The organism is Candidatus Poribacteria bacterium, from assembly GCA_026702755.1.
Taxonomy (GTDB): domain Bacteria; phylum Poribacteria; class WGA-4E; order WGA-4E; family WGA-3G; genus WGA-3G.
This window is the reverse complement of sequence record JAPPBX010000031.1, coordinates 57,672-148,226: the sequence shown is the minus strand read 5'-3', so window position 1 is coordinate 148,226 and position 90,555 is coordinate 57,672. Positions and strand designations below refer to the sequence as shown.

Sequence of the window (90,555 nt, the reverse complement as noted above, 5' to 3'; positions counted from 1 at the left end):
CCTAAGGATACCAGATTTTAGATCAACTATCAAGATAATTGTGACAGACTACTAGTATCTCTGGATGAATTTTCCAATCGCGTGAGGGCATCGCTGAAATTAGGTGCGTATTCAGCCCCAATCTGAATAATCTCTGCCTCTTTCAGTGCTTCGTAAAGCGGATAAGTTTGTAAATATATCTTTGCTGCGTTTTTTATCTCTAATGCATTCTCTGCATTTTGAGCTTTCTCAAGAATGTAGTTAATCTCTCGGTGCAGTTTCTGTTCCTGTTCGGCATAAAGGTGCTTGAGCTCGTTCCGTCTGATGTAGACGAGAGCGTACGTGTATTGATCTGTGCGTGCTGCATCGACAGAGAGGTTCCGTTCACTAAGTCCGCCAAGTTGTAAAGCTGGAAATTTCTGGGGTTCTCGGCAATAATGTTCCAGTGCTGCGCCATAGTGTTCACGCACCATGTCGTATTGTACTGACTCATTTGAAAGAATAATATACTGGACCTTTCTAAGAACCCTTGTAGCGATTCTTTCCCGCGCATCTGCTAAGGCATTTTCAAAAGCTCCTTTGTCGGTTCCAGAGCTCTTTCCTACCTCAAAAAGAAATGTCTCAATTGGATATTTCTTTAGTTCAGTCAGAACCCAACCGGGTAAAGAGGCGGACTCTGAGGCATCGGCGTAGTTTGTCGTTCGGAAACCTGTACTTTCCATCAGTTCGGGTACGGCACAGCCGATCATTATACAGCACACAATTAGAAAAAAAGCGAACATGTTTCGCATGGCTTAAGTGCTCCTTTTTTTGAATTGATTGTTTCATTCTGTTGTAATAAATAGAAAATCGCTCCCTGGTGCATTTCGACCAAATTCACCAAAACAGGGTTTTGGATTACTAAGTTCCTCAAAGTAGGTTAAAATTTCCCTTATCGTCAGGATGTTGTCACGACCTCCTTCGCTTCGCAAGGCTTCAAGCAAGGCACGAGCAAATAACGAGTCATCTGGGACTTTTTCATTAGCTCCTGAGGTCAAATACCATCGAGTCGTATAGGTCCATTTCCGGGCAACATCTGCTTGTGAGAGAGAGCTAAACACGCCTTCCTCTTCACCACGCATGGCGAGTCGTTCATCAAATGTCCCACTATAGCAAGTGTCCATCACCAAAAAGATGTGCTTACAGGGCATCCTGTCAATAAAATCGCGGAAATAGGAGTGGGAGAAGTAACTCGTCCTGAGACTGTCATCTTCAGGCTTTTTTGTGTCTCGAGAGACGAGATAACCCATATTGGTATCAAAATCCCCGTGTCCCGCAAAAAAAATTAACAGCTGGTCTTCAGGAGTATATTCCTTCTGCGCGTATTTGTGTAGTACGCGAAGAATATCTGTCTTCGTTGGGTTCTGAATCAATTCAACTTGAAAGCCGTAGATGTCCTTTAAATCTTGACCGATGTTTATTGCATCAACTAGTGGATACCGGAGTCCGGGCCAGTGGTCATAAGTATTCACGGCGAACAATAGCGCGTAATCTTTTCGAGGCGGTGGATCTGGCAGAAGCGTGGATAGGTAGGTTATATCTTCAAATGCCTGATTACCCAATGTATCTGTTGCTGTTACGCGGATAAGATTGTTTTCATCAACCAATGAAACTGTTGTCTCAAACCTATCCCCAATAACTTGTGCTTCTATGTCCTGCACCTTGACTGTAGCGATACCACTCGGATCGTTAACTGTGCCTGAAACAAGGATAGACTCAGTAGGTAAAATATTTGGGGGTTGGAACCCGCGATCAGCACTACTAGCGGGAGAGTCAATGCTAATAGTAGGTCCAGTGGTATCTCGGACGATGGTAAATTGGTTCGTGTTTATGTTGCCACTTGTATCAATTGCTGTTACGCGAATAAGGTTCTCACCCTCAAGTAGTTGAACTGTTTTAGTAAAAGTACCGTCTACCGAGAACATCGTTTCTGTGCCATTCACTCTGATTTCATTTACACCCTTGTCGTCGGTGACATTACCTTGAATAGTAAACTGCTCAGTAGCTAAACGTACATGGTCCGATGTAGGGGAACGGATAGCGATCTGCGGTAAAGTTAGGTCGTCAGTTTTTTCTATCTTTTTGATAATAAATTGGTGTGTACCCATATTACCATATGCATCTGTTGCAGTGACACGAATTTCGTTTTTACCGTGATTAAGTGAAATTGTTGCCCTGAATTCACCCGTCTCCAAAACCATCGCCTGTAACTTGTTGATCCAGACTTCGTCAATCCTGCTGTCATCAGTGACATTGACTTTAACAAGAATCTGTCTGACAGTTGAATTCACGATACGTTCTATGGGTAAGTGAATAACAATATCGGGTGGTATGATGTCTTCACTTTCGGAGACGGGAGGCTCTGGTTCCTTCGGTAAGTCAACAATAGGTGCGTTTTCTTGATTCTCAGCCTCAGGGGAATCCGGCATTTCAAACCCAAAGTGAGCGAGATCCCAGAGTAAAACGGTGCGGTCCCTGCTACCGCTGGCAAGCATTCTGCCATCAGGCGAAAACGCAACAGAGGTTACCCCACCGTGGTGTCCCGGGAGTGTCTTAACCTCTCGGTGATTGACGACATCCCACAGTTTAACAGTGTAATCAACGCAAGCAGAGGCGAGTAGTTTTCCATTAGGCGAAAACGCTATTGCTTCGGCGTAGACATAGAGGTTGTTCTGAATTTCAAAGGTAGCAAGATTTTCTCCAGAAGAGACCTTCCAGAGTTTGATACTGTTATCACGACTGCTGCTTGCTAGTAGTTCCCCATCGAACGAAAACGCAATATCGTGCACGACACTGCTGTGCCCAGAAAGGGTTTTGTGTAATTGCTGGTCCGCGACATCCCAGAGTTTGATGGTCTTGTCACGACTTGCTGATGCAATCAACTGTCCATCGGGTGAAAACGCAACGGATTCGACGATACTTTCGTGTCCAGAGAAAGTAGCGATATCGCGTTTTTGAGGGACATCCCACAATTTAACGGAACTCTCTTGATCTTCTCCACCGCTAACAAGTGTTTTCCCATCGGGTGAAAATGCAACTGACTCCACCCAACCACCGTGTCTAAGAGAAATGCGTCTGCCTTCAGAAGAAACATGCCACAATCTCACATAGCCATCAAGACTTGTTGATGCGAGCAATTTCCCATCGGGTGAAAACGCAACCGATGTCACCGATTTGCTATGTTCTATGAAAGTCTCGCGTTCACTTCTGTCAGCAATATTCCACAATATGACAGCGTTATCATCACCACCGCTCGCGAGTAGTTTTCCATCTGGCGAAAACGCAACGGTATACACCAAAGCTCCGGGACTAAATCGCGCGATCGCTCCGTTAGGAAGGCGGTCAACAGGCGACTGTCCATTCGCAACGGTGAGGCTCGCCAGATATATCAGAAGTGTCGCGTTGAAAAGGAAAATTTTTTGTTTCATCTGATTCGCGTGTTGGCATTACTAACCTATATATGGATAGGTTATCCCTAAGTCCCATCAAAAGATCGCTTAGTTATGGTCAAACTTGACATTGTCTATGATAATTATACATGAAAGGTTGGATAAATCAAGTCTTTTCGCGTGGGGCAGTATTTCACTCTACAATGGAAAGTGTTTTCTGAATTTCCGGATGGGTTAAGTTGTTGGCTGCTTCAAAACGCAAGGTAACATGTACTTCTTGGGGTGCCATCTCTGAGTCTGTACTAAAACCCAGTGCTCTTGTTACTGACGCTCCAGGCGCGATGTCACCAAATTTTAGTTTCCAGTTGTTGAAGCGCGGATTGGAACTGTCAGTTATAGCCGCGAATTCTGCAAGCGTAGTTTGGTCCGAATTTTTTACGGTGACTTTTAATGTCGCCTTTTCACCGACCCGCAAACGGTGTTCGATCCATTGTACATCTACTTCAACTTGTGATACAGGAGGTGGTGGAGGCTGTATCGGGGTCGGTGGATCTAAATTCGGTATGATGATGCCTGAAACTGTGTAGTCTCTGCTGTGCTTTTTTCTCCCTACTTGGGTAGAGGCTCGAAACTGGAGTGATATGATGTCTTGTGATTTAATATCTTGGAGGACTGAACGATTTTTGAGCTTTTCCAGAAAATCCTTGATTTCAATATACTCAGCCCCGCTTGTTGTCCTATAATCTATGCCAATATCATCGTAATCTGGGAGTTCAATGCGGTACGGATGATTTATCAGAGGTTGTCTTGCGGTCCTTATGGCTCTTCGATCAAATGGATATGAGAAAGTCCAGTAGAGCAGAATGTCCGCTGGTACCCCAATCATCACTGCTTTTTCCCACGGTTCTGAACCGTACCAATCAAATGTATCATCGACAAAGGTGAATGTATAGTCATGATCCCAATTGTCATAGAGAACCTTTCCCAAAAGCCCCAGGGAGGCGAGACCAACACCAAGATCGGTGAGGGTTATCCGAGGTTTATATATGGTATAAGGCTGATGTTCCAGCGTTACACTGAGGCTATGGTTTGTTACATTAAATCCGAGTTGAAAATCCAGATCCATCTTGGTTTTATTGGCTTTCTTAACTCCGTACCCAATCCGGGTTTCGGCGAACCGAACCACCGAGCACCCTGTGATATTTATTAATATCAAAACCGTGAATGTGAACTCGGTTAAACTTTGTTTCACAAACACCTCCTTGTCTGTAGTGGATTAACTCCGACTTGCCAATTTGTTTGAGAAGATACTAATTAACCCCCCTAACATCAAATACCCAAAAATGACTTCCAACGTAACGAGGAGACGCGCAGCAGCATTGTCCGCGACGACATCACCAAAACCGAGCGTTGTGAAGGTGACAACGCTAAAGTAGAAGCAGTTCCAAAAGGTTAAGGGTTCACCGCTGTAAATACCCGTCGTCTGATGAAAGCGAGGCGACCAGTCCTGCATCCAAGTCGGTGTCCATGCCGGAAGCGGCATGTACGCAAGCGCGAACAGAAACGCGAAGAAGAGGGACCAGGATGCCCAAAGTGCAAGACTCCGTCCATAGTCGGAGCTCCATCGCCATAACTTTGCCAGTATAGGGTTCGCCTGATTGAACGCGCGTGTGAACTGTTGATCGGCGACATACCGTTTAAAAAAAGGGTTCGCGACTTCGTCTACGTGTCGGCTATCCAAATAGAACGCTGTGGGATGATGCTGTTTTCTACTGAATTTCGATTTCACTGCATGAAAAAGTGTGTCTGGAATATATTGAATATCGCGAAAGGCAGCAACAGAGACAAACTGCGCAGCGGTAAAGTTAGCGGTACCGAAAAATGTGGCGTTATTGAACGCTGTCGCTTCAGGAAACCATGTACCTGTGCAATCGAGTGTTCCTTGGAACAGCGCGCGCCGAAAATTGACTTCAATTAGAAAATTAGCCTCGTGGAAGACGGCGTTTTCCCTGAATTGAGCCCTATGGAAATCAGCGACATTGTGAAATCTTGCCCGCCAAAAACTGGCACTCTTATGGAAGGTCGCACTATGAAAGTCAGCACGCCTCTGAAAGATGGCTTCGCGGAAGGCACAAGGACCTTGTAAAATGGCTTCATCGAAGTCAATATCTGCTTCAAAGAGGGAGCGCCGAAAATCCACCTCTTCTTGGAAGACGACCATCCGAAAATTGACGATGTTTTTAAACGTGCACCCGATGCAAGAAAGTTTCTTATTCAGAAGGATCCGTTGGTTTTCGTCCCGTTCCCATTCTCTAAAAAATAAATCGACAACTCCTTCAATCGTACAATTCGTGAAGGTGACTGATGCAGCATCGCTTTGTAATGCGTCAAGGAAGGCTTGTGCTTTGATTGTTTCTCCGTGCTTCTCGTACATCTGTCTCTTTTACCTTGATTTTGTATGGTGAGATGGCGGGCAGTTAAAATTCTGTAAGAAGGTCCGCAAGCGGATTTTCGAGAACCGGTTCTTTTTCAGGTTGAACAATCGGATGACTTATTCCATCTTTGAGGTGGTAGACTTCGACATCGTCGGCTGTTAGCCAACATAACTTTGAGACACGCGCTTCTATCTCAGTCGTAGCGTCTGGATTCTTTTGTGCCAGTTGTCCGGCGGCTAAAAGGTTTTTGAGGACCGCCAAAAGATACGGACTGTGGGTTGTCAAAACGATTTGGCTGTCAATGTGGTTTCGCATCAAGGCGATGATGTGCATGAGATGTTTCTGTGTTTTTGGGTGTAAGTGTGCTTCCGGTTCTTCAATCACGCGAAAGATTATTTCATTGTAAAGCATGCTCATGAACACATCTTGTAGAATTCGGATAACATTTTGCTGCCCTGTCGACGCATGTTCTAAAAAAGTTGTATTTTCGCCGGTTGGATGCGAAAAGAGCCTCGATTGGGAAATTTCATCGATTGTTTCATATTTGCCGTTTAAGATGTAAGAAATTTTTTTCAGTAGGAATTCCATCATCGGTTTATCGATTTCATCTGATTCCTCCTCGATTCTTTGGTTAAAAAGGTTCCGAAAGTTCTGTGTACTAAAAGTATCAAGGAATTCTTCGTTTTTTTCCAAAAAGCGTGCGATGAGATGGAGATTCACGCGTGAACGGGCTGCGGCGCGCGTGTGAAGATCGCTTTTTATGCCACCATAAAAAATCCTTTTAAGGGCATCTGGGTAGTTGGCAGCAATATTTCTATCTGCGGGAATAAAAAGGCTGTCGCGATATTTACCGGCTAATTTCTCAGTGATGTCACTCATTCCGATCGCCATGTTCAGAATATAATAGAACCGATCGGCACTTTGGGTGTCTTGGGCGTTTTCTGAGGTTGTATCTGTTTGGACAAGTGAATTGGTCTCTGTTACGGCACTCTCAAGTTGTTTTAAGTTAACCTCTTTCAATTTATCCAGTAAGTTGTAACAGAGACTTTCGACTTCCTCCATAATATCGGGTAACGCAATATGAAGCGTTTTCTCGTCGGTTATCGTCAGTCTGATAGCACTTTCCCGTGTATAGTGGTAAGTGATTTCAAAGGGTTTTGTGGTTCCCTCTTTTTCCTCAGTCGATTTTTGTCCGGTAGTCTCCTGACTTTTCGCAACCGGTTTTGAGACCCCCTCGGCATCACCAAAAAACTCTCGGAATTTGCGGGCGATTTGTGTCTGGAATACCGTGGACATTTCTTGCCCGGGAGTTTGCAAATATTCTGAGGGGTGCGTATTGATTTGTCTGATGTGTTGCCGAAAGTCGCGGATTAACTCTTGGAAGAAATACAATAACTTCGCGAGGACACTTTTCCCGCTGGCTGTCTCACCAATAAAAACCACTAAGGTTTTATCCATATCGATCTCTGCTTCACGGATATTTATAAAGTTCTTGACAACCAGTTTAGGCATGATACCTCCAGAGGGATGAAGGTGTCGGATGCCGTTTGTAAATTAAGGTTGCGGTAGATTTCATAATTTAGGGTATCGTTTCCGTGTTTGGTAGGGGCTGGGTCATCCAGCCCTTACAGGGATCTGTGTCCATCCTTTGCTTGTCCGAATCGCGTCAATAGCGACTTGATAACGCCAACCATCTTGAAAAGTCAGATAGGGTTCGTGTGGACGATTTTCGATATCCGCGAGGAAATCCCGAACAAGCGCAGTCCATTTATTTTGGATGTCGTCGCCAATACGGGGCAAGTCATCGATGTGTTGCTTGGGGACAGACAATTCCTCAGCAGTCTCATCGATATTTTTAGGTGCGGTTTGCGGGTCCATATTATACAACGTAATCGGAGATAAGATATGTCTGCCTCCCCCGACCAGCGTTCCGTTGCTACCGTAGAAATACCAGCCTCCGGTAGGTGTATCCGTCGGCACACCCGGATGTGTCCGCATGGTCGCCAAGATTTTTTGTGGAGAGTTCGTTTGGTTAGTGGTGTCGGTCGCCATCCAAAAAAGTGCCGAGAAATTACTCTCAGCATCGCAGACCCGCCATTCAAATTTGGATGCTTCTTCGGGCGTAAGTTCTTTACGACTCCACACTCGAAAATCACGAATCTCTGGCACGACCGGTGCTTCTCTGATAAAGGTTCTGGCTTCACCGACAGCAGAAACAATTTTCATGCCTGTCATCCGTTCCAGCATACCGAGCTGATGTGTGAGTCCGTTGTTCAACACTCCCCCACCGTGCGCCAATGAGGTCATCCAATTCCACGGTTTTACCATCTTTGAAGAGGACGTACTTGACATCCGACGCTTGTATCCGATATCAATCTCCTTTAGTTCGCCGATGACTTTTTGCTGCGTCAGCAATTGACGGACGTAAGCGACACTTGGATCGTATAGGTGTGTCGCAGCAAAGCCGTGTTTCAGTCCTGTGTCTTTGATGAGGTTGTAGATGTGTCCTGCTTCCTCTGCGGTGAGTGCTAAGGGCTTTTCACAGATGATATGGCATCCGAGTTCTACCGCCAGTTGGATGACCTCGGTCCGCAAAATTGCAGGTGTTGTGAGTGCAACGATATCCGGTTTGTGTTTCAACAGGCTTTCACGCCAATTGATTGAAGCTTCAGCGACCCCTAATTGAGAGGCGACTTTTTGCACGACATCCGGTTTACGAGCACAGATAGCTAAGACTTCAACACCGTAATGTTGGAACGCTTTCGTGTGCCCTTCAGCCGACCAGCCAGCACCAACAACAATTGCTTTTAATTTTTTCATTCAATTCCTAAGTTTTAATTGGCGTGCTTAAGAAACAATATCTCCAACCTTTTTCTTAGTAAATAGGCGCGCCTGAAAGCGCGCCAAAATACCATTTCGGATTATGCCAAGAGCTCCGTGACAAGACGTGCTTTTTCTTCAACGCCTGTCAATCGATGGTCAAGCCCTTGGAATTTAAAGGTTAACCGCTCGTGGTCGATGCCGAGGAGGTGGAGAATCGTAGCATTGATATCCCGGACGTGAACAGGGTCTTTGACGATATTGTAGCTGAAGTCATCGGTTTCGCCGTGGACAACGCCACCCTTAATACCGCCGCCAGCCATCCAGCGTGTAAAGCATTTCGGATGGTGGTCGCGTCCGTAGTTATCGGGCGTAAGCGTACCTTGACAGTAGACGGTTCGTCCGAATTCACCGCCCCAGACGACTAAGGTTTCGTCCAGCATCCCGCGCTGTTTCAAGTCTTGGACGAGTCCAGCCGAGGGTTGGTCAATGTCGCGCGCCTGATTACGGATGTTCGTGGGCAGCTGACCGTGTTGATCCCAACCGCGATGAAAGATCTGGGCGAGGCGGACATCACGCTCCATCATCCGACGTGCAAGGATACAGCAATTGGCAAATGTGCCGGGAGTTTTGACCTCTGGTCCGTACATCTCCAAGACGTGCTCGGGTTCATCCGACAGATCGGCAAGTTCGGGAACGCTTGTCTGCATACGGAACGCCATTTCGTATTGAGAGATACGAGCATGCGTTTCTGGATCGCCTACTTCCTCGTAGAGTTCTTTATTGAGTTCAACGAGGGTATCCAGCATCTGTTTCCTTGTTTTTTCGTTAACCCCTTCTGGATTCGAGAGGAACAGCACCGGATCACCTTGGCTCCGCAACAGCACGCCTTGGTGTTCTGAGGGAAGGAAGCCAGAGCCCCAGAGACGGTTATAGAGTGCTTGTGCACCCTTCGGACCGCTCCATGTGGCGTTCATCACAATAAAGGCAGGTAGGTTCCTGTTTTCACTGCCGAGTCCATAACTCAGCCACGCGCCGAGACTCGGTTTACCCGGACTTTCATCACCGGTACAGAAGAAGGTGATAGCCGGATCGTGATTGATCGCCTCAGTGTGTACCGTCTTGATAATCGCAAGGTCTTTCGCCATCGCTCCAGTGTGCGGTAACAATTCACTAATCCATACACCGTCGCCACCGTTGTCATATTTCTTGAATTCAAATATAGAGGGCGCGATAGGGAACTTATCCTGTCCTGATGTCATCGTTGTGAGACGTTGACCCATCCGGACGGATTCTGGGAGGTCGGTATCAAACCATTTTCCCATATCCGGTTTGTAATCATAGAGATCCAATTGGGACGGTGCACCGGACATGAATAGGTAGATAGCACGTTTCGCCTTCGGCGCAAAGTGTGGTAACTCTGGTAGACCTCCGAATCTCGGTTTCGCTTGGCTTTCGAGCGCATTGGCGACAACGTTTGGCAGCAGCGAAGCGAGTGCTGCACCACCGAGTCCCGACGCACATTTCCCGAAGAATTGGCGACGGGTTTCAAGTTTCAGGTATTCCTTAATTGGGTCCATTGTGTACTAACTCCTTGCGCGGTTACAAACCGCACTGACGCAAGCCGCGTGTGGGCTTGCGGTTAACCATCTACTCGTCTCTGATACAATATTTAAATGCACGAGTAGATGGTTAAAATGTAGAAGGGCAAGTGATATGTCCTGCTATCCCTTATTTAGGACTTCGTCCAGATTGAGAATTAGGTTTGCAATCATCGTCCATGCAGCAACTTCGACTGCATCTAAAGTTTCATCAGGTGGTGATTCACCGACAGCAATCAGTTCTTTGGCTGCTTCTGGGTTCGCCTCAAACTCTTGGTGGTGGATTTGGAACGTCTCCAGTAGCAAGGTCTCCTCCTTCGGTTTCGGGAGGCGGGCGGTTGCCATCTCAAAGATGTAAGCGATGCGTGCTTCCGGTGTTTCGCCACCCTCCTTGATGGTGCGTTCTGCAAAAGCGCGCGCCGCTTCAAAGAACTGCGGATCGTTCATCAGCATTAACGCCTGCATCGGTGTATTGGTACGTTCACGACGGATTGTGCAGGCTTCCCGTGATGGTGCGTCCAGAATGTTCATCTGTGGCGGCGGTGCCGTGCGCTTCCAGAATGTATAGAGGCTCCGGCGATACACTTTATCAGCACCGGTATCTTTAACAAACGTGTCGGTATTCGATCCGGTAAACCCTACGGCTTTCCAGAGTCCGTCCGGTTGCGGCGGTTTGACGCTCGGACCCCCAACTTTGGTATACAACAAATTGCTGAGGGCAAGCGCGTTATCACGCACGATTTCAGCATCGAGTCGGTACCTCGGACTGCGGGAGAGCAAGGCGTTATCCGCATCACGCTCCAGTTTTTCAGGTGTGACCTGTGCACTCTGTCGGTATGTTGCCGAGGTGAGCATCAATTTCAGCATCGTTTGCACATCCCACCCAGACGCAATAAATTCGGTCGCGAGCCAATCGAGAAGTTCCGGATGCACCGGCGGTGTGCCTTGTGTGCCGAAATCTTCTGATGTTTTCACAATCCCCATGCCGAAGACGTTTTGCCAGAATCGATTAATGGCGACACGCGCAGTAAGCGGGTGTTCCGGTGAAAGCAGCCACTTGGCAAAGCCGAGACGGTTCGGTGCTGTATCTTCCGGCATCGGTGATAGTATTGCCGGGGTTTGCGGATAAACCTGTTCCTCTCGGTTTTGGTATTCACCACGTGCTAAAACGTAGGCACCTCTCGGTTCCTCTCGTTCTTGCATCACGAGTGTAGTTGTGAGTGACCCATCGAGTGTATTCCGCTTTCCCTGGACCTCTGATAAGTCAGCGAATAGATCTTTCAGATCTGCGAATGCGCGCTGTGCATTTTCATTGACTGTCTTATCAAGTGGGATATTCCTTCGATAATAATCCCGAATTTGGTCTTTCTGTGCAGTCTCACGTTCGCCGCGAGATGTGCCAGCGATATCGACAATATTTGATGGAATCATCGGTGGCGCGCTTTCGAGACGGAAGTAGAAGCCAGAAGGCCCTGAATAGTTGACAACTTTCAGAAGTAGGGTATTGTTACCCGGCTTGAGATTGACCTGTACCTGTTCTTGATCGGCGGCAGCATCTCGTTGGACATTTTTGGCGAGGAGTTCAGTGCCGTTCATCCAAACCTTCAGGGCATCGTTGCTCCCGATGTGCAAAAGTGCTTTCTGTTGTGTGACAGAAGATATGTTTCGGAAGAGATAGGTCGCACTGTTTTCACCGACAATATCGTTATGTACCTGTTCGTCAACCCAGTGTGTCTGCTGCTCCCACTTGATGGTCTTACCGTTCACCTCATAAGTAGCCCCTGTGTTGACGTTTTTCGTTTCGGGTTCGTAGACCTGATAGAAGGCGAGATTACCGTGTTCAGCGGTGAACGGACCCGCAGCGTGCCAGTTTCCTAATCCTATCTTAGAACCGATGGGGTAAATCGTTGCTGCATCTGTGAGCGCAAGTCGGAATCGCCCTAATTGCTTCTGACGTAGGTCAAACTCATGCTTCAGACGAATTTTCAACTGACCGCCTTCCGTTCCAAAGGGCGCAGCGACAAGAAAGATCGCTTGTCGATTTTGGTTTCTTCTGTCGAGTGCCCATCCAGTCTCGGGTTTATCGTCAATAGCGTTTGCGATGACACCACCGAGATTGCCTTCACCCATGACTTGCTCGTGGTCCGCCCAGGCTTGCACGACTTGGATAGGTGTCCATGGATCGTCGGGGTCAGTGCTTTCGGTTTCGCCTTCCACGCTTGCATCATCTGTCGGTGTGCCTTCCGCTTCAGTGTCAGCGGTGGTTTCACTTTCCGTTTCCGCTTCAGTTTCGGTCTCGGCGGCAGGCGTATTTTCTGCTTGTGCTTCTTCAGTGTCAGCATCAACGGTGCTTCCTGCTTCTGCTTGCGTTTCAGCATTAGCCTCGGTATCGGTGCTTTCCGTTTCGGCAGGTGTCTCGCTATCATCCGGTGCGGGTGGCGCAATGAAAAGCGCGAAGTCGGTCAAGACGACGTTACCGTTACTACTTCTACCGATTCCACCTTTCGGCAAGGATTCGTGCTTGATACCTTCTAATCGCACCGCACTCCATTTGCCGGGCGGTAGGTCTACAATAACCTCATAGGTTTCCTGTTCGGGATTGGTGCCGCTGGCTAATATAGAGTTATCCTCTAAGACTTCGAGCGTCGCCCCACCTTTTGAGGAGAGCGAGGTCGGTTTCAGTGTTGTCCAATGCGGTATCCTGTTTTCCCAAGCGATTTGCGTCGCATCGAGCTCCGGGATAGGTGCTTTAGTCTGTGCATCTAACTCGGTGATCTGTTCATCAAACGCGGCGAGTTCTGCTTCCTGCTCCGGGGTCGGTAACTTCACAACCGGGGGTGAATCCTTACGGTTGCCATCCATCGCATTTTCAGTGATATTATTGAAATAGGCGTAGAGTTGATAGAATTCCTTCTGCGTGATCGGATCGTATTTATGATCGTGGCACTGCGCGCATCCGACAGTTAATCCCATCCAGACGCTGGAGGTGGTGTCGGCTCTGTCGATCGCGTACTGAACATAGTATTCCTCATCAATCGAACCGCCTTCACTTGTCGTGACGTGGCATCTGTTAAAGCCGGTGGCGATCTTTTGTTCAAGCGTCGGTTCTGGTAAGAGGTCCCCTGCCAACTGCTCAATCGTGAACTGATCGAACGGCATATTTTTGGTAAATGCCTCAATAACCCAATCGCGATAGGGCCACATTTCACGGTAGTTATCTAAATGGAGTCCGTGCGTATCGCCGTAGCGTGCGACATCGAGCCAGAAGCGTGCAAGGTGCTCGCCGTATTCGGGCTTTGCCATGAAAGCATCAATAACTTTTTCGTAAGCGTCGGGTGAATCGTCTGCGAGGAATTGATGGATCTCTTCGCGTGTTGGTGGTAAGCCAGTAAGATCAAAACTTAGGCGGCGGATGAGCGTCCGTTTATCGGCTTCACTTGCGGGTTGTAAGCCTTCCTTTTCAAGGCGTGAGAGGATGAAGGCATCAATCGGATTTCTGACCCAACCATCGTTCTTCACATCCGGTGGTGTCTGGCTGACTGGTGTGGTGAACGCCCAGTGCTCTTCCCATTTCGCACCTTCGCGAATCCATTGTGTGATGGCTTCGATCTGCTCCGGTGTCAGGGTCTTATTGAAGCCCGCTGGGGGCATGCGGTAGGTGTCATCATCGGATATGATGCGGAGATGGAGTTCACTCTCTTCCGGTTTATTGGGGACGATTATCGGGTAACCGCTCGGTTCAGAGAATGCTCCCGCTTTCGTATCAAGCCGCAGATTAGCCTGTCGAGCCTTGGCATCCGGTCCATGGCAGGCATAGCAATTGTTCGCAAGAATCGGACGGATGTCGAGATTGTAATTTATATTCGCTTGTTCCGTTTCGTGATGTTCTGCAGATGCCGTGGATAGTCCTAACACGGCGAGGCAGAAACACGCCAATAGAGCTATTAGTGGAATCGTAGTGTTAGCGATCTTCACAGGAATTCTCTCCCTTTTCAGCGTTGTAGGCAGCATAACATAAAAACGCACGCTGCAACTTGCTATAACAATTAGCAATTGTGACGCTTCATTAACCAAAAGGTTTAGCAATGTTGTTATATTTTACGGTACGGTTGCGCTTTTGTCAAACATTTTTCTTGACAATTTCAAAAAATTGTCCTACAATGTTCTCAACGGGGATTACCTAAGTTAATACATTTTTTCATTGTTGCTCACACCAGTCAGCACGCTTTGATGAACATTCAGATGCCGTAATTGGCAGGCAGTTCGAGGATTCCACAATGGCATTTAGTGATTTCAAGACGATCCCTGACGTTCAGAAAAAATTTGGCATCCGACACATCGAAAATGATTTTATAAAGATTGAAAAAAACGTGTCACCTTCGGAACAATTTCTGCAAGAATTGGAATTTAGCAGACAGTACATTCCTATTTTTGCTTCCGAGGGAGCGAGGTGTGAAGCTGTTATCTTTCCCATTTTGCGAGAGGTCTACAAAAAGTACGCTAAACACTACGCCCTCTGGATAAAGGAACCCCTTGCCTACGATGAAACGCTGAGCGGCACGCCCGATTACTTTGTCTCAACAAGATCCGAATTGGGCAAGCTCATTGTAGGCACTCCGTTGATAATACTCGTTGAGGCGAAGAAGAACGACTTTGAACAAGGCTGGGGACAATGTTTAGCGGAGTTAGTCGCCGCGCAAAAGATAAATCAGGATATGGAACATCCTGTGTATGGTATTGTCAGCGACGGCACGTTGTGGCAGATTGGGCATCTTATCAACGAAACCTTCACCCAAAATCGAACGAGTTTTAGCGTGGATAATTTGCCTGTCCTATTTGGTGCGATTGATTCTGTCTTTAAAGCGGCAAACAGGCTTTCTCGGAAGACATCCGCCGAGTAAAATACCGATGTAATCTGTCTATTGCCCACCAATCTTCTCAAAAATAATAACATGCTGCCACGGTAGATCGTCAAGTGTCTCTACCCAAGAAAGCGGGTGGGGTGTCGCCTCTTTAATCACCTGCAATTCGCTCATCTTGTGCAAACGCTTGATCGGTACATTATCATCTTCCAAGCGATATTCCACAAAAGCCACCCTACCACCTATTTTGAGACCACGACAGATATTCTGCATCATCTCATAAGGATGCGAAAACTCATGATAAACATCCACCATAATGGCGAGATCAACCGAATTCGGCGGCAGTTTCGGATCGGTAATCGTGCCTAAAACCCCTTTGATGTTGGTAATACCTTCTTCTGCCATCTTCTCAGCAAGAATGTCAAGCATCTCCTGCTGAATTTCAACGCCGTAGATGATTCCTGTCTCACCGATTTTCGGTGAGATTTTCCGAGCGATATAGCCTGTGCCAATACCGATATCCGCAACAACATCCCCCTCTTTGAGTTTCAGCAACTCAACGAGGCGGTTCGGCATCTCTTCGCGTTCACGTTCCGGACGTTCCAACCATTCCGCACCTTGGTGCCCCATTACGCGAGAGATTTCACGTCCCATATAGAATTTGCCAATTCCGTCTCGGCTGGGTGTGCGCTGTTCATAGCGCGTACTCGCTGGACGTGTAGCCGCGGTCTCTGATTGCGACTCGCCGCTTGGCACCGTTGGGGCATACGTTAGCAGAAAACCCACGCCGACAATGCATGTCAAAACATAAAATTTTCTAAGCATCGGTTTTGTACTACCCTCCTTTTATCCTGGCAATCCTAAAATCCTGCAAATCCTGATTCAGATAATAGTTTTACCACCTTCCGAGATAAAGCCCTCGGTTTTCCATCGGCATCGGCACCCGTATACCTTGCTGTCGTTGTGAATCAACAATTGCGAAGACCATCTCGGTGCTTCGGTGTGCAAGATGAATATTGCCTTGTGTCTCGGTATCGGTGTCAATCGCATCAACGATGTCTTCAATACAACCGACAGTACCGCTTTTCCGTTCATAAGGCGGGAATTGCGTTTCCAAAATCTCGTTAAACTGCCCTTGCCGTTTACGGAGGTGAAAACCGAGTCCATTATTGAGCGCACGCACTGTGCCGTCGCTACAATTCACCTCAAATTCGTAAGCCGTGCCGGGGATACTGATACCGTTGATACCATTCTGAAAACGGATGAATCCCATTACGATGCCCGGATCGGATTCCGTGCGGTTGTCCTCAAAGTCAGCGTCGTCCACAGCAACGTTGCCTTGCACGTATTCTATTGGAGAATCGCTTGCTAAGAAGAGGAGCATATCCGCGGCGTGCGTATATCCCCAAAGCGCAGAACCCCCGCTATAGGCGATGATAGAACGTCTGTCGCCAAGTTCACCGCTTTCGAGAATCTCACGCATTTTGATGTATCCCGGCGTGTAACGCCGCTGCGTGCCGAGGTTGAATTTGATATTGTGTTTCTCGCAGACTTCCACCATTGCGTCTGCCTCTTCCATAGAAGCACAAAGCGGTTTGTCGCAATAGATACCCTTCACACCGTTTTCAGCAGCAAATTCTGTAATCTCGGCATGGTTGCCGGGACGTGTGGCGATGCTGACAATATCCGGTTTTTCTTCAACGATCATCTCGCGATAATCTAAGTAGTACTTCGGTATCTCCCATTTGTTGCAGACGTATTGTGCCTTCTCTTCGACCACATCTGCGGCGGCGACAAGTTCTGTCCGCTCGAAAGCAGTATATCCCGCTGCGTGCGAATAGGGTAACGCGCCGTGTGGTGTCGCACGGACTTCCTCATCAATTGTACCACCCATTCTGCCACAGCCAACAATACAAACACGGTATTGTGTTCCCATTGGATTCCTCCATTGCGTTTCGCTGTTGAGATCAGGAGATTGTTCCTATCGTGAAAAGTTTCCGCTAAACTGTCAACTTCACAACGTCTTGTTTGACGATCTCTTTTGTATGTCCATAGGATGCCGTTTGCACGAGTTCTTGAACTTCAGGTGTTAAACGGTTGACGATTTTCTCTGGTAAACTTTGCTTACCGTCGTATTGCGGACGATAGCGGAGAATAAGGAAACGTCTGTCTCGATCCTTCGGTTTCCACCGTAAGACACCGTGCGTCAAGAGTTCAGAGATGACGAGAAAATCACCCGCCTTAGGTGTGAGATTGGTGAAAACATCATCTGGTTCAGGATCAATGCCGTCGGGGCCTGGGGTGAGAAGGTCTTCAGGTCTCTCGAATTTGCTCTTATGCGAACCCGGGATGACGATAAGCCCACCGTCGCCGGGCTCCACATCTGTCAAATAGAAGAACGCCACGAAGTCGTTGCAGTAGATCTGGCTATTCTGAACTTCATAGCGGGTGAGCCAGTGCCGTCCCTCGCGTGCGCAGTGCAAACCTGCTGGATTTGTTCCCATCGCGAGTCTGTCCGGATTGTGCTGTTCAAGGGTGAGAGTGCCAGTAACAAACCGCGGCTTATCGAAGGTGAACTCTTTGATAAGGGGCCAGATAGCCGGATGCACCGTCATCGCCTCAAGTGAACGGTCAAAGGCGAATCCGTGTTCGTATCTTCCACCTTTGCCGGGTTCTAAGTCGCGGGGACGCGTCGTAAATTCTTCGGGACGTTCATCAAGGGGCGTATGAATATATCGATCCACAGCCTCTTGTGCCTCCTTGAGGGCATCCCCTTTGACTGCCCCTTTGATGTGTAAATAGCCTGTAACGTCAAATAGATAACGTTGTTCTGGTGTCATTTTTCGTTCCTTTTAGGTGAGTTGGACATGTTCACTTTTGACAATATCCTTGATATGTGTATAAGATGCGGGTTGTGAAAGTTCAAGGGTTTCGGGGGAAAGTCGTTTCATTACTTCAGGTGGAAATGGGTCCCGGTGTCCTCTGGCATCTTGGAAAAACTGTGTTTTGTAACGCAAGATGAGGAACCTTCGATATCGATCCTTCGGTTTCCAGATGAGGACTCCGTGCGTCAGCAGTTCGGACAGGACAATCGCATCGCCAGCGCGCGCTGTCACGTTAACTAACGCCGGATGGAGTTCGTCCGGTGGGTTCTCTGGATCCGGGAAGAAGAGCCCCTCTGGACGTTCAAATTTCGCTTTGTGGGAACCCGGTAGTACGACTAAACCCCCATCGCCGGGAAGGACATCGGCGAAATAAAAGAAAACAACGAAGTCGTTGCAATGAACCCGTCCATCCCTGACATCATGGCGACGCGTCTGCCATCCACAATCTTCACGCGCACAGTGCAACTTGCCGATAACCTGATCATGTTCTGGCCTTTTGGCAACGAGACTGCCTCGATTAAAACGAGGTTTATTACCGGTGAGTTCCTTCACAATTGGCCATGTTTTCGGGTGAAGTGTGAGTGCCTCAAGCGATTTGTCGAACGAGAAACCGTTGGAATAGCCACCACCGCCATAACTAATACCGGGCGGAAGTTCATCTTCTGGCGTTTGGACGCATCGCTCGACCGCATCCTGGGCGTTTTTCAATTCTTCATCACTGAGGACGTTTTTGAGGTGGATGTACCCTGTTAAGTCAAAAAGGTATCGCTGTTTGGGTGTCATTATGCCCCTCTCCGTCTGTAATTGACGTATGTTGATAAAGTCCACTGACCGTTTGCGCGAGAATTATACGGGCGATTTTTATTTTTGTCAAACGTTTTTCTCAGCGGAGTCATTCAATCCTTCTGTAGGAGGGATTTCCGAATCCCGACTCCCTGAATGGAGCAATCTCAATATGCACTTGCGAGCTGCACCTTTCTGTAGTAAAATGTCCAAAAACGAAAAGAGGTTACATAATGAAACTTGGATTTGTAAGTGCAATTTTGCCGGAGCAGACGTTGGCGCAGGTCGTCCAATTCGCTGCTGACACCGGTTATGATTGCGTCGAATTGATGTGCTGGCCCAAAGGGAAAGCGGAACGGCGTTATGCAGGCGTTACGCACGTTGACGTAGCGACACTTTCCGATGCGGAAGTGGATGGAATCCTGCAATGTGTCTCGGATGCGGGGATAACAATCAGCGGCTTAGGCTACTACCCGAATCCGCTGACACCTGACGAAACGGAAGCAGCTATCTATAGCGAACACCTCAAGCAGCTGATTCTGGCAGCGGAACGTCTGTCGGTAGACATCGTAAACTCGTTCATTGGTAGAGACCAGACGCGCACAATAGATGAGAATTGGCACCGCTTTAAGAAGGTATGGGAGCCTCTAATCCAATTCGCCTCCGACCACGGTATCCGTATCGGTATTGAGAATTGTCCCATGTTCTTCACAGAGGACGAGTGGCCCGCTGGGCAAAACCTCGCCTATTGTCCTGCAGTTTGGGAACGAATGTTTGAGGAGATTCCTTCCCCCAACTTCGGGCTTAACTTCGATCCGTCCCATTGTATATGGCTCCAAATAGACTACTTAAAACCACTCGTTACCTTTGCTGATCGGATTTTCCACGTGCATGCGAAAGATGTGCGATTGGACAAAGCAAAGCTTGATGAAGTGGGCATCCTCGCAACGCCTCTGTCGTATCATACACCGAAGCTGCCGGGACTTGGCGATGTCGATTGGGGCAGTTTCTTTTCCGTTTTGAGTGATACCGGGTATAACGGTGCCGTCTGTGTTGAAGTAGAAGATCGGGCTTATGAAGAGACATTAGAGACGCGGCAGCGTGCTTTAAGCCAAAGCCACATCTTTCTGAGACAGTTCATCGGATAGGCAGGCGTGCCACTCGCTGGCGAGGTTTGCTACCTCGCTTGTTTTCAGAATTTATTTTTTATGACGTATAACTACGACTGGTTGGACACAGAATGTGAAGCACTGGAGCAAGCAGGTTTACGCCGCCACCTACGCACCGTCATGAGTGCCCCAACGGGGACAATCAATCTTGATGGACATAACGTTGTGTTGCTCGGTTCAAACAACTATTTGGGGTTGAGCACGCATCCCAAGGTTATCGCTGCTGCTGTTGAAGCAACACAAACTTTCGGTACCGGGGCAAGTGGTTCCCGTCTCATTTCGGGGAATAACGAACTCTATACGGTTTTGGAAACCAATCTTGCGAAGACAAAGGGAACCGAAGCCGCGCTTGTTTTCAGTTCCGGCTATGCTGCCAATACGAGTATTATCCCTGTCCTTGCGGGTGAAGGCGATCTCGTCTTGAGCGATGCGCTTAACCACGCCAGTATCATAGACGGATGCCGCCTCAGTCGTGCCACCAAAAAAGTCTATCGGCACTGCGATATGGAACACCTCAAGGTCTTGTTATCGGAGTCTGCTACGTTTCGGCGGCGACTCATCGTGACAGATGGTGTTTTTAGCATGGATGGCGATATTGCCCCCCTGCCCGATATTTGCGATCTCGCTGCAGAACATGAGGCGATGGTGTTGTTAGATGACGCACACGGGTTTGGCGTGTTGGGAGAGGATGGAAGCGGCACCGTTGCGCACTTTGGACTGGAAGGGGAAGCCATTATCCAGATGGGTACATTCAGCAAGGCGATTGGGGCACTCGGTGGATATATAGCCGGAAGTCACGCATTGATTGAACTGCTTATTAACAGAGCGCGGGGCTTCATCTTCACAACGGGGCTGCCACCCGCGACCTTAGCAGCGGCGAATGCTGCGCTTAATGTGATGCGTTCTTCGCCGCATTTACGGCAACGTCTGTTCTCGCACGCGGAGTGCCTCAAAAAGGCGTTGATTGATTTAGGTTACACGCTATTGCCGAGCGAAACACAGATTCTTCCAGTGGTACTGGGAAATCCGCAGCGAGCAACAAGCACCGCAGAAGCATTGCTTGCCGAGGGGGTGTTCGCGCCAGCGATCCGTCCCCCGGCTGTGCCGCCGGACACGAGTCGCCTGAGGCTTACCGTCATGGCGACACACACCGAAGCGGAGATACAGCAGGCAATTGCTGGATTTGCGGCGATTCTTCCGTCCAATTGACTACCGATCACTGACAACTGATAACTGAAAGTGGATCGTCCCTTTATCCTTTGCAATTTTTCCCTCTTCGTGCTAAACTGAAGCAAATCTTAACGAAAGGCGACGGATGAGATGAGCACGAAAGCACACATCATTGATTTTGAGAAACAGAACCCTATCGATCGAGGCACCGGCGTGAAAACCGTCCCGTTAGCCGGTAAATGGATCGACTCCACTTCACTCACCAACGGCGTGACGATGTTTGACCCGGGAGCCGCAATTGCACGCCACTACCACAACTGCGATGAATCCGTTACGATTCTTGAAGGTGAAGCCTCTTGTGAGGTTGATGGCGAGGTTTTCACTATGAAAGCCTTTGACACAACATTCGTTCCCGCGGGCATTCCACACCGATTTTGGAATGAGAGCGATGCACCCATGAAAATATTGTGGACGTATGCCTCTGTTAGCGTCACCCGTACCTTCACGGAAACCGGTGAAACCGTCGAACACTTGTCACCTGGGGATCAAGCAGTTGTTAAATAATGGCGACTGAGGAGATCTAAAATGTCCGTTCAAACCTATATCAAGGACAATCAGACCGCACTCTGTGCGTTGCTGCAGGAGCTTGTCAGAATTCCTACGGTCAATCCACCCGGCGAGAATTATGCCGAGATCGTTGGGCTACTTGAGGCGAAATGTAAAGCATTAGGGATGCAAACACGGATTGCCAAGGTCCCGAAACGTCGTGCGGAACAGGTTATTCCGAATGCGGACAGCCATCCACGACTGAACCTCATCGCACGTTGGGATGTCGGTGCAGAAAAGACGGTACATTTCAACGCACACTACGATGTGGTTCCCGTTGCCGGGGACTGGCGTTTCGGTGATCCGTTTAGTGGTGAGATTGATGGCGAGTGGCTCTACGGACGCGGTGCCGACGATATGAAAGATGCCATCGCAGCGCTTCTGTTTGCAATTGAGACTGTCCAAGAAACTGGGGTTAAACCCAAATTCAACGTCGAATGCTCATTCACCTGCGATGAAGAGACCGGCGGACAGTTAGGGGCGGGATACGTTGTTGAGGAAGGTTTGGTTAATGCGGACTATGTTGTCAACTGTGAGGGCGGTTCGGAGATGAACATCGGCAACGGACATAACGGTGTGCTTTGGTTGGAAATTGAGGTCAAGGGCAAAGCAGCGCACGGTGCGCAGCCGGATAAGGGAGTAAACGCCTTTGAGAAGACTGCCGAACTCGTGACAGCACTCCAACGGGTTAAACGGAATTTAAAATCGTCGGAACGGGCATTTAAACTCCCTGATGGCAGCGACCGTTATCCAACGTTGAACATCGGTGGAACCTTTCACGGCACCGATGGCGACAAAGTCAACACTGTCCCAGCAAGCGTCACGTTTTCAGTTGACCGCCGGATTACGCCAAACGAGGAACTTGAATTTGCTGAGCTTGAATTGCGAGAAGCGATTTCTGGCGCATGTCAATACTACCCCGATTTGGACGCAGAAGCACGCGCTATCTTGCGAATTGAACCCTGCTTGACGGATACCACTTCCCCAATAGCACAAGCGTTCGCCGACGCGGTCCGTATTGTCCGCTTCAATAAACCGCGGTTTAAGGGCACCACGGGGTTTACAGACTTACACTATTTCGTCAATACAGGTTTGCCCGGAGTCGGATATGGACCGCGGGGCGAGGGCGGACATGCCATCAATGAGCGCGTACATATCCCTGATTTGGTCAGGACCTCCACTATCTATGCAACCTTCATAACCCGCGCTGAATTGTAATCTCGAAGATATGATGCAAAGTCCAAAGCCTGCACCCTTCAATGTCGTACCAGGCGATACCACAGGAACCACATGGGCATTACCGGAAGGCGCAATCGTTCGATTTGGAAAAGGGGTACGCAACTCGTCTCCAGATTTGGATAGTGTAGCACTCTCCCCAGATGGCGCATATTTTGCCGTTGGAACTGGAATGGGATTGTGGTTCTATGATGTTTCAACAATGTTGCCGATTGCTTTGTGGGAGACAGAACGTGGGCTTATTTCCGCTGTGGATATTTCAACCGATGGTAAGTTAATCGCCATTGCAAATTGGGATGGAATAGTAAAAGTACTGAATATCCAAAGCGGAAAGATCATCACACAGATGGAAAGATACGAATTATCTTCTTTTGTTGATTTTCTCGTCTTTTCACCGGATGGTCGGTTGATTGCCTCAGCTCCGTGGAAACAAGGGGTTGAGGTGTTAGATGTTCAACATGGTGAATGCGTCACACAGGTTCAGTTAGAGCCCATAAACGTAGGGTTCAATATCTATGCAGGAGTCGAATTTTCTCCTAATGGGCAATACCTTGCTGTAACAGAAACACCAATTAACTCTGACAACGGAGGATATACACCTTCACGAGACGGTTCGCAAACTGCTGTTTGGGATTCTGGGAAAGGTGAATTAGTTGCGAAGTTTCCAGGTAACAAGTTTGCGTTTTCGCCAGATAGTGGATTAATTGCATGCGCGTGTCCAGATGACACTGCTAATAGCGATGATGGTTTACATCAACTTTTCATTTCAGTTTGGGACATAGCAACAAGCAAACGCGTTGCATATTTCAAGGCACATGAGCATTGGATAGATATTGTCACCTTTTCACCTTGCGGTCAATTCATTGTATCAGCGGACAGAGGAGGAAATTTACGAGTTTGGGAAATCGAAAAAGGTGCACTCAAGGAGGATTGGACACATAGCGGTATTGATTCTAAACGTTGGGACATGGATTATTGGAACGCTAAATATTATGATTTTGAATTCAGAATCACTCGCTTAGTACCCGCATATTCGCTGGAAGGAAAACTCTTTGCTGTTGTATTTCCTGATACCACGAATATTGTTGAAGTATGGGATGTAGAACGTCGTAAAAAGGTAGAATCAATAGAACGATTACCTGGGAGCATCGGTTCAATATGGTTAACGAAATGCCCAGAGCTAGCAACCGCATGTTCATTTCACAACAAATTAGGAAATTTTGACAAAACAAACTCATGGGTAACACTTCGTGAACCTACATTTCTACCCCGAACAGATTCCGATCTGGATTCAATGTGGTTTTCTCGGGATGGACAAACAATTGTGAGTGACAGTGATGGTGGTGGATCTGTATTATGGAAAGTACCACAGAAATATAAACAAAGTTTCGTTGCAAAGTTACATGCAAAAATCAATCGGGTTAAATATTCAGACGCTGCACGGAAAAATGCTTTTGCCATATTAACTTCTGAACAGAAAACAGAACAGAAACAAGCATGGGAAACATTGAAGAGCGATCCTCGTTTTGCCTCTATTGATTGGTCCAAGAAGAAAGATTCACGTACCTATTCAATAACGGTTTCTCCATGTGCTAATATTATTGCTACTGGACTTTACGGGGAAATACGTTTGTGGAACATTGAAGAACCAATACCTTTGGATACTATACCACAACCCAAGAACAGCATAAAACCTTATGCGATCGCTTTTTCTCCGTGTGGTAAATATATCGCTTCTGGCACCTGGTGGCAGAAAGGGATGAAAAAGATGGCGATACGTTTATGGGACGTTGCCACAGGTGAGAATATTCATACCTTCTGGGGACATACGACAGACGTGCAGTCACTCGACTTCTCTCCGGACGGCACGCTGCTGGCGAGTGGGAGTTTTGATGGGACAATCCTATTGTGGGATGTGAAACCCTTTATCAATTCTTATAATAAAGCCTGAAAATAAGTTGACATTTGACAAACAAAAACCCCTCTCCTTTGCTGGCGAGGATTGTATCCTCGCCCTTTCGTTGGTGTATAGATAGTTACGGGCTTTACTATAACAAGGGACATTGAACTTATTAAGGGAATAAATACAATGCAAAGCCGAAAACCAGCACCATTCAATGTAGTATTAGGCGACTCTGAAGGAACAACGTGGGCATTGCCAGAAGGCGCGATTGCCCGATTGGGAAAAGGAATTGTATCGTCTGGTCCGGGACCGAAACTGTCATTCCCTCCCAGCGGTATATATTTCGCCGTTCAAACCCGCATAGGACTCTGGTGGTATGAAATGTCGTCAAAGTCCCCTATTGCATTGTGGGAAACAGAGCGAGGGTTGATTGCCAGTGCTGATTTTTCACCCGATGGCGAGTGGATCGCTATCGCCAATTGGGATGGTGTTCTCAAAGTGATGGATGTTCAGAGTGGTGAGTGCATCGCACGGATGGATAGGACAGAAGCGCAGAATATCTATGCGCATGTTGTCTTTTCCCCAGATCGCAAGTGGATTGCCATAGCGAATCGGGATGGCAATGTTGAAGTATTGGATGTTCATCAAGGTGTGTGCATTGCACAGATGAATCGGGGTGAACGTGATACGCAATCAAATGATGTTAATCATCTTGAGTTTTCTCCGGACGGCAAATTCCTCGCTGCTACTGTAAGTAATCCTAAAGTTTATTCGTTCCGAGACGGTGAACGCACACTTGTTAACCCTGGCACAGAAGGAACACAAACTTACGTATGGCATCCAGAAACGGGTGAGGCAATCGCTAAGTTTGCGGGTAGAAATTTTGTCTTTTCTCCAGATAGTCGTCTGATAGCGTGTGCGTGTCCCGATGAAACCTTAAGCAAAACTGAGGCTGCCGGCAGTATTTACAATTTTATCTCTGTATGGGAAATCGCGACGGGTAAACGCTTCGCTTACCTCACAGAACATAGTAAGTGGGGACATCGTATTGTCTTCTCGCCATGCGGTCTATTCTTGGCATCATCTGCATCAATCGGTGAAGACGGTGAAGAGAAAATACTGCGTGTATGGGAGCTCCGAAAGGGTGTACAAAAAATAATTTATACAGACTCAGGTAAATCCTCGAAAGAGCTATTCTACTCGTCAGAAGGTGTGCTGCTTGCCGCTGTTGATCGGGAAGATACGATTGAGATTTGGAATATGGAACTCCGTGAAAAACTATACACCCTCGAATTGCACCCGAAGAGCATTGATGCCAAATGGTTTAAGAAGTTCCCACAGTTGGCTATTGCCGACAAAAAAGCTAAGAAGGCTGGTAATATTCATACATCTTCAACGCTTCGTGAGTTTGCCTGTTATCCAGATCCCATAATGTTTTTGCCGGATGAAGCAACCCTTGCCACGAAGGGCTATCGCATGGGAGTTGTGTTATGGGATGTTGAACGTAAACAGGCACAGAAAACATTATTAGAGGATAAACGTATCACCTCTTTTACTGTTTTGCCGTGTGGAAACATGCTGGCTGCCACTGTTCAGAACGAAGAAAATGTCAAGGTGTGGGATGCTGAGAAGCCTGATGAACCGATTGCTGAATTTACTGAACAGTCACACTTAGTTTGGCGTATGGCATTCGCACCGACGGGGGATCAGATTGCAGTTGGAAGTAGAGAGGGCGTAATCTATCTATACGATCTCAAACGTAACGAAAAGTTGAAAGTTTTCACAGGACATACAGATTTCATCTGGTCAGTGTCCTTCTCACCGGACGGCAAGCGACTGGTCAGTAGTTCAAGCGATAAAACCTCTAAGTTATGGGATGTTGCGTCGGGTGAACAAATTGGGACATTTCCCTTGGATGAACCTCGGACGCTTATGGGAGTAGCGTTCTCACCATGTGGCAGCGTAATTGCTACAGGGAAGTTCGGCGGACTCCGTTTGTGGTGCGCTGAAACGCTGGCAACACTTTTGGAGATACCGCAGCCACAGACACAGAAACCGTACGCCCTCGCTTTTTCACCGTGTGGTAAGTATCTCGCATCCGGGACTTGGTGGCGGAGGGAGGAAGGAATGCAGAAGATGACAATTCGGTTGTGGGAAGTCGCTACTGGTGAGGAAATCACAACCTTCTGGGGCCATCCGACGGATGTACAGTCACTCGCCTTTTCACCAAACAACACACTTCTCGCAAGCGGGAGTCACGACTGCACAATCCTGCTGTGGGATCTAAAACCCTTCATAGACGTTTAAATTTTCATTAGGCGTAATTTCCTTGTTATCCTACCTCTCTAAGAACGGGATAGGCTATCCGTTTTGGTTTGATTTCCTGCCTTGGATATGTTATTATTTCCATATCACATTCGCGAAAATAGAAATTTTTTAAAGGAACCGATCGTTATGATTATCAATCGGCTTATCGTCAAAAACTGGCGAAATTTTCAACAGATGAATGTACCGCTTCGGGAACGCCAATTTATTGTCGGTCCGAATGCTTCAGGTAAATCGAATCTGTTGGACCTCTTTCGCTTTCTCCGCGATATCGCCAAAGCCGAAGGTGGTGGACTCCAAAAAGCAGTCAGTGACCGAGGGGGTGTTTCCAAAATTCGGTGCCTATCCGCACGGCAAGATCCAGAGGTTGCCATCGAAATTCACATCTCGGACACGCCGGATGCCCCCGCCACATGGCGATATAGCGTGGGGTTTCGTCAAGCAGATCGTGAACATTGCCAAACGCATCTCACTTATGAACGCGTCTGGAGAGAGGATGAATGCCTTCTTGATAGACCTGATGCAGAGGACAACGAAGACCCGGATCGCCTTACGCAGACCGCACTTGAGCAGATCGCTGCCAACGCGAAGTTTCGGGAGATTGGGGGATTTCTTCGGAAGGTCACCTATCTCCATCTGGTCCCGCAACTCATTCGTTTTGCTGATTCGATACAAGGTAAAATTATTGAAGACGACCCTTTTGGTCAGGCTTTCCTTGAAAGAGTCGCGAGTGTGCATCCGAGTACCCGCCGTGCTCGTCTCAAAAGGATTGAACGTGCCTTGAAAATTGTGGTGCCGCAGTTTGAGGAATTAGCGTTTATTCAAAATAAACGCACAGGGCATCCACATTTACAAGCGCGTTATTCCTATTGGCAGTTGAACGAAGCGTGGCAGCGCGAAGACCAATTTTCGGATGGAGTGCTTCGGTTGATTGGGCTTTTGTGGGCACTCCTTGAAAATGAATCGCTTGTTTTGTTGGAGGAGCCTGAACTCTCCTTAAACATAGGCATTGTCTCTAAACTTGTACCGCTGTTTGCCCGTATACCGAGAATCCATCAGAGCCAAGTGTTTGTTAGCACGCATAGCAGTACGCTTCTAACAGAACCGTGCATTGACGGCACAGAAGTGCTTTGCTCACACCTGCAAGGGCAGGAACATCGGTTAAAATCTCGTCTGATATTGAGGACATTCGCATCCTTTTAGAGAATGGGTTCACAGTAGGTGAGGTTGTCCTTTCACGAACCAGACCCAAAGGTACTGCCGGAGTAAGTCTGATACAATGAGGTTAAAGCACGTAATTCTGGCAGTTGAGGATGAACTTGGTGAGGCAGTTTCTGGGATTTAGAACGCGCTGCTACCGCATCTCCGAGTCTAAAACGAACATTAGACCGACTTGCACATGGCAAGAATATAAGCACTGACCAGTGAACAAAAAATTTCAACGCCATATTGAAGATTTTACTTGCTCACATTGCGGTGTTTCTGTCACGGGAGACGGCTACACCAATCACTGTCCAGAATGTCTCTGGAGCCAGCACGTTGATGTGAATCCCGGCGACCGAGCCGCATCTTGTCGTGGGTTGATGGAACCGGTAGGGTTTACTGTAAAGCACGGCAATTATATCCTGACACACCGCTGCATGACGTGCGGCATAGAGAAAAAGAACAAAACCTCAAAAAATGATAACTTTGAAGCCATCCTTAGCCTACAAGGAGAACTAAATGTCTAAAAAAGGAATTCTGGCGATTGTATCTATCTGTATTGTTGCTGTTGCTGCCATCGTTTTGGCGGTACGACTCCATTCAACCTCGGACGAACTTAAACAGACACAAACTGAATTGGCTACGACCAAAACCACATTGCAAGAAACTGAAACCGCCAAAGCCGATCTGGAAAAGAAGTTAGCTGAAACGCAAACCACGCTGGAGAAAACACGTTCAGAACTTAGGCAGACGCAAGAGATATTGCAAAATGCAAGCGAAGCCGCTCGGAAAATCGCAACGGAACGGAACGCACTTCAACAGGACAAAAGCGCACTTGAGCAAGAGAAAGAAAGTCTCCGCGCAAAACTCACTGAGATTGAATCTGAATTACAGAGGATTCGGGAGCAGTCGCAACGTTCAATTGCGGCTATCCAAGAGCGGTTTAAAGATACAGTGGGTGCTGTGTTGGATGAGGCAGGACGGTTGACACTTGATGTTAAAGGAAAAATTCTGTTTGAGACAGGCAGTGCGATTCTGAGTGCCGAAGGAAAAGGACTTCTGGACGCAATTTCGGAAGAAGTGTTGCTAAACGCAGACTATTCGGATTACGCGATTCGGATTGAGGGACATACGGATAATACACCCATCGGCGGCTCAGCACTGCGGAATTGGAACCTCTCCACCGAACGCGCAATCGCCGCTGTGAAGTACTTGCAGGAACACGCCAATGTCAGTGCGGAACGTTTGGCAGCAACAGGGTACGCCTTCTACCAACCCATAGATACCGCTGAAACACCGGAAGCAAAAGCCAAAAATCGGAGGATCGAAATTATACTCGTGCCACCCCAAGACTTTTTGTCTGAACTTCTGACATCGCTCCAAAAAGTGATGGAATCTATTGAGGCGAAGGTGTCTCAGTAGTTTTATCCGCCGATTTTCGCTGTGTGATCGCGCGTTTTACCTCAACCACGAGTTCTGTCGCGCGTTTTGCCAGTCGTCTCGTTTCCTTGATCTGTTCAAGCATCTGCTCATTTGACCATGAGACGACAACGAGATAGTTTAATTCGTCTGGATTGTTCAACGTTTCAGCACCGAGTGCGACCCGAAGGCCACTTGGCGTGATATACCGCAGCCCCGCGTTCACACCTACACCATCGAATTCCAAACTCGTCGTAATGTCGCCTCTCGCGAAAGCCGGTTGGAATTCTTTGCTCAGTCCAACAAACAAACCTATGGGACTTTCCTCAGTCGCGAAACGCTGCGTCCCCATGCCGATGTGTCCAGAGAATTGGTGAATCCGAGGTAGATTAAAGGTTTTACTGATGGCAAGAAACGCTGAGTGGATTTCATTTGCTTCCGCTTCCGAGTCCCACGGAAGAAGTTTATTGCCGACGTTCTCAATCCCTATCGCTACACTCGGAATTGCTCCCACCTCTTGTTCCCTTAAGAGTTGGACTTTCAGATTTCCAGTCCGTTCGGTGGAAGGTTTAGAACCGTATTCATTCCATAGGTGTGTCAGCCCAATTTCAACCCGATCGAGCAGCCCGAAATTAAAGCGAACCGCAACGGCATCGCCGAGGGCACTATTCTCGTTAGTTAGGGATGTATTTTCAGAGGGGTGTTGGAAAGCGATATACGTACTTGCCCCGAATATCCCGTGTTTCATCACATTGCCGGTCGGTATATCTACCAACCCACTCTCCGTGAATATTTCACCCCTGACCGGGTTGGAAACCGTGATAGATGCGGAAAAGAGGAGAAAAATCAAAGTCAGGTGTCGAACCATTAATGTTACCCCATATACTGGATACCGGAGGACGTACCAACAATAATCTTGTCAGCACGGTTGACGAAAATTCCGTTCTCCACTACACCCGGAATGTTATTTAGCTGCAGCTCAGTCTCTTCTGGCGCGGGAATACCGTCAAAGTCGCAGTCAAGGATATAGTTACCATTGTCGGTGATTAGCGGGTTTTGCCTGCCGTCCTGAGTAGATGCGACGCGTAACGTTGACCTTCCACAAATCCGATTGACCTCAGTCTGTGTGGCTTCCCACCCAAACCGTACAATTTCCACAGGAAGCGGAAACTTCGTGCCGAGGACACGCGACACCTTGCTTTCATCGACAACAATCAGTATTTTTTTCGACGCGTTGGCGATAATCTTTTCTCTGACAAGTGCTGCACCGCCACCTTTGATGAGATTGAGGTCTTTATCGACCTCATCGGCACCGTCAATCGTCAGATCGATGGTAGGGTGTGTCGCGAGCGTTGTGAGTGGTATCTTTTGTTCTAATGCGATTTTCTCGGTCCCCTCAGAAGTAGGAATACCGATAATATCAAGTCCTTCTCGCACCATCGCACCGAGTTTCAGGAGTGCGTAATAGACGGTGGAACCCGTTCCTAATCCGACAACCATGCCCGACTGGATACTCTCTGTCGCTTTTTCTGCAGCAATTTTCTTTTGGTTTTCAGTGTTCATGATACGTATAAGTTTACCAGAAAATCCCCTTGAAATCAAGTTTTTATATAGTTATCAGTCATCAGTTATTAGTTCGGTTTTTCTGCGAAAAACCTTCAGTTTTCAGAAAGAGAATTGGGATGATTCCAAAACCTATTAACTGATAACTGACAACTGAGTACTGACAACTATTCCTCTGAAAACTGATAGCCAATAAAACTTTTGATTCTTTTTACCAATTGTGCTAAAATAGCCGTTATGAGGAATAAGATTCGCCATAGTCAACTGGTAGTTGGGCAATTGGTTGCCGAACCCGGAACTCGGATGGAAGGACATATCAAGGTCGGCAGCATGCCTGATGGGACGGCTGTCCGGCTGCCTGTTGTCCTAATCAACGGGGGGTACCCGGGTAAAACACTCTACATCCAAGCGATCAGTGATGGAGACGAACTCAATGGAATTGCTGTTATTCACAAGGTGCTCTCCACGATCACGCCCGAGCAGTTGCACGGCAGGATTATCGCCGTTCCGCTCGTTAACTTCTACGCGTTTCACACGAAACAGGCACTAAACCCCGTGGATAACCGCAAGATGAACCGATGTTTCCCAGGAAAACGGGACGGAACATCGAGCGAGCGGATAGCCTATCATCTATTTCAGCGCGCTATTAAGCAAGTCGATTACTGCCTCGACCTACACCAAGGCGGTGTACACCCGATGATTGATGAGGTGCGTGTCCGTGTTGACGAAAAGCATGCCCTACATAATGACTGCCTTGAACTCGCCCGTGTTTTCGGCATAGGACATATTCTCAATCAGAAGGGACCGGAGGGACAACTTGCACAAGCAGCACCAGAGATCGGCATTCCCACCATCGATCCCGAATTGGGAGGGACCCACGGATGGGATGTGGAGAGCATCGAAAAAGGCGTGCGCGGTGTGTTCAATGTCCTGCAATACTATAAATTCATTTCTGGGACACCGCAGATTCCTGAACGGCAAATCGTTGTTAAGAAATTCGTGCCGCTCCTCAGCAATGAAGGTGGGTTTGTTTATTACAAAGCGGAGTTGTATGAGCAACTTGCGATGTATCAACATGTTGCTGACATCTGTGATGTGTTCGGCAATGTCCGAGAATCCGTCCGTGCCCCAGTCGATGGTATTTTCTGGGCAAAGCCCGTCTATCCAATGGTAGCGAGCGGTGGCATCATCGGAAAAATCGGGACACCCATTGAGTATCTCTAACAATCGCTTGATCTTTATAAGGAGGAAACGGCTTGCATAAGCAGAATCGCAAAGCCTTTATTAAAAAAATGGGACCTGGAGGAGTTGCTATCTTCGCCAGTGCCTCCCCGGCAAAGTGGAACCACGACACCGAATATAATTATCGTCCGGATCCGAATTTTTATTACTTAACAGGGTTTGAAGAACCGGAGTCGATCTGCGTTATCGCTCCTGATCATCCGAAGCATCAGTATATTCTTTTCGTCCGCCCGAAAGACAGACAGGCGGAGATCTGGAATGGTAAGCGCGTCGGCGTTAAGAATGCTCGTAGACACTATGGGGCAGATAAAGCCTATTCGATAGAGAAATTCAGTGAAAAAATCGGGAAGTATCTACAGGGTGCTGAAAGACTTTACTATACCCTTGGTTCCAATCAAGATGTTGACACAGAAATCCTTGCGCGCTTTACGCAGTCTGTCAGGTCACGAATTCGCTCGGGGAAAGGGTTTGACACGCTGGTTGATCCGAGTCCGATTCTCAGTGAACTGCGGTTAATCAAAAATGAGACGGAACAACAACGTCTCCGATTGGCGACGGAGATTACAGTCGCTGGTCACGTTGCGGCAATGAAGGTGGTTCGACCAGGGCTGTATGAATACGAGTTGGAGGCTCTCGTTGATTCCACGTTCCGTATGAACGGCGCGAACGGTCCAGCCTTTCCTACTATTGTTGCGAGTGGCGGAAACGCGACGACACTCCACTATACAACGAATGACTGCCGAATTGAAGACAACACGCTCGTACTTATTGACGCAGGCGCAGAATACGAACGATACTCCGGCGATGTAACCCGCACCTTCCCCGCAAATGGCACCTTCACTGACGCACAGCGAGAAATCTATCAGCTTGTCCTTGAAGCACATTATGCCATTATTGATTGTATCCGTCCGGGTGTTTCTATTGACGAACCGCACCAAAAATCAATTGAGTTATTGACAGAGGGTATGCTCAGTCTCGGTCTGCTCAAGGGAAAAGCCAAGCAATTGATAGAGAAAGAGAAGTACCGAAAGTTTTACATGTACCGAGTCGGACACATGCTCGGTTTAGATGTACACGATGTCAATTGTGTCCACGAATCGAGCGGTGATTTCAAAACCTTCCAACCGGGGATGGTGATGACGATTGAGCCGGGACTTTATGTTGCTGAAGATAGAGGGAAGGTCCCACCAGTCTACTTAGGTATTGGTGTCCGCATAGAGGACGATATCCTCGTCACTGAGACGGGTTGTGAGGTCCTAACAAGCGGCGTTCCAAAAGAGATTGACGAAGTCGAAGACCTTATAAACTCGACAAAGTGGTAGGGGCATGCTGTGTAGTTTTCCGTTCTTTAGTCCCATATGAAGTTTAATAAAATATTTGGGTAATTCTATGTTCCCTCAGACCCGGTAGGTGCGGTTTGTAACCGCACCGGGCATCGGAAAAAATTACCCGATTAAATTCTTAATCTTCATTAGGGACGGCATTTGTATAGAAAAGCATTCTGCCCTCTTTAGCCCTATAAGGGCGGCATTTTTAAAACCAAATAATCCTGATTGCTTCAAAATTTTATTTGAAAAAATGGGCAGATGTAGTAGACTATATGCTACTATTGATTTTCTAATCTAAAGTACAAGGCATTTTCAGACGGTAGAAATGAGTTCCGTAGCACAGCAAACAGACGTAATCCATATACGTGATCTCCATCCTGGTATATTGCTGATTGACACGTACCAGAACAAGGAAAGGGTAATCCGTCGAGTTGAGTCACACGATACGTTTGTCCAACTCTTTTTTGAAAACGATGACCAACCGCTTACCTGCTCTATTGAACAACTGCAGTCCCGTTTTGAGTTTGTATCGGACGCTTTTCGCGCAGATGCCAATCTGGTGAGACTTGTTGCTGAAGCACATAGGCTTCAACACGCCTATCTGTTTAACCCAATCTTTGCGACTGAAACGTCGTTGATTGATCCGCTGCCACACCAATTCATTGCCGTTTATGAACACCTATTGAAGCATAATCCTTTGCGATTCCTATTGGCTGACGATGCCGGTGCCGGAAAAACGATCATGACAGGACTCTATATCCAAGAAGCGTTACTCCGGCGGCAAGTGGAACGTGTGCTCGTTGTACCACCAGCGGGACTGATTGGGAACTGGGAACGCGAATTGCGAGTCTGTTTTCGACTCCAATTTCGCATTCTGTCCAGTGCTGATGCAGCAGATACCAATCCCTTTACTAATCCTGAAAATCGCTTAGCCATTATTAGCCTTGATACCTTACGGAAGGATCGAATGCAGGACTATCTGCTTGAAGCACAACCCTATGATCTGGTCGTTTTTGACGAAGCACATAAACTCTCTGCACGATACGAGGCGGATGGAACAATAGAAAAATCAAAGCGGTATGAACTTGCTGAGCGAATCGCTGATCAACAGAAGAATCTGTTGTTGCTCACCGCAACACCGCATATGGGAAAAGATGACGCTTACTATTTCTTATGGCGGCTACTTTTACCTGAGCACCTCGCAGCACAAAATGCCTTTACTCGGTTGACTGACGAAGAGAAGTCTAAACATCTACTCCGACGTATGAAGGAGGAGATGATCACCTTTGATGAGAAACCTATCTACCCGCCGCGGCGGAGTCAAACCATCGCCTATCCACTCAAGCAAGGAGAGATAAGCGAGCAATCACTCTATGATGCCGTCACAGCATATTGTGAAAAATATTTCGATCTGGCTGGTCAATACAACCGAAGTGCAGCAAAAATGGCAATGATGATTTTACAAAGACGGCTTGCCAGTTCAACTTTTGCGCTGCTGCGGAGTCTTATCAGACGTGCAGAAAAACTCCAAATCACGCTTCGTAATCTCAAAGATGGAAGGTTGTCAACAGAGGAACTGGAAAAAGCACAAGCGAAACTTTCGGATGCGGATATCAGAGAAGAAAAGACGGGCGATGAGGAAGAGCCTGTTGACGGAAAGGAAGAGGCAGAACAAGTCGATGAGGATTTTGAGCGCGCAACTGCTGCACGTTCAATTGTTGATCTTGAAACTGAAGTTGATCATGTTGAAAACTTGGTTGAATTGGCAAGAAAAGTTTACAACCTGAGATCTGAAAGCAAGTTTGAGAATCTATGGGAGGCATTAACGGAATATCCAGACGAGAAAGTTCTTATTTTCACTGAGCATCGCGACACGATGAATTTTATCATTGAACGTTTAGAGGCATTGGGCTTTACCGGAAAAGTTGCCCAAATCCACGGTGGTATGAGATATAGCGAACGTGAGAAACAAGTCGAGTTCTTTCGTGACCCGAAGGGTGCACAATATCTTGTCGCAACCGATGCTGCTGGGGAAGGTATCAACCTTCAATTCTGTTGGCTCATGGTGAACTACGATATTCCGTGGAATCCTGCTAGACTTGAACAACGCATGGGGCGAATTCACAGATACAAGCAGACACGCAAGGTAGTTTTGCTAAATCTCGTTGCTGAAGATACGCGCGAAGGCCGCGTGCTGAAAGTGCTGCTGGAAAAGATGCAAAACATGCGCGAAGAATTGGATGATGATAAGGTCTTTGATGTCATTGGGCAACAGTTCAGTCAAGTCTCTTTGAAGGAACTTATCACGAAAGCCATTGTGGAAAATCAAACCGATGCCTCAATCCAGACGATCAACACACAATTTACATCGGAAAATATACAAAAGCAGCTTGAAGGACGGCAGAGATCGGTTGTTAGTAGCGAAGTCAAACGTTTACTCGGAAATGTCCAAAATCAAAGAGAATCCGCCGAAACGCTACGTATGTTGCCCGCTTATGTCCGTAGTTTCTTTGAAGACGCTGCACCACTACTTGGTTATCGAGTTAACGGTGATATTGAGACAATTTTTAAGTTATCCCGTTGCCCTGTGTCTGTTCAAAGTGCCATTGATGGATATCCATCTCAGTTACGCGATCGGTTAACATTCTCACGTGAACTCGCACTGCCTGTTGGATCTGAAAAACCAGAGGCTATTTTTCTGCACCCTGGTGAACCAATTTTTGATGCAATTCGCTTCTGCTTTTTGGAAAAATTCGACATTGAAGGTGAGCGCGGGGCAGTCTATTTCGATCCACAAGCGGATGAACCGTATCTGTTCTATTTGGCGAGAATACCTGTGATACGGCAAACGGATGACAGACCTCAGGTTCTTGATGAAATGCTTGTCGGAATCAAACGTTTTGCGGATGGACGATGTGAAGAAACACCCGCGCATCTCTTGTTGACCCTGATGCCACGGGCAGAACAACACAGCATACCTGCAACTTTGTCCGCTGAATGGATTAACCGCGCTGACGAAATGCAACCTATTGAAAATTCCGTCTGTGAAAACATCGGAAATCCAAAGCTTTCTCACATCCGAGATGCGCTCCATCTTGAGTTGGAAAACAAAAAGAGGCAAATTCAGGTTTCATCTAACTTGCGGAAAGCAGAACTTCTTGAACAACGACGCGACCTCAGAGAGGCTGTTGCTAAAAGCGTACCGGCAGCGCAGACGAAACTGAACAACTGTGAGAACGAACTCAATGCCCTTCCTACGAAACGTGAACAAGCAGTGGCAAGTCTTACTGAGGAAATTGAAAATACTCAATTAGGTCCCGTAGTTGTCTATGTTCGTGCCTTTGTTACTGAATCTCCAACTGAAGAATTCCCGACAAAGACACTACGAGATGCCGAGGCTATCGCTATCAAGACTGCTATAGAACATGAACGCAAGCGTGGTGCTGAAGTCAAAGATGTCTCTAATCCGAGCCTCAAAAAAGGGTTTGACTTACAATCCAGACACTCAAACGGTGAGGTACGTTATATTGAAGTCAAAGGACGTACAGGAATTGCGGGTGTTGAATTGACAGCAAACGAATGGAGGCAAGCCATGAATCATCGCGATCGGTACTGGCTCTATGTGGTCTATCATTGTGATACTGAACCACAGTTACACCGATGCCAAGATCCTTTTGAAACTCTGACCGAAAAGGCCACAGGAAGCATACGGATCAATGCCGGTGACATCATGAGAAACTCGGATATAGAGGCATTCAATTCAAACGTCAATCCAACCATAAGAGGGTAGATTAAATGTTTCTCAAATCAATCCGTTTGAACAATGTCAAATGTTTTTCTGATATTGCTCTACCATTTGAAGACGAGAATGGCGGCACCCGCAAGTGGACCCTCTTGCTGGCTGAAAATGGCATGGGTAAGAGTACACTTCTGAAAGTTATTGCCTTGATAACTGGGGGTAGTGACGCGATAACGGATCTGTTAGGAGAACCCTCCGACTGGGTCCGGTCCGAAACGCGCGGATGTGAAATCTCTGCCGTTTTGGTTACAACGGAAGGAGAGGAACGCGAGATTCGCTTACAGATCGCGCCCGAAGATACCCGCACTGATGTCATCAAGAAAAACGAACAGAGTCTCGCCTGGCTTGATAAGGCACTCAAAGGGAAAAAGGAGGACTACTTTGTTCTCGGTTTCGGTGCGTCCCGCCATCTCAATACAGCAAACAGTCGAAGAACAAAGACATCGGAATTCACAAACAAAAGAGCACAACGCGTCGCTACCCTATTCGACCCTAATGCGACCACCAAATCGATCGATTCTTGGGCAATGGACCTCGACTACAGAGGAAACGGCACTGCATTGGAAACCGTCCGAAAGGTACTCAGCAAGCTACTACCGAAGATAAAGTTTCACAGCATTGATAAACAGAAGGGGCACTTACTGTTTGATACTCCAGATGGTATTGTGCCGTTACATTGTCTCAGCGACGGGTATCTCGCAATGGCAGCTTGGATAGGCGACTTGTTGTTCCAAGTTTCAGAAGTCTCTGGTGATTCACAGGAAAAACCGCTTACCGCAAAGGGACTCCTCCTCATTGATGAGATTGACCTGCATCTCCATCCAAAGCGGCAACGCCAACTATTATCACTTCTTGACAAATGGTTACCGAATTTTCAGTTCGTTGCAACGACGCACTCGCCCATGGCCGCGCAACAGGCAGGTGAAGGGGAACTTCACTATTTGATGCGCGAAAGAGGGAAAATTCGCCTCTATCCATTTTCCGGTGCCCCTAACACGCTCCTTTTACACCAACTGGTAATGTCTCCCGCGTTCGGGTTAGATACCGATGAGTCAAAATCGGTTGAGGACATGAAGAATCGATACCGGACTCTCCGAGACAAAGCGGACCTGTCGGCTAAGGAGCAAGCAGAATTGGATAAACTAACTACCGTCATTACTGAACTGCCCTTTGGCGGTAGAGCAAGTATGATACTTTCTGAAGATCATGAGCAGCTCCTGCGAAAAATTGAGAAAGAATTGCAGGAGGATAGGGTATGATACCCTTAACGAGAGTTCGCACGGAAAGTACCATCCATCACAACTTTTACGGTCAAAAAAAGAAGGCATTTGAAAAGGAATTGTTGCTCAATCAGCGACGCATCAGGCGCGGTGAGATTCAAAAACACACTTTCAACAGCAACCGTTGGAAGCCAGCAAAAAAACAACTCCTTGCCGAGACAGGCGGCAAATGTGCCTACTGTGAAGCACCAACTTCGATGATTGCCTTCGGAGATGTTGAGCATTATCGCCCCAAAAGCAGCTATTGGTGGCTCGCCTATTGCTATGACAATTATCTTGTTTCATGTCAACTTTGTAATCAGGGGTTCAAGAAGGATGCTTTCCCGATCCAAAATCGAAAAATGCAGAGTACGGTAATTCGTCGTGACACAACAGATACGTATATAACCTCTAAAGTTGGAAAAATTGTCCCTAATCCACTAAATCAAGATGAAGTTAATGATTTCATTCGCGAACATAAACAGGAACGCCCGCTCCTGCTCAACCCTTATTTCGATGATCCAGTTGAATATTTTGCATGGCGCGCTGATGATGTCCTGAGAGAAGTTGAAATCACTCCTAACTCTGAAAATTTCCAAGTTGAGGTCATCATTAACACTGAAAACCCTGAAGTTGAACCTATTGCTGCAGCATCTATCCAGCACTACGGTTTGAATCGCACAGAACTCAAATCAAGGAGATACGGTGTTTACTCTTCGTATAGTATCCACAGAGCTACGCTTGAAGATGATGGTATCAGTCCGGAAACTCGGATCCGCAACAGAAAAGCTATAGAAAGAATGATGTTATCTGGAGCACCCTTTGCTGGTATGATTCGCTACTTCGATGCACTTTCTCCTATACCGGAAGGCTGAGTTTATGAGAAAATCAATGGAGAGTATAGTCGTACGGACACCCGCGTCTTTCGCATACCGCACCCTGCACCAAATCAGGAGAAAATTATGAAAAATCAAGAGCGAAACGCCGACTCACCTAAATTCACAGAACAAATTATCAGAGCATTCGGTATTGACCCCGCAGAGATTCCGAGTTGGGAGACGTTGTCGCTCGGCCAACTCTATGCCTTCTTAAGCCGCCACCCCTCACTGAACGAACTTTATGAGGCAGATGCAAATGCCGAACGGAACCGCCGGATGGACGTGTTAGACGACCTCCGCGCAATGTGGCACTATGAGGAAGACGGCGGCGCACCTACACCTGACGAACTGAAACACTACGGCGAGGCTGCATGGGCCGCAATTGAAGAAATACTCCAAGATGCTAACAAGGAAGGACGCGCCCTATTGGAAAGTTACACACTTGATATACCAACAGGAACCGAGCGGTGGACACCTAACAATATCCGCCGCGCTACCGCACTTTTACAGATACCCCTCCAACATGATTGGGAAGGCTTTAGTGAAGTCTGGGATGTCATGCGATTTGAGATACTTGAGGGGCAGCTGGACACGCTTGTTCAGCGGCTGGACACGCAGGAAATGTTAACGGGACGCTGGAAAGCGCGCCCGCAAAACACGATGGCAGAGACACCCGTCGGGGCCTTACGCCGGCGGATCAGTGCTGAATTGCCACCCCCGGGCTTCTTCGCGAATGAGGCAGAAGCCCAAGCCTTCGATGCCTTTCAACAAGCGTTTGGGTTTTTCTTAGATGACGCGTACGCTGAAAAAACCATGCATGCACTCGGCGTTTGGCAGCCAAGCGGGGCATGGTATAGTGGTGTGAATGTCAAAGAATTGGACACCTATATGCAAAAAGTCGCGGAAACCCTATTACAAACGGAAGATTTTCCAAAAAACTTAACGCAAGTAAAGCAAAAGGGGGGGGTAGAAGTAGAAATTCCGCATCAAACAAAGCAGCGCGCATTGAAGTTCCTGAAGGCACTGCAGCACTACGAGGAAACGGTCGGCATTACCGCCTCCGACGATACCCATTCCCCGGCGAATGTAGAGTAGGAGGAAACCACATTGCCACGTAGACTCATTGAAGAAGCCTTTCCACTGAAAAAAGTCTCCGAAGACTCAAAACATGAAAAGAACCCACGACCGCGCCCCGGTCACATTTCTACACTACACATGTGGCCCGCTCGCCGTCCGCTCGCCGCATGCCGCGCTGTCACAATAGCGACATTGCTACCAGATCCCGAAGATGCGGAAGAAAAAATGAAGGTGGAATACACACGTCTTTCCGGTTCACCACTACCTGAAAAACAGCGTGAATACTTGTGTGACGATTTGATTGCTTCATTAACACGGTGGGGAGATGAGAATGGACATGGCAATTGGAACGTAAAGGATAAAAAAGGACGTTGGTTGAATAAACTCCGAATCGCCAGAGAACTCATTTTGATGGCGTATGAAGGAAACCCACCAAAAATTTTAGATATGTTTGCCGGTGGGGGCGCGATTCCCTTTGAGGCAATGCGCCTCGGTTGTGAAGTCACCGCAAGCGACTATAATTCAGTGGCGTGGTTCCTGCTCAAATGTACACTTGAATATCCACAACGTCTCGCTGGAAAAACCGCTCCGCTCCCCGATCTCAACCTTGATGAAAAACCTAATCTGAAAAACGGAGACCTCGCCGATCATGTCCGTCTATGGGCACAATGGGTTTTGGAAAATGCTGAAAAAGAACTTATCCAATACTATCCTGAGGTTGATGGTAAAACAGTGGTCGCCTATCTCTGGGCGAGAACTATTCCGTGCCAAGATCCACAGTGTGGAGCAACTATTCCGCTGCTTAAGACGCTGTGGGTTTGCAAACAAGCGGAGAAAATGCTTCCAGACACAGAGAAAAATAGAAGCCGTTCCGATTTCATGCGGTTAGAAAAAACAAGGAGCAAAACTAAAGTCGTTATCAACAGGAAACGGGCACTCAAACTTTACCCAGATCCTAAGACAAAACGTGTACGATTTGAGATTATCACACCTAAAAATGCAGATGATGTTGGCCAACCTACAAGGTTAGGATCAAATGTGATCTGTCCATTTTGCGGTGCACAACAACCGGCAAATTACATTAAGACTTGTGGTCAGGAAAGCAAATTCAAGGCACAAATGACAGCGGTTGTGTATCAAGAATCGTATGGTGATGAGTACCGAGCACCTACCCAAGCGGATATTGACGGTGCTGATGTGTCAAAAGAAGCGTTGGAAGCAATAGCTGATCAGATTCCTTATGGAATTCCTAATGAGCCTTTGCCAAGCAAAGAAAGACACCGAGCGGTTGGTTCGCAGTTACCCGATTACGGCTTTAAAACATGGGAAAGTCTCTTTACATTACGGCAATTATTGTCATTGATGACCTTTGTGAAATGGACACGTGCAGCATGGGTAGAAATGGAGAATGCTGGCTATTTTGCAGACTGGCGTGAAGCGATTCAAGCGTATTTGGGCATTTTAACGAATAGACTTGCTAACTACACTAGCACGATTTGCATCTGGGAAACAGCTACAGGAGCAATCAAACAGGTGTTTCTCCGATATGCTCTTCCAATAACATGGGATTTCGCAGAGAGTAATCCACTTTCTCATCGAAATAGATATTATAGAGGATCCATCAATTCTGTTGAGCGCGTGCTGCGAAAAAATTGTATGAATTTGCTCTCGGAACTTCATTGTCCCGATATCCTAAATTTACCTGCACAACGAGGCCTTAAAGGTTTTGCTGATGCAATTATTACCGATCCCCCTTATTATGATGCAATTCCTTATGCAGATATCTCTGATTTTTTTTACGTGTGGCTCCGTCGTTCAATTGGTGATCGATTTCCAAGTATTTTTGATAATTTACTTACTCCAAAAGTGGAGGAACTTGTTCAACATCATAAAACAGGGGTACGAGGAAAAATTGGTAAACAATTTTATGAAAATGGTATGGCAGAAAGTTTCCAGGCAGCTCATGACTCATTAGATGTTAATGGTAGGATAGTAATTGTATTCGCTCACAAATCCCCAGAAGCATGGGAAACTCTTGTTAGAGCAATGATTGAAGCAGGTTTGGTGGTTACAGCATCATGGCCTATTGATACGGAGCTACAGGGAGGACTTAAGGTGAAAATCGCTGCACTCGCAACGTCGCTATGGCTCGTCTGTCGGAAGCGTTCCACAAAAGCGAAAGCAGGACATTACGGCAAAGTCAAACGCGAAATGCAGAAACGGATTACCGAACGCCTCCGCTATTTCTGGGACCAAGGCATCCGAGGCCCCGACTTCGTCTGGGCTGCCATAGGCCCCGCTCTGGAAAGTTACTCCAGCCACAAAGAGGTCAAACGTCTGGATGGGAAGGTCTTCACTGTAACAGAATTTCTCACAGAGGTGCGGCGGATGGTGACCGACTTCGCATTGGGTCAAATACTGCACGGTGCAAGCACGGAAGCATTGGACGAATGGACGCGTTACTATCTGATGCATAAGGACTACTTCAGGACAGAAAACGCCCCCGTGGGCGAGTGTATCCTCTTGGCACAAGGCTATGGGGTGCCCCTCGACGATCTACGTGCCGCACAGACTGGCATTTTGAAGAAGGCTAGCTCCGGCAATGCCCTCAAACTCCTTGGACACACCGAACGCACTTCGGACCGAATCGGCTATGCCCACACGTCGGGAAAAATTCCGATGATAGATATGATTCACAAAGTTATGAAACTTTGGGACGCTGGTGAAAGCGCGCAAATCAACGCCTACTTCCACGAGTATGGACTGCAAGAGAACCCGCTTTTCAAGGCTGTCGTTCAGGCACTCATTGAAACGAGTCCGCAAGGTTCCAGTGAAAGGTCGCTTTTGGAGACGCTCATCAATTATGAACCGGGAGAACCGGTAAGCGGCGTTTCCGGTCCTGGACGCTCAGACTCTGACGTAGTCCAACCCGAGCTTCCACTTGGCGAAGGTTCGTCGTAAAAGCGATCGTCTTTTTTTCGTTGACTTTCGCTGTCAAACTGTGTTAAACTACACGACACGATAAGAGGACAGCACGAAGGTAATAAAAAGGAATTGCATCATGATTGAAGCACTAAAAAAAATAGTTGCAGAAGAGAAGGACGAAATCCGTCAGCAGTACAAGGCACAAATTAAAGCCGTCTTCGGTTCCTACGCGCGTGGCGATTTCGAGGCAGATAGCGATTTGGATCTTTTGGTGGATATGGATGCTGGTGCTACGCTGTTCGATCTTGTGCGGCTCCAACACTTTTTGGAGGATAGACTCGGATGTAAGGTGGATGTGGGAACGCGAAACTCACTCCGAGAGGAGCTGCGGGAGTCCGTGTTCAGCGAAGCTATATATCTATGACCTGGAAGAGGAATAAGCGCATGGACAATAACGCGTGGCATGAACATTGTGTTTTAAGAGACGATGTCCGACAAGGCACACTCGAACTTGCAGAATTCGCAGCGGATCTCTATGCAGTGCGAATGAAAGATGCCCCAAACGTCTATCAAATCCCCACGCTCTTTTTTGACCGCACCTATCCGACCTACAATCTTAAAAGATTAGCGCGAGATGTCCTTCAGCGGTTAGCTGGGCAAGGCGGCAACCCCGTTATCACCGTTCAAGTCGCTTACGGTGGTGGAAAAACCCATGCACTGATTGCTCTCTTGCATCTGGCTGAGCAAGGTTCTAAATTCCAAACACATCCCACCGTGCAGGAGTTTATGGGTTTTAGCGGTTTAGACACGTTGCCTCAAACAAGAGTCGCACTTCTACCTTTTGACAAATTCGATGTCATAAACGGGCTTTTGGTGGTTGGGCCTGACGGTAAGCAGCATCGGGTTAAAACGCCCTGGGGGGCGTTAGCATACCAACTCGCTGGCGATGAAGGGCTCGCAATCGTCGCTGAGCATGAAGCGGATTATATCAACCCTGCTGAACAGACGCTTGTTGACCTGCTTAAAGTGCCACAGAACGAGGGGCTATCCACCCTCATTTTGCTTGACGAAGCCCTCATGTACACGCGCGCTGCTGTCAATGATGACCCAAAGCGATTCGGAATGCTTCAGGATTTCTTCCAAGCCCTTACGCAGGCCGTTGAAAAGGTGGATAGTGCTTCAATTGTAGCGAGTCTCATTACCTCTGATATTATTGCAGACGATCCGACCGGCGTTCGTGTGCTAAATATGTTGGAAGGCGTATTTCGTCGGTTGGAAGAAACCTTTGAACCTGTCTCACGAGGAGACGTTTCAGAATTGCTCCGACGGCGATTGTTTGAGTTTGTCCCCACCGAAAAGGAACGCCGTACCGTTGTGGATAGCCTTGTTGCATCAAGGCAAACATTGCCCATCCGTGAGTCTCATAAGGATCAAGAGGCGTATGATGAACTCCTGAGCTCTTATCCATTTCACCCGGACCTCATAGAGATTTTCTATCAGAAATGGACACAACTCAGTAACTTCCAGGGGACGCGTGGCATGTTTCGGACATTCGCACTTCTCTTGAGAGAAGCTGCCGGAAAAGATATTGCAGCTTTCGTAGGGCCGAACGCCTTACTTGCTACGAATGCCGAACTCTCGGATGCTGTCCAAGAACTCATTAAAGCCTGTGATGAAGGCAATCAGTGGACACCCATTCTCACGGGAGAGCTCGAAAGAGCCCGCGCGATTCAGAAAGACTTACCGCTCCTCACAGCCCGAGAAGTTGAAGCCGCTGTCATTACCACCTTTTTGCATTCACAACCGGCCGGACAGAAAGCAGAATGGGCAGACCTCTACCTCCTGCTTGCACACGCCGATATTGACCTGATGTCCGTAGAGAAAGGGCTTTCTGAATGGCGAGAAGCCTCCTGGTTTCTGAAAGAAAACGATAATAACTGGGCTTTGGGAACCACTCCCAATCTGACCAACATGCACGTCCGCGCAATGGCGAGAATCAATGACGACCAAATCACTGAAGATGTGATGAAGCGGATAAGAGATGCCGCTTTGGGCCGAAACACAGATGAGGTCAAACCTCATACATTACCAGATTCGCCTGCTGATGTTCCCGATACCCCTGAACTTCGCTTTGTGATTGTCGGTCCCGAATATACCGCAGTACCCGGTGAAGACATTTCCGAATCAATTACCGCGTTTTTCAAAAGAACCTATCAAAACAGTGTCATTGTCCTTGCTCCTGAGAACTCGTTATTAGCAGGATTGCGACAACGCATCCGTAGAATTCTTGGATGGCAGAATATCGAGACTGGTGACGATATGAGTCTTTTGAATGGATCGCAGGAGGCACTACTTTTACAACGCAAGCAAGACGACCAAGCCAACATTTTAGAGTCGATTATATCAGTTTATAGCGTCCTGATTTCCGTTGATGAAAATGGCGACATTAAAGCAAATTCATTACCACCGGGCACAGATTCACCTTTTGAACGGGTCAAAACCACTTTGATAGCTGAAGACAGACTGCTAACAACCTCGCTTGATCCAGATCTGCTCACACCGGAAAGTTACTTTGATATCTGGGGAGAAAATGAAACTGCCAAACCTGTTCAAGGGTTATATGGTATGTTTGCCAGCCTTCCCCGTCTACCGCGTCTGCTAAACCGACGGGTATTCGTTGATACGCTTCGGCGCGGTGTTACGGAGGGTCGGATTGTGCTACGCACCGTCCGTCCGGATGGTTCACAGTATACCCATTGGCGTGAAGCACCCGCTGCTGACGAGGATTTCTGGAGCAAAGCGTTAGAAATCGTTCCGATTGAATACGCAGAACTCCACAACCTTAGTCCTGAGTTATTAACTCCGGGCCAACTACCGGAGTTATGGCAAAGTGATAATTCCGTTACAACGGTAGGTGCGATCCGCGAATTCTTCAACGGAGACGAAGTGCCCAAACTCGCTTCTGACAATGTGCTTTTGGAAGCAATCCAGTCTGTTGTTCAAAACAGCTTACTCATGGCACGTCGTCAGGACAAAGCCTATCTTAAAGAACTCATTCCTGACACCGAGATAACTGACGATCTAGAATTGCTTGCGCCGTTAGAATCCGTTAGTGGTTCTGAACTCAACCACAACAACTTGCCTGATGCATGGGAGAACGGAACATCATCTGTCGGTAAGCTGATGGACGTGTTAGCCACACGCAAAGGCACGCCGATTCCGTGGTCACTGATTGTTGATGCTGTCACCGATGGTGTGTCTAAGAATCTCTTTGAATTTGCCAGTAAGGATGCCAAGTGGCCCTGTGATGCGGGGGTAGCCAATGGAGTCGGTTTAAAAGTTTCACAAGCACTTGTGAGAATAACACCGAAGGATCTCATTGGCGAGGAGGCAAAATCCGCATGGACATTCGGTCAGTCCACACTCGGATTGATTAAACAAGTACTTGAATCCAAGATAAGTGTTTCTATTCCTGATGATGTGTTTCGCGGTGCAGTCAAAGGGGCAATTGACAATAGATTAATCATTTCAAATGACAACAGGTTAGTCATTTTGGAAGGAGTGCTCCCAGACGACTTTTACGAAATTCCTGTGGAGCAGGCAGCGTGGGTCCGCCATACAGAATCATACCTTACGGAAATCGAAATTCAGAATTTGGCTGAAGCGGTTGCTGATTTGACTAACATCGCACCTGAACTCGACTTTAAGTTTCACATATCAATTACCGCTGAGGGTGAACCTCCATCAAGTGAAGTGCTGGAAAAGATAAATGAAGCACTTCAGAAGATCACAGATAAACTGAAGTTTGATTAAGAAGACCTATTAGCACTGATTAACTGGAAGAAGCCGAAAAACCTGTGTTACAATTCTAATAATGGAGGAAACAGATGCCAAAACATGGAATTCCGAAGCAAAAAAAAATGAGAGGCATGAACAAATATCAGAAGAATGCACATCGCCGACGTGAAGATCGGTTGCGCGGCAATGAGGTAGAATACTATCTCTCGCTTGCGTATTCTTCCAACCCGGATGATCGCGTTGAGGCAATGGATAATCTCTGTCCTTGTCATGTTCGGAAAAGTGTTGACAAAGTTTGGGTGGCACTCTACAAAGGGTTGGTTGATCCCGATCTGCGTGTCCGCAAAGCCGCGTGGCATACACTCGAGGACGGCGGGAATCCGAACGATCCGAGACTGCAACCGCTCCTTGAAAGGATCGCCAAAGAGGAAACCGATCAGAAACTCCGTCAAAGTGCACTTGACCTCATCGCTGCGACCCGAAAGGTTGAAGAACAGAAGGAGATGCTGTTGGGACAGAAAGCGCACACCTTTTCTGGACGATGCGATTGGTGTGGCGCGTCAAACGTGCCGGTCAGTTACGATTACGAAACCGAGCTTGAGACGAACGGTACCAAACGCTTCGCCTTGGTCTGTGAGGCGTGTGAAGTTTGACACTTCTGTTTGCTGGACACTGTCATCCGTGGCGTTCGCCAGAAAACTAACGATAATACAAACAATTGGTTCGTAGTTTCCTTTCTCCACCCTCAAAAACGGGAGAAAATAAAAAAACTTGAAGGAAAATCGATTCCGATACAACAAAACAGATAACATCCCATTTTTAAGGGATAGGAGTCGGGTGGTCCAAATTAGAAATATGTCTGTGAGAAGTTTTTGTATTCTTAGCCGCGAAGACGTAAGTCCGTAACGTAGTGGAGGGCTGGTTCTACGTGGGGGAACGTCAAGTATGAAATCCACTTTCACCGAACCGCAAGGTAAATTAGAAATATGATTCCTGATGATGTGTACGTACACAAAACAGTAGAAGGCGATGCCGAGGCATTCAACGAGCTCGTCAATCGGCATCATTCAAAGATTTATGGGCTTGCCTACCGGATGCTTGGTAATCCAGAAGATGCCGCCGACGCAACGCAGGAAACGTTTTTAGAGGCATACAAATCAATTAAATCGTTTCGATTTCAGTCGCAGTTCGGGACATGGTTATATAGTATCGGCATCAATACGTGCCAACAGCATATTCGTAAATCGCAATCGCATGAACGCAAGCTTACCGCTTACACCAGAGAAACAGAGATTGATAGTGTAGCTTCTGAAGAGGATTCACCTGAACGGTCGGTAATTAAGACCGAGCAAAGCGAGGTGGTACAAGGTGCTATTAGTCGTTTACCGGCAAAGCAACGCGAGGTTGTCACGCTTTATTATATGCAGCACCTTAAATACCGGGAAATTGCTGATATCTTAAAGTGCTCAGAGGGTACTGTGGCTTCACGGTTGAATCAGGCACTGAAAAATCTCAAGCGGAAGCTGAGCAAATATTATCTCTAAGGAAGGGGGTATCTCAATGAATTGCGAACAAACTCTTAACAATCTACCGTATCTTGTCGTGAAAAAGGATGCTCAGATGGCAGATCCGGTTTCTGAGGACGTTTCACGGCGTGCGCTTTTGGAACATCTGCGGACCTGTCCAGAATGCCAGATGGAATACGAAGCGTTGTGGAACACCGCGAATGTATTGGAGAACGCAGAGGAACCGATTCCACCACCAGAATTAGCCGGGAACATTCAACAACGCGTCCGACAACTCCACCGACGACGGCAACTCGCGTTCTTCGCGAATCCATTAGCGTGGTGTTTTGATCGGTTGAAGTTAGAACTTTCCCCGAGGCTTGTCAACGCCATTGCTCTGCTGTTCTATCTCGTTGCTTCCGGTTTTGTCCTCAAGGTTGCGTTCTTTACAGACTCTATAGAACCAGAGTTCGACTTAACTGCGATGGAAAAAACACGGCTCCAATACGTCAAAATCTCACCGTCTCCGTGGGCAGGGATTAAGAACACCGATACAAAAGTGGAGGACCCACACACGCAACAGCAATCAATAACGACTGTTCAGCACGATCCTGATTATTTCTTCAGTACAACGCCAGATGCGTCAAAGATGTGGCGCGCCAATACTGCAGCTTATGAGAAGCAGACAGGTGAAACCAGCGTCGTTAACTATTCGCAAGATGTTGCGAGCGAGAAACTTACTGTATTTTGGAATCATATTAAAACAGCGTTGTAAGGTTATAGTTCCGGTTTGTGGCGCATTCATTTTCGACGCTGACTTTTGAAATCCTTCCTTTTGCCCCGGCGCGGTTTAACGACCGCGCCTATATCCCCCTTTAGGTTTGTTTAAATACCCTTGCCAAATTTAAAAATTGACACGCGACTGCTTTTTGTGTATAATAGCCTAAAGTTTGGCACACCTTCTGAGGTAACCCAAGAGAATGGCTTCAGCAGAAAAAACATCTCACGAAAAACCGCTCCTGGAAATTTCTGGCTTAAAAACTGTCTTTCCAACAGACGATGGCATCGTGAACGCTGTAAGTGATGTCAGTTTTGAAATCGGTCCCGGACAGACCGTCGGCGTTGTCGGCGAAAGTGGCTGTGGAAAAAGCATCACTGGGCTATCCCTGCTGCAACTCGTGCCATCGCCCGGACGAATCGAAGCGGGCGAGATCTTATTTCATCGCAATGGTGATGAACCGCTGGATATCGCGCAAGTGTCGCCGAAGAGTGAATTGATGCGCCAAATCCGTGGCAACGAAATTGCCATCATTTTCCAGGAGCCGATGACTTCCCTCAATCCAGTTTATACTGTCGGAAACCAGATTGCCGAAGCAATTGTGTTACATGAGCAGGTTGATAAAAAAACGGCACGCGAACGCGCTATTGAAATGATTGCCCGTGTTGGCATACCTGCCCCTGCGCAACGCGTTGATGAATATCCGCACCAACTCTCCGGTGGTATGCGTCAACGTATCATGATTGCGATGGCACTCTGTTGTTCGCCCACGTTGCTCATCGCGGATGAACCGACAACAGCACTTGATGTGACGATCCAGGCACAGGTACTTGGTCTTATGCAAGAACTTCAGGCGGAAATGGGAATGGCGATTATGCTCATCACCCATGATCTTGGTGTTATTGCGGATATCGCGGATGAAGTCGTTGTCATGTACGCGGGGCGTGTCGTCGAAAGAGGCACCGTTGATGACATCTTCTATAATCCGTTGCACCCTTACACGCAGGGATTGCTAAAATCTATACCCATCCTTGGAAAAACGCCGCAAAAAACCTTGCCCTCTATACCCGGGACAGTGCCACATCCGTTGGGGCTGCCGGAGGGATGTTCATTTCAACCCAGATGTTCGGAACGGATGCCGGAATGTGAGCAGATGCCAGAACTCGCGGTCATCAACGGAGAATCGGAGAAAGGTGGGCATGCTGTCCGATGCTGGCTTCACACAGATCTTTAATTTTACCTTGCGGTTCAGTAAGGGGGGTTGGATATTGAAGTGCCTTTCCGTATATCTGAAGAAACGCCCAAGCAAAAACCTTCCATTACATTACAGGCTACATAATTTGGATTAATATATGAACCTATTTCTGATTTTCCTAAAATAAGAGATAAACAATGGCAAAACTGCTTCAAGTAAACAACCTAAGAAAATACTTTCCGATACAAAAAGGCATCTTTCAACGCACCATCGGTTATGTCAAGGCGGTCGATGGTATCAACTTCGACGTGCAACGCGGTGAAACGCTTGGTCTCGTTGGTGAGAGTGGTTGTGGAAAGACGACGGCTGGTCGATGTTTACTCCGGTTAATTCCACCGACAAGTGGAAGTTTCATTTTCGGCGAGGAACAGGTCGATCTGGCGAAATTGACACACCGAGAGATGCGCCCCTTTCGCAGACGCATCCAGATGATCTTCCAAGACCCACACGCATCGCTCAACCCACGGATGACGGTAGGAGATATCGTCGGGGAACCGATGCGCGTCAATCAGACCGAAAAAGGGACAGCACTTCAGGACCGAATTGTTGAGTTGCTGGAATCTGTAGGATTGAAATCACAGGATATGCGTCGTTATCCACACGCCTTCAGCGGTGGACAACGCCAACGTATCGGCATTGCGCGAGCGTTAGCACTCCAACCGGAACTCATCGTCGCAGATGAACCAGTATCTGCGTTGGATGTTTCCGTTCAAGCACAGATTCTCAACCTGCTCGCAGAACTCCGCGAAGAATTCAACCTCTCCTATATCTTTATCGCACATGACTTGAGCGTTGTTGAACATATCAGTGACCGTGTCGCAGTCATGTATCTCGGCAAAATTGTGGAGATCAGCGATGCTGAAACGCTCTATCAATCGCCGCAGCACCCCTACACTGAAGCGTTGATATCGGCTGTACCACTTCCCGATCCGAGCGCGCAGCGGAAACGTGAACACATTCGGCTTGAAGGCGATGTCCCCGATCCGTCTCAGCCACCGACTGGGTGCTATTTCCATCCACGGTGTCGTTATGCAACCGATCTATGTAAACAGGAAACACCTGAACTTCGTCAGGTGGCATCGGGTGTTCAGGTGGCATGTCACCACAGCGATACGCTGGAGTTACAGGGGGTTTAGTGATGTCAAAACAAAAGATGTCTCCATCTGAACTCTCAGCGTGTAGAAAACGGCTGGAGCAAGTGTGGAAAAGCCGAATCGTGGACGAAGGGTTGCTCCATCAGGCATGGCGTGACGCGCAGGAAGTGGCAATACTCCTTTATAAGGAGTTCGGTGCAACCCAGGTCGTTATCTTCGGCTCGCTCACGGAACCGATGTGGTTCACGAAGGGGTCGGATATCGATATTGCTGTGTCGGGACTCTCCAATGATCTATATGATAAGGCATACAAAAAGATTATGGATTTCGATTCGGAATTCAAAATAGACATAATTAATTTTGATAGGTCAAAGGGACTTTTCCGGGAACGGGTGAAATACCAAGCGATTCCTATCGAACGAGGGGTGCGACCAGTATTGTGGAAGAGGCTTTATGAACATCTTCAACGGCAGGTTTTCCCGACCGAGGATGGAGAAATTTACGAAATGAACCGAAAAAGGTTGACACAACGCATCAACGATGAACTTTCAAAAATAGAATCTACCGTTGGTGGAATCGCCAAGGCGTTGGAAGATATTGAAGTGCTCCCCGTTGCCGCCAGACCATATATACAAGAATCAATTGCAAAAAAACTTGCTGATGTCTATAACGGTATAGAGAACATTTTTAAGAGAATTGCCCGCCAGGTGGATAGGCACTTACCGACTGGGGATAGTTGGCATAAGGACCTACTAACACAAATGACAGAACAGAGACCGGAACGTCCTCCTGTAATTTCTGAAGATATCTTTCGCCGATTAGACGATCTCCTGAAATTCCGTCATGCGTTCAATAATATCTATGCCGAAGAATTGGTTTATGAAAAAACCGAACCGCGTGCCAAGTCAATTGACCAACTATTTACAAGCGTATCTGAAGACCTCAGTATATTCACCGATTCCCTCGCTAAACGTGAGGAGGACGCTTGAAATGCATAAAACAACAGGAACTTTCCAATCTGCCCTGAATTATATTAAACTACTGTTCATCTTACCCATTCTTATTCTTGGGTGTTCAGGCGGTCAATTAGAAGACACCTCCGATTTTCCAAGTGGGGTTGAGGCGAAAGAGGCACCGATGTGGGCAAAACAGGTCGAGGCGGGTAAACTCCCACCGCTTTCAGAACGGCTCCCCCAAAATCCGCTCGTTGCTAAAACCGATTACGACGGATACGAACGTCCCGGTCCATACGGTGGGACATGGCACCGGTTTCACACACATCCGGATTTAGGGACGTGGAAGATGACAGCAGGGTATGCACCCCTCATCCGATGGAAATTTGATGCCTCTGGTCTGGAACCCGGTCTTGCCGAAGCGTGGGAGTTTAACGAAGACGGCAGTATGTTGACCTTACATCTCCGTAAAGGGGTCAAATGGTCGGATGGACACCCTTATACATCAGCCTCATTTGCTTTCTATTATGAACTCTGTCTTGATGACCGGCACAAGTACAGCCCACCGGTTTGGTGCAAGGTAAACGGCATCCCGATGGAGGTCGAAACTCCTGATGACCACACAATTGTAATGAAATTCGCCGGTCCCAACTGGCTCGTACCGCTTTGGCTGGCAACCGGATTTTGGTGGTGTAATCAGTATAACATTCCCAAACACCACATGATGCAGTTTCATCCAGATGGCAACGCCGAATATGCCGATTTCATTCAATTCGAGAAAGCGAACATCCCACATCAGAACCCGGAGCGTCCAACGTTGTGGCCCTGGCGGGTGATAAAATACGAAAAGGGAGGCTTCCGCGTTGAATTGGAGCGCAACCCGTATTACTACGTCGTTGATACACTCGGCAGACAACTCCCTTACATCGACAGGGTCAAGACAAGTTTGGTTCCCGAACCCCAAGTGCGCGTGCTCAAAATCCTCGCTGGCGAAATCGACTGCCAGTACCGTGGGATGGAACTCCGTGATCTCGCACTTTATCTGAAAGGACAGGAGAAGGGCGGTTATAAGGTTCGCCGATGGAAAAGCACTGCCGGAGCGCAACCTGCTATTCTAATTAATTGGACTGCCCCCGATCCTGTCTTAAGAAAAATCATCCGCGACCAACGATTCCGAAAGGCACTCGCTTATGGCATTGACCGTGTGAAATGTAACGAAATCGCATGGCGCGGCTTGCTGGAACCGCAGGCGGCAACTGTCAGCCAAGAAGGGTGGCATTTTGCCGATGAGGATGGGCAAGCTCTCTTTGAGGAATGGAAACGAGCCGACGCTGATTTTGATATTGATGCGGGAAACCGTCTCTTAGATGAAATGGGACTCACAGCGCGTGATAAAAATGGTTATAGGCTGCGTCCAGATGGGGACCCGATTGAAATACTCATGGATGTACCAAGTTCCAATCTTAACAGCCAAGAGAATGACATCGGGTTGATTATTCAGGACGGATGGGAGGAACTCGGCTTAAAAACGCTGCTCTACACACCTCCGGGTGCCGAATTGAGTTTACGTCGCACACTCGGCAAATTCACAATCAGTATGCACGGTGAGGCGGAAATGGATCTCTTTACGTATCCCGATTGGGTGTTTCCGACACTCCCGAAGTACTGGCACCCCAAGGTAGGGAAATGGTATGAAACAGACGGTGAAAAGGGCGAACCTGCCACCGGACCTCTAAAAAAGTTGCTTGATTTATACGATGAGATTAAGCGCGAACCCGATGAAAAACAGCGACATCAGTATGTCCGGGACGCCGTCAGGATTCATATTGATGAGGGACCCTTTCACCTCGGTTCTGCAGCGCGTTCGCCATCGCTCTTGGTTGTAGCGGATCATTTTCACAATGTGCCTAACGACGGCATTTTAGGACCGTGGGCAATTGTCACACCCGCGACCAGTTATCCTGAACAGTGTTGGCTGTCTAAGGAATAGTTATCAGTTGTCAGTTCGGCTAACCTGCTCCGCAGGTTAGCCTTTCAGTAGTCAGTTAAGATGGACTTTCTGTATATCAAACGGATTCCATTAAATGGGTGCCTTAACTGAAAACTGAAAACTGGTAACTGACAACTAATAAGAAGGAGATACACCCATAATTACCTATATCATTCGCCGATGTTTGATCGCAATTCCGACACTCTTGGCGATTTCTATTATCTCTTTTATTATTATCCAGCTCCCGCAAGGCGATTACCTCGACCGAGAAATTCAGCGGTTGGAAGAGGAGTTTGGCGATAGCAGCTCACTGGCACATGTTGAAGAATTACGGGCACGCTACGGCTTGAACGAACCTTTGTGGAAACGCTATTTTATCTGGATCGGTGGTTTTGTACGTGGCAACTTCGGCGAGTCGTTTGAATATAGGCGAGAAGTTCACGAACTGATATGGGATAGGATAGCCTTTACCCTGATGATTTCTGTTGGATCGCTCATCTTTACTTATGTTGTTGCTATCCCACTCGGTGTCTATTCCGCAACGCATCAATACAAGTGGTCGGATAACTTTCTCACCTTCCTCAGTTTTGTCGGGATGTCAATACCAGCGTTTCTCTTAGCACTATCGTTGATGGTATTTGCGTTTGACATCTTCGGTGTTCCCCTGTTTGGACTGTTCTCCGCTTACTATGAGGGCGCACCGTGGACCTGGGGCAAACTGAACGACCTTTTCAAACATCTCTGGATTCCTGTCATCGTTGTCGGGATTAATGGGACAGCAAGCCTAATGCGGATTATGCGCGGCAATTTGCTTGATGTTCTGGGACAACCTTTCGTCCAAACGGCACGAGCGAAAGGACTTAAGGAAATCGTCGTGGTGAGTAAACATGCGGTGCGGATTGCGATCAACCCACTCATCAGTATTTTAGGAATGAGCCTACCGGGCATTCTCTCCGGTTCAGCGATTGTCTCAATTGTCTTGGGCTTACCGACAGTCGGACCGATTCTCTTGCGCAGTCTATTAAACGAGGACATCTATCTCGCGGGGACGTTAATTATGATGTTGAGTCTCCTTTTAGTTATTGGCAACCTGCTTGCAGACATAGCCCTCGCTTGGGTGGATCCGAGGATTCGCTATGAATGATTTTTAATTTTACCTTGCGGAGTAATAACGTCTGTTAAGTCTATGATGTGCATTTCACCTATCCGCCCTCCACATGTAAAGCAAAGACAAATTATGCCATTTAAGGCATAATTTCATTACGGGCTACACAATTTGGATTAATATATGGAACCTACAATTGAGACTGGGGAAGAAGTTAAAGATGCAGGGGAAGTAGGACAATTAAGTTATCGTCAACTCATCTGGCGACGGTTTCGCAAAAATCGGATGGGGCTTATCGCTGGTGTCCTCCTGCTGCTCTTCTATATTCTTGCGATCGGTGCAGATTTCTTCGCACCCTATCACTATAACGAAATTAACATGCGACTGCGGCACGTGCCGCCCCAACGCCTCCATTTCTCAGTCGAAGATGGCTTCTATGTGCACGGGTTAAAATCTGTCCGCAACCCAGAAAGTCTTGAGTTAGAATTCACTAAGGATTTAACGCAGCGGCATCCCGTTGAATTCTTCTTTAAGGATGCGGAGGGCAGAAGACATTTCTTCAGTTCCGCCGGTCCCATGTTCCTGTTAGGTACCGATCGGATGGGACGCGACCTGTTTTCACGGATCATGTACGGCGCGCGCGTCTCAATGACGCTCGGCTTGGTCGGTGTGTTTCTGAGTATCGTCCTCGGTTCTATCCTCGGCACGATATCTGGATACTGGGGCGGATGGGTGGACAACCTGATCCAACGTATTATTGAAATCCTTTCGGCATTCCCGGACATCCCACTGTGGATGGCACTCGGTGCCGCACTGCCACCCGGTTGGTCGAGCATCCAAATCTACTTCGGAATTACGATCATTTTGTCGATTATACGTTGGGGTGGTTTGGCACGACAGGTGCGCGGTAAGGTCTTGGCGTATCGGGAGAGCGATTTCGTGATGGCAGCACGCGCCGCAGGCGCGGGACATTGGCACATCATCACAAGGCACTTATTACCCGGATGTTATAGCCATATCATCGTTATCGCCACGCTCGCTATCCCCGGTATGATCTTGGGCGAGACCGCTCTCAGTTTCTTGGGATTGGGCATCCGTCCCCCGATGACGAGTTGGGGTGTTCTGCTGGAAGAGGCACAACGCGTCACCGTGCTGCTCCATTATCCGTGGCTCATTTTCCCTGCTGTTCCAGTACTCATCGTCGTCATCGCTTTCAACTTCTTAGGAGATGCCCTCCGCGATGCCGCGGATCCATACTCAGATTAAAGGTAGTAGGCACACTCCGTGTGCCGTTCACAAAATTGTCCAACTTATCTTTTCACTACATTAGACACACGCCGTGTGCCGTCTCGCCCCCCAGGCCCGGTAGGTGCGGTTTGGAACCGCACCGGATTTTAGGTAGAAACCTTAATTGACACTTATGGAGAAAATATGCCAACAGATAAAGACCTTGGATTTTTCGCAACAGACGTTTCATTCACAGACAAGTCCGCAATCGTAACTGGCTCCAGTCGAGGCATCGGGCGCGCAATCGCCATCGAATTGGCACGCCAAGGTGCCGACGTGCTTATCAACTACAACCAAAACCGTGATGCCGCTGAATCCGTGCAACAAGAGGTGGAAGCACTCGGCAGGAAAGCGGTTATCATCCAAGCCGACATCAGCGACCTTGATGCACATGAAAGATTGCTTAACACCGCACACGATGCCTTCGGAAAAGTTGATATCCTCATCAATAACGCTGGTATCACCCGCATCGCTGATATTCTTGAGGAGACCCCGGAACAGTTTGATCTGATCGTCAATACGAACCTCAAGGCAACCCATTTCCTCACACAACGCGTCGCAAACTACATGGTAGCAAACGAGATCCGCGGGTGCATTATCTACACGCTCTCGATTTCCGATATCATGGCATCCGACAACCGTACAGCCTACTGTATCTCAAAAGCAGGATTGGAGATGAGCATGCGTGCCTTTGCTGGACGATTGGCGGCGCACGGGATTAAGGTCAACGGCATCGCTGCAGGGGTGATTGATACGGACCTCTCGCGCGTCCGTATCCCGGATTATGAGGAGGCGGCGGAGAAAGGCTACATCTTTATGGTCCGCGCGGGTGCGCCTGAAGATGTTGCACACGCCACCATTTCTGCGATGAAACTTTACGATACGGGGGTCGTCCTCCCCGCTGCTGGCGGCGTGATGACACCGTTATTGAATCTCAGATCTATGGCGGAATTGGATATGAATAAATCTTAGAATGGCTATTATAACGCAAGTTGTTCCTCACACGAAACTGTGAGATAATTTTGGAAGTGTGGAAGAATGGGCAAGATTTAACGAATACCAAAAATACTTATGATTAATAAAGTTTTTCTCGCGTATTTCTTTGGATTTCTCGATTTTTTGTGATATGATATTACTAAAGTTTGGACAGTTTACATCTATTAGGACTTACACATTTTTAAGGTGATAATTATGTCAGAAAATATTAGAATATCCATGTTTGAAGTCGTGGGCAGCCCTTTCTGCGTTGCTTCCGACGATGGCGAGAAGGTTCATAAACACCTTGCCGCTGCGCTGAGGGCGGATCAAGAGGTTGTCCTCTCGTTTCACAACGTCACAGCATTAACAACGCCTTTCCTCACTGCTGCAGTTGGTGAATTGTACGGAACATTCAGTGAGGAAAAGATCCGTTCTCTACTGAAAGTGGAAGATATAGCACCAGACGACCTCGCTTTCCTGGACCGCGTCACTCGTAATGCCAAATTGTATTTCAAGGATCCGCAGAGATTCAATCAAATATTTCAAGAGGTGTTAGAGGATGATGACTATGACATATAAGGCATCTGATGTCCGGTACTATAACTTCACCCCACAAGATAAACTGTTTCTGGATTCTAATATCTGGTTGTATCTATACGGACCGCCGAAACGGAGATCTTATTGGCGGTCTATCTACGCAAGCGTCTTTAACCGTATTTTGAGAGCAAAAAGCCGAATTTATATTGATGTGCTTGTTGTTTCAGAATTCATTAACGCTTATGCTCGGTTGAAATGGAGAGATGCCTCATCCTATCCGAACACCTTCAAAACTTTTCGCAGCAGTTCGTATTTTAAACCAGTTGCTGAAGATATTGCTGCTGATGTTGAGTTAGTTCTGAGTTCTTGTTCAAAGGTAGAAAGCAGCTTCAGAGCGTTACCAATGAACGCTCTGCTCGCTGATTATGCCACCGGTAATTTAGACTTTAACGATCAGGTCATAACTGAAATCTGCAAAAGCAACGGATTCACCTTAATAACAAACGATGGCGATTTTAAAACTCAGGAAATCGCGATCCTGACCGCGAATTCTAATCTTCTTTAGGCAGATAAGAAATAGTAAACAACAATCTCAATTGTTTCGCCAAATGCAGCACAGTTTTCGTTTGATGGCACGCCAAACACATTACATAATCCCGATATCTTGTAATATCGACTTTTTGATTTTGCAGACCATCGTATACGCTGGATCGAACACGTTACCCATATCGTACTCTACCGCTTGTCCTAAAAGGATGTGTGCTGCACTTTTCTCCAAACCGAGTTCACCCAACCACCGGAGTAGTTCCGTCGTCGCGTGCTGCACTGCCTGATCTAACGGACGCGCGTTGCCTGCTGTCAGGATGTAATCACTATTTTCGGCGCGGGGCCAGTTGATGCCTTTCCCTTTCAGCACTTCAACCGTAAACTGAACGTCGAAAGAGATTTCGATACCGGTCCCGACGATTTCGCCGTCACCCTGCACGGCGTGTCCATCGCCGAGGTAGAAGAGCGCGCCGGAGACAAAAACGGGAAAGTAGACGGTGACACCTTCCTGAAAACCGCGATAATCCATATTTCCGCCGTGTGTAGAGGAGGTAGCTGTCGAAATCGCCTGCCCACGAGGTGGTGCCACTCCGAAACATCCGACCATCGGTTCAAGCGGCAGTGTGAGTTTACCCAACTGCGTCTCTGGGGTCATCAATGTCGCTGTCCATTTCTCTACATCCACGTGCCACTCTGCGAGACCGCCTTCCGGCATCTCGGATGCTACATAGTGCGGATCCAAAACATTGGGCGCAACGACCATAGCCGTCCGTCCGATCGAACGGTTCGGGACGATCCGATCGAAATGAACGGATAGTGTATCCCCCGGTTCTGCCGATTCGATATAAAAAGGACCCGTCTGTGGATTGCCTCTTTCAGTGACCTGTGTATCGTTGGCATCGTACCCTGCGTTGTCCACGGTAGTTGTGAAGACGGTGTCGCCGCTCTCGATATGGAGTACCGGTTCATGCGCGCCAATCGCCGTATAATAGACCGTTGGTTCAAAGTGATGTGTCGCCATTTCTCAAGTTCCTCTCCTACTTAAGACTATTCGATGTAGTTTACAAGTTTTTGGAGTTTGTTATGTAAAAGTGTCAATAATATATCAGATTTGAGAAGCACCGTCAAGAGCTGCTATTTTATAGATGCCATTATTATGGGAGTAAAATCTTCAATGAAAGTCGATTAAAATCCGCGTCATCCGCGTCATCCGTGTAATCCGCGATTCAGACAATTAGTACTTGTAGCACCCAATTACAGTAGAACCCGTAATTATTTGCACACGCGGAGGGAACTGTAGGGATTGCGTTTCCCAACCCCTATCCGCTTATGTTTAATCGGCTTTAAAAAATGATTTGACATCTCTACACCGCTGTGCTAAACTCTTAAAAAAATAAAAAACGTTCCAAAGCAGAAAAGGATGATCATGAAACAAATTTTTAGAAGTGTGGTTAGAAACTACACAAGCAGTGCAATTTTGGCGATGTTCCTGCTCTTTACGCTGGTTATAAACGCCAATGCCCAACACGATTGGACAGAACAGGTTGCCGCCTACAAACCGATGGTGGTAAATGTCGAAACCTCCTCAGAGGTCGTCTTTGAAACGGAAGTGAAGGGCACAAATTTTGCCACCGGTTTTGTTGTGGATGCGGAGCACGGTATTATCGCCACGAACCGCCATGTCACCGGCAGCAGCCCTTCTTACGTCAAAATTAACTTTCACGACGGTAGTTTTACGGAAGCGCGCATTCTCTACTACGATCCGACACACGACTTCGGGTTTTATCAAATTGATCCTGCCGAGGTCGATTTTGAACTCAAGGCGGTTGAACTCGGCGAATGGGATTCCCTCTCTCTTGGTGATGAACTTTTACTCATTGGGAACAACGAGAAAGAGGAATATACCATCAAATTCGGAAGAATTACGAACCTCAATGTTAACAAAGGGGACCGGCATTCCAGTTACATTCACACCACGTTTGACCGGACGGGTGGCTCAAGTGGAAGCCCCGTCTGGAATACCGAAGGCAAAGTTATCGCTATTCATGCGCGCGGCACGGATACCTCCAGTTTTGAACTGCCAATCGACTATCTCTACGATGCGCTTGAATTGATTCGGAACAAAATGTCAATCCAACGCGGCGAAATCGGTGTGGATCTGGAACTCGTCTCTATTGGTGAAGCCATCAAACATTTTAATTTTCCCGCCGCTCTGCGAAAAGAGATTGGTCCCTCCAAAGCCGGGACACCCAAGGTCATCCAAATTGAATCCATTGTCCCGCGGACGACCGGTGAAGCCGACCTTCGCGCATCTGATATTATCTATCGTATCAATGGTGAACTTATCAAGGACGATCTCTATACCTTCGATGCTGTCCTGAATCAGAACGTTGGAAAAAGCGTCAATTTAGACCTCTATCGGAATGGGGAAAATCTGAGCATTGATGTCCCTGTGGAAGATTTGGAGGCAAAAAAGGTCAGTCGTTTTGTCAGGTTTGGTGGCGCGATCTTTCACGATATTACACCGCAGCTGCGTCGCATACTTTTTTTGGAAGCCGACGGTGTTTATTTACCCCATGCCGTTGCTGGTAGTAGTTTCTCGCGGGTCGGTTTGCAGGAGCGGAATGGGAACTCTAAGGTCGTTATCCTTGATATAAACGGAAAACAGATCCGTAACTTAGACGACTTCATTGAGGCGTGCAAGACGATTACCGATGGACAGCACACTTATGTTGTCGTTCGTGATTTCAATCTATTCGACAGTTCGCCGACACCGAAAAGTTTAACGGTCAATCTCAAATTTGGTCCATTGCAACAATTTGAATGGAGTCAAGAGGTATTGGACTGGAAAGAGACAGGTGATAAATAGTTTTCAGTTGTCAGTTATCGGTTGTCAGTTAAAAGAGACCTGGACTTGGGTGTAGCACATCTTAACTGATAACTGACTACTAAAGACTGATGGTTATCCCAATAAAATCCGATGTGGAGGGCTTCTCAAAAATTCGGGCGTAGTTGATACCAACCCCTTTCCACGCAATGCCTATTCCGGTTGTCAAGACACCGTTTGAACTACCGAGACGGATGTGGAGTACTTGGAGGGGATGCCACTCCGCACCGATGTATAATTCAGGTGTTTCGCCTGCTGTGGGGACAGCGACATCGACTGAAAATTCGCAAGGCGCGCTTTTCAACCAGTGTTCCGCGTAACGATAGGCGATACCGAGCGTCAGCCATTGAATACCAAAGCCCTCCAGATTCTGAGCGAGACACCCAAATTTGAAATCTGGGTGTGGTTTGAAAAGGACTCCGAGATCGTACGTCGTCTCGTAGCCGAAAAATTGATAGACATTGGAAGGGTGTCTTCGCTTGAACTTAAGACTCAATCCGGCTGCAGCATACGGACCGAGTTGGCGAGCGATCCCATAATAGTTGAAATCAGGAACGCCACTGTCAACACCGATCGCGATTTTGTTTCCCCAAAAAAGGCTATAGCCGCGGTAACTATAGCCGATCCCTTTTGGGTCAAATCGGTACTCACTTCGGTCATGAAACTTATTGACCGCGAAGAGTTTCACACCTTGCCACTGAATTAGTCCGGCAGGGTTCCAAAAACCTGCACTGGCATCGTCGGCGACAGCGGTGAAGGCATTGCCCATACCTAAAGCCCGTGCCCCAACGTAGAGCGGGCGTGTCGATTCAAATGGGAGTTCCGTCTTGGCACATACTGGCGTTATCAACCACAGAAGACTTATGATAGCGTAGGTCGTTTTCATTGTCGTTAATTTAGCATGGAACGCCCAATATAGCAAGGGGAGTGGTAGTCAGTAATTGTCAGTCGTCGGTTAAAAAGAAATACTTAGTATGAGTCAGAACCTCTTTAACCGACAACTGATAACCGATAACTGATAACTAATAAAATGAACACGCCACCCGGCACACTTTACCTCGTGAGTACACCGATCGGGAATTTAGAGGATATTACCTTGCGTGCGCTACGCATCCTTGAAGAGGTAGACCTCATCGCTGCTGAGGATACGCGTCAGACACGTCGCCTGCTAACGCATTATGATATTCAAACACCACTGACAAGCTACTTTGAAGGTAACGAGCAATCAAAATCTGATAAACTGATTGCACGCTTGCAAACAGGCGAAGCAATTGCCCTTGTTTCAGATGCTGGTACGCCTATTATTTCCGATCCGGGGTATCCGCTCCTACGCGCATGCATCGCCGCAGAAATCCCAATCGTTCCCATTCCCGGTGCATCAGCAGCCATCGCCGCAGCATCCATCTCTGGGCTGCCCTTACACAACTTTACCTTTGAAGGTTTTCTCTCTCCAAAATCAGGGAAAAGAAAACGTCAATTGAGTGCCCTCGCTGCTGAAGGACGAACGTTAATTCTTTTTGAGTCCCCGCATCGACTCTGTCGTTTCCTTGAAGATGTTCTTGAAGTGATGGGTGAACGCGACATCGTTGTCACGCGCGAGTTGACGAAACAGTTTGAGGAGATCTTCCGCGGACAGGTCAGTGCTGCATTGGAAAAATTTCAGAGTACCACACCGCGGGGCGAATTTACGATCGTTATTGCCGGTGAAAGGAGAAAAAGTGACAATTCATAACATTTCCCACATCGCAGTCATCGGCGCGGGCTTGATGGGACACGGCATCGCGCAAGAGTTCGCAAGTGCAGGCTATCACGTGCGTTTGCATGATGTCACCGACGAACAACTTCAAACGGCACGCACGCAAATAGAGAAAAATCTCGATGTGCTTGCAGAAAATGCCGTTATTGAAAAGGGGAGTATCCCTTCAACGCTGCAGCGGATTCAGACTGCCACCGAACTCGCAACAGTCGCCGAAAATGCCGACTTTGTTATTGAAGCCGTCACTGAGAATCTGCCACTCAAGCAGCAGATATTTGAAGAATTAGATGCGATATGCCCGCCCCACACGATTCTGGCAAGCAATACAACAGCATTAATGCCGAGCCAAATCGGCGTAAACGCGAAACGCAAGGATAAGATACTCAATACCCACTATTTTAATCCACCCTATCTGATTCCATTGGTTGAACTGATTCGCAGTCCCGATACCTCTGATGAAACAGTTGCTGTGACGTTTGAACTCCTAACGGCTATCGGTAAAACCCCGGCAATTATTGAGAAAGAGGCGCTCGGTTTTGTCGGCCCGCGGTTGCAAGCCGCCCTGATTCGTGAAGCGTTCTCTATTGTAGAGCGAGGCATTGCCAGCGCAGAAACTGTGGACCTCGTCGTACGGAATAGTTTCGGACGAAGACTCAGTGTCGCCGGTCCCTTTGAGGTTTTTGAACTCGCAGGTTGGGACCTCGTGCTTGCCGCCTTTGAAGAGCTCTATAAGGACCTCAATAGTTCGGCTGACATCAATCCGCTTCTCCGACAAATGGTTGAATCAGGCAAGTTCGGTGTGAAGTCTAAGGAGGGTTTCTACGATTGGACAGATGAGAAGGTGCAAGCACTTCGGGACAAGATGAATCAGGCATTGATACAGCAGGCAAAAGATGTGTAAAGTCATAGGCAGACTCCGTTCGGTTTCCGTCCATAAAAAGCGTTTCCTTGTGTTTTTGCCTGTGATACTGGTTGGTTTAGTACTTCTCGGGGTCTACCACAAACAGGTTTGGGATTATCTTCTTGAACTCACCGCTGCTTTTCACAGTCTCGAAACAGCACGGGCGTACATCGCGAGTTATGGAGCACTTGCGCCTGTTGTGTCAGCAGTCCTGATGATTTTTCAGAGTGTGATTGCTCCTTTGCCAGCATTCCTGATCACCTTTGCAAACGGATTGCTGTTTGGTGTTTGGTGGGGCGCAGCGTTGTCCTGGAGCAGTGCGATGCTGGGGGCTACCCTCTGTTTTTTTATCGCGCGCCTCCTCGGGCGCCCTGTCATTGTTAGATTATTAAGTGAATCTGCCGTCAACACATCTGACCAGTTTTTTCAACGATACGGCAAACATGCAGTCCTCATCGCACGGTTGGTTCCAGTCATCTCTTTTGACGCTATCAGTTACGGTGCGGGACTCACTGGCATGCGGTTTTTATGGTTTGGCATTGCCACCGGAATTGGACAATTGCCAGCGACGCTACTTTATTCCTACCTCGGTGATCGCGTGACTGGAAGTATCAAGGCACTGTTTTGGGGGTTCGGGATCGTCATAGCGGTTTCAATTATAATCGGACTCGTAAAACACCGAGAAAAGCAGTAGGCGCAGTCCTTGTGCCATCGATAAAAAAACTTGTAAGGTTATGAAACTACACCTCATCATCTCCCTCAGTTTTATGATGACCTTTGCTTGCCAACTAACAGAGCCACAAAGCTTCAAAGACAAACAGCAAAGATACCCTCGCGTCCGGACAGCGTTTGAAGAAAAAGACAACCAGTTTCGCAGTCTGTTTGCAAACCAGGGTATCCCCTATCCGCCACAGAAGCTCTTTATCCGAGTCTTCAAAGAGGAAAAGGTCTTGGAGGTCTGGGCGTTTTCAACATCCGAGGCGGTTTTCAAACCTGTGAAGTCCTACCGTATCTGCCGCACATCAGGAAATTTGGGGCCCAAAAGACGCGAGGGCGACTTGCAAATTCCGGAAGGCTTTTATTATATTGATAGGTTTAACCCCGAAAGCAACTTTTACCTATCACTTGGGATTAATTATCCAAACCAAGCGGATAAGATTTTGGGTAGAAAAGGCGAACTCGGGGGTGATATATTTATACACGGCGGATGTGTCACGGTCGGCTGTGTTCCAATCACTGATGAATATATTAAGGAGGTCTATTGGTTAGCAGTTCAAACGAAATCAAATGGACACGCAAAAATCCCGGTGCATATTTTTCCAACAAAATTAGATGATCGTGCAATGTCCCGCTTACAAAACACTTTTCCAAATGATGAGACTCTGATAAACTTTTGGAAAAATCTGAGAATCGGATATAATTGGTTTGAACAGTACCAGAAATTGCCGACGATCTCAATAAATCGGGATGGCACATATCAGTTCTCGGATTCTTTAGGGGAATAGAGGAGGTTGAAAATGGTTCGTATAGGTGTAGTTGGAGTCGGTGGCATGGGAAATGGCCATTGCAACGCGCTCCCTAACGTTGAAAATTGTGAGTTTGTAGGTGTGGCTGACCTTCGTTTGGACGCAGCGCAAGCCGTTGCTGAACAGCATAAGATCCGCGCCTTCCAAGATTATCAGGAATTGTTTGCTGTTGTGGACGCTGTCGTCGTGGCGACACCGCCTGTGGCACATACACAAGTCGTCGTTGATGCCGCAGCGGCGGGTGTGCATGCGTTCTGTGAAAAACCGCTCTCCTTGACGCTTGCCGAAGCAGATACGATGATTGAGGCATCGGATAAGGCGGGAACGCATCTGATGGTAGGACAGGTATTACGCTTCTATCCTGTCCATGAACTCGGTAGACAGATGGTGGATAATGGTGACATCGGGGACATCACCTACATCGAAACCGACTACTCGGGTCCCTATAACGCCCCGCGCGGCCGTCCCGATAGTTGGTACGGCACCGTCGGTGGACTCTTGGAAAACGGTATCCACAAATCCGATCTGATTAACTGGTTCGGTGGCACGGCTCTGACTGTCGCCGCCGAGGTCGGCAGCTTTTCCGGGCATGACGATTGGGAGGATTATACTATATCTCTCATCCGTTACGATTCGGGCGCGGTCGGTATTTTGCGGTGGGGTGGTTTCCTCGGGGCACGCGGCACCAACGATACGATTATTGACGGAACCGAGGGGTCACTCCGTTTAAATATGTCAGCCGATCTCGTCTATCTCAAAAAACGCGGTGGCGACTGGGAGGAAATTGTTCCAGATCGCGAGGGACCGCACGGTGTCGTCGGTGAGCTAACCCATTTTGTTGATTGTGTCCGAGAAGATAGAACCCCTATGATCGATGGTAGGGGTGGAAAACACGCCGTAGAGGTCGTTTTAGCAACCTATCAATCTGCGAAAGAGAAAACTAAAGTCGCGCTGCCGATGGAGGAATAGAAGGACTTGGCTGGAAGAATGGAAGGGAGGAAGCATCTCGGATGGAAGGCTGGAAGGGTGGAGGGATGGAAAAGGGTTCCAACTTCCAATCTTCCAATCTTCCGACTTTCCAATCTTTCAACCTTCCAACCTTCCAATTTTTAAAGCCTATGCTTTTTCTCGCCCTCAATATCGTCCTGCTTTCCGGCTTCGGGCTTTTCCTCAAACACGCCAAAAATAACCAACAACGCTTAAACCCTATCGGCTTTATCAACTATCTCAGCGCGTTTTTCATCAGTATCTGGGTTCTGTCACAGGAGCAAGATTTTGAATTCTCAAAGCTGACCTTCGCGTTAGGTATATCAAACGGCGTGACATACGCGCTCGGATTTGAGTTGTTCACTATCGGTATCCAGCTCAGCGGGATAGTCGTCACGGCTGCGCTCGTCAGGCTGTCAATCGTATTACCGATTCTGGTGGCGATGATATTCTGGCAAGAGATTCCAAACCTGTGGCAAACCATAGGACTTCTCTTAACCTTCGTAGCGATTCCACTCCTTAGCCAGCGGGAAAAAGAGCCGACGTATGCATTCACACCTGACAAGCCGGAAGTGCCTCAAGGGTTGGGGTTCGCTATTGCTATTACAATTCTGCTGGTTACCGGCATCTCCCGACTCACCATGAAAGCCTTCAACGAAATGTGTCCTATTGATGAAAAGTCGCTCTATATGAGTCTGCTGTTCGGTGTCGCCACGGTTATCTATTTGGGGATATGCCTCTATCAGAGAACATGGCCGAATTGGTGGGAAGTCTTCTACGGCGTACTGATAGGTGTCTGTAATGTCGGTGGGAGTTGGGCGCTCCTCATCGCGTTGGATCAGGTGAGTGCCTTGATTGCCTTCCCGATGTCAAGTTCCGGTGGCGTGTTGTTCACCATGTTCGTCGGCATGGTATTCCTCCATGAGCGACTGAGCCGAACCTCCCTTATCGGCGCATTCCTGGCAATGATCGCATTGATTTTTGTCAATCTGAAAACGTGATGCAGTTTTTTGAATTTATGTAATTTGGTGGATATTTCTTTTTTCTGTATAATATCAACAAATTTGATTCCTATGTTTTGCGTTAATCGCGATCCAACGTAAATTCACTCAAATGGATGACAAGAACGCTGGGACGGCGAAACAGATACTGCCCTCTTCTCAAGCAGCGAGTGCTGCGATGGTGATGGAGAAAATCCAAATTGTACGTACTTAGGTGATAATCTTGAGTGCTGTGAGTGTGGGGGGAGATGGATTGCGGCAGCAGTACTCGTTCCTGCTCTCGGATATGAAAGCGGGGATAGACTCTTAATCCGTTCAAGTTGATTTGGGTGTGGCATGAAATTCTCTGGTGCAATTGCTGCCGGTATACGGCATATCCAGGAAAATAGGCTCCGTGCAGGGTTATCCATTCTCGGCATTTCCATTGGGATTGCTAGTGTGCTGTGCATGATGGCTATCGGCGATGGCGCGAAACAAATCATTACCGATGACATTGAAAAACTCGGGGGAGCCAACCAAGTGCAACTCTGGACACGCCAATCCGTGAGGAGACGCGGTCGGCGATATCCAACAACGGAGCGATATACTTTGGGCGACGCTTATGCAATTGAGGCAGAATGCCCGGAGGTCACAGGTGTCCTTCCCCGGAATCGAAGATATGGAATACTTGTCACCAGCCTCCAAGGTGGAGCATTCAGATCTGCCTCGCTAGAGGGTGTAACATCTGACTATGCACAACTTATGCGGTATGATTTGCAAGAAGGTAGATTTCTCTCCGAGAACGATATCAACAACGCCACGCAGGTCTGCGTCTTAGGTGCTAACGTTGCGGTAGAATTGTTCGGAAATACCTCCGCAATCGGTCAAGAGGTAAAAATTCGGAATCATTGGCGGCAAGCCCCCGTTCGGATGCGCGTTGTCGGTACCATGGCACCGAAAGGGAGAAATCTCAGTGTTACCTGGGGGAGTTTAGATGATCTGATATGCGTTCCAATAACAACGTATCAACAACGTATTACAGGCATCCGCTATGTTGAAAGGATTAATATATTTTTTCAAAAAGATGCAGAGGCTTACGATGTAGTTAAATCCGCCCGGAAGGTGATTAGGCAAAGACATAGGGGTATCGATAATTTTACGAGTTATTGGAGGCCCAAACGAACTGTCGAACAACTTGAACACCTTGAAAAGGTGATGAAAATTGCGTTAGGTGGCGTTGCAGGTTTCTCGTTGTTTGTCAGTGGTATCGGCATTATGAATATCTGTCTCGTTTCTGTCGGCGAAAAGACGCAGGAAATAGGTTTGCGGAAATCCGTTGGAGCAAGACGGATTGATATTTTCTGGCAATTTCTGACCGAATCCATCTGTCTCTGTCTCTGCGGTGGGGTATTCGGCATTGTAGGGGGCTGGTTAGCAGCGCATGGCATGGCGAGGGTTGCTGTACGCATTGTACCGATTGTGCCAGAGTGGCCCGTCGTCCTTTCTTTACCTTGGATGCTAACTTCCGTTCTTTTTTCGATTTTCATGGGCGTTTGTTTCGGAGTCTACCCTGCGATGCGAGCAGCACGACTTTCACCTATTGATGCGCTCCGCGCCGAGAATTAAGGAGGAATTTCTAAAAAGCTGCTGTTTACTTTTATCCCAAATCAAATTTGACTTTGAATGTGGAATGTGTTATCATTTATGAAAAATGGAATTCTAAAGAAGAATGCGGGAAAGCGTAGAACTTTTCATCCGAAGCGTCCACCTAATAGCGGCAATAGTCTGGTTCGGAGGCGTAATCTTTTCTACATTCATCGCGATGCCAATCCTGCAGCAAAGTTTGCCACCGCAAAGCCTTTTGGCGGTTCACAACCGTTTTCGCACCTGGATACGATTGATGATTCATATACTCCTGATAACGGGTGCGATGGTATTCTTTATTGTTGCATGGAATAACGGGTTTTTCGCGGCGCAGAACGAAAATTACGATTTCAAAGCCTATATGCTAACGTTCGTCGCAAAACTTGCGGCGTTTGGTGTAATGACACTCTTTTGGGGACTGTACAGTTCACTCTATCGACGACACCTTGAGGTAATCCCGCCTGACGACAAAACATATCGCAACCCAAGCCCGTATATCAATGTGTGGAGAGGCTTGATGTTGATAGCAGGCGTAATCGTTTTCGCACTTGCACTGCTACTATAGTCTTGTTCTATGGATGAGGTTTCAACCGCATCCCTTTGTAGGCAATATACAAAATCACAAAACAGCGTAGGCGGACACGTGTGCAAACTGATTCGCAAATCTGGACGATTTATTTCGATACTTGTTGCTTGAGCCGACTTTTTGATGTCCAAACGCACCCTCGGGTTCGTCAAGAATCCGAAGCTATTAGCCGAATCCTTGATCATATCCGCGCCGGTTCTTGGTACTGGATTTCCAGCCATGCTTTAGAGGAAGAAGTTGAGCAAAACCCAAACCTGGGGCACCGTTTCCAAATTAAGGATCGACTAACTGATGTGAACGAAACTGTTTCCGTTGGAATGCCGGAAATCTCAAGAGGTAAGCAGTTAGAGGTATTGGGGTTTAAAGAATTGGATGCGCTGCATATCGCTTGTGCGGAAAGCGGCGACGCGAATATTTTTCTAACAACGGATGATAGGCTCCTTAGAACGGCGAAACGCAATAGTTCAAACCTTTACGTCCAAGTTGAAAATCCTTACGTATGGTTCCAGAGGCGAGGCGAAAATGAACATATTGGAAATGACCGATAGTGAAATTTATGAACTTGGGATGAAAGCCCTGATAAATAAACTTGGTACTGCCAAAACGCAGTGGTTTATCCGGCAATGCCAACCGGGTACAGGTGATTACTCTGTTGATCGTCACCAATTGTTAGCGAATCTTCCAGATATTGACACCATCGCCAAACACATCCACGAACGTGAGTCCACCAGGGAAGCTGAAGAACGCGCCCGCGCCCATCGATTCGCAGCGAGCCAGAGCGAAATCCAGAAAATGACAGACCTCGAAATCTATGAAATTGGGGCGCGCGTCCTTACCAAAACACTTGGAGTTGCTGGGTCGATGAACTTTCTACGGCAATGTCAAGAACTGAACGGCGGTTATCCGCTTGACCGGATCGAGAACCGAGAAGAAGCGGAAGAAAACATTAAGCTTTATACAGCAAGCTTGAGACTCAATCCGAAAATAGTTGAGGACTACATCAGGCGTGGTAACGCCTATAGTTACATCGGTGAGCATGCCAAAGCCATTGCTGACTATAACACGGCGATAGAACTCAAGCCAGAGTACCCTAAAGTTTATTACAGACGAGGTGTAGCTTACGCTAAAAATGCTGAGTATGCCAAAGCCATCGCTGACTATAACCAGGTCATCCAACGCGATCCTGAGCATGCTGAAGCCTATCGCAGCCGCGGCGAAGCCTGGCGACACCTTAAAGAGACGGAAAAAGCCGATGCTGACTTGACGGTCGCTAAAACACTTGAGACGGATACCATTCCATCTGTCCCGCTATAGACAGGTGCAGAGCGAAAATACTTTCAAAAAGATGCAAAATACCAAAGTTCAGGCAGTTTCGTGGAATATCACCCGATTATGTAATCTGAAATGCACACACTGTTATCTCCCCGCAGGCTTTGTTGACACAAACGAATTAGCGGATGGAACCTTTCAAGTGTCCGATATTCAAGGTTCACAGGAATATTCCAGGGATGCGGAACTAAGCCAATCACAATGTTTTCGCGTCATCGATGAAATCGCCGAAATCAATCCACACATCCTCCTTATTCTCACCGGTGGGGAACCCTTATTACGCCCGGATATCTTGGAGATATCAAAGTATGCCTCCGATACCGGGTTTCTTGTTGTCATGGGCACGAACGGTGTGCTGTTGAACGATAGCGTCGTTGAGAAAATGCAACAGCACGGTGTTACCGGTGCGGGCATCAGTCTCGACTCTGTTCAACCCACAAACCATGATCGGTTTCGGGGTATGGAAGGCGCGTGGAAAGCAACGATGAACGGTGTAGAGGCACTCAAACGTGCCCAACTCGATTTCCTCGTTCAAACCTCCGTGACACAGTGGAATTACGACGAAATTCCGAAGATTGTAGAATTCGCGTATCAACTCGGTGCGAAGGTGCTAAATCTCTATTTTCTTGTCCGGACGGGAAGGGGTAAGACAGTAATGGACATTACGCCTGAGCAGTATGAAAAGGCGTTTGAAACGTTTTTCGAGTTGCAAGCAGCTTATGCTGGGAAGATGCTCATCGCAGCGAAATGCGCACCGCATTATAAACGTGTTATCTATGAACAGCAATCCGACTCTGCTTTCCTTCAGGGATATCCGAGTGGGACCTGTCCGTGTGGTATCTACTACTGCCGTATCACACCTGAAGGTGAACTGACGCCTTGTCCCTATCTACCTGTTAGCGTCGGTAACCTCAAGGAGGAGAGTTTTGTCAAACTCTGGAATGAATCGGAAACCTTTCAGGACTTACGAAATCGAGATCTGCTTGAAGGAAAGTGCGGGGTTTGTGAATTCAAAGAGGTGTGCGGCGGTTGCCGTGCGCGAGCCTATGCGACTACCAATAACTACCTCGCTGAAGATGCGTCGTGTGAGTATCAGCCCGGACAACACAACGCACCTCCTGTTCAAATAGAGAAAAAGATTGCTTTTGCAACCGAAACCGATTATGATTTGCAGTGGAGCAAGGCAGCAGAAAAGCGGTTGAAGCGCGTGCCGTCATTTGCGCGTGGCATGGTCATCAAAAGCGTTGAGAAATATGCACGTGAACACGGTTATCGTGAGGTTACGCCTGAGTTGATGCAAGCCGTCAAAAAACGATTTGACAAAACCGGCATCCCATCTTTCCGACCGAAACGCTAATGCAAAGTAGTAGGCACACTCCGTTGTGCCGTCACAGGAGTAGACACATGTCGCTGTGTCTTAACAGTTTTAAAAGGAACTTGTATGCTCACAACGGAACAGATAGCATTTTTTCAGGAACACGGATACCTTATTCTTAAGAATTTAATCGATCCTGAAATAGTTGATGAATGGCGCGCCCAAGTCTGGGAACATTTTGGTTCCAGCTTTGAAACGCCAGAGACGTGGCCCAACGACTATGAAATTCAAGGCTTCACCTTCTCACCATTATTTGGGCATCTACCTGTGATGCAAGAGGTTACTGAGCAGCTTGGTGGCGGACAATTTTTTACAGGCGGTGGCGGCTCACCAATTATCAAATGGCCCAAGCCTGGAGAAGCGTGGTCAATGCCCAAGGATGGACACATCGACGCGTATGGTGCTGTTGCTGGTTGGAGTCCCTTTATGGTAGGGGCAACAACCTATCTCTATGATGCTGAACCCAAGGGTGGTGCTTTCATCTTTTGGCCCCGAAGCCACTATTCAACGCATAAATACTTTCTCCAATATCCAGAGCAGATTGATGGCAGTTTCTACGATATCGAAGGTTGGAACTGGGATGTGCTTTCGGATTTATCGCCAGAGGGACCTCGTGAGTTTATAGGTGCTGCGGGTGATGTTGTGTTGTGGCATGCGTTTCTTTGCCATACCGGATCAGAAAATATAAGAAGTGTTCCGCGTTTTGGTCTCTTTGCGCGCTATGCCCACAAACAACAGGAAGAGTTCAAATACGAGATTCCAGAGGATCTTTGGAAATATTGGGCAATTTAAAAAACGGTTATCAGCCCTTTACCGATAGAGGGAACTTAGATGCTTACAACAGAACAGATTGCATTTTTTCAGGAACATGGATACCTTATCCTTGAAAATTTTATTGACTCCGAGATAATTGACGAATGGCGAGAACAGATCTGGAAACATTTTGATTCCAGCTTAAAAACACCGGAGACATGGCCCAATGACTATGTGGTCCAGAACTTCAGTTTCTCACCGCTGTTTGGGCAGTTGCCTGCGATGCAAGAGATTACCGAGCAACTCGGCGGCGGGCAATTTACCGGTGGTGGCGGTTCACCGCTTGTCAAGTGGCCCAATCCAGAGGAAGAGTGGTCGATGCCCGGTAGCGGACACATTGATGCCTACGGTCCCGGTGGCTGGAGTCCGTTTATGCTCGGTGCGACGACCTATCTCTATGATGTCAAACCCGGCGGTGGTGCGTTTGTTTTTTGGCCCCGAAGCCATTATTCAACACACAAATACTTCCTTCAATATCCTGAGCAAATTGATGGTAGTTTCTACGATATCGAGGATTGGGGATGGCATGTACTTTCAGATTTATCGCCGGATGGACCTCGTGAGTTTGTAGGTGCTGCGGGTGATGTCGTCTTGTGGCATGCGTTTCTCTGCCATACCGGCTCAGGAAATATAAGAGACATTCCTCGTTTTGGTATCTTTGCACGCTATTCCCATAAAAAACGGGAAGAGATTAAATACGAAATTCCAGAGGATCTTTGGAAATATTGGGTCGTTTAGGAAATGGCTATCGGTTTCCGGCGGTTTTCAGTTGTCTGAATCAGGATTCGTAGGATTTTAGGATTTTCAGGATTAGTTGGGTTGTTGGGTTTCGCTATCTCTAAGGATATATTTGCATTTTTATTACGGAACTCAGGTTAAATTAAAAAAGGAGAAGAAATGAGCGAACAAAATAACGCAAACGAACGGCTTACGGATGTAGAAGAACGCTTGACACGTGTGGAAAATCTACTCGTCAGTATCAACGAGAAGTTGGGACAACGTTCTGATGTCGGTCAAGTTGATACCGAAAAGGCAGAGGGACTTAAGCAGTGGGTAACCGATTACGTCTCAATGCGTTTACAGCAGTTAGTGCCAGAGACGTGCGATCATCCTGATGAGGGTGCCCTTCAGGACGGTCCCTATCTTGATAACACTGCGGTGCCTTGTACCGAGGAAGTCAAGCATCGGGTCAAGCGGATACCAATTCCGTTTGTTCGTGAGATGGTTGTGCAGCGCGTCGCTGAGAATGCTCGGCAAGCCGGTGTTGAACGTGTAGATATTGAGTTCTTCGAGAAAGCAGCAACTTTTTGACAATGCAAAGCCACAGAGGAGTTTCCTCTGCCCAATTTTGATTGGAAGGACTTCTTGAAGGCTCCAATGTAATAGTTATCAGTTATCAGAGGAATGGTTGTCAGTTGTCAGTTGTCAGTTATCGGTTAAGAGCAGTTTGTGGTGTGCAAAACTATTGTAACTGCTGCATATCCTACCGACAACCGATAACCGATAACCGATGGCTAAATCATGGACTGGGTTTTCAACACGTTCTCGGAATATCTTGAGAACGACTTCAAAAAACGAATCGGGAACGCAAATCCCACCGTTGCTGACCTTTGGGAAGCATTTCAAGTACTCTTCCCTGCGACATCGGCACAGCTCCTCGTGCAGGAACCGGTCGGCAATACGGTGCGATTTAAACCGCTCGCGTTCTATCATGCCGACGAAATGGGTCCCTTGATTGAAACTCCATTGGCGTATCTCAGAGAGAATTTCGGGGGCGGCAAATTCAAAATCAACTTCTATCACGGCATGCAGTTTATCGCTACCATTAACTTCAAACCAGAAGGTCCTGAAATCTGGCGCGAACTACCGGAAATGGAAACCAATCCTACAATCGACTAAACTGGCACTTAAAGGAGTAGGCACACCAAGATATGTGCCGTAACCGTGGACAATGAACATGAGTCAGCAACAGGTATTTGAGGGATGCCCCGCCTGTGGAAATGCGAACCTCCGACAGTTGGAGGGTAATTCTTGGTTTTGCTTGGATTGTGACTGGGATAACCTTGCAGTTATTCCGAAAGACAATGACGAATTGATCGTCTCTCTCCGTCATGGAGACCTTCATTCTCGGCGAATCGCGGCGCAAGCGTTGATTAATATTGGTGATGCCGACCGGCACCTCGCCACTATGATGGACACAAATGCCTTGCTCGAAGCGTTGGACGACGAGGATGCGGATGTCCGCTACTTCGTTGCCGTTGCTCTCGGTAAATTGGAGGCGAGTCTTAGCCTTGACAAACTCAAGCAGCTTGCCCGAAACGATGCTTCCGCACTCGTACGGGAAGGGGCGAAAACGGCAGTTGAGCAGATAGAATCGCGCGACGTGTCTTAGTGGTTATCGGTTATCGGTCGTCAGTTGTCAGTTTTGGGACGGAATTAGTAAGCGCGACCGGGGTCCCCACCCGTTACTGGGATGGGGGGGGTACACTGGGAATACGGAGAGGAACGTTTTTGACTCAACTCACCTAACCGAACCGCAAGGAAAATTAAAAACATGGAGAAAGTTCGACTCGGTTATATCGGCTGTGGATTCATGGCACAGAAGGTCCATATCCCCAATTTTACAAGCATTCCTGACTGTGAACTCATCGGACTCGCAGAAGTACGCTCTGAGCTCGGTAGGAAAGTCCAAAGTCGTTTCGGTATCCCGCACCTTTATCGGGACCATGAAGAACTTGCACAAAACGCCGATATCGAGGCGGTCGCTGTCTCCGCCGACTTCGCATTACAAGGCGAGATCGCGAAGGATCTCCTTTTAGCAGGCAAGCATGTCTTCATGGAAAAACCGATGGCGGTTTCCACTGAACAAGCCGAGGCGATTGTGGCGGCATCGCAGAAGTCTGGGAAGAAATTGATGGTCGGCTATATGAAACGCTACGATGCCGGAAACGAGATTGTCAAGTCACGGGTCTCACAGTTCCGAGAAACCGGTGAACTCGGACGCTTGACTTACGCCAGAAATCACGGCTTCGGTGGGGATTGGGTGTGCAATCTTGATACCCACATGGACGGGACAACAGAGGCAAAACCGGGTGCACCTGCTAAAACGCCAGAATGGATACCGGAGCAGTGGCGCGGTTCCTATTTGGGATACCTCCAGCAGTATACGCACAATATCAATCTGATGCGTTGGTTCCTCGATGCTGGTGATAAAGTCACTGTCAAAGCTGTTGATTTGGACGCAAACGGGTATTCCGGTGTTGTTATCTTTGATATGGACGGCGTTCGTGTAGCGCTGGAGACCGGGCATGTTTCACACTACCGCTGGGATGAGCATAGCCAAATCTATTTTGAGAATGGCTGGGTTCATACGTGGGCACCGCCGTTGCTCTTGAAAAACACGCCTGCCGAGGTTGAAATCTACCGCGCCGGGGAGGAACAGGAGATCACGCGCCCGATTCCAAGACCGAGTTGGACGTGGGCATATCACAGGGAAGCGGAATACTTTGTCGCAAACCTCCGTAACGATGAACCCTTCCGTTCTTCAGCCGAAGATACACTCACCGATGTCAGACTCTTTGAGGACATCTACCGAATCTTTGTCGAACAGCAGAAATAGTTGTCAGTTACCAGTTATCAGTTGTCAGTTAAAGAGGTCTGAACTGTGATTGATGAGATTACCAGATTTACAGGGATTAGATGTTCTTGTAATCATGGTAAATCTTAAAATCATAAGTATCTGGGTTCAGACTACTATTTTCTAAGCAGGATCTCCGTACTATTTATATTCACCGCGGGTTCGTAATTTTCCTGCAGGTATTCCGCAATTAACGGATGCCGTTCCTCCACGCGAATACCGTCAACGGCATCGAACCATCCCCCTGTTTTAAAGATCACCAAACGCGTTTTGTCTTCCTCAAGAGCATCAATAACCTCTTGCTGCATTGCTGGTGTTGATGCGTACGAGACCTGATGGAATCGGGAGACACCCAGTCGATTCGCGAAAAAATAGTAAGCACCCTGACTCGTAAAATCGAAAATCTTTTCGTTCTCTGCCGTGTTTTCCTTAATATAGGCGACGACCTTTTGAATCTGTTCAACTTGGTCATCTGGAATGTCTACCCTTCCCGCGCGCACTAATTCCTGCGTTCCGGTGCTTTGCTTGAACGGATTCTGACGCAAGCGTTGCCATTTCCCATTGAAACCCGCCAAAGGTTGATGTGCTTCCCCAACGTACCAACAGAATATCGCTATCGGAATTAGCACCCATGCCGTTTTCAGGGCATGCTGCCAACGTCTCTCGCCTTTTAAAGCACGAAACATCGAAAAAATACCACCTTCCAGTGGAAACAGACAGAGCAGCCATAAGAAGGTCGCGCCGTAAATCAAGTGACCACCATCTGAACGTCCCAGTGCCGTACGGAAGAATGCGATGCCACCGAGGAGTAAGAGAAGAAGTTTCATCGTGTTGGCTGAATGCGTGCTGGATAGTCCTCGGTAGGTCAAGTAGGCTGCGACAATCAGAAAGATACAGATCGGCAGATACCATCGAAACCCTTCGCTGAAGATGAAAGCGTGCCATCCATCTGTTGACAATAGCGCAAGCGTTTTCGATAGAGACGGGAAGGCGAGTCCCCATGTTGCGAGTTGATAACGACACTGGATATAGGAATTCCAAATGACATCGTCCAATGCACCGTGGGACAAGAAGTAGATGCCTACCGAAAAAAAACCTACCAACACCCCGCAACCATAACTGACTAAGGGACGCAGGTATTCTGTCACCCTTACCACTTGCTGGCGAGGTTTGTAACCTCGCCCTCCTCTGCTCTCTGTTCCAAAGCCGCCCCGTGAAACATATATAACCAGAAACAATCCGATGGCACCCAGTGTGTAGAGTCCGACTTCAGTGCTATACCAGAATGCCAAGCTCGTGGAGAGTCCAGCGAGGAGTAGTTTCCATACATAGGTAGGGACCTTGTTCGTGCGAGTTTCTTGGGAGTGCATAAGGGAATTCGCTACGAAGGCGAAACTAATTAAGCCGAGACTATGCCGTGGAGATACCCAGAACTGGGTTCCAGAAGCGATAATCACACATAAGAAAGCAACCAAGAATCTGCTTCGGAATACTTGCAAGCCGAGCACATAAAGCGCGACATAACCGAGCGGAGCCAATATGTCCTCCATTAAACGCACACCGAATAGGGTTGGTTCAAAGAGTTGACTGCCAACCCATGCCAAGTAAGCGTTTTGAAAGAGTCCGTGCTGAATGTAGATATCCCGAAACGGTACTCCGCCGCGTAGCATTTCATTGAGAGGCGCGAGCCGCTCCCCTTCGTGGAATAAATCTATATTGCCGTGAATACTCGCAGAGTAGGTAAGGAGATAGATGAAAACTGGAAGGATAATGTATTCAAGTCCACCACGCCAAATCTTTGTGGTTCTGTAACTTACAGGAGCGGAAGTGCCATCCGTTTCACTGACGAGGTTCCCCCCTTTTTCGCTGGCGAGGTTTCCCTCTTTTTCGCTGGCGAAGTTTTTAACCTCGCCTGTGTCATCCGAAACAGCCGAATTCCACAGTGTAGGGAAGTACCGCAGGTAGAGCAGCACCAATTTGAGCAGAACAGATAAACCTATCGGTAGCAGTAAGCCTATCAGGATACTCTGACCGATGTGGTAGACCTGTAACCAACAGAGCCACAACGGAATTGATGCCAATGCGTTTGCTTTCAGGACACGCTGTATCGGTTGTGTAGTGCGTTCAGCGCACCAACGTGAAAACACGCACCAACCGAACCAGTATAAACATATTACTGTTGGGATACCGAGCAGTGCCAGCAGATAGAAGAAGTATTCCTGCTGTTTCGGATACTCGTTAACGCTGAGCCATCCGACAACACCGGAATTTGAGTGATATTCAAAAACGAGGATTTTATTGAGGGTTATTCCTAAGGCAATCGCAAGGGAGGCAGCAGAAAACGTGATAAGTCCAACGTAGGGCTTAAGAGTGGGTGATTTAACAACGCGCATGTCCGGCATAAATTGCTGAAGGTAGACTTGCCAGCGTTGCATAGTTCTTGCCTCAATATAAAACTAAAGCACAATCTGAAGTACGGAGGGATCATCCTGCCGTGTTAAGTTTCTTTAAACGCTCCCTCGACTTCAACAAAATCTTTCGCCGTTTCATCCCATGCAAAAGCCTTTACCGCGCGTATCTCAGTGTCGTAAACTGAGATAACCAGATATGTGGTACCCGGATAAGCAGGTTCGTCCCATACCGTCGCATCTGCTTTGTCTTTTTCGGAGAAGTATGCTTCGTGGTTCGGGTGTGAATGGTAGAAGGCTTTAATCTGCCGTTGTTGGGTATCAGCCTCTTTGTGAACAGCGATGAGATCGTCGGGATGTATGACATAAGCTGTGCGGGCATCTCTCGGATATTTGTCTGGATCTTCTTGGTGAAGTTCGTTCTGTATATTCCGACATTTCCGGACAAATTCTTGTGCTTCGCTTCCTAAGATGATGCCACAGCACTCATTGGGAAACTCCGATTTCGCATGGTCACATATCTGGCTGAGAGTTTCGGGTTGCAGAGTTAACATTGAATAGCAGCCATCGTAGGGGCGAGGTCACCTCGTCCCTACAAGGTTTCCTATAGTCGATAACCGACAGCAATAACGATTAAGACTGATTACATCCACCGGCAATCGCTGGAATAATTGAGATTTCAGCACCATCTGCGACAGCGGTTGCTTTCCCGTCAAGGAAGCGGATATCTTCGTCATTGAGATAGATATTTACAAACCGACGGATGTTTCCGCCGTCGTCGCAAAGGCGTTCTTTCATCCCGGGATAGTTCGCTTCGAGGTTTTCGATAATGCCTTCAATGTTGGCACCTTCTGTTTCAACTTCCGCCAAGTTTTGCGTCAAGCGTCTCAGCGGTGTTGGAATACGGACTATTACAGCCATAAAATATATTTTCTCCTTTTTTATAGTTATAAGTTATCAGTTCGGTTTTTCTGCGAAAAACCTTTTGGTTAACAGTTAAAGAGGTTTTCTGTGGAAACCTTCACAGGGAACGAAACTGTTCCAAGGATCCTCTTAACTTATAACTTATAACCGATAACCATTAAATCGAATAGTGTAATCCACACTCTTTAGTGTTTTCTTCTGTAGTGTCGTTTTCTGGTGCGTGGGCTGCGTTTTGCCAACGCCACCGTCCTGCCCGATTCGGTTCTCCGGGTTTTATTGGCGTTGTACAGATGACGCACCCAAGCGATTCATAATAGTGACCTTGGGTATCTGCTTCAAGCAGCGGGTTCACAGGAATTTCGTTTTCACGGACAAATTGCCACACTTCATCGGTTGTCCAATGTATCAGTGGGCTCACCTTTAGCACGGGGTGTGTCGCTGATGAAATAATTTCTGCCTTTCGGAGTTCTTTTCTGGCTTCGGACTGATCACGACGTAAACCGGTTATCCAGACATCTAACGTTTCAAGGAGGCGTTGCATCGGACGAACTTTTCGGATGTTACAACAGTATTCTTGCTTCGCTTTACTGTCGAAAAACAGGTATTCGCCGTGCTGCGTAACCATCTCCTGAACTTCTTGTGGATCGGGCTGAATCTGTTCAATTTGGATACCGTAGCGCGCTTCCACCTTCTCAAAGAAGTCGTATGTCTCAGGAAAAAGACGCAGCGTGTCAAGTGTACAGACGCGGAACGGCAACTGGTTTTCGGCGGCTAAGTGTATCATAACCATACCCGAAAGTTGCCCACTTGTGACGATTGCAGCGCGTTCTTTGAACCGCTTGAAGAGAGAGAAAAGGATTTCTTGGGGACTCTCCGTCAACAGGACTTCTTGGCAGAGCGTTTGATCTACTGGATAATTCAATTTTTTAATTGTGTTCCCTTAGTTAAAAAACTTACGGAAGCGTATCCATAACGTCTGATTCAATTTCAAAATAACGACTCAAACTGAAATAGCGTTCCCCCGTGTCAGGGAGAATCGTAACAACGGTTTTATCGGGTCCTTGCACCTTCGCAACTTGTAATGCAGCGTAGACATTTGCACCGGACGACATCCCAACCAATAACCCTTCGGTTGTTGAGATTGACTTCATCATTTCGTAAGCCTCTTTTTCGCCGACTGTAATGACTTCGTCAATAACATCAACGTTGAGCACTTCAGGGATCATCCCTGCGCCAATCCCATCAATGCGGGTAGGGCTCGGTTTACCGCCAGAGAGCACCGCTGAAACACTCGGTTCCACCGCAACGACTTTCACGTGGGGACACTCTGTTTTTAAAACTTCTCCAACGCCTGTCAGTGTGCCACCTGTGCCAACCCCTGTAACGAAAAAGTCGATGTCGGTACCGATCGCCTTGAGAATTTCCACCGCTGTCGTACGGCGATGGATTTCGGGGTTTGCAGGGTTCGTGAACTGGTTCGGCATATAGTGCCGTGGGTTTTTTCTGATAATTGCTTCCGCTTCCCAGATAGCACTTGCCATGCCACCGTGTTCCGGCGTTAGCACAATTTTTGCACCGAAAGAGGAGAGGAGTTCATATTTCTCGCGACTCACGTTTTCTGGCATCGTCAACGTAACAGGATAACCTCTCGCGATACCGACAATAGAGAGTCCTAAACCTGTGTTGCCAGCAGTGGGTTCAACGATGGTATCTCCTTTTCTGAGAATGCCGCGTTCCTCAGCATCAACGATCATTGCATAACTAATCCGATCCTTGATGCTACCCCCCGGATTGTAAGCCTCCAATTTCGCGAAGATAGTCGCATCGTCCTTACCGGTCAAGGCGTTCAGGCGAATCGTCGGAGTATTCCCGATGAGGTCTGTCAGGTTTTTAGCGATTTTCATGTTGGTTCTGCTTGCGTACTTTAGACAATTGCCATTTTAAAGTATACCATAGACCTTGCGAAAAGTCAAATTTTCAGCGTGATTCAGTTCAGCGGTAGGGTCAAACATAACTATTCAGAAAATCTACTTATGGACTTTCTCCGCGCGCCCCTCAATCATTGCCTGTTCAATATCTGCTTGTGCTTCTTCTTCGCTCGCTGCTGGTACTTTTTTCCATATTCGCTCCAGGACGGAAAAAGCTCTTTCCCTTTGTTGAAGCGTTTTTTCATAGGCCTCAATTGGAACAATGGCAACGAGTGGCTTATTGGCACGTTTGACGATTAACCTATCTCCGTTATGGTGGACTCCATCAAGCAATTCGCCAAGCTTTCCCCGTAATTCCGTCATCGAAATTTCTTTACACATTGTTTTTTCCAATTGTTTTCGTCAGTGTCCGAGGTGTCAACATATTTCAAAGTATACCGTAAATGTGGGAAAAGGTCAAATTTTCCAGATGAGCAATAGAATGAGGAACAACTTTTCCTAACACCCTTGTGAAAAAGCTGCGATTAGCGCGAGAATAGCAAAAATGACGATTTGCAAGAGGCAACCGGTACCTCCTCTTTTCTGTGGCGGTTCGATTGTCCGTCTGCGTTGAATATTCATTGCATATAATGTCATTATGTCTTCTTTCAGTCGGTTATTTACCTCATCCATCCCATACACCCCTTTAAATACACCAATTAGCGCGTTTGTGATCTGTATAGCAAAATCAAGTTTTTGATGTTCGTTCCAAAGGTGAAGGGCTATGTTTCTAACAGTAAATGCCACACCATTATTTGCATCGACCGTTTGTGCAGTAGTGTTCCATGACTTGACAGATTGTATAAGCTGATTGACCATTGGTGATAAAGTATAATCCGATTGTTTCGCGTCCGAAGCCTCCTTGAGTTGTTCAACTTGTGTATTGATGTTTTCAAAATTTTTCATTGCAACTAATGCTGCTTTGTCTTCAGTAAGACGTGTTACTACTTCGACACCTACACTGTTTGCATTAAATACGCCGATTAGCGCGTTTGTGATCTGTATGGCGAAATCAATTTTTCGGTGTTTGTTACAGAGATGAAGAGCTACCTCTCTAACAGTAAATGCCACACCGCTATTTGCCTCAACCGGTTGTGTAGCGGTATCCCATGACTTGACAGATTGTATGAGTTGATTGACCATCGGAGTTAAAGTGTAATCTGATTGTTTCGCGTCCGAAGCCTCCTTGAGTTGTTCAACTTGTGCCTTGATATTTTCAAAACTTTCTATTGCTATAACAAGACCTATTTGTGTTTCTAATTCCCTTAAGATCTCAACAATCTGTTCAACAATTTCTGGTACTTCAGAGAATATGTCCTTGAGTGTATTTAAAATTTTTCTGGAGAAATCAGGTTTACGGTATTCAAAGAATAAGGCAGCAGCCAAGTCATTAAAGCGTCCTACCATTTCAAAACTTGCGTTATGCCGTTCTCCTCTGCTTTTTTTGCTTACTTGGATCGGTTGCGCAAGGACATTCCATTCTTTTACGGTCCGGATGAGTTCATTAATTATAAAGCCCAAATTAGAGTCAGTTTGTTTAGCAACAGCCCTTGACCGGATGTCCTCTATGTGTATATTAATTTTCAACTCCACATTTTCAATAGATCCTTGAATATGGTTTTCGTACCAGATTACCAGGTCATCAATCAAAATTGGTCCGTGTTTTTCACCGTTACTTGTTGCTGTTTTAATTCCTATAGTCACTGCTTTCGCAAGTTCCCAGATGGATAGATCCTTTAACGCCAAATTGATAACTTGCTGGTAATAATGCCGTCGATTTTGGAGTTCATCTTCTATAATTGACAGGTTCGTTATTTCGGGAAAACCCGATTCTCTACGTTCTTCGTTGATGGTTATGCAGAGTTCTTTCATCTCAATTCCGTCGAACGCTTTAGCGATTTCAAGTATCCACTGCACTGTTGTCGGAGGAGAGGAGCGATAAATGTAACCACTCCACTGGCCAATGTCATCTGGCAAATGATCATGTACACGAGATAGTCCGGCAGCAAATAAGTTCGCACGAGAGAGAGGAATCAGTTTTTCGTTCCCGAAAAGGCTCTGTTCATAACCCGTTTCATTCACATTTTCCATGAACGTTATCAATTTGTGAAACAGTTCCATGCGGAGTTCCGCAGATCGTTCCAATAAATTCAAAAATCCGTTAGTAAGTATTTGGTTGATACCCGGCAGCCATGCCACTTCAGCAGAGATGCGCCTGCGTGGATTGGTTAGTATAGACTGTGCCTCCATACACTCGTCGGCATCCGTTAGCAGACTACATTCCTCAGCGAGTTCCATAATCCTATGCCGGTTATCTCGCGTCGTAGCACCGAGAATATGAAAAGGGTTTTTTAAAAGGTCCACATTTTCTCCAGATTATCAAGAACTAACAAAACTTATAGATTAGAATATCTGCTGTTCACGCCGTTTGGCGATTTTATTTAATGTCTCAAGGTCAGCCGTGATATGTCCAGCGATTGCGGGAATCCCAGTGAAAACTTCTTGTAACACATTCAGGATTTTTTGAGAAAAATCAAGTTTATCGTATTCATTAAAAAGGTGTATAGCCAATTGTCTGACCCGATCTGCTATATCGTGACTTGCATTATGACGTAAGCCTTGTCTATTTTTGTTGAGTTGAATGGGGGCCGCTATGATACCCCAGTCTCTGACGGTTTCAATGAATTCATCTACCATCGATGCAAAAATAGTATCGGGCTCCTCCATTTCCGCAGCAATTCGGATTTTTTTGTCCTGTGTTTCAATGTTTTTTTCTACGGTTCCAAGGGAGGTCTGAGCCTCTATTTCATAGGAATCAACGGTAGCCTCAATCAGAATAGGCCAGCTGTTTTTACCACTATCAGTTGCAGTTTTAACTATCGAAAGAACCGTAGTAACTGATCTCACCCGCGCTTTAGCGGTAAGTATATTTTTTAAAGTCGATTTGATAACTTGCTGATAATAAAGTCTACGATTTCGTATTTCCAATTCTATCGTTGACAAATCTGTTATTTCGGGAAAGCCGGAGACTTTGCGTTCCTCGTTAAGTGTTGCGTGTACCTCTATTGGATTGATAGCTTCAAATGCTTGCGCAATTGCGAGTATCCACTTGGCAATACCATCAGGCGTGTAATCTGGTAAACGTGACATCCGAGCAGCAAGTAAGTTCGCTCGCGCAATAGGCGTGAGTTTGTCTATACCGAGAAACTTTCCGAGTTCCATCAGGTTATTTGTTTTAAAAGAATTTAAAGAATTTTCCTGAATAAAAGACCTCATTGATGGTTTCAATAGTTCTAAAACTTTGTCTGCAACGTTGTATTTTTTTGCATAAGGTAAACGCGATAGTGCAGAGGCAAGTGAATCAACAGGCGCGATAGATGTAGTTTCATCATTGCCAAGGTGATTTCCGGCAGACGATTCTAACAGCATCAACAGATCGTAAACGCGTTCAGAAACGCACCCCGGCAGCCATGCGACTTCAGCAGATATACGCGTTCGCGGATTTACGAGTTTAGTTTGTGCTGCTATACATTTATCGGCATCTGATAACAGCCCTCGTTCCTCTGTGAGCTCCATAATCCTGCGCCGGTCGTCTTGCTGTGTCGCTGTCAAAATATAAAAAGGGTTCTGTAAAAGATCCATTTCTGCTGATAATAAAGAAATACTGCCTTTCACTCTGAACGCTGATTTTAGGGGCTGTTTTTCAAGAAAATATTTGCCATCTGAATAGTGCTATCGGCATCTTCTGTCCCACCAATGTGAGGAAGGAACATAAGTTCCCTGACAACTTCACGGAGTTCCGCAATGGCAGGGGTATCTATAATAGCCCCTTGGCGGAGATCTTTATCAAGTCCTTCACATTCTATGAGTTGCCTACCGCTACGCGCAAGTTCCTCAAAACGTCGCCGATCCAGAAAAGCGTAGGGTGTGCTTTCTAAATGCTTAAATTGCTCAATAACAAACCAGGGTTGACGCCACAGTATCTCAAAATTTCTCCCCCTCAGTTGACTGAGAAGCGACTCAAATACTTCGTCAGAATCATTATTGTCAATGGAACGTTGCGCTGTAGCAACGAGGTTATCATATTCCGTTGCTTCCGATGGGCGCGCGTGCTGGCGAATATACGTATCAAAAAAGGTAAGTGTATCATCAAGATCCATTTGACGAATTACCTTGAGATTATCTTTTTTCACCCGATTGATCAAGTTATTAGCATCTAAGATCGCTTCGCTGGCTTCCTGAACCTTTTCGGTATCCGACTCCTCGGAATTTAACGAACTTGGGAGTTCCAGTTTCCTACGGGCATCCTCGAGTCTGGGGTCGTCAATTTTATTTGCGATTTCATCGACGCGGTTGCGGACTTGAGTAGCTTCGTTAGCAATCTGAGAAGCATCTGCGGAGTAATCCCGCTCCGCTTCTTCACGTGAGTAAAAATTCTCTTTATATATGCCAGCGATCTCTCGGGTCTCGACCTCTAATATGATTTCGCCTGAATCCAAAATTTCATAATTGCATATTATATCTGACCCCTCGGAAATTATACCGTCATCGAAATCACGTCCGGTCACTTCTAAACAACCGATGAAGCGATTGTCCTTAATCGGGTGCTTAATATCCCCCTCCCACAGAATAAATTTGAGAGAATCGGATGAACCGGCGATAACTGTTTGGCCAGCGATTAGTTCTACACTCCGTTTTTCTTGAGGAAGTGGTGCGCCCTTCTCAATGAGATGATAAGGTTTCGGTTGACCACCCAGGCGATCTAAAACTTCTAAAACAATTGTATGTGAAGCTGGAATCGCATCAAGAATTGCCGCCGTTTTGGTGATGACAATTTCTTCCTGCTTTATAGGTTCCCCTGCAGCATCGTATACTGTAACTTTAAACGTGTTATCGCTAGGCTTTGGCAAGGACACGTCAATAGTCGTCGCATGCTTGAGTGGATACTGTCCAGAAATCGAGGCATCATCAAGGCTCAAAACCTCGAATGTATTCCCTGTTGGAACGTTTCCATCAACTTGAACGGCAATTTTTGCTGTATCTGTCGATGTTCGAGCGATGTAATTAAAACGGAACGGTAATTCCGCATCTGAAATTTGCCCACGGGTCGATCTCCTTCCGCGGTTCTCTGAGCTCCAATCAATGGACTCGGCAAATATGCTCGCCCCTTCAGCGACAGTCGTCATAGGGTTCACGGCATCTAAGTCGCCCGCAATGTCGAGTTCAGAGGAAACTTTGTCCCGCAACGGCTTGTAATGTGTCGGACCGCCAACCCACACGATACAATCTAAATCCTGGGCGTTAACCCCGCATTCTTCCATCGTTTCACGTACACGATTTATGGTGTCGTTGAGCTTCTCTGCTATTAGTCTATCAAAGGTGTCGCGATGTAAAGGGATGTCCTCATAGATTTCCACTCCGTTTAGATCCAGTAGCGGTTCTTCCTCATCAAAATCACCAACATTTATATCGTATTCTACTTCCGAAGATAATCTGATCTTTGCAGCTTCACAACTCAACTCCACAGGTCGTAAAATTTTGCGGAAAGTTGGATCTGTAGATAAGTCATCAGGTAAATTGTATTTCTCGCGTAGATAGGGGAGAACAACATTATCACGTAGCAGGCGATCGAAATCTCGCCCTCCGCAGAACTCTATTCCTCCGTGCGCAAGCAGGGAAACCCTTCCTCCGGTGCTTTCAGCGATGGCAGCGTCAAATGTGCCGCCCCCGAGGTCATAGACTAAAAATCTGCCATCAGTGTTGCGAACACGCATATAGCTCATTACAGCAGCGACCGGTTCTTGCATAAGTTTAACGTTACCGATTTGCGCCATTTCCGCAGCCTCACTCGTTGCATTTCTCTTTATCTGGTTGAATGCTGCAGGTACCGTAACGACAGTTCCCGTATCTGGGGAATTTCTGATTTCTTCAGGTAGGGAACCGAACAACGTCTTTAATACTTCTGCCGAACATTCCTCCGCGGTAAGCGTGCGATTCGCCCCGGATAGTTCAATTAGTGTGCTGGTTCCCATCTTACGTTTAAATTCCGTTGCACAGTTATCTTGAAGTCGTCCGACTTGGTGATAAGCTCTCTGACCGACCGTGATGTTTCCACTCCGCCCAATCAGGATAGCAGACGGCGTTACATCGTTCCGTTCTCGTATACTTTGTCTGATTCGGGTGTTAGTTCCATCGTAGGTGCTGATAACACTATTTGTGGTACCTAAGTCAATACCGACATAGTTTGCCATTATTCTTCTATTATCCTCCTTTTTAAAGTAACCTTTCCCATTTTTGCCAAGGCCGTTCCTTCCATGATTATCGGTTCAAGCATCCGGCTGACTACTAAAGGAACATCCTCGTCGAAGTCTTCAATATTGGACGGTATGACAGCCATACCGGGATCATAAGGTTGTCCTTCGACATTGACGATCCGGAGTCCGCCTTCATCAAGAGATTCCTCCATCTTTTTTAAATGCCAGCGCAACTGACTTGTATATTTTCGATGCTCGCTGGCATCAAGGATGGTAAGCATACGTTGATAAACCGTTGTAAAATGCCAGGATTCAGTGGCCAATTTAATGATAGCTTCCTTATAACCATCCGCACTCTCGTCAGGCATACTCTCTTCAGACACACTCTCACCAGATATACTCTCGTTAGAGATACTGTCTTCAGGCGGACTCTCGTCAGGTGTGCTTTTTTCCGCATCGCCCTTCATTCCAATCAACTGATCAAGTGTCGATGGGTAATACACCATACCAATACATAAAGCCAAGGCAAAAGGCATTCTGTATAAATCCATGTTCGTTTCTGATGGCCATATCAATATCGCGCAAAAACTCGCTCCAAGTACTATGAACATTGCTGATAACGTAAATTTTCGCGCATATTCATGGGTCTCAGTGGATGATTCGACTATGCGGGTTATAATGTAAATGAGAGCCAAGGCTAATATCGCTCCGATACAGATAAGGATTGTGGAGGGATTAGAATCTTCTGTTTGTGGTAGAATCGGGCTGGATATTATAGCAGTAATAATGATCTGTGAGATAATAAGAGTCAACAAAAGAAAAAAATAGATAGAATCCAATTTTTTCAAAAGCCCCTTTTT

Annotated in this window: 74 protein-coding genes and 1 pseudogene (1 of these 75 cut by a window edge); 49 read left to right on the top strand and 26 right to left on the bottom strand. The window is 47.3% G+C overall.

Features of this window, described 5'->3' with window-relative positions; all coding sequences use genetic code 11:
* Positions 1-29: 29 nt before the first annotated feature.
* From OXH39_06190 to OXH39_06155, 8 genes are all read right to left on the bottom strand, one after another.
* Positions 30-770: a hypothetical protein gene (locus OXH39_06190; GenBank protein ID MCY3550033.1), complete on the bottom strand. Its 741-nt coding sequence runs from the start codon at positions 768-770 to the stop codon at positions 30-32.
* 33 nt (positions 771-803) lie between these two features.
* Positions 804-3,446, bottom strand: a complete 2,643-nt coding sequence (locus OXH39_06185) for a caspase family protein (GenBank protein MCY3550032.1) — start codon at positions 3,444-3,446, stop codon at positions 804-806.
* 154 nt (positions 3,447-3,600) lie between these two features.
* The gene (locus OXH39_06180) at positions 3,601-4,659 is read right to left on the bottom strand and encodes a hypothetical protein (GenBank protein MCY3550031.1); all 1,059 of its coding nucleotides are present in this window, start codon (positions 4,657-4,659) and stop codon (positions 3,601-3,603) included.
* A 24-nt stretch (positions 4,660-4,683) separates the two neighbouring features.
* Positions 4,684-5,841 carry a pentapeptide repeat-containing protein gene (locus OXH39_06175; protein MCY3550030.1) on the bottom strand — a complete coding sequence of 386 codons (1,158 nt, stop codon included), beginning with the start codon at positions 5,839-5,841 and terminating at the stop codon, positions 4,684-4,686.
* A 43-nt stretch (positions 5,842-5,884) separates the two neighbouring features.
* A complete protein-coding gene (locus tag OXH39_06170) occupies positions 5,885-7,354 on the bottom strand; it encodes an AAA family ATPase (protein ID MCY3550029.1) in 1,470 nt (489 codons plus the stop codon).
* A 102-nt stretch (positions 7,355-7,456) separates the two neighbouring features.
* Positions 7,457-8,662 (bottom strand): Gfo/Idh/MocA family oxidoreductase, encoded by a 1,206-nt coding sequence (locus tag OXH39_06165; protein ID MCY3550028.1) that lies wholly within the window; start codon positions 8,660-8,662, stop codon positions 7,457-7,459.
* A 101-nt stretch (positions 8,663-8,763) separates the two neighbouring features.
* Positions 8,764-10,242, bottom strand: a complete 1,479-nt coding sequence (locus OXH39_06160) for a DUF1501 domain-containing protein (protein ID MCY3550027.1) — start codon at positions 10,240-10,242, stop codon at positions 8,764-8,766.
* Between the two features lie 144 nt (positions 10,243-10,386).
* Entirely contained in the window at positions 10,387-14,238 is a 3,852-nt protein-coding gene (locus OXH39_06155) for a PSD1 and planctomycete cytochrome C domain-containing protein (protein MCY3550026.1), read from the bottom strand.
* Positions 14,239-14,540: 302 nt separating this feature from the next.
* On the opposite strand from OXH39_06155, the gene OXH39_06150 reads away from it, so the two are divergent.
* On the top strand, positions 14,541-15,164 hold the full coding sequence (locus OXH39_06150) for a hypothetical protein (GenBank protein ID MCY3550025.1): 624 nt from the start codon (positions 14,541-14,543) through the stop codon (positions 15,162-15,164).
* 18 nt (positions 15,165-15,182) lie between these two features.
* Here OXH39_06150 and OXH39_06145 read toward each other — a convergent pair whose 3' ends face one another.
* From OXH39_06145 to OXH39_06130, 4 genes are all read right to left on the bottom strand, one after another.
* Positions 15,183-15,950 carry a class I SAM-dependent methyltransferase gene (locus tag OXH39_06145; GenBank protein MCY3550024.1) on the bottom strand — a complete coding sequence of 256 codons (768 nt, stop codon included), beginning with the start codon at positions 15,948-15,950 and terminating at the stop codon, positions 15,183-15,185.
* Positions 15,951-16,020: 70 nt separating this feature from the next.
* Positions 16,021-17,061 carry a Gfo/Idh/MocA family oxidoreductase gene (locus tag OXH39_06140; GenBank protein ID MCY3550023.1) on the bottom strand — a complete coding sequence of 347 codons (1,041 nt, stop codon included), beginning with the start codon at positions 17,059-17,061 and terminating at the stop codon, positions 16,021-16,023.
* A 64-nt stretch (positions 17,062-17,125) separates the two neighbouring features.
* A complete protein-coding gene (locus OXH39_06135; GenBank protein ID MCY3550022.1) occupies positions 17,126-17,965 on the bottom strand; it encodes a phytanoyl-CoA dioxygenase family protein in 840 nt (279 codons plus the stop codon).
* A gap of 12 nt (positions 17,966-17,977) precedes the next feature.
* A complete protein-coding gene (locus OXH39_06130) occupies positions 17,978-18,793 on the bottom strand; it encodes a phytanoyl-CoA dioxygenase family protein (protein ID MCY3550021.1) in 816 nt (271 codons plus the stop codon).
* A 233-nt stretch (positions 18,794-19,026) separates the two neighbouring features.
* On the opposite strand from OXH39_06130, the gene OXH39_06125 reads away from it, so the two are divergent.
* From OXH39_06125 to OXH39_06085, 9 genes and pseudogenes are all read left to right on the top strand, one after another.
* Positions 19,027-19,941, top strand: coding sequence for a sugar phosphate isomerase/epimerase (locus OXH39_06125; GenBank protein ID MCY3550020.1), 915 nt, complete (start codon positions 19,027-19,029; stop codon positions 19,939-19,941).
* Positions 19,942-20,001: 60 nt separating this feature from the next.
* Positions 20,002-21,171: an 8-amino-7-oxononanoate synthase gene (gene bioF / locus OXH39_06120; GenBank protein ID MCY3550019.1), complete on the top strand. Its 1,170-nt coding sequence runs from the start codon at positions 20,002-20,004 to the stop codon at positions 21,169-21,171.
* Positions 21,172-21,282: 111 nt separating this feature from the next.
* Positions 21,283-21,696: a cupin domain-containing protein gene (locus OXH39_06115; GenBank protein MCY3550018.1), complete on the top strand. Its 414-nt coding sequence runs from the start codon at positions 21,283-21,285 to the stop codon at positions 21,694-21,696.
* Positions 21,697-21,717: 21 nt separating this feature from the next.
* Positions 21,718-22,956 carry an ArgE/DapE family deacylase gene (locus OXH39_06110; protein ID MCY3550017.1) on the top strand — a complete coding sequence of 413 codons (1,239 nt, stop codon included), beginning with the start codon at positions 21,718-21,720 and terminating at the stop codon, positions 22,954-22,956.
* 13 nt (positions 22,957-22,969) lie between these two features.
* On the top strand, positions 22,970-24,925 hold the full coding sequence (locus OXH39_06105; protein MCY3550016.1) for a hypothetical protein: 1,956 nt from the start codon (positions 22,970-22,972) through the stop codon (positions 24,923-24,925).
* Positions 24,926-25,063: 138 nt separating this feature from the next.
* Positions 25,064-27,184 (top strand): WD40 repeat domain-containing protein, encoded by a 2,121-nt coding sequence (locus OXH39_06100; protein MCY3550015.1) that lies wholly within the window; start codon positions 25,064-25,066, stop codon positions 27,182-27,184.
* 147 nt (positions 27,185-27,331) lie between these two features.
* Positions 27,332-28,485, top strand: a pseudogene (locus OXH39_06095) (AAA family ATPase).
* Positions 28,486-28,626: 141 nt separating this feature from the next.
* Entirely contained in the window at positions 28,627-28,932 is a 306-nt protein-coding gene (locus OXH39_06090) for an RNHCP domain-containing protein (protein ID MCY3550014.1), read from the top strand.
* Positions 28,925-29,827: an OmpA family protein gene (locus OXH39_06085; protein MCY3550013.1), complete on the top strand. Its 903-nt coding sequence runs from the start codon at positions 28,925-28,927 to the stop codon at positions 29,825-29,827. The genes OXH39_06090 and OXH39_06085 overlap by 8 nt, the downstream gene beginning before the upstream one ends.
* Here the strand turns inward: OXH39_06085 and OXH39_06080 are convergent.
* The gene (locus OXH39_06080; GenBank protein ID MCY3550012.1) at positions 29,802-30,692 is read right to left on the bottom strand and encodes a YjbH domain-containing protein; all 891 of its coding nucleotides are present in this window, start codon (positions 30,690-30,692) and stop codon (positions 29,802-29,804) included. The genes OXH39_06085 and OXH39_06080 overlap by 26 nt on opposite strands.
* Before the next feature lie 5 nt (positions 30,693-30,697).
* Complete coding sequence (rpiA, locus tag OXH39_06075) at positions 30,698-31,387, bottom strand: ribose-5-phosphate isomerase RpiA (protein ID MCY3550011.1); 690 nt, start codon at positions 31,385-31,387, stop codon at positions 30,698-30,700.
* A 237-nt stretch (positions 31,388-31,624) separates the two neighbouring features.
* On the opposite strand from rpiA, the gene OXH39_06070 reads away from it, so the two are divergent.
* From OXH39_06070 to OXH39_05970, 21 genes are all read left to right on the top strand, one after another.
* Positions 31,625-32,611 carry a succinylglutamate desuccinylase/aspartoacylase family protein gene (locus OXH39_06070; protein ID MCY3550010.1) on the top strand — a complete coding sequence of 329 codons (987 nt, stop codon included), beginning with the start codon at positions 31,625-31,627 and terminating at the stop codon, positions 32,609-32,611.
* Between the two features lie 32 nt (positions 32,612-32,643).
* Positions 32,644-33,951: an aminopeptidase P N-terminal domain-containing protein gene (locus tag OXH39_06065; protein MCY3550009.1), complete on the top strand. Its 1,308-nt coding sequence runs from the start codon at positions 32,644-32,646 to the stop codon at positions 33,949-33,951.
* A 331-nt stretch (positions 33,952-34,282) separates the two neighbouring features.
* The gene (locus OXH39_06060) at positions 34,283-37,747 is read left to right on the top strand and encodes a helicase-related protein (GenBank protein MCY3550008.1); all 3,465 of its coding nucleotides are present in this window, start codon (positions 34,283-34,285) and stop codon (positions 37,745-37,747) included.
* Between the two features lie 5 nt (positions 37,748-37,752).
* Positions 37,753-39,015, top strand: a complete 1,263-nt coding sequence (locus OXH39_06055; GenBank protein MCY3550007.1) for an AAA family ATPase — start codon at positions 37,753-37,755, stop codon at positions 39,013-39,015.
* Positions 39,012-39,890 (top strand): hypothetical protein, encoded by an 879-nt coding sequence (locus tag OXH39_06050; protein MCY3550006.1) that lies wholly within the window; start codon positions 39,012-39,014, stop codon positions 39,888-39,890. Before OXH39_06055 ends, OXH39_06050 begins: the two co-directional genes overlap by 4 nt.
* An 87-nt stretch (positions 39,891-39,977) precedes the next feature.
* On the top strand, positions 39,978-40,988 hold the full coding sequence (locus tag OXH39_06045; protein ID MCY3550005.1) for a hypothetical protein: 1,011 nt from the start codon (positions 39,978-39,980) through the stop codon (positions 40,986-40,988).
* A gap of 12 nt (positions 40,989-41,000) precedes the next feature.
* On the top strand, positions 41,001-43,931 hold the full coding sequence (locus OXH39_06040; GenBank protein ID MCY3550004.1) for a DUF1156 domain-containing protein: 2,931 nt from the start codon (positions 41,001-41,003) through the stop codon (positions 43,929-43,931).
* A 100-nt stretch (positions 43,932-44,031) separates the two neighbouring features.
* Positions 44,032-44,319 (top strand): nucleotidyltransferase family protein, encoded by a 288-nt coding sequence (locus OXH39_06035; GenBank protein MCY3550003.1) that lies wholly within the window; start codon positions 44,032-44,034, stop codon positions 44,317-44,319.
* Positions 44,320-44,339: 20 nt separating this feature from the next.
* Entirely contained in the window at positions 44,340-47,708 is a 3,369-nt protein-coding gene (locus OXH39_06030; protein ID MCY3550002.1) for a DUF499 domain-containing protein, read from the top strand.
* Positions 47,709-47,782: 74 nt separating this feature from the next.
* On the top strand, positions 47,783-48,346 hold the full coding sequence (locus OXH39_06025; GenBank protein MCY3550001.1) for a HEAT repeat domain-containing protein: 564 nt from the start codon (positions 47,783-47,785) through the stop codon (positions 48,344-48,346).
* Positions 48,347-48,679: 333 nt separating this feature from the next.
* On the top strand, positions 48,680-49,237 hold the full coding sequence (locus tag OXH39_06020) for a sigma-70 family RNA polymerase sigma factor (protein ID MCY3550000.1): 558 nt from the start codon (positions 48,680-48,682) through the stop codon (positions 49,235-49,237).
* Between the two features lie 16 nt (positions 49,238-49,253).
* Positions 49,254-49,973 carry a hypothetical protein gene (locus tag OXH39_06015; protein MCY3549999.1) on the top strand — a complete coding sequence of 240 codons (720 nt, stop codon included), beginning with the start codon at positions 49,254-49,256 and terminating at the stop codon, positions 49,971-49,973.
* A gap of 205 nt (positions 49,974-50,178) precedes the next feature.
* Positions 50,179-51,210: an ABC transporter ATP-binding protein gene (locus tag OXH39_06010; protein ID MCY3549998.1), complete on the top strand. Its 1,032-nt coding sequence runs from the start codon at positions 50,179-50,181 to the stop codon at positions 51,208-51,210.
* Positions 51,211-51,368: 158 nt separating this feature from the next.
* Positions 51,369-52,367, top strand: a complete 999-nt coding sequence (locus tag OXH39_06005; protein MCY3549997.1) for a dipeptide ABC transporter ATP-binding protein — start codon at positions 51,369-51,371, stop codon at positions 52,365-52,367.
* Positions 52,368-52,369: 2 nt separating this feature from the next.
* A complete protein-coding gene (locus OXH39_06000) occupies positions 52,370-53,314 on the top strand; it encodes a hypothetical protein (GenBank protein ID MCY3549996.1) in 945 nt (314 codons plus the stop codon).
* 1 nt (position 53,315) lies between these two features.
* Positions 53,316-55,268: an ABC transporter substrate-binding protein gene (locus tag OXH39_05995; protein MCY3549995.1), complete on the top strand. Its 1,953-nt coding sequence runs from the start codon at positions 53,316-53,318 to the stop codon at positions 55,266-55,268.
* A 157-nt stretch (positions 55,269-55,425) separates the two neighbouring features.
* Positions 55,426-56,412 (top strand): ABC transporter permease, encoded by a 987-nt coding sequence (locus tag OXH39_05990; GenBank protein ID MCY3549994.1) that lies wholly within the window; start codon positions 55,426-55,428, stop codon positions 56,410-56,412.
* A gap of 144 nt (positions 56,413-56,556) precedes the next feature.
* The gene (locus OXH39_05985) at positions 56,557-57,639 is read left to right on the top strand and encodes an ABC transporter permease (GenBank protein ID MCY3549993.1); all 1,083 of its coding nucleotides are present in this window, start codon (positions 56,557-56,559) and stop codon (positions 57,637-57,639) included.
* 165 nt (positions 57,640-57,804) lie between these two features.
* A complete protein-coding gene (locus OXH39_05980; GenBank protein MCY3549992.1) occupies positions 57,805-58,632 on the top strand; it encodes an SDR family NAD(P)-dependent oxidoreductase in 828 nt (275 codons plus the stop codon).
* Positions 58,633-58,851: 219 nt separating this feature from the next.
* On the top strand, positions 58,852-59,217 hold the full coding sequence (locus OXH39_05975) for an STAS-like domain-containing protein (protein MCY3549991.1): 366 nt from the start codon (positions 58,852-58,854) through the stop codon (positions 59,215-59,217).
* Positions 59,207-59,740, top strand: coding sequence for a PIN domain-containing protein (locus OXH39_05970; protein MCY3549990.1), 534 nt, complete (start codon positions 59,207-59,209; stop codon positions 59,738-59,740). The genes OXH39_05975 and OXH39_05970 overlap by 11 nt, the downstream gene beginning before the upstream one ends.
* A gap of 81 nt (positions 59,741-59,821) precedes the next feature.
* Here OXH39_05970 and OXH39_05965 read toward each other — a convergent pair whose 3' ends face one another.
* A complete protein-coding gene (locus OXH39_05965; protein MCY3549989.1) occupies positions 59,822-60,742 on the bottom strand; it encodes an acetamidase/formamidase family protein in 921 nt (306 codons plus the stop codon).
* Between the two features lie 405 nt (positions 60,743-61,147).
* Here OXH39_05965 and OXH39_05960 point away from each other — a divergent pair, with 405 nt between their 5' ends.
* The gene (locus OXH39_05960; GenBank protein ID MCY3549988.1) at positions 61,148-62,590 is read left to right on the top strand and encodes a trypsin-like peptidase domain-containing protein; all 1,443 of its coding nucleotides are present in this window, start codon (positions 61,148-61,150) and stop codon (positions 62,588-62,590) included.
* A gap of 79 nt (positions 62,591-62,669) precedes the next feature.
* Here OXH39_05960 and OXH39_05955 read toward each other — a convergent pair whose 3' ends face one another.
* Positions 62,670-63,494, bottom strand: a complete 825-nt coding sequence (locus OXH39_05955) for a hypothetical protein (GenBank protein ID MCY3549987.1) — start codon at positions 63,492-63,494, stop codon at positions 62,670-62,672.
* A 144-nt stretch (positions 63,495-63,638) separates the two neighbouring features.
* On the opposite strand from OXH39_05955, the gene rsmI reads away from it, so the two are divergent.
* From rsmI to OXH39_05870, 17 genes are all read left to right on the top strand, one after another.
* A complete protein-coding gene (gene rsmI, locus OXH39_05950) occupies positions 63,639-64,340 on the top strand; it encodes a 16S rRNA (cytidine(1402)-2'-O)-methyltransferase (protein MCY3549986.1) in 702 nt (233 codons plus the stop codon).
* The gene (locus OXH39_05945) at positions 64,327-65,265 is read left to right on the top strand and encodes a 3-hydroxyacyl-CoA dehydrogenase family protein (protein ID MCY3549985.1); all 939 of its coding nucleotides are present in this window, start codon (positions 64,327-64,329) and stop codon (positions 65,263-65,265) included. The genes rsmI and OXH39_05945 overlap by 14 nt, the downstream gene beginning before the upstream one ends.
* Positions 65,258-65,959 carry a TVP38/TMEM64 family protein gene (locus OXH39_05940; GenBank protein ID MCY3549984.1) on the top strand — a complete coding sequence of 234 codons (702 nt, stop codon included), beginning with the start codon at positions 65,258-65,260 and terminating at the stop codon, positions 65,957-65,959. The genes OXH39_05945 and OXH39_05940 overlap by 8 nt, the downstream gene beginning before the upstream one ends.
* Positions 65,960-65,999: 40 nt before the next feature.
* Positions 66,000-66,770, top strand: coding sequence for a L,D-transpeptidase family protein (locus OXH39_05935; GenBank protein ID MCY3549983.1), 771 nt, complete (start codon positions 66,000-66,002; stop codon positions 66,768-66,770).
* 12 nt (positions 66,771-66,782) lie between these two features.
* Positions 66,783-67,760 carry a Gfo/Idh/MocA family oxidoreductase gene (locus OXH39_05930; protein MCY3549982.1) on the top strand — a complete coding sequence of 326 codons (978 nt, stop codon included), beginning with the start codon at positions 66,783-66,785 and terminating at the stop codon, positions 67,758-67,760.
* 41 nt (positions 67,761-67,801) lie between these two features.
* Positions 67,802-68,779 carry a DMT family transporter gene (locus OXH39_05925; protein ID MCY3549981.1) on the top strand — a complete coding sequence of 326 codons (978 nt, stop codon included), beginning with the start codon at positions 67,802-67,804 and terminating at the stop codon, positions 68,777-68,779.
* Positions 68,780-69,115: 336 nt separating this feature from the next.
* Positions 69,116-70,384, top strand: coding sequence for an ABC transporter permease (locus OXH39_05920; GenBank protein MCY3549980.1), 1,269 nt, complete (start codon positions 69,116-69,118; stop codon positions 70,382-70,384).
* A gap of 103 nt (positions 70,385-70,487) precedes the next feature.
* Positions 70,488-70,967, top strand: coding sequence for a hypothetical protein (locus tag OXH39_05915; GenBank protein MCY3549979.1), 480 nt, complete (start codon positions 70,488-70,490; stop codon positions 70,965-70,967).
* 80 nt (positions 70,968-71,047) lie between these two features.
* The gene (locus OXH39_05910) at positions 71,048-71,536 is read left to right on the top strand and encodes a PIN domain-containing protein (GenBank protein MCY3549978.1); all 489 of its coding nucleotides are present in this window, start codon (positions 71,048-71,050) and stop codon (positions 71,534-71,536) included.
* A complete protein-coding gene (locus tag OXH39_05905) occupies positions 71,511-72,302 on the top strand; it encodes a tetratricopeptide repeat protein (protein MCY3549977.1) in 792 nt (263 codons plus the stop codon). Before OXH39_05910 ends, OXH39_05905 begins: the two co-directional genes overlap by 26 nt.
* Before the next feature lie 31 nt (positions 72,303-72,333).
* Positions 72,334-73,674 (top strand): radical SAM protein, encoded by a 1,341-nt coding sequence (locus OXH39_05900; GenBank protein ID MCY3549976.1) that lies wholly within the window; start codon positions 72,334-72,336, stop codon positions 73,672-73,674.
* Positions 73,675-73,758: 84 nt separating this feature from the next.
* Positions 73,759-74,484, top strand: a complete 726-nt coding sequence (locus OXH39_05895) for a phytanoyl-CoA dioxygenase family protein (GenBank protein MCY3549975.1) — start codon at positions 73,759-73,761, stop codon at positions 74,482-74,484.
* A gap of 39 nt (positions 74,485-74,523) precedes the next feature.
* Positions 74,524-75,243, top strand: a complete 720-nt coding sequence (locus tag OXH39_05890) for a hypothetical protein (protein ID MCY3549974.1) — start codon at positions 74,524-74,526, stop codon at positions 75,241-75,243.
* A 159-nt stretch (positions 75,244-75,402) separates the two neighbouring features.
* Positions 75,403-75,816, top strand: coding sequence for a PCP reductase family protein (locus OXH39_05885; protein MCY3549973.1), 414 nt, complete (start codon positions 75,403-75,405; stop codon positions 75,814-75,816).
* 210 nt (positions 75,817-76,026) lie between these two features.
* The gene (locus OXH39_05880; protein MCY3549972.1) at positions 76,027-76,404 is read left to right on the top strand and encodes a hypothetical protein; all 378 of its coding nucleotides are present in this window, start codon (positions 76,027-76,029) and stop codon (positions 76,402-76,404) included.
* 58 nt (positions 76,405-76,462) lie between these two features.
* Complete coding sequence (locus tag OXH39_05875) at positions 76,463-76,897, top strand: HEAT repeat domain-containing protein (protein ID MCY3549971.1); 435 nt, start codon at positions 76,463-76,465, stop codon at positions 76,895-76,897.
* A gap of 162 nt (positions 76,898-77,059) precedes the next feature.
* Complete coding sequence (locus OXH39_05870; GenBank protein MCY3549970.1) at positions 77,060-78,124, top strand: Gfo/Idh/MocA family oxidoreductase; 1,065 nt, start codon at positions 77,060-77,062, stop codon at positions 78,122-78,124.
* Between the two features lie 134 nt (positions 78,125-78,258).
* Here the strand turns inward: OXH39_05870 and OXH39_05865 are convergent, their stop codons facing one another.
* The 10 genes from OXH39_05865 to OXH39_05820 all read right to left on the bottom strand — a co-directional run.
* Complete coding sequence (locus OXH39_05865; GenBank protein MCY3549969.1) at positions 78,259-80,577, bottom strand: hypothetical protein; 2,319 nt, start codon at positions 80,575-80,577, stop codon at positions 78,259-78,261.
* A 62-nt stretch (positions 80,578-80,639) separates the two neighbouring features.
* Positions 80,640-81,104, bottom strand: coding sequence for a M67 family metallopeptidase (locus tag OXH39_05860; GenBank protein ID MCY3549968.1), 465 nt, complete (start codon positions 81,102-81,104; stop codon positions 80,640-80,642).
* A 79-nt stretch (positions 81,105-81,183) separates the two neighbouring features.
* The gene (locus OXH39_05855) at positions 81,184-81,471 is read right to left on the bottom strand and encodes a MoaD/ThiS family protein (protein MCY3549967.1); all 288 of its coding nucleotides are present in this window, start codon (positions 81,469-81,471) and stop codon (positions 81,184-81,186) included.
* Between the two features lie 160 nt (positions 81,472-81,631).
* Positions 81,632-82,396, bottom strand: a complete 765-nt coding sequence (locus OXH39_05850) for a phosphoadenylyl-sulfate reductase (protein ID MCY3549966.1) — start codon at positions 82,394-82,396, stop codon at positions 81,632-81,634.
* A 31-nt stretch (positions 82,397-82,427) separates the two neighbouring features.
* The gene (gene cysK / locus OXH39_05845) at positions 82,428-83,378 is read right to left on the bottom strand and encodes a cysteine synthase A (GenBank protein MCY3549965.1); all 951 of its coding nucleotides are present in this window, start codon (positions 83,376-83,378) and stop codon (positions 82,428-82,430) included.
* Between the two features lie 123 nt (positions 83,379-83,501).
* Positions 83,502-83,783: a type II toxin-antitoxin system Phd/YefM family antitoxin gene (locus OXH39_05840; GenBank protein MCY3549964.1), complete on the bottom strand. Its 282-nt coding sequence runs from the start codon at positions 83,781-83,783 to the stop codon at positions 83,502-83,504.
* A 117-nt stretch (positions 83,784-83,900) separates the two neighbouring features.
* Positions 83,901-85,691 (bottom strand): hypothetical protein, encoded by a 1,791-nt coding sequence (locus tag OXH39_05835; GenBank protein MCY3549963.1) that lies wholly within the window; start codon positions 85,689-85,691, stop codon positions 83,901-83,903.
* A gap of 153 nt (positions 85,692-85,844) precedes the next feature.
* Positions 85,845-87,116 (bottom strand): hypothetical protein, encoded by a 1,272-nt coding sequence (locus OXH39_05830; protein ID MCY3549962.1) that lies wholly within the window; start codon positions 87,114-87,116, stop codon positions 85,845-85,847.
* 14 nt (positions 87,117-87,130) lie between these two features.
* Entirely contained in the window at positions 87,131-89,692 is a 2,562-nt protein-coding gene (locus OXH39_05825) for an Hsp70 family protein (GenBank protein ID MCY3549961.1), read from the bottom strand.
* Positions 89,692-90,555 carry the 3' portion of a hypothetical protein gene (locus OXH39_05820; GenBank protein ID MCY3549960.1) on the bottom strand. 6 nt of this gene lie beyond the right edge of the window, so the window shows 864 of its 870 coding nt (coding positions 7-870); the start codon falls outside the window, past its right edge; its stop codon occupies positions 89,692-89,694. The genes OXH39_05825 and OXH39_05820 overlap by 1 nt, the downstream gene beginning before the upstream one ends.

Coding starts and splice junctions, on each gene's coding strand:
- OXH39_05980 (MCY3549992.1), top strand. CDS start 57,805: ATGCCAACAGATAAAGACCTTGGATTTTTCGCAACAGACGTTTCATTC.
- OXH39_06105 (MCY3550016.1), top strand. CDS start 22,970: ATGCAAAGTCCAAAGCCTGCACCCTTCAATGTCGTACCAGGCGATACC.
- OXH39_06140 (MCY3550023.1), bottom strand. CDS start 17,061: ATGGGAACACAATACCGTGTTTGTATTGTTGGCTGTGGCAGAATGGGT.
- OXH39_06025 (MCY3550001.1), top strand. CDS start 47,783: ATGCCAAAACATGGAATTCCGAAGCAAAAAAAAATGAGAGGCATGAAC.
- OXH39_06055 (MCY3550007.1), top strand. CDS start 37,753: ATGTTTCTCAAATCAATCCGTTTGAACAATGTCAAATGTTTTTCTGAT.
- OXH39_05855 (MCY3549967.1), bottom strand. CDS start 81,471: ATGGCTGTAATAGTCCGTATTCCAACACCGCTGAGACGCTTGACGCAA.
- OXH39_06110 (MCY3550017.1), top strand. CDS start 21,718: ATGTCCGTTCAAACCTATATCAAGGACAATCAGACCGCACTCTGTGCG.
- OXH39_05985 (MCY3549993.1), top strand. CDS start 56,557: ATGGAACCTACAATTGAGACTGGGGAAGAAGTTAAAGATGCAGGGGAA.
- OXH39_06145 (MCY3550024.1), bottom strand. CDS start 15,950: ATGCTTAGAAAATTTTATGTTTTGACATGCATTGTCGGCGTGGGTTTT.
- OXH39_05975 (MCY3549991.1), top strand. CDS start 58,852: ATGTCAGAAAATATTAGAATATCCATGTTTGAAGTCGTGGGCAGCCCT.
- OXH39_06115 (MCY3550018.1), top strand. CDS start 21,283: ATGAGCACGAAAGCACACATCATTGATTTTGAGAAACAGAACCCTATC.
- OXH39_05920 (MCY3549980.1), top strand. CDS start 69,116: ATGAAATTCTCTGGTGCAATTGCTGCCGGTATACGGCATATCCAGGAA.
- OXH39_06015 (MCY3549999.1), top strand. CDS start 49,254: ATGAATTGCGAACAAACTCTTAACAATCTACCGTATCTTGTCGTGAAA.
- OXH39_06175 (MCY3550030.1), bottom strand. CDS start 5,841: ATGTACGAGAAGCACGGAGAAACAATCAAAGCACAAGCCTTCCTTGAC.
- OXH39_05925 (MCY3549981.1), top strand. CDS start 67,802: ATGGAAGGCTGGAAGGGTGGAGGGATGGAAAAGGGTTCCAACTTCCAA.
- OXH39_06010 (MCY3549998.1), top strand. CDS start 50,179: ATGGCTTCAGCAGAAAAAACATCTCACGAAAAACCGCTCCTGGAAATT.
- OXH39_05880 (MCY3549972.1), top strand. CDS start 76,027: ATGGACTGGGTTTTCAACACGTTCTCGGAATATCTTGAGAACGACTTC.
- OXH39_05835 (MCY3549963.1), bottom strand. CDS start 85,691: ATGGAGGCACAGTCTATACTAACCAATCCACGCAGGCGCATCTCTGCT.
- OXH39_06160 (MCY3550027.1), bottom strand. CDS start 10,242: ATGGACCCAATTAAGGAATACCTGAAACTTGAAACCCGTCGCCAATTC.
- bioF (MCY3550019.1), top strand. CDS start 20,002: ATGACGTATAACTACGACTGGTTGGACACAGAATGTGAAGCACTGGAG.
- OXH39_05895 (MCY3549975.1), top strand. CDS start 73,759: ATGCTCACAACGGAACAGATAGCATTTTTTCAGGAACACGGATACCTT.
- OXH39_06020 (MCY3550000.1), top strand. CDS start 48,680: ATGATTCCTGATGATGTGTACGTACACAAAACAGTAGAAGGCGATGCC.
- OXH39_05905 (MCY3549977.1), top strand. CDS start 71,511: ATGAACATATTGGAAATGACCGATAGTGAAATTTATGAACTTGGGATG.
- OXH39_06125 (MCY3550020.1), top strand. CDS start 19,027: ATGAAACTTGGATTTGTAAGTGCAATTTTGCCGGAGCAGACGTTGGCG.
- OXH39_06130 (MCY3550021.1), bottom strand. CDS start 18,793: ATGACACCCAAACAGCGATACCTTTTTGACTTAACAGGGTACATCCAC.
- OXH39_05875 (MCY3549971.1), top strand. CDS start 76,463: ATGAGTCAGCAACAGGTATTTGAGGGATGCCCCGCCTGTGGAAATGCG.
- rsmI (MCY3549986.1), top strand. CDS start 63,639: ATGAACACGCCACCCGGCACACTTTACCTCGTGAGTACACCGATCGGG.
- OXH39_06100 (MCY3550015.1), top strand. CDS start 25,064: ATGCAAAGCCGAAAACCAGCACCATTCAATGTAGTATTAGGCGACTCT.
- OXH39_06170 (MCY3550029.1), bottom strand. CDS start 7,354: ATGCCTAAACTGGTTGTCAAGAACTTTATAAATATCCGTGAAGCAGAG.
- OXH39_06045 (MCY3550005.1), top strand. CDS start 39,978: ATGAAAAATCAAGAGCGAAACGCCGACTCACCTAAATTCACAGAACAA.
- OXH39_05915 (MCY3549979.1), top strand. CDS start 70,488: ATGCGGGAAAGCGTAGAACTTTTCATCCGAAGCGTCCACCTAATAGCG.
- rpiA (MCY3550011.1), bottom strand. CDS start 31,387: ATGAACACTGAAAACCAAAAGAAAATTGCTGCAGAAAAAGCGACAGAG.
- OXH39_05825 (MCY3549961.1), bottom strand. CDS start 89,692: ATGGCAAACTATGTCGGTATTGACTTAGGTACCACAAATAGTGTTATC.
- OXH39_05860 (MCY3549968.1), bottom strand. CDS start 81,104: ATGTTAACTCTGCAACCCGAAACTCTCAGCCAGATATGTGACCATGCG.
- OXH39_06135 (MCY3550022.1), bottom strand. CDS start 17,965: ATGACACCAGAACAACGTTATCTATTTGACGTTACAGGCTATTTACAC.
- OXH39_05865 (MCY3549969.1), bottom strand. CDS start 80,577: ATGCAACGCTGGCAAGTCTACCTTCAGCAATTTATGCCGGACATGCGC.
- OXH39_05935 (MCY3549983.1), top strand. CDS start 66,000: ATGAAACTACACCTCATCATCTCCCTCAGTTTTATGATGACCTTTGCT.
- OXH39_06050 (MCY3550006.1), top strand. CDS start 39,012: ATGATACCCTTAACGAGAGTTCGCACGGAAAGTACCATCCATCACAAC.
- OXH39_06085 (MCY3550013.1), top strand. CDS start 28,925: ATGTCTAAAAAAGGAATTCTGGCGATTGTATCTATCTGTATTGTTGCT.
- OXH39_06165 (MCY3550028.1), bottom strand. CDS start 8,662: ATGAAAAAATTAAAAGCAATTGTTGTTGGTGCTGGCTGGTCGGCTGAA.
- OXH39_06035 (MCY3550003.1), top strand. CDS start 44,032: ATGATTGAAGCACTAAAAAAAATAGTTGCAGAAGAGAAGGACGAAATC.
- OXH39_05965 (MCY3549989.1), bottom strand. CDS start 60,742: ATGGCGACACATCACTTTGAACCAACGGTCTATTATACGGCGATTGGC.
- cysK (MCY3549965.1), bottom strand. CDS start 83,378: ATGAAAATCGCTAAAAACCTGACAGACCTCATCGGGAATACTCCGACG.
- OXH39_05955 (MCY3549987.1), bottom strand. CDS start 63,494: ATGAAAACGACCTACGCTATCATAAGTCTTCTGTGGTTGATAACGCCA.
- OXH39_05970 (MCY3549990.1), top strand. CDS start 59,207: ATGACATATAAGGCATCTGATGTCCGGTACTATAACTTCACCCCACAA.
- OXH39_05995 (MCY3549995.1), top strand. CDS start 53,316: ATGCATAAAACAACAGGAACTTTCCAATCTGCCCTGAATTATATTAAA.
- OXH39_06080 (MCY3550012.1), bottom strand. CDS start 30,692: ATGGTTCGACACCTGACTTTGATTTTTCTCCTCTTTTCCGCATCTATC.
- OXH39_06070 (MCY3550010.1), top strand. CDS start 31,625: ATGAGGAATAAGATTCGCCATAGTCAACTGGTAGTTGGGCAATTGGTT.
- OXH39_06185 (MCY3550032.1), bottom strand. CDS start 3,446: ATGAAACAAAAAATTTTCCTTTTCAACGCGACACTTCTGATATATCTG.
- OXH39_05930 (MCY3549982.1), top strand. CDS start 66,783: ATGGTTCGTATAGGTGTAGTTGGAGTCGGTGGCATGGGAAATGGCCAT.
- OXH39_06060 (MCY3550008.1), top strand. CDS start 34,283: ATGAGTTCCGTAGCACAGCAAACAGACGTAATCCATATACGTGATCTC.
- OXH39_05885 (MCY3549973.1), top strand. CDS start 75,403: ATGAGCGAACAAAATAACGCAAACGAACGGCTTACGGATGTAGAAGAA.
- OXH39_05890 (MCY3549974.1), top strand. CDS start 74,524: ATGCTTACAACAGAACAGATTGCATTTTTTCAGGAACATGGATACCTT.
- OXH39_06005 (MCY3549997.1), top strand. CDS start 51,369: ATGGCAAAACTGCTTCAAGTAAACAACCTAAGAAAATACTTTCCGATA.
- OXH39_05960 (MCY3549988.1), top strand. CDS start 61,148: ATGAAACAAATTTTTAGAAGTGTGGTTAGAAACTACACAAGCAGTGCA.
- OXH39_06030 (MCY3550002.1), top strand. CDS start 44,340: ATGGACAATAACGCGTGGCATGAACATTGTGTTTTAAGAGACGATGTC.
- OXH39_05900 (MCY3549976.1), top strand. CDS start 72,334: ATGCAAAATACCAAAGTTCAGGCAGTTTCGTGGAATATCACCCGATTA.
- OXH39_05940 (MCY3549984.1), top strand. CDS start 65,258: ATGTGTAAAGTCATAGGCAGACTCCGTTCGGTTTCCGTCCATAAAAAG.
- OXH39_05840 (MCY3549964.1), bottom strand. CDS start 83,783: ATGTGTAAAGAAATTTCGATGACGGAATTACGGGGAAAGCTTGGCGAA.
- OXH39_05870 (MCY3549970.1), top strand. CDS start 77,060: ATGGAGAAAGTTCGACTCGGTTATATCGGCTGTGGATTCATGGCACAG.
- OXH39_06150 (MCY3550025.1), top strand. CDS start 14,541: ATGGCATTTAGTGATTTCAAGACGATCCCTGACGTTCAGAAAAAATTT.
- OXH39_06000 (MCY3549996.1), top strand. CDS start 52,370: ATGTCAAAACAAAAGATGTCTCCATCTGAACTCTCAGCGTGTAGAAAA.
- OXH39_06190 (MCY3550033.1), bottom strand. CDS start 770: ATGCGAAACATGTTCGCTTTTTTTCTAATTGTGTGCTGTATAATGATC.